Below are 104,756 nucleotides of genomic sequence, written 5' to 3'. Positions count from 1 at the left end.
AACAAGTCCCATTCTTCCCGGTCAGACGGGCATCTCGTCTTTAATTACGGCCCAGCACCGACGCCCTCATCGGTGGATCAAGGTTTAGGCGCCGCACCCCCTCTGCGGCCCTCCACGCCGCCTGCGACGGGGGTGGTCGCCGTGGCTAAGCAGGAGAACAACCCGACGAGCATCGGGCTCACGCAGTACCTCGATCCGTCGTACTGGACCTGGGCTGCCGAGGACCCGAACGGGGCCGCGCTGCTCGAGCAGGGAGCCGGGGCGATCCTCGCCTACGTCGCGCAGCGGCTCGAGGCCATCGGCTGCGAGGTCATCGAGGCCTACGGAATCGTGCACGACAAGGATGAGCGCGAGGTCTGGAGCGACACGGAGAAGGCTCTGGTGGTCGAGCCGAAGCCCGATCACCTGCACGCGGTCATCAAGTTCGCCAGCCGTGCGAAGAGCGCGCCGCTGGATCGGCTCGCGTTCGGCATCGGCGTCGAGCCCCAGTACGTCGAGAAGCCGGGCCGCGGTCGGTACGCCTTCGACAACATGCTGTCGTACCTGACTCACGTGAAGTATGCGGACAAGCATCAGTACGCGCCGTCGGAGGTCGCCACGGTGCGCGGGCCGGACTACCTCGGGATCGACGCCCAGCGCCGGGAGACCTGGCTCAAGGGGCGCGCCCACGTGAAGAAGAAGGTCGTCGCGGAGAACTTCGAGGACATGCGGGAGCGGGTGCTGCAGGGCGAAATCACGCGGGATCAGATCATGCTCACGGACGAACTGTTCGACATCTACTCGCGGCATCAGCGGGAGATCGACGACGCGCTGTCGGCCTACGGCCAGCGCCGCGCGTACCGGGCGGCCGCGAAGCTGCGCGCCGGTGCCTTCTCGACGCACGTGGTGTTCGTCCACGGGGATGCCGGGATCGGCAAGACTCGGTTCGCAACGGATTTCATCACCGAGGCGATTAGCGCGGCCAATGCACATGGCGAGCGGTGGCAGGTCTACCGTGCCGCGACGGGGAACCCATTGGATGACTGGCGGGGCGAGGAGGTGCTGCTGCTGGACGATCTGCGGGCCTCGGCGATGGACGCGAACGATTGGCTGCTGCTGCTCGATCCGTATAACGCCTCGCCTGCGAAGGCTCGGTACAAGAACAAGGGCGAGGTGGCTCCGCGCCTCATCGTGATTACGGCGACGATCGAGCCGGTCGAGTTCTTCTACTACGCCCGCCAGAAGGGCAACGTGGACGAGGCGCTGGACCAGTTCATCCGCCGCCTGGCGTCGGTCGTGAAGGTCTACCGCGCCGACGACATCAACCGCTACCTCGTGCAGCACATCGGGAAGATCGAGCCCTACGAGTGGCACCAGTGCAGCATCCCGACCGCCGCGCACACGCCCGGCATGTACGGCAACGCGTACCACCAGAACGCCGGGTCGCGGGAACTGACGTACGGTCCGGAGACCTCGGCGGAACACGACGCGGACGGTGCGGTCGCGGAGCTGCTCAGCGGGCTCGCGGTGCGAAGTCCGGACGTGCCGCTGGCGCTGATCGAAGGTGCCGCATGAGCACCGATCAGCATTCGCTCTTCCAGGGGGTCGAGGGGGCCGGAGGCCCCTCGCAAGCAGGGCTGGAGGACACGAGCGTCAGCGATGTGTCCGACAGGCCTACTGCTTGCCACTCTGGCGTACAGGTGGAGCAGCAGACCGACTCCCAGGTGAACACCGGTCGGGCTGATGCGGAGGCTGTGCGTCAGAGTCACGGCGGCGCGAAGCGTCGTCGTGGGGGCCGCGCGAAGCTCGATACCGACTTCGGGGAGGAGACGCTCGCGGCGCTTCGCACTCGTGCGAAGCGGCTCGGGCTGGCTCCGAGCACGTGGGTACGGACCGTCGTACGCGATGCCCTCCACGCCTCCCGCTCGGAGGAGTTGGACGCCGCCGTGGCGGCGCACCTGCTCGGGGTCGAGGCGCGTGTGCAGGCGTCGGCGGACGCTCGTGAGCTGGCTGCCCAGGTGCGCCCGCTGGCGATCAACGTCAACGACTTGGATCGCCGCGCGCGCGCCGGTAAGGCGGTGGCGCTGTCGTCGGAGGTGCCCGAGCTGATCGAGCTGCTGCGCGAGGTCCGCGCCTTGCTCGGGGATCGGACGGCCGCATGAGCACCACCCACTACAGCCCGAGCACCAGCGCCGCCGACACCGAGCGCTATATCCGCGGGAAGGAGGACGAGCGGGGCGTCGCGATCACGTGCGAAGTGCCGGGAGGCCCTGGCGCATTCTCGGCGCGCGCACGGGCGCTCACGCAGAACACCACGCGCGAGGTCGAGGCGCTGCATTACCGGCAGTCTTTCAGCGACGAGGAGTTCGACCCGAAGAACCCGGAGCACGTGCAGCGGGTGAACGATCTCGGCTATCAGCTCGCGAAGAGGATGCACCCCGACTCGGACTGCCTCGTGGTCAGTCACGTGGATGGCCGGGGCAGAAAGCCGCATAACCACATCTTGGTCATCAATCACAGCAACCGGACCGGAAAGGCGCTCTCGGACTACCGGACGTTCCACGATCGCAAGGCCGGGAACCAGCGGGGCGTGCAGTCGGCGAACGACGAGCTGATGCGAGAGCACGGGCTCTCGGTCGTGAAGCGGCTGGAGCACGCGCCGAAGGACTGGGAGCTGCGCCGCGAGGACTTCGCGGAGGGCGGGCTCGACCGCGAGATGGGTGACCGGATGAGCGCCGCACTGGCCGACCCCCGCGTGGTGGACAAGGCCGGTCTCGAAGCGGTGATCGAGGAGCAGAACCAGCAGCTCGACGACGCCGGGGAACGTGTGCCGAGGATGCGGCTGCACAGCCCCGTCAGCAAGAAGGGCAAGCGCGCCGGGCAGGAGACCTGGACGCTCTACATCGAGGACCGCCGCGGCGAGTCCGGCCGCGCCGATCGCCGCAAACGCGCGAGCGCGCTCTCGGCGGACTTCACCACGGAGGGCGCGCAGGCGTTCTTCGACTACCACCAGCAGCAGAAGGAGCAGGAACATGAGCGCAGCGCTCGACAGGCTGAAGCAGCAGAACGGGCCCGTGCAGTCGCCGCAGCCGCTCGGCAGTCCGGAGACGATGGAGCTGTTGACCTCGATCCTCGCCGCCGTCGAGGCGCAGAATACGAGGATTGCCACGCTGACCGAGCAGCAGAAGAAGCTCGCGGGGTTCGTGAAGGTCATGGACGAGGAGACGACGAGGCGGCTGGAGCGGATCACGACCCCGGCGTCGACCTCCTCGCCCTCCAGCGACGTGTCCGCGAGGATCGCGAGTATCGAGAGCAGGCAGAACGAGATCGCGAGCACGCTCGGCGAGTTCGCGCAGAGTCTCAACGGCGAGAGCTTGAACGCCGCGTCGCGAACCTTGGTCGCGGAGGCGCAGAAGAATCGCGCGGCTACGGCCTCGGCGATTGAGGGTCTGAAGGTGCAGGCCACAACGAACCAGAAGCTTGTGAGCCAGGTCGGCGGCGCGGTGCAGCGGATCGAGAAGCGTACTGAGGAGCGGGTCGAGAAGGCCGTCGAGCAGGTCGCCGGGGAGGCCTCGGCCACGATGACCGCGAACCTCGACGCCTCGAACGAGCGCGCCGAGCGGATGATGGCGGCGACGGCGAAGCTCGAAGCGCGTCAGCTCTGGTCGGCCGCCGCTGCGATGTGCCTCGCCCTGCTGCCGGTGGTCGTGGTCGTCGCCGGGCTCTGGATGGGCATCGCCGGTCTCATCACGGGCGCTCAGTGGGCGCTCGACGTGGACGGGCGCATCTGGCTCGGCATCGGGCGCTGGCTCGTGGTCTCCGTGGGTCTCGCCGGGGCCGGCTACGGGCTCTTCGCGTCCGTCCGCTCGGCCGCCGGTCTCGTGGAGACGTGGAAGGGTCGCGGGGTGCCGAAGTGGCCGAGGTGGCGATGATGGCTGGATCCGCTCGAGCTACCGGTTCCGATCAGCGGTCGAAGGATTTTCGCAGCAGCCGGTCCTGCGGCCTCGGTGCCGCCGCCCTAACCTGACGAGCATCCCCGCCGTGACGGCCATCACGACGGCGATCCCGGCACCGATGATCCAGGGGTTACCGAGGAGCCCACCGACGCCCGCGAGTGCTCCGCCCGCCGCGATGAGCGGCAGGCCGCAACAGAGCAGCAACGGAAGCGCGCAGCATGCCAGCAAGAGCAGTCCGGTCCCTGCAGCGACGACGGGACCGGCGCGCCGTTCGTCGCGGTCCTGATCGGCGCTCGTCGTCTGCACCTCTTCAGGATGAGATCTCCCCGATTGCCTGCGCTGCCGGTCATGCGCAGCACGACAGCAGCGACGGGTCGGTGGTGAAGGCCTTCGCGGCGATCCGGATGCCCTCGGCCATCGTCAGGTAGGGAGCCCAGGCGTCGGCGATCTCGGCGACGGTCTTGCCGAGCACGTGGACACCGGCGGCGGCGAGCTCTCCGGCGTCCTTGGCGACGGCGGTCAGGCCGAGGATCTCGTTCGTGTCGGCGTTCACGACGATCTTGATGAACCCGCGGGTGTCGCGGTTGACCAGCGCGCGGGGCACGTGGTGCAGCGGCAGGACGCGGCAATCGCAGCGGATCCCCGCAGCAAGCACTTCCTTCTCGGTCATCCCGACCGCTCCGATCGCGGGCCCGGTGAACGTCACCCGCGGCAGGCGGGAATAGTCGACGGCACGATCGGCGTCGGCGAACGCGTTCTCGGCGACGAGGGTGCCGTGGTGGGCGGCGACGTAGACGAACTCGGGGTGCCCGGTCACGTCGCCCGCGGCCCAGATCCGCGGGTTCGAGGACCGCAGCCGGTCGGAGACGACCACCTCGCCGGAGTCCCCGGTCTTCACCCCGACCGCATCGAGGTTCAGGCCATCGGTGACGGGACGGCGTCCGAGGGCGACGAGCACCTGCTCGGCGCGGAACTCCTGCGAGTCGCCGGACACGTCGGCGGTCACGACGGCCTCGCCTCCCGTGCCGCGGGAGACCCGGGTGGGCACCACGCGGCGGACGACGCGGATGCCTTCGTCGGCGAACGCCTCCTGAAGCGCCTTGGACACCTCCGGCTCCTCCTTCGAGGCGAGCCGGGACCGCACCAGCAGCGTGACCTGCGAGCCGAGGCGAGCGAACAGCTGCGCCTGCTCCAGGGCGACGTAGCCGCCGCCGAGCACCAGCAACGACTCAGGAACCTCAGCGAGTTCCATTGCCGTGGTCGAGGTCAGGTACCCGGTCTCCTCCAGGCCGTCGATCGGCGGAGCCCACGGGCGAGAACCAGTCGCGACCAGGAAGTGGTCGGCCTCGATGGTCTCGACCGTCCCGTCGCCGGCGATGATCTCCAGTACCGGGGCGTCTGGGCCGCCGGCGAACGATGCATCGCCGCGGCGGACCTGCCAGCCGTAGGAGTCGGCGACGTCGGCGTACTTCTCGCCGCGCAGCGACTCGACCAGCGCCTGCTTCCCGGCGATCAGCGCAGGCATGTCCACTGTCTCAGCCGTCGCCGCGATCCCCGGGAACCGGCCTGAAGCGTCGGCGGCGACGTGACGGGTGTCGGCAGCGGCGATGAGGGCCTTCGACGGCACGCAGCCGGTGTTCACGCAGGTGCCGCCGAGCGTCCCGCGCTCGATCATCACCACCGACTTGCCGAGCGTGGTCGCACGGATGGCGGCGGCGAATGCTCCGCCTCCGGATCCGATGATGGCGAGGTCGTACTTGGTAGGCATCGCTGCTCCTGTCAGTCCTTGGCTTTCTGCTCTGTCTCAGCCATACTGGACCTTCCAGTGCAGGGGAAGGTCAAGCCTGCTCCTGCCGAACGATCGGAGGCCGCGATGCGCATCGGAGAACTCGCCGAACGCGCGGGCACCACGGCGAAGACGCTCCGCTTCTACGAGGGGCAGGGGCTGCTTCCGCCGGCCGAGCGCACGCAGTCCGGCTATCGCGACTACGCACCCGAGACGGTCGCCCGGATCGACTTCGTCCACCGCGGCCAGGCCGCGGGCCTCACCCTCGCCCAGATCCGCCAGATCCTCGACATCCGCGACGGCGGCCATGCGCCCTGCGAGCACGTGCGCGACCTGCTTGACGTGCGCCTCGCTGAGATCGAGCAGCAGATCGCGCAGCTCTCCGTGCTGCGCGACACTATCGCGGACCTCAGACAGGACGCCGCGCACCCGGACCCTGAAACGTGCAGCACCGATCAAGTGTGTAGGTACTTGTAGACGACGGTAGCCAATGACTCCAACGCTACAACCCCGATATGCGCTAACGCATGTCGATCACGCCGGTGCCCACTTCGATATTGCGGGTGCGCGCGGCAATGGCGCTCAACAGCGGCATGGGGGACGCCGACTGACGCGCGTAGTGGTGCACTCGGAAGTACGCGCCGTTGACGCCCAGCTCGTCGGCACCCTCCGCGATCTCGACGGCATCCCGCAACGACTGGCGCGCATTGGGATCGCCGGGTCCCCGCCCGGAGCCGTAGTGACCGAAACTGAGAAAACCAAAACCCTTCATAACCATCGCAACATACTTGATCCGAATAATATTTCCGAATCAAGGATCAACGGCTATTTGCCCAGCCACGCGGATGCGGCCACCACGATCGCCGCCGTGGCGTTCGTCAGGGTGGGCTGAATAACGGGGGCGAACATGGGCGAGTGGTTGCCCGGAATGTCCTGCGTTACGGTTCCGTTGGCCTTCGCGCGCGCATAGACGTCGGGATCGGCGCCTCCCACGGCCCAGTAGGTGTACGGCACGCCCAGCGCGTTGGGGATGTCACTGAAGTCCTCGCTGGCGGTTTGTCGGCCGTAGCGCGCAATGGCTTCTGCCGGGAAGTGTCCCTTGAAAGCCTCGGCAACCATGGCGGTGGTCTCAGCCTGGTTGTCGGTGAGTGGGTAGCTGTTGATCATTTCGATTTCGGGCTCCTTGGCCGAGCCGGAGGCCTGTGATTCCGCGAGGGAAATCCGTTTAATGGCCTCGACCAGCTGATCCTTCACCGCGGGGTCGTACGCGCGGATGTTCAATTCGAGCACGGCGTGGTCGTCAATAATGTTGCTCTTGGTTCCGGCCGTGATCTTACCCACGGTCAACACGGCGAATTCACCCGGTTCGACCTCCCGCGCCACCACCGTCTGCAGCCGCACGACCACCATGGAGGCCAAAACCACGGGATCAATGGACAGGTGCGGCATGGAGCCGTGACTCCCGCGCCCGAACAGGGTTACGCGGATGCTCGCGGCCATCGACAGGAACGGGCCCTCGTGCGTGCTGATGGTTCCCGCGGGCTGGGCCATCACGTGCTGACCCAACGCCACAGTCGGCTGCGGGATCACATCGGCCAAGCCGCCGTCCACCATGGACTGGGCTCCCGTGCCGAGTTCTTCGGCGGGTTGGAACAAGGCGATGAAGGTGCCCTGCCATGCGTCCTTGGATTCGGCCATGAGGCGGGCGGCGCCCAGCAATGAGGACACGTGCACGTCGTGCCCGCACGCGTGCATCACGGGTGTGGTGCTTCCGGTGTCGTCGGTGAACGTCTCGCTACTCGCGTAGTCCAGGCCGGTGGCCTCCTTCACGGGCAACGCATCCATGTCAGCGCGCATCAACACCACGGGTCCGTCGCCGTTGCGCAACACGCCCACGACGCCGGTGGGGCCCACCTTGTCATGGACCTCGAACCCGAATTCGTTGAGTTTCTCGGCCACGACGGCGGACGTGCGTTCCTCATGAAAACCCAGCTCCGGATGGGCGTGGAAGTCCTTGTACAACTCCTCCTGCCAGTCCTTGATGTTCGACTGACCCTGCAAAATCTGCTCTGTCACGTGGGTGGATGCCATGCTGTGTCCTCCTAGTTGCTGCCTTCCTGGGCGATGCTACTCCCGCCCTCCAAGTCCGCGCTCCCGGAGGTGGGTTCGTGTTTCTTGCGGGAATGCTTTCTGGAGCGAGGCAGTCGGGCCAGTCGTTTGAAGGCCTTAGGGTTGAGGTTCGCTGGGCCTGGCAACCGCCAGCCGAATCGACGAGCGGCCAGGCTGATGATGGCGCTGAGTGCAATAGCACCACCCATGCCAATGTTGGGCTGTCCCAGTTCGGCCAGAACCAGCATTTCCGCACTGGCGATCAAGGCGCTGGTCGCGTACAGCGTGTTGCCGCCAAAGATTGCGGGCACTCGCCCCACGGCAATGTCACGAATCATGCCACCGCCCACGGCGGTCACCACGCCCAGCAAAATGGACGGCATCCAGCCCAGGCCCGCAGCCATACCCTTGATGGTTCCGGTGGCCGCCCAACAACCGACCGAGAGCGTGTCGGCGAAGAACAACCCGCGCTGCGTCCACCGCTGCTCCAACGGCAGCAGGTAGGCAATCACCGCGCCGGCCAGTGCGGTGGTCAGGTAGGCGGGGTTGGTCAGGGCCACCGGGAACCCCTGCTGCAGCAAGGTGTCACGCAGCATGCCGCCGCCAAGCCCGGACACAATGGCCAGGATGACGAACCCCACCAGGTCCATTTTCAGGTGCCGGGCCACCACCCCGCCCAGAATTCCGTTGGTGATCACGCCCAGCAAATCCACCACGTCGAATACTGCTCTGGGGTCGATCTCCACCGGCTGCACCCTACTTTCCACGTTGAGCTTTTACCCGGTACAGCCTAGAACCACTAGCGCGACGAGTTCGAAGCCAGCGCGCTTGCTGTTCAGATACCCGCAAGTTCGATGTCATGCGGGGCCGACACCATGGGCCCATGACTACCAACAATGCGCCCGTCAACCGTCGCCAACTCGTCTCCGGCGGCCTGGCCGGCGCGGCACTCCTGGCCATCCCCGGCACCGCGGTCGCACACCGCGGTGACCGCCACGCACCGGGGCTGGTGAGCAAGCGCCTGACTCTGCCCAGCGGCGTCGCCTCCGGTGATGTCTCCGTCAACTCGGCGGTGCTGTGGGCCCGTTCCTCCGGTCCGGGTCGCCTGCATGCCACGCTTCAGGCGGTCTCCGCCGACGGCGCACCGTTGCGCGGGCGGTTCGCCCGCGGCCTTCGTCTCACCTCGGGGTGGGCCACCCCCGAGTCCGATCACACGGCCAAGATCTTTGCGGGCAAGCTACCCTCCGGAACCCGGTTCAAGGTCAGCTACGCGTTCGAGGACGAACGTGGTCGGATGGGTGAGCGCGCCGTGGGCGGTTTCACCACGGCTCCGGGCCGGCGTTTCGGACAGAAGACCTCCGTGCCACAGTCCTTCGTGTGGACCGCGGACACCGCGGGCCAGGGCTACGGAATCAACGAGGACATCGGCGGGATGCGTGGCTACGCCGCCATGCACGCGACCGAACCGGACTTTTTCCTGCACTCCGGCGACACCATTTACGCGGACAATCCCATTGAGAAGACCCTGGAGGTTGCGAACGAACCGCTGTGGCGCAACCTGGTCACCGAAGAGGTCTCCAAGGTCGCCGAGACACTCAATGAGTTCCGCGGCAGGCACCGCTACAACATGTTGGACAAGAATCTGCGCGCCATGTACGCGGAGGTTCCCGTGATTGCTCAGTGGGACGATCACGAGACCACGAACAACTGGTGGCCCGGTGAGATCCTCGAGGACGAGCGCTACACGCAGGTGCGCGACGTCGACACCCTGGCCGCTCGTGGCCGCCAGGCGTGGCAGGAGTACATGCCCATCGCCGATTCCCGTGCGCTGTCCCACGGCACGGGATTCGAACCGGCCCGCATTTACCGCAAGGTCGAACGCGGCGACCACCTCGATGTGTTTGCCCTGGACATGCGCACGTTCAAGGGCGAGAACACCCCGGGTCAGGAGACGCACGAGACCGACATCCTGGGTGAGGAGCAGACCCGCTGGCTGATCCGCGAGCTGCGCCGTTCGCGCGCCACGTGGAAGGTCATCGGCAATGATCTGCCGCTGGGCCTGATCGTCCCGGACGGTAAGGACCAGGAGTCCATCTCCAACGCCGATCACGGGGCACCGCTCGGTCGCGAACTGCAGCTGGCACGGATCTTGAAGGCCATCAAGGATTTCGACATCAAGAACGTGGTCTTCCTGACCGGCGACGTCCGCTACTGCGCCGCCCACCACTACTCCCCCGAGCGTGCGGCGTTCAAGGACTTCAAACCGTTCTGGGAATTCGTGGCCGGTCCTATCAACGCGGGTGCCTTCGGCCCCAACACCCTGGACGGCACGTTCGGACCTCGCGTGGACTTCAAACAGGCCGGTCCCGCCCTGGCCTCGCCCCGCAACGGTGACCACCAGTACTTCGGGCACGTGTCCGTCGCGGAGGACGGCGGGGAGTTCACCGTGCAGCTCATCAATGCCAATGGGCGCGCGGTCTACAAGCGGACCCTCACGCCGGAGCGCTGAACCCGCGAGGTACCCCACCGCTGCGTGACATGATCCTCACCCGTTTGCTGGATAGGATTCGGCAGGACGCTCCGCCCGCACCGTGGGCATGAGTTGATGGCTCGAACGAGAGGTGGATGATGACTGAGGCCGCAATGCACGGACAGCCGATCTGGCACGCCCCGGCGGGTACGGTGCTCGGTTGGCACGACGGCCCCGTGGATCGCGCCACCGGCATCCGCTATGCCCGTGCCGCCCGGCTGGCCACACCAAGGCCTGTGGGCGATGCAAACGAGCCGCTCCAGGCGACGTCGTGGTCCCCGGCCTGCCCCCAGGCACCCGTGCCCCTGCTCGACGAGGCGGTGGGCAGCAGCATCGGCAAGCTTCCCGTGGACGAGGACTGCATGCGCGTGTCGGTCACCGTGCCCGCGGGCACCGAACCGGATGCCGGATTGCCCGTGATGGTGTGGCTCCACGGTGGTTCGTACGTGTCCGGCGCCGGTGACGCGCCGTTCTACGACCCGAGCACACTGGTCGCCGAGCAGAACGTGGTGGTGGTCAATGTGACCTACCGCCTGGGTTTGTTCGGCTACCTGGGCGACGGCAAGACCAGCCCCGCCAACTTGGGTTTACTCGACCAGATCGAAGCGCTGCGGTGGGTGCACCGCAATATTTCGGCCTTCGGTGGCGACGCCGCCAACGTCACCATTTTCGGTCAGTCCGCCGGTGGCGACGCCGCCGCCCACCTCATGATCGCCGAGGGCACCCGCGGTCTGTTCCGCCGCGCCATCGTGCAAAGCGCACCGTTCGGTCTCATGAAGAGCCGCAGCAAGATGAACGCCGTCATGTCACGCACCGTGAGCGGCTTGGCGCCCGACGCCCATTGGGAAGAAGTGACCTCCGCTCAGTCGACGGTGGAGAAGGCAGCGGCACGCTTTGGGTTGAAGGGCCAAATGCCCTTCGGAGTGCAGTACGGACATCCGCCATTGCCCGCCGAAAAGGATCTGGATGCGGCATGGCGAGAGGTCGCCCCGGAGGTCGAGGTGCTGGTGGGGTACACGACCCGCGAGGTCGCGCTGTTCGCCGCCGCCGTCCCGGTGCTTCTGAAGCGACTTGAAAAACCCAAGCGGGACCCTGCCCTGGAACAATTGGTGGTCAAACCCCTGACCAAGCGGATTTACGGAACCGGCGCCAAAGCGTTCGCCTCTCGGCACGCGGCTGCGGGGGGCAACGTCACGGGTTATGTGCTGTCCTACGGCAACGAGGAGCATCCGCTGAACGCCGCCCACATTGCCGAGTTGCCGCTGCTCTTCCCGTCGAGCGCGTGGGAAGGTGCGCCCAGCGCACTGGGTTTGAGCCTCAACGACATGCAGGAACGGGGCCGGTTGTTGCGAGCTCAGTGGGCGGAATTCGCCCGCGGCGGGACGGTGAGCAGCCTGCCGGAGATCGGATTCAGAGTGCTCTCCTGAAGGGTTCTGTTCTGAAGGGTTCCCTCCCGAAGGGTTCTGTCCTGGCAGGTTCTGCGCGAGTACCTGCGGGCCCAGCAATCAGGAGAGGACCAGTTGCCCGGCCCCGCCGGAGTGGCTCGGGGTCAGTTCTTTTTAGGATCGGTTACGGGTGTTGCCTGCGGTGTGAACAGGTCCTCGATGCGGCACTCGAAGACCTCCGCAATGCGAAACGCCAGGGGCAGGCTGGGATCGAACCGGCCCCGCTCAATGGAGATCACCGTCTGCCGGGATACCCCCAGCAACGCGGCCAGATGAGCCTGTGACCAAGATCGTTCCCCGCGCCGTTCGGCCATGATGTTCTCCACTAGGAGTCCCGTCTCCTGGCCGCCCAGAAGCGTACGGCGACACTGATCATGGCCAGGATCAGGAGCACCAGCAGAACGCTCACCCCACTGATCTCGACCCTGGTGATCGACAGTACGACGAGCGCAATACCCCCCGTTGTGAGTATGTCGTGGAACGCGCCGGACGTGGCTTTGTCGTACCACCGATGCTCAATGTTGTCCTCCGCATGCGGGTCCTCCACCACGGTGTACTGGGAGACGAACAGGACCCACCCCAGGGCAAAGAACGTGCCCACGGTGCAGGCCGCGAAGATCACGAACCCGGGCACTCTGTTCTCGCTGTAAAACACCGAGGCAACGGCCCCCACGATGGACGCAAGCACGAGTGCCATGAGGACGCTCAGCACGTACGCCGACAGTGGGGCCTTCCCCGTGGTTCGGGACCGGGTTGTTGTTGCCATGATGACTCCCTTGATCCGGGCCCGTACGACCCTGGCGGATATGTAAAGCGCGCTTGACTAAGTCAAGCAAGCTTTACCATCGGGTGTCAAGGACGTTTGACAACTATTCCTGCGGCCTCTGCGATCTCCCGATACGCAGCGGCCAGATCGTCGACAGTTGCGTGGGCATTGAGACCGCTGGGATTCGGCGCCACCCAGAGTTGCACCCCGGGCCACGGGGATTCCTGCTGACCGAGCTGGGCTTTCGGAACCGTGAAGGCGGAACGATATGCGGTGATCCCCAGGACGGCCACTACTCTCGGTTGCCGCTCGGTCACCAGCCGATTCAGCCGATCCGCACCGGCCAGCAGTTCCTCGCGGGTCAACTCGTCCGCTCGTGCGGTGGCGCGCGGGCAGATGTTGCTGTTGCCAATACCTTTGCTCGTCAGTTGCGCGAGATCTGATTCCGAGTAACCGTCCCTGGCGTCAATGAGAGTGCTCGTAATGCCCGCCCGATAGAGAGCTGGATAAAACCGATTCCCCGGTCGAGCGAAGTGCGCTCCCGTTGCCGCGGTCCACAAGCTGGGGTTGATTCCCGCGAACAGCAGGTTCAGCGGATCGGGCAGCAGGTCCGGCACCGTGCGGTCACGAAATGCGTCGAGTTCTGCGCGTGAAAATCCCATGGGGCCAGATTATCCCCGGGTCTCATTGATTACCGGCGGCCAGAGTGTCGCTGAGCCGATTGCACCGCGGCAGCACTGGCCAGAATCACGAGTCCCATGCCCAGGATCTCCGGGAGATCGAGGGCCTGCCCCAACATGATCCACCCCACGAGCGCGGCAATGGCCGGCGCGAGACTCACCAGGATGGCAAACGTCTCCGCCGCCAGGCGCCGTAAGGACGCTAGCTCCAGGGCGTACGGAACCGCCGAGGATATCACGGCGATCAGTGCGCCGATCAGCAAGACCCACGGGTCCAGGAGTTCGACGCCGCCGCTGGCCACCCCGAATGGCGCGGCAAGTAGGGCGCCCACCACCATGGCGAGCGCGAGCCCTTGCGTCCCCGGGAACTCCCGCCCCGCTTGTCGGGACATCAAGATGTACAGCGCCCACATGCTCGCGGCAGCCAACGCGAAAGCCACTCCCACGGGGTCCAAGCCGTCAGTGCTGGGTCCGACCCCACTGAGCAGAAGCACTCCTGCGAGGGCGAGACCGGCCCACAGCACACCGCTCAGCTTGCGTGACAACACCACCGACAGCACCAGCGGCCCGAGCAGTTCCATGGTGACCGCAACCCCGAGCGGCAGGCGGGCGATGGCCTGGTAGATGCACATGTTCATGGCACCCAGGCTCACCCCGAAACCGAGGATCACCGGCAGATTCTTGGTCGTGACGGACCGAACGGAGGGCCGGAAGACGATCCACAAAAGCGCCGATGAGATGAGCAGACGCAAAAAGACCGCTCCCTGTGCACCCACTCGATCAAAAATCTGATAGGCAATGGCCGCCCCGGTCTGGGTCACGAGCGCCGCTGCGACGACCAGGGCAACACCGGCCGCGGAGGAACCGGGCGCCGCCGGCGGGCGGGAACGAGTCGAGCGGTTGGTCACCCCACCGAATGTACGCGGTTCCGAGCTCCGGCCGCGCCGGACGGCGCGTCCCCGGTCGCTCATCCTCAAAAGTACGCGGGCCGGCGTTCCACGCCGCGATCCTCACGTGCCGAACGGTTGAGACGAGCACGTCCCACCGCCCAGATGATCAGCACCGCGGCGGACAGGATGGCCGCAGCAATACCGACGAGCTGCGAAGCAGGCTCGTCGGTGAGTCGACCCACGCCGATCCACGCCAGGGCCCAGGCGATACCGGCGGCCACCGCAAATCGGGGTCCCAAGACGGCCACGTAAATGGCGGACAGCACAACCGCCACGGCCATGACGGTGATGGCGATCCACTCATCCGTGGTGCTCTCCGAACCCAAACCGTACGCAGAGCCCGCTGCCGCGATGTTCGTACAGGTGGCTGCGGTGACCCAACCGAGGTACAGACCAAAGGTGCCGTCCACGATGAAGCGGCCGAGCAGCGATGACTCGGGATTCTCCTGAAGCCGCTTGACCAGAAGACCGAGGGAGACCGCGAGCGCCAGAATGACCAGCACGCTGATCCAGATCAGGTCGACCTGGATCACCAGTAACCACGCGGCATTCAGGATCATGGTGATGCCGGCGAGCCACCCGATCCGACGTTCGCGGGCCGTTGTGGCATTCCGGGGAAACCACTGCCACACGGTGTACGCGAAGAGACCAACATAAATGACCGACCAGATCGAAAACGCCGGACCGAGAGGGGCAATCAACGTGGCATTGTCCGAGAGCGACCCGCCGGCAGAATCGGCCACCTCTGTACCGAGCACTCCTGTCCCCACGAGTGTGCCGACCAAACAAAAGATTTGCGCTGCTGTAACGAACAACCGGCGGGCCAGATCGGACCTCATGTGACTCTCCTAGGGGTAGCGTCCGATCACCGTAGCGAAGAAACCGTAAGACAGCTGATTAATAGGCCCCTGTGACGTGCCCTAATATCTTCAGCCGGGAAGGACGCAGCGACCGGAGGCTTTCGCGAGGCGCGCCCGGGTTACTCCCGCTCGGACAGCAAAAACGTCCGCAGCGCGTCAATGACTTCCTGTGGGCGGTCCGAATGCACCCAGTGACTGGCCCCGCGCACCTTCAGCCGAATGGTGCTGGGGAACAGCGAGCGCATCACGGGCTCGTCCTCGTCCTTGACGTAGTTGGAGTTCTCACCGGCGATCCACAACACGCGGCCGGGGAACTGTGCGTTGTCGAGTTCGGTCTCGATGTCGGGGAAACCCATAATGGTTTCCAACTCCGAGCGCAGCAGGCTCAGGTTGGGCTGCCACCGCAGGCCACCGCCGTGGTTCTTCAGATTCTGCAGCAGGAACCCGCGCACAGTGGCCACGGGGATGGGGTCTTTGAGTGCGGCATCCACGTCTGAGCGGCGTTGGGCGGACTCGATATCCACCCCGGCGAGTGCGTCCAGCAGATGGTGGAATTCGCTGCGGCCGGACCCTGACCCCACGGGAGAGATATCGACGACCACAAGCTTACGCACCAGCTCCGGATGGCGCAGGGCGAGCACCATGGCCACCTTGCCGCCCATGGAGTGTCCGACCACGTCCACGGGTCCGTCCGCTGCGAAGCCGCTCCTGAGATGCTCCGCCACGTGATCGGCGAGTTCCAGGTAGTCGAGTTCCTCGGTCCACTCGGACTGCCCGTGATTCGGCAGGTCCACCAGCAGGCTGCGGAATTCCGGCTGCAGCCCCTTGGCGATCATGCTGAAATTCTTGCCCCTGCCGAAGAGGCCATGGAGAAACACGACGCGATGATCGCCGTGTCCGGTTTCGACGGAATGAACGGAGGTTGGGTGCGTGTCAGTCACACGCCCAATCTACTGGTCACGCCGCCTCACCGCCCACGTCCGTCGCAACGCAAGGGGTCAGGACCCGGAACCGCGCAGTCGGTCGATGTGCTCCGAAGCCTCCGCCTTGGTCAGGTTGGCGGGTAGTTCCTCGCCGGCTCGTTTGGCCAGGGTGTCCAGATAGGACTTCTGGGACTCGGTCATGGGGTCGTCCCCGCTCACCCAGTCCTCGGGATCCTTTTCTAGGCTGGGGTTCTGCGCATCGCCTGTCGCGCCGATGGTCTCGCCCGTGTCCTCACGAGAGTCAATGGGCTCGTTACCGAGGTTCTCGTCCGCGTTCTGCGACATGTTCTCTCCTTGTTCGGTGTTTTGCAGTCGACTGGGACTCAAGGGCAAAATGCCATCGAGCACCCAGCTTGCTCCCCAGATTATTCTGGCACTCCGACACGCACTAGGCCCTTTTGCCCAGAGCGTGGTTGTCGCAGGGCACACCGGTGCCCTACCGCACGATGGTCCGCTTGGTGCCGTCCAGTCGCCGGGTCCAACCGCGCGCATCCAGATGCTCGAGCAGCGGGATGGCCACGCGCCGGGTGGTCCCCCACACTTGCCGTGCCTGACTCGTGGTGAACGGTTGCTCCAGCCGCGCCAGCTCGCGCATGGCCAGGGCCGGAGCGTTCGGCAGCACCACGACGCCGCCCGCCAACCGCACCAGCCGCCCGGCACGTTCCGCGGCCGCCAGTTCCCGCGGGCCCAGCCCGAGGTCGATGAGTTCCTGGGCCTCGGGCGCCGCAAAGGGGTTCGTGGCCAGTTGGGCCTCGACCCGGGCCAGAGAGTTTTCGGCCGCGCCCAGCCCACCGGAACGGCCGGGAACGGCGATGAGTCCACCCCGTTCCTCGAGTTGGGCCTCGCCGATGACCGTGGCCAGCAGTTCCGGCCCGGGCAGAGCAAGTTCATCGATTGCGGCGCCCCGGGTCATGCCGGGGCTCAACGGATCCCGCTCATGCAGCCGCTTCACGGCGGTGCGCAGTGTCTCGACCCAGTCCTTGAGCATCGGGCGATGAATCCACCAGCGCCCTACCTTGGTGATGTCCGCACCGGGCGGAGGCTGTGCTCCCCCCGAGTCCACGAGTCCCAACGTCTGCAACCACGCCACGCGCACCGCCCCGCGGTGTTTGGTCTCGGCCACGGGATCCCCGGTCTCGGGAAGGGTGGCCAGCCATTGGGTGTGCCGCGCGCTGTCGCCGCGCCGGTTGAGTTCGGGCGGGTCCACGTCGAGAACCCGCGCGCCGCCCAACAACACGCGGGCCTCGGGATAGCGCATGACCGACCGGTCCCCCGGGATCAGCGCCAACTCCTGGGACAGCTGCACGCGCGCGTGATCGGCGTCAAAGGGTCGCAACCGTGCCGGGACCGAGGCGGAACCCGCATGAACCAGGATTTCCGCCGGTGCGTCCTCGAACGAAATTCCGGAGGTCCGGCGGACATCCAGTTCACCCGTGGTGGGCCACGCGTCCGGTGTCAGGAGCGCGTCACCGCGATGGATGTCCTCCGCAGCAATGCCCCGCACGTTGATGGCCACGCGGTTGGTCGCCCCAATGGTCTCGACCGAGCGGTTATGACTTTGAACCGAACGTACCGTGACCGGGCGAACGCGGTCCTGACCGAGCACGCTGAGCTTGTCCCCCACCCGAACCGTTCCGGCGGTCAGGGTTCCCGTGACCACGGTGCCCGCTCCGGACACCGAGAACGCCCGGTCCACCCAGAGCCTCAACCGCTCTGCGGGGTCCGGCAGGGGAACGCCCTGCAGAACGCCGTCCAGCGCCGCGCGGAATTCAGCCAGACCCGACCCGTTCTGGGCGGACACGGCCACCACCGGGGCATTCCGCAGGCCCGTTCCGGCCAACTCGCCCCTGACCTGCTGCGTCACCGCCCCCACCCGCTCCGGCGCCCGATCCGCCTTGGTCAGCACGATCAGTCCGCGCTCGATCCCCAATGCCGCCAATGCGTCACGGTGGTCGCTGGACTGGGCCTGCCAGCCTTCGTCGACGGCGACCACGAAACAAACCACGGGTGCCGGTCCGAGTCCCGCGAGCATGTTGCCGAGGAATCGTTCGTGCCCTGGGACGTCCACGAAGGCCACGTTGTTCCCGGACGGCAGATCCGTCCAGGCAAATCCCAGATCAATGGTGAGCCCGCGCCGTTTTTCCTCGGCCCAACGGTCCGGTTCCATTCCGGTCAGGGCTCGGACCAGCGTGGATTTACCGTGATCCACGTGCCCGGCGGTCGCGACAACGTACATCAGTCCAGTGCTCCCAATGCGGCGCGTGCGGCGGCGGCAACGCGTGCGTCGTCGTCCTCGGGAATGCAGCGCAGGTCGATCAGGCACGCGCCGTCGTGGACGCGCGGCAACACGGCGGGCTGGCCGAGTCGTAACAACCGAGCCGTTTGCTCCGGCAGGCGGACCGCCCACCCCGGCAGCGGCACCCCGGGTCCTCCCCCGCCGCCCACGCGGCCGTCGTGGGGGACCACGGGCATCCCGAGGTCATCACCGAGTCTCTCGGCTCGCGCGCGTAATCGCTCGGGATCCGCGTGGAGTGCCCGCTGCACCGGAGTGTTCCCGGACACCAATGTGGCTTCGAGTGCGGCGAGGGTCAGCTTGTCGGCACGAACGGCCCGTGCCAACGGGTGCTTGGCCAGGCGCTGGATGATGTCCGTGCGGCCCAGCAGAATTCCCGCCTGGGTGCCGCCGAGCAGTTTGTCACCGCTGGCAATGACGACATCCGCGCCGGCCTCGAGCGCCTCGCTCAGGCTGGGTTCATCCGGCAGGGTCGGATCGGGGGTCAGCAGACCGCTGCCGACATCCATGATGAGGGGCAGGTCGTGCTCATCGGCGAGCGCGCGCAATTCCCGCAGGGGCACGTCCGAGGTGAACCCGCTGACCCTGAAGTTGCTCGGGTGGACCTTGAGCAGCGCCGCGGTGTGCGTCCCGACCGCGTCCGCGTAATCGGCGACATGGGTGCGGTTGGTGGTGCCGACCTCCCGCAAGCGAGTCCCCGTGGATTCCATGAGATCCGGCAACCGGAATCCGGCGCCGATCTCCACCAGTTCTCCGCGGCTCACAATGATTTCGCGGTCTCGCGCCAACGCCGTGGTGGCCAGCACGAGGGCCGCCGCGCCGTTGTTGACCACCAGGGCGTCTTGGGCCGCGGGACATGCCGCCAGGAGCGCTTCGCGCGTGGCCACCCCGCGTTTGGACCGTTGACCCGTGATCAAATCCAGTTCGACATCCACGTAACCGCTTGCATCCGATAACGCCTCACGCGCCGCGGCCGACAACGGCGCCCTGCCGAGGTTCGTGTGGATGACCACGCCGGTCGCGTTCAGCACGGGGGTCAGAGAAGTGGCCCGCCGTTCCGCCAAGGCTGCGATCACCGTTTCCTGCACGTCTTCCGGTGCGATCTCCGTCCGGCGGGCCCGATCCTGCGCCCGCGTGATGACGGTGCGAATCACGTGTTCGCTCAGCCTTACTCGAGCGGCTTGAACGTCCGGCAGCGCCAGGAGCTGATCCGTGCGGGGAATCCGTGAACGGGGGTCTGCGCCGGTCACTGTGACTCCTTGTGCGTCTCGGGTGCCTGTGGCAAGCGGCCGCCGCCCTCGGTTCGAGCCGAAGGGTGCGGCGCACGTTGGCGGAAGCGGACGGGAATCGAACCCGCCAAACCGAGATGCTCGGTTTCACCGGTTTTGAAGACCGGGGAGCCCACCAGGACTCAGACGCCTCCGTGTCGAACCTATCACCGCTCGCTCGGCTGGCCTCCCTACACTGGGGATATGGCTCCTTCACAGTCCTGGTCCACCGATCTTCGTCTTACCGGTTACGCCCACGGCGGGGGTTGCGCATGCAAGATCCCGCCGGGAGAGCTCGAGCAGGCCGTCCGCGGCCTCACCGGGCAGACGGCACCCAATGTCCTGGTCGGCCTGGACGACGGCGACGACGCCGCTGCGGTCCTGGTCCGCGACGACCTCGCCGTGTTGTCCACCGCCGACTTCTTCACCCCCGTGGTCGACAGCGCCTACGACTGGGGCCGGATTGCCGCGGCCAACGCGCTCTCCGATGTCTACGCCATGGGCGGGCACCCGATCGTGGCGATCAACCTGGTGGGTTGGCCCCGCGATGTGCTGCCCATGGAGCTGATGTCAGAGGTCCTGCAGGGTGGACTGGACATTGCGTCCGAGGCCGGGTGCCCGGTGATCGGCGGTCACTCGATCGATGACCCCGAACCCAAGTACGGCATGGCCGTGACCGGCACCGCTGACCCCACCAAGTTGCTCCGCAACGACGCCGCCCAGGCGGGGCTGCCCATCACGCTCACCAAACCGCTGGGCGTGGGTTTGCTGAACAACCGCCACAAGCAGACCGGGGAGGTGTTCGAGGAAGCGATCGCCACCATGACCCAGCTCAACCGGGACGCTTCCCAAGCCGCCGTGGCTGCGGGCCTGAAGGCGGCCACGGATGTCACTGGTTTCGGGCTGCTCGGCCACCTCTACAAAATGGCCCGCGCCTCCGGGGTCGGTGCGGTCATCGACCGCAGCGCGGTACCCATGGTCTCCGGCGCGGCGGAGGCCCTGCGGGACGGGTTCGTCTCCGGCGGCACCCGCCGCAACTTGGACTGGGTGCGCCCGCACCTGAGGGCTGACTCCGGAATCGCGGAGGAGGACCTCCTGTTCCTCGCGGATGCCCAGACGTCCGGCGGGCTGCTCGTGGTGGGCGAACTGCCCGGACACCCCGTGATCGGCGAAACCGTGGCCCTGCCCGAACGCGACGACGAGCTGGTTCGGGTCCGCTGATCAGCCGGCGGTCGTGATCGAATCGTCCACGATGCCCGCGGCCCGGCGTTTCGCCAATCGATTGCGCTGCGGTTCCACGGTGTACTTGGGATCCTTCACGGAGTCCTTGCCGGCCTGAAACACCCCGAAACGAGTGAGTGCGGAGGAAGTGACCAAAGCGGCGCCCGAGAGCGCGGCCACCCAGCGGCGTCGTCCGCCGAGGATCGTTCCGGCGGCGCCGGCCAGGGCGAGACGTTCACTCCATGCGAGCCACGTACCGGGGCGGCCCTGCTCGAGAGGTTCGACGACCACGGGGTCCATGCGCTCCTTCATGAGGTGCATGGCCACGAGCTCACCCGCCACGCCCGCGAGCGCAAAGGTCCGCGCGGGCGCGGTTTCCGTGACCGGTGTGGTCAGCATTGCGAGACCACCGGCGGCCATGGACGCCGAGCTCACGAACACGAACGGGAGGTCCTTGTGCATCGCGTTCCACGTGGGGACCGCGGTATCACCGAGCAGTACGGCGGTGTAGGCAGCCAGCGGTGCGCCCGTGACCGCAGCACCCGCTGCTGCGGGCCGCTCGACGAAGCGCAGGACGGAACGCAGCGGCCCCAGTGGCAGTTTCGCGTGGGTCACCCGATCCACCTCGGCGGCCGCGGCAACACCCGCGTGCGTGGCGTAGTAGGCCAGCAACCATGAACCCAGGCTCATGGGTGAGGTGGGCTTGATGGTGCGCATCATATGTAAGAACCGCTCGGGACGGCCCAGGTCGCTCACCAGGGCAACTGTACCCAGGCTCGCCGCGGTAAGGGCCGCCAGTCGCATATTGCGTCTCAGCAGTGGCCGACCGGTCAGCTCGGCGCCGAAGGCCAGGATCGAGGAGCCACCCGCCAAACCACCCAGGAACAGGTACGCGCCGATTTCCTTCTCCCACGGCGGTGCCTTGACGATGGGCCGCCCGTAGTAGGACGTGAACTCCGGCTCGGGCACCATGGGCATTTCCCGGGACCCGTCACCGCCTCGGCGGAAAGCAGATCCGGACGCACGACGGCGCCCTTTCCCTTTCCGCTTGCGGCGCGGCTCTTCGGGTGGCCGGTAGTTGTCGAATTCGGAGACGCTCATCGGCGACCGCCCGAGGCGAAAGCGACAGCGCCCACGGCCAACATGCCGGCCACGGCCATGCCCGCGCGCTTGAACATGTACGGGAGATCCGCGGTGGGAACGCGCGGATCCGGTGGCAAGCCGTAGGTCTCGGGCTCGTCCAGAAGCAGGAACACGGAACCGGTGCCGCCCACCCCGTCATTGGGGTTGGCGCCGTAAAGCCGAGCCTCTGTCCTGCCCTGATCGTGCAGCTGCGCCACTCTTTCCCGCGCGGTGGCGGCCATGGAGTCACGGTCGCCGTACTTGATGGACGTGGTGGGGCAGGCTTGCGCGCACGCCGGAGTTTGATCGTTCTTCATCCGGTCGTAGCACAGCGTGCATTTCTGCGCGACGCCGTGTTGGGGCACCTTGACGGTGTCCGGCATGGGCGGGGAATCGCGTTGGTTCTTCGGTTCGAACACGCCGTCGCTGCGACGTTCGATCACGCCGAACGGGCAGCCGGCCACGCACGTACCGCAGCCGTTGCAGATGTCGTCCTGGACCACCACGGTGCCGTACTCGGTGCGGAACAGCGCGCCCGTGGGGCACACGTCCAAGCAACCGGCGTGGGTGCAGTGTTTGCACACGTCCGATGACATGAGCCAGCGGAAATCGGGGGTGTCGGGATGCACGGACGCATCCACGGGAGACTCGGGTCCCTGGCCACCGGGGGAATCCGCGGAGCGCTCCGGCGAGGACGAACTGCCGCAACCGCACCCGCCGCCACCGGAACCGCAACCGGCCGGGGCGGCCTGCGTCACGGGAACGGTGCCCCGCGACGTCGTTTTCGGGGACGCCGCGCCCTGAGGTGGGCCGACCCGGGGCATGCCCAGATCCACGAGCGCGCGGCCGGACTCCCGGGCGCGATCGATTTGCTCCGCGCCCTGTTCGATGAAGGCCACATGCCGCCACGTGTTGGCGCCCAGGGCACCGGTGTTGTCATAGGAGGAACCCAGCAACTCGTAGTCGGAGTCGGCCGGGTTACGGTTCCACTCCTTGCACGCGACCTCGCACGCCTTGCACCCGATGCAGATGGAGGTGTCCGTGAAGAACCCCTTGCGCGGGTGCGGGTGGTCGTAGTGGGCGTCAGCTGTCGGATTGGCGGCTGCTTCTCCGGTCATGGGGAACCATCCTCTATCTGTTCGGCCGTGAGTTCCCGTTGGGGATCGGTGACCGTCGTGTTACTGGTTGCCGGTGTCAGCCCCGCGCGTTCTTGGTAGTCCGCCACCAGTTCGAGCACCTCGGGTCCGCGCGGCCTGCGGCCGGGCCTGATGTCGCACGAACCGACCTTGCTGTTCTGAATGTGGACGTTGGGGTCCAGGGCAATGCCGAGCAGGTCGTTGGCGCCGTCACCGGTGATCACGGCGTCCTGGCCGACACCCCAGTGGTACGGCAAACCGATCTGGTGCACGGTGTGCCCTCGCACGGTAAGGGGCTTCATCCGCTCGGTCACCAACACCCTGGCCTCGATCGCGGACCGGGGCGAAATGATGGTGGCCCAGCCGTACGGCTCCAAACCCTTTTCCTCGGCCAGTTCAGGAGACACTTCGCAGAACATCTCCGGTTGCAGCTCGGACAGGTACGGCAGCCAGCGGCTCATGCCACCCGCGGTGTGCTGCTCCGTCAAGCGGTAGGTGGTGAACACGTACGGGTAGACACCCGTACCCGGCTTACCGGCGCTTTGGGCAAACAGGTTGTCCCAGCGCGGGAAGGTCATGCGCGTGGGGTTCTGTTGTTGCGCGTAGAGCGGGTTGACCACCGGAGATTCCTGCGGTTCGTAGTGGGCGGGCATGGGCCCGTCCACCAGGCCCTTGGGCGCGAACAGCCAGCCCTTGCCGTCCGCTTGCATGATGAACGGATCATCCCCGGCCAAGGCGTCACCACCCCGAGTGTCCTCACCCGGGGTACTGCCCGGGGCGCGATCAATCGGGAAATCGGGGTTGTCCTTACCAACCCACCGTTGCTCATCCTCGTCCCACCAGATCAGCTTCTTCCGCTCACTCCACGGCTTACCCTGCGGGTCCGCCGAGGCACGGTTGTAGATGATGCGCCGGTTGGCGGGCCATGCCCAACCCCACTTCGAGGCGATCTCGTCCTGCTCGCTGCCGGGAACACGATCGGAGGAGTGGTTGACGCCGTCCGCGTACACGCCGGTGTAGATCCAGCAACCGCCGGAGGTTGAGCCGTCTGCCCGCATCTGCGTGTAGCTCGACAAGGGTCGGCCGGCGTGCTCACCGGTCAGGTGCCGCCCGTTGATCTCGGCCAGCACCGCCTCCGCCTCGGGGTCACCGTGCTCATCCGTGGGGTAGTCCCAGGTCAGATCCAGGAGCGGGCGATCACGGGGATCATCCGAATCCGCGAGGCGCTCCCGGATCCGCCGGCCCAGCTTGTAGAAGAACTCCAGCTCACTCTGGCTGGCCCCGGGCGGATTCACCGCTTGGTGACGCCACTGCAGCAGCCGTTGTGTCTGGGTGAACGTCCCGGACTTCTCCACGTAACTGGCTGCGGGCATGAAGAACACTTCGGTCTCGATGTCCTCGGTGCGCAGTTCACCCGATTGGATCTCCGGGCCGTCCTTCCACCACGTGGCAGACTCGATCATGTTCAGATCCCGCACGACCAGCCACTTCAGGTGGGACATTCCCATGCGCTGCAGGCGGCCGTGCGCCGATCCCACCGCGGGGTTCTGCCCCAGCAAGAAGTAGCCTTCGACCTCATCTTCCAGCATGCTCATGAGCGTCTGGTAGGTACCGTGTGGGCCACTGAGCCTGGGGATGTAGTCGTAGGCCCAGTCGTTCTCGGCCTGCGCAGCGTCTCCCCACCATGCCTTCAACAAGCTGATCGTGTACGCGTCCGCGTAAGCCCAGTAACCCTTTTGCTGACGATTGGAAATCGTGTCCAGGTACTCGTCGAGCGACTCCGTCTTCACTGATGGCATGGGCAGGTAGCCCGGCAGCAGATTGAACAGCGTGGGAATGTCCGTTGAGCCCTGGATACTCGCGTGACCTCGCAGCGCCATGATGCCGCCACCGGGTCGCCCCATGTTGCCCAACAGCAATTGCAAGATGGACGCCGTGCGAATGAACTGTGCGCCCAGCGTGTGTTGAGTCCACCCCACCGCGTACGCGAAACACGTGGTGCGTTCGCGACCCGAGTTCTCGGTGATCGCCCGTGCCAGATACTCGAAATCCTCGATCGAGATACCGCATGCGTCGCGCACCATTTCCGGGGTGTACCGGCTGTAGTGGCGCTTGAGGATCTGGAACACGGTCTGCGGGTCCTGCAAGGTGTCGTCCCGGATCGGGGTGCCGGGCCCCACGGGCGCGCCACCACTTCCGTACTTGTCACCACCGGCCTGCTCGCGTTCGTCGTCACCTTGTTCGTGCTTCTCGGGTGCGGCCTGGTCCGAACGGTCCGTTGATTCCCCACGGTCCCGGCCCGACGTCGCGGGATCGGTCTCGGTTGCGTCGTCGGAATCCTGATCGTTTTGTTCGGTGGTCTGGTAGGACCACGACTCAATGTCGTACGCGTTGTCCTTGATGCTGAACCCGGAGAACAATCCGTCCAGGTCCTCGGTGTCCAGGAAGTCCTCGTTCACGAGGTTCGCGGCATTGGTGTAGGCACGCACGTACTCGTCGAACCACAGGTCGTTGCTCAGCACGTAATTGATGAGCGCACCCAGCAGCACGATATCCGTGCCCATCCGAATCGGCACGTGCTTGTCCGCCACCGCACTGGTGCGCGTAAATCGCGGATCAACGTGAATAACTTTGGCGCCGCGTGCCTTGGCTTCGGTCACCCATTGGAAACCCACGGGATGGCACTCGGCCATGTTGGAACCCTGGACGATGATGCAATCGGCGTTCGCCATGTCCTGCAGTGACTGTGTGGCGCCACCGCGGCCAAATGAGGTTCCCAAACTGGGAACCGTGGAAGAGTGTCAAATACGGGCTTGGTTCTCGATCTGCACGGCCCCGGCAGCGGTGAAGAGCTTCTTGATCAGATAGTTCTCTTCATTGTCCAGGGTCGCACCGCCCAGCGACGCAATGCCCATGGTGCGACGCAGCGGACGGCCCTGATCGTCCGTGTCTTGCCAGCCGCGGCGTCGGGACTCGATGAAACGGTCCGCGATCATGTCGGTGGCGGTGTCAACGTCCAGTTCTTGCCAGTCCTTGGCGCGGGGCGCCCGGTACAACACGCGGGTCTGTCGACCCGGTGAATTGACCAACTGCTCACTCGCCGAACCCTTGGGGCACAAGCGCCCACGGGAAATGGGTGAATCCGGATCGCCCTCGATCTGGATGACTTTGTCGTCCTTGACGTACACCTTTTGTCCGCAACCCACGGCGCAGTACGGGCAGACGCTCTGCACCACCCGATCCGCCGTTTCGGTGCGCGAGGTGATGTCCCGGGTGTGCTGAGACACCACAGCCGAGCTACGGCCTGTGGAGTCTGCGGTGCGGAACTGCCGGAAGACCGGCCATTCCAGGGGGCTGAATCGCGACATGGGTTCAGGCTAGTCCACGTCGGGGTCGGTGGGCAGCTCTTGATCTGCCGTGTCGATCCGGTTGTTCAGCTCCAGTTCGTCCACGTCCTTGAGCGGGTCCTCATCGGCGCCCCACTGGGCGTCGTCCTCTTCCCACGCCGAGTCCTCGTCACCGGTGGTTCCGATGAACTCGTCCTCGCGCAATGGTTCCCGGGCGGCGTCCGGGTTGTCGATGGGGTTGGGGTCGGGAATGGGCTCAGTCATGATGGGTTCCTTCCTCGCTCCGAGCTCGGTCAGGTCGACCGGCCCGTAGACCGATCATAGTACTTACTATCAGTCCGCAGATGGCGCGGAGAAGGACCACATCACGCCGAATCGGTCGAAGACCGTTCCGTACCACTCGCCCCACGGCGCCTTTTCGAAGGGCATGCCCACCGAGCCCCCACCGGTGATGAGCTTCTGGATGAGGCCGCGAGCGTCGTCGGGAGTTTCGACCGAGTAGAGCAGGGAGTATGCGGTGCCGTGGACGAGGTAGTCATTGCCGTCCTCCATGGCGTCGCCACCGGCGATCTGGCCGCCCGCAGTGGTCAGCACTGCGTGGGCCACATGCTGGGGGTCCGGTTCGAAGGGCATCCCCTCCATGTGCATATCCCCATACCGCGTCAGGTCCAGCTCTCCGCCAAAGACCCGGTGCCAGTGTTCGAAGGCCTCGGCGGCGTTGCCGGGCAGAGCAATATAGGTGGCGAGGGTAGTGCTCATGAGATGCTCCTGAATTCAGAACGTCACGGCAATTTGTGTGTCGCGTGCACGCCAGAATAGGCCTCCCGCCCCCTCAGATCAACGGCCATGGAAACCTCCGTCCGGTGGGATCCGCCGGCAGCCGTCCCAAGAGCCCCAGGACCCGCACGCGTTCCCGAACGGCCCGGACCTCCCCGGCGGTCAGCAGGTCCGCCACCTCGGACGGGATCTCGTGTTCGAGGGGCGCGATGTCCGCCAACAAGGACTCAGCAATGGGCTCTCGCGCGAAATCCCAAATGACCGTGCGCAATTTGAACGGCTCTGCGAAACACAATCCGTGGTCGATGCCCCAGATCCGCCCGTCGAGGCCCCGCAACACGTGGCCGGCCTTACGGTCGGTGTTGTTGGCCAGCACGTCGAAGACCGCCATGCGTTTGAGATCCTCGTGGGATTCCGGGCAATCCGTGTAGAGGGTGAAATAGTGCTGCGCCACGTCCGTTTCAATGAACCGCTGCACGGAGCCGATGCCGAAGGGTCCATCCTCGCGAATGATGGTGAGCGGCACGATCCCCCAGCCCAGTGACTCGCTCAACAGATACGCCGCGCGTTCTCGCCGGTAGAGGCCCGGTTCGAAGTCGTACAGCGGCCGCTCCCCCAGCTCGGGTTTGTAAATGGCCCAGCGTTGATCGTCCCCGTGGGTCAGCTCGACCAGAAATGTTTCATTGCTGCTCTCCACGAGCTGCCCGAGGATCTCGATCTCGCCGAGCTCCAGGAGTTCACGGGTGCGCTGGTCATCCACGATGACCCCTTACTGAGCCGTCAACGTGGCCAGGGAATCCTGCGTGGAATTGACGGTGAGCACCACGGGGTCCTGGCCCAACGGATAGGCGATAGCTGACACCGAGCACGGTCCCACGCTGAGCCGCTGGAATTTGTCCAGTGGTGTTCCCATGGCGTGTGCCAGCACGGCCCGGATGGGGTCCGCGTGCGAAAAACACGCCACGGTGCCACCGGGATGAGCGGTGCGGATGCGAGTGAGCGCATCGACCATCCGCTCCAGCATGTCCCGGAAACCTTCTCCTCCCGGAAACGTGAAGCTCGCGGGTTCGTGTTGCACGGTCTGCCATTCGGGCTTGCGCGCCAAGTCGGCCAGTTTCTCGCCGGTCCAGTCGCCGACCTCGAGTTCCAGCAGCCCATGGTCCTCAATCACCGGCAGGCCGGTCGCGAGCGCGGTTGCCTGCGCGGTCTCCCGGGTGCGTTCCAATGGGGACGAGTACAGCGCGGTCAACGTCAGGTCGGTCAGCCGCTCCGCCACGCGCGCCGCTTGCTCGCGTCCGGTGTCGGACAGGTGCAATCCCGGAGTGCGGCCGGGCAGGAGTTGCCCGGTGGTGGGTGTCTGACCATGTCGGACCAGCAGCAGGGTGGTGGTTTCGGGACTCACATCGCCCAGCCTAGGTGGCCGAACCGTTCCCGTCACGGCCCACCGGTTGCACGGCCGTCACGCGGCGTCATCACCCTTTTGAGGGGTCGACGCCGCCCACCCCCGGGCGTAGCGTGGCCTGCGTGAGCGTTCAGCCTGAGATCCGCACCGTAGGTGACTTGCGCGCCGCAGGTCACGTCCAGAAAACCCTGCGCGAAGAAATTCGCGACAACCTCCTGGCCGCACTGGCGGCCGGGGAGAATCCGTGGCCCGGTCTGCACGGCTTTGACCGCACGGTCATCCCGCAGCTCGAGCGAGCCCTGATTGCCGGCCATGACATCGTGCTGCTGGGTGAGCGAGGCCAGGGAAAAACCCGTCTGCTGCGCACCCTCTCCGGATTGCTCGACGAGTGGAGCCCGGCGATCGAGGGGTCCGAGCTCAATGAGCACCCGTTCGATCCCATCACCGCTGAATCCCTGAGCCGCGCAGCGAATGAGGGTGACGCTCTTCCCATTGCCTGGCGGCACCGCACCGATCGGTACGTGGAGAAGCTGTCCACCCCGGACACCTCCGTGGCCGATCTGATCGGCGATGTGGACCCCATGCGCGTGGCCGAGGGTCGCCGGCTGGGTGACCCCGAAACCATTCACTTCGGCCTGGTCCCCCGGGCCAATCGCGGCATCGTGGCACTCAACGAACTTCCCGACCTGGCCGAACGCATCCAGGTCGCACTGCTCAATGTCATGGAGGAGCGCGACATCCAGATCCGCGGCTACGTGCTGCGCCTGCCCCTGGACGTTCTGGTCGTCGCCTCCGCCAACCCGGAGGACTACACGAACCGCGGTCGGATCATCACCCCGCTCAAGGACCGGTTCGGCGCCGAGATCCGCACCCACTATCCCCTGGAACTCGCGGACGAGATGGCCGTGACTCGCCAGGAGGCGCATCTGACGGCCGAGGTTCCGGAGGTGATCCTGGAGATCCTGGCCCGCTTCACACGCGCGCTGCGCGAATCGAATGCGGTCAACCAGGCCTCGGGTGTCTCCGCACGTTTCGCGATCGCCGGCGCGGAAACCATTGCCGCAGGGGCAAGGCATCGCGCCACGGTGCGCCCCGGTGAAGACGCCGTGGCTCGCCTCGTGGACGTGGACAGCGCCGTGGACGTGCTGGGCGGGAAGATCGAGTTCGAGTCCGGAGAGGAAGGCCGCGAGGACGAGATCCTGGGGCACCTGTTGCGCACCGCCACCGCCGACGCCGTTCGGGCTCATTTCCGGGGTCTGGATTTCGGTCCGCTCGTGGAGGCCTTCGACGGCAAGCGCACCATCACCACCGGTGAGCAGGTCACCGCCCAGGAGTTCCTGGACGCCCTGCCCGAACTGGAGGACAGCGACCTGTACGACCAGATCGCATCACAGGTGGGCGGGGACACCCCCGGTCATCGCGCCACCGCCATCGAGTTGGCCCTCGAAGGGTTGTTCCTCATTCGTCAGCTCTCCAAGGAAACCGGTGACGGGGAAACCGTCTACGGATAGAGGCCATCATGCGTAACCGCCACAGGTCCTCCCGGTACGGCCGTTACTCCGGGGGCCCCGATCCCCTGGCACCACCCGTCGATCTCGCCGAAGCTCTCGACGCCGTGGCCGAGAACGTCATGTCCGGTTACTCCCCGGAACAGGCGATGCGTGAGTTCCTGCGCCGGGGCGGGCGCAACCAGCGCGGACTGGACGATCTGGCACGCAAGGTGCACCAGCGGCGTCGTGATCTGCTGCGCAAGCACCGTTTGGACGGCACCATCCAGGAAGTCAAGGAGCTGCTGGAGAAGGCCCTGCGTGAGGAACGCAACCAGTTCCTGCGGGACGCTCGCATGGATCCCATGGACCGCCAGTTCCGCGAAATGCAATTGGACAGCCTGCCCACCTCACCCGCCGCTGCCGTGACCGAACTCGCCGACTACGACTGGCAGTCCGATACCGCCCGGCAGCACTACGAGCAGATCAAGGACCTGTTGGGCCGCGAAATGCTCGACCAGCGTTTCGCCGGCATGAAGCAAGCGCTGGAGAACGCGACCGACGAGGACCGGCAGGCCGTGGCCGAGATGCTGAGCGACCTCAACGACCTGCTGGACAAGCACGCGCGCGGTGAGGACACGCCGGAAGACTTCGAGGAGTTCATGGCCAAGCACGGGGACCAGTTCCCCGAGAATCCACAGGACGTGGACGAGTTGATCGACGCGCTCGCCCAACGCTCGGCGGCCGCCCAACGCATGATGCGCTCCATGACCCAGGAGCAACGCGACGAGCTGATGTCGCTGTCCGCACAGGCCTTCGGCTCGCCCGAATTGATGTCCCAGCTGGAACGCCTGGACGCGTCCCTGCAGGCCCTGCGCCCCGGCGAGGACTGGACGGGTTCCGAGCAGTTCGACGGCGATCAAGGCCTGGGGCTGGGCGACGGCACCGGAGTGCTCCAAGACCTGGCGGATCTCGATTCCTTGGCCGAACAGCTCTCGCAGTCCTATTCGGGGTCCACGCTGTCCGACCTGGATATCGAGGCGCTCTCACGCCAACTCGGCGACGACGCCGCGGTCTCGGCCCGCACCTTGGCCGAACTGGAGAAGGCAATGCAGGACAGCGGCTATCTTCGCCGCGGCACGGACGGGGACCTGAAACTGTCCCCGCGCGCCATGCGCAAACTCGGTCAGTCCCTGTTGCGCGACGCCGCCGGGCGGATCTCCGGGCGCCAGGGTCGCCGGGACACTCGTCTGGCCGGAGCGGCGGGTGAACAGACAGGGTCCAGCCGGGCCTGGGAATTCGGGGACGTGGAACCGTGGGATGTCACGCGCACCGTCACCAACGCGATCGGCCGCACCGCGGCGGCCGGTCAGGACCCGGTGAAGGGGCTGCGCATCCACGTGCAGGACATCGAGGTGCGCGAGACCGAGGCCCGCACGCAGGCCGCCGTGGTGTTGCTCGTGGACACCTCGTACTCCATGGCGCTCAACAACCGCTGGGTGCCCATGAAACGAACGGCACTGGCACTGCATCAGTTGCTCTCCACCCGGTTCCGGGGTGATCGGTTGGAGCTGATCACCTTCGGTCGGTATGCCCAGCGCATGGACATCGGGGAGCTGACGTCGCTGCCCGCGTGGCACGAGCAAGGCACCAACCTGCACCACGGCCTCCTGCTGGCCGGCCGCTTCTTTCGCCAGCACCCCAACATGCAGCCGGTGTTGCTGGTGGTGACCGACGGTGAACCCACCGCTCACCTGATGACGCATGGCGAGGCGTGGTTCTCCTACCCCCCGGATCGTGAAACCCTGACGACCACGGTGACCGAACTGGACAAGGTCACTCGGCAGGGTGCCGAGATCACGTTCTTCCGGCTCGGTGATGACCCGGGGCTGGTGCGATTCGTGCAGGCCATGGCCCAGCGGGCCGGGGGCCGGGTGGTCGCCCCGGATCCGGAAGATCTGGGCGCCGCGGTGGTCGGCGAGTTCCTGCGGAACCGATACGCGGATCCCGTGTGGGACACGGACTGGGACTGACTACCCCGCAGCCCGCGTTCTCATGAAACCTCCAAGTTTTCGGCACTCAACCGTCAGGGCTCATCCCTTGTCCCCGCTTGATTTGCATGGAACAGTGAGCTGCACCACGGCGCCGCATTGTGGCGCCCTGTCGCCCGACAAGCAACCAGGAGGTCACCGTGAACCTGTCTTGGCTCACGCCCGTGCTCGAGACCGATGGACCGTTCCTGTCGATCTACATCGACTCCACTCGGACCGATCCCAGTTCCGCCTCGGGGCTGTCCACCCGATGGGGACATTTCCGTTCGAAACTCGCAGAGGACGGCGCCCCGGACGAGATCCTCGAGGAGATCGAGACCACCCTCTTGGAGCCCTCACCCGTGGGTGGTCGGCATGGCCGCGCCATTCTGGCGACCGGATCAGCCATTTTGGTCGACCGAGTGCTACCGGCACCTCCGCGCGAGGATTCTGCACACTGGGCAACTGAGCCGGTCCTGGTACCTCTGCTGCAGGTGATCCCGCAAGCTGTTCGGCAATTGCTCGTGGAAGTAGACCGTTCCGGTGCGGATCTGCATCTTCGCGCCCCGGAAAATCCGAAGATCGCCAAGAATGACAACGGTTTGGGTGAGGACGCCTCCGTGGACGGCGGCCACGACGAACTGCACAAAGCCAGCGTGGGCGGGGGCTCCCAACATGGTTGGCGCTCCAGTAACCAGGAAGCTCGCGTGGAAGATTCTTGGGAACGCAATGCGGAGGCGGTGGCCGCAAAGCTCGACGCCATTGTCCGCGAGCGCCAACTGGACATGCTGCTGTTGACCGGCGATGTCCGGGCGCAGTCACTGTTGAAGGACGAACTCGGTAAGGAAGCTCTGGCCATTTTGAAGGAGGTCCCGGGAGGCACCCGTGGGCAGAGCCTTGATCGTGCATCGTTCCGCGAAGAATTGGCCCGCGTGACCGATGAGTTCATCATGGAGCGGCAACAGCAATTGGCGAATACATTCACCGAAAATCAAAGTCGCGGTGGCGAATCCCTGGCCGGCGCAGCCGAGGTCGCCGAGGCGCTGCAGCGCGGTCAGGTCTCCGAACTCATCCTGACGATCGGTGACGAACCGGACAACGCTGAGGAACTCGCCCGGCAGGCTCTGGCCACCGATGCCGAGATCTCCACCCTGGGTGCGGAGTATGTGAGCCTACCGGAGGGTGTGGGGGCCCTGCTGCGATGGCGGGACGACGCGACGCCGTCGAACAGCCTGTCGAGCATGTCCGGGGACCCCGGCCGCGAGACCGCGGCGGATCCGGACAGTGATCAATCACCCCGCGAGCGCGAGGAAGAGTCAATCCGGCGCTAAGAACACGCCGTTGCCACAGCGGGCACCGGTTCCAGGAAGGAACCGGTGCCCGCTGTGTAGGCAATCCTCCGCATCCTGAACGTCTTTCATGGCAGGGCATGGCATCATGAAAAGTTCTACGCAGCAGGCCGCTCAGTGGGTGCAGAGGAGAGTCATGGTTTCGTCTCGGACGCTGGTGGGTGTCGCCGCAGGATTCTACGCAGTGAACTGTTCCTTGGGGATCTCGGTGGCCAAACACTGGGTCGACACGTCCAACTTTCGGTGGGTTCATCACGGCTTGTACATCCTGACCGCGACCAGCACGGTCGCCGCGTTCTCGGCGTGCGCCGCCCGGCGCTCGCCCGCGGCAATTGCACTGGCTGCCGCTGCGGCACCCCTGTTCCTGCTGCAACATCACGGGGCGCGACCGCTCCGGCGTCACACCCGTGACGCGCTGTTGGCGGCCCCTTGCTATGCGGCCGGTCTCGTGCTGGCCGGGAGGTAATCCATGGAGTTTCTTGATGCCGTGTTCAATCGGCGCACCACCAACGGCCCCTTTCGATCGGATCCGGTCAGCCCCGAGCATCAGCAGACCCTGATCCGCGCCGCGGCGGCCGCGCCCTCTCAGTTCAACAGCCAACCCTGGCGGTTCGTGCTCATCGAGGACCGGACCACCATCGAGACGGTGGCGACCGTCAGCGGCGAGAGCATGACCGAGGTGATGAGCTCGGGCACCTTCTTCAACCGGTACAAGAAGTACTTCCGGTTCAGTCAGGAGGAAATGGACACCCTGCGCAGCGGCATGCTCTTCGACAAGTTGCCGGCTCTGCTGCGCCCCTTCACCTCCCGGGCCTTCACCCCTTCGGGGCAGAACCTGATGAACAAGCTGCGGGTGCCGCAGACCCTGGGCCAGGAGAACCGCAAGCTGGTGGCGGGTTCACCGCTGCTGTTGGGCGTCATGCTCGAGCGAGGTGAATACCGCCCGGATGAGTTGTCCGGTTTCTACTCGGTCTTCAGCATGGGCGCGGCCATGGAGAACCTATGGCTGACCACGGTCGAGTTGGGCATGGGCATCCAGTTCGTCTCCTTCCCCATGGAGGCCCCGCACCAGTGGCAGCGCATCGTGGACATGCTGCATGTTCCGGACGACCTGCAGCTCATGGCCGTGTACCGGCTGGGTTACCTCCCCGAGCGAAGCCACCGCCCGGCCATCGACTGGTCCAGCAGGGAACGTAAGCGTCCCTCCCAGTTCGTCTTCCGCGAGACGTGCGATGTCCCTCAGGAGGGCTGGGACGACGACGTCCGGCCGGGTTCCGCGTGAGCCGGGAACATCGCGAGTAATCGGAAGAACCGTTGCCGACGCACGCTCCACCCCGAAGGTACGGCATCCGCCAGTTCACCCCGGCGATAACTGCGACGGATCGACAGGAGGCCGTCGAAACGGGCGAGCGTCCGCGTACGAATCAGTGGGAGCGTACCCACCCAGTACAGTAGCCAGGCCAGTCGGCTGCGCCGCAGGTCGTTGTGGATCGCCACGGAGCGGGTCAGAGCGGAGGTGTCGGTGAGCAGTTCCGTCAGTTCGCACGGCGATAAGTGGTGGAGAACATGGTTGGACACCACCACGTCGAACCGTTCCCCCGCAGCAACCAAGGCCGCGCTCGACTGCGCTCGGTAGTCCACCCCGGCGCCGTTGTCATGGGCGAGTGCCCAGGCGTAGGCCCTCAGATCCGGATCGATCGCGGTGACTGCCACGTCGAGTCCGTCACGGCGGGCCCACCGGGACAAGCTTCGAGCGACGTCCCCGCCCCCGCTGCCCACGTCCAACAGGGTGGCCGGGCGGCCTTCCTGCGCAGCAGCACGTAAGACCGGGCGGATCCACAGCCGGTACAGGGGCCGCCACGACGTGACCAACGGATTGATCACCCCGAACAAACGATACGTCGCATCCAGCGCGACCGGATCGCAGTTCGGATCGTCCATCAGCTCCGGCTCATGGGTACTTCGACGGCGCAGGAACGGGTCCTTCATTGAGCCGTCGTCTCAGCACCGACGGCGCGCAGCAACGCGCTCTCGATGCTGAGTCCGGGCCCGAAGGCCATTGCCCCCAGCAGACCGGTGGTTTTCGAGCGTCGAATCCTGTCCAGGACGAAGAGGATGGTCACGCTGCTCATGTTCCCGGCATCGGCCAGCACCCCACGGGACGGCTCCATTTGCTCCTCCGAAAGCGCCAGACGGGACTGCACCTTGTCCAGAATGCCCCGCCCGCCGGGGTGCACGGCCCACAGCGGGATGTCCGCGGGGTTCAGCTGCGCCCGGGTCAGTAACGGAGTCAGGGCATCCGTGACGTGATCGTCAATGATGCGAGGGACATAGGTGCCCAAAATCAGTTCGAACCCTTGGTCCCCCACGCTCCAGGCGAGTTCCTCTTCACCCACCGGCGCCAGGGTCGTTTCGAAGTCCAGCAACTCCAGTGCGGGTTCGGCCGAGGAGCCGATGGTCTCTCGCGCGGTGATCACGGTGGCTGCGGCGCCGTCCCCGAACAGCGCATTGCCCATGATCGTGTCCGGGTCGTTACGCACGTGCAGGTGCAGCGTGCACAGTTCCACGCACACCACCAACACCACGGCTTGCGGATCCGCACGGCACGCGGTGTAGGCGGCACGCAGTGCGGGGAACGCGGCATTGCACCCCATAAAACCCAGGTGCATCCGGGAGACGTCCGCCGGCAGTCCCAGGTCCTTGACCACGCGCACGTCGGGGCCCGGCGCGAAGAATCCGGTGCAGGACACGGTAATCACGTGCGTGACGTCCTCGGGGGCCACGGTGGGGGCGGCCTGAGCGATGGCCGTGCGCGCAGCGCGCACGAACAGACGTTGCGCGTGCTCGGTGTAGAGCCGATTGCGAACTTGCGTTCCCGGTGAGAGCAGGTGCCCAGAGTCGGGATCCACGAAGGGCCCCGACGCGACGTCGACATGGGCGTCGGTGCGGTCCAACGAGGCGGCCGCCCCGAGTTCAGGCAGAACCGTGCGGCGGGTAGCCACCCCGGAACCCGCGAAGGCAGAGCGGACCAACCGCGATCCCAGCCGAGTCATGGCCGGTTGATCCGCAAATAACTTTGCGGCGCCCGGTTGAAGCATCTGGGTATCCGGAACGGCGGTTGAAATTGTGTGCATTCGTATGGTCATACCCCATGGTAGGCACGAGAGACGCCACCACGGTCGCACACGCCGCCTCGGGGGCAGCCACCGTGGCGAGGTCCCGGTGTTGAACACCGTCAGGGCGTACCCACAATCAGCGACCGGGGTGCTCGACCACCAAAGAATTGGCGATCGGGACGTGACGATCCTGGTCAGTCAGTCCCCGGGCGGCGCATCTCCTCGGGAAGGCTTTCCAGCAACCGCAACCAGAGTTCGGACACCGTGGGGTAGCTGGGAACCGCGTGCCGCAGCACATGCACGGGAATCTGGCCGGTGATGGCCACGGTAGCGGCATGCAGTTGTTCACCGGCCTCCGGACCCACGAACGTGGCGCCCACCAGACAATGGCTCTCGCGGTCCACCACGATCTTGGCCTGTCCGGGAACGTCATTGCGCAAGAGCGCGGACCCCGCCACCGCGTTGTAGGCAACCTGGGCCGTGACCACATCGATGCCCTGCTCGTGTGCCGCGGCCTCGGTGAGCCCCACCTGCGCCACCTGCGGTTCCGTGAAAATGACCTGGGGAACGGGTGGATCCTCCACGACGAAGGGTTCCGGTTCGGCCAAGGCCGCCGCCCGGATGCGGGCACCCAGCACGCGCGCCCGGTACTTACCCCAGTGGGTCAGGGGCACATCGCCGCTGGCATCGCCCACGGCGTGCAACCAGTCCGGGAGATCGCGGTCAAGAATGTTCTCCGGGGTGAGGCCCACGGCATCCACACCCAGGTCCCCCAACCGCGGAGCGCGTCCGGTGGCGACCAGCACCTCGTCCACGTCCACATCACCCACCGTGGTTTCCACGTGCACAGTTCCGCCGTGGATCTTCCCCAGGCCGGTGTGCTCCGGATTGTCCCGACGGCATGCGGTCACAGAGGCGTCGAACATCACGTCCACGCCGTGGGCCTTCATCCCGTCCAGGACGCTGTGCCCCGCGAACGGTTCGTTGCCGGTCAACAAGTCGGAACCACGTACCAGCAGGGTGACCCGTGCCCCGAGACCGGCCAGCCACGTGGCCGCCTCGCAGGCAACCACCCCGCCTCCCACGATCGCCAACCGTTCAGGAACCTCGACCACCCCGGTCGCATCCGCGGAGGTCCACACGTGCGCACCCTCGAACTCCGCCGGCACCTTGGCTTCGCTGCCGGTCGCGAGGATCACGGCGTGCCGCGCGGTAATGGTGCGCGACGCGGCGTCGTCGTCGACCCTGACGGTACGTTCCCCGATCAAGCGCGCGTGGCCGCGGACCACGTGGATCCCGGCAGATTCCGCCCAGTCGACCTGTGAGGAATCGTCGTAGTGCGAAACAAAGGCGTCGCGGCGCTGGAGCATCCCGCCGTGGTCCAGGAGCGCGGGCGACACACCGTCGACGTCCGCGGAGGTCCCGGCCACGTCCAGGGGGCGCAGCAGGGCCTTGCTGGGCATGCACGCGTAATACGAACATTCACCGCCCAGTAGGTGGCCCTCCACGATCACGGCAGTGAGGTCGCTGCCTTCGATCGCGTACTGGGCCGCGTTCTCGCCCACTGCTCCGCCACCAATGACCACGACGTCCACGGTGAGATCTTGACGATCCGATTCTTGGATACCAGGCATGAATACCCCTTATTAATGGCCGATGTGGTGAGACCGAAAACCGGCCTCACCACATCGGGTAGGCAGCCCACTGATTCTTGATGACATCGTAAGCGCGCGGCGCCCTCCTGAACAGCGGCCCTAGTGGTGAACGCCACCGTGGACATCGTGAAAGGCCATGATGCTCTTGGGCAGAACCGTGAACGGTCGCATCATGGTGTGGTCCTCGTGGTCCAGGATGTGGCAGTGGTACATGAAACTGCCGGTGGCCCCGGTGAAGTCGCCCAGGACCTGCACCCATTCCCCCGGTTGCACAACCCACGTGTCCTTCATGCCCGCGGTCTGGGGCGTTATGGGCCGCCCGGGCCCCGGTACCGGTAGTGGGTTGGGTGTCGAAGCCGTTGCCGGATCGAAGCCCGGCAGTGCCCCACCCGGCCCGAGTGGCCACTGCCACCGATTGAGCATCTGAAACTCGGTCATGTGGATGTGCATCGGGTGCGCAGGACCGCCCAGGTGCACGATGTTCCACACGGCCCAGTCGCCCTCCGAGAACCTGATGGTCAACGTGTCGTCGAACAACGTGGCCGCGGGTTTGAACGTCAGCACGTGACCATCCGCGCGGGTCAACCGGATCACATCCGTGGCGCCGGGGTCCTCACCCTCCTCAAGTTGTCTCAGCTCCCACATCTCGGGGTGCACGGCGCCCCTGATGCCGGGAGGAACCACGGCGACCCACGCGTGCCCGTGATGGTCGATCACCTTGTCACCAATGATCAACGTGCCGTCATCCGTGTGGCGATACCGCACATAGTCGCCGTTGAGCACGGCCGGGAGCTTGAAGCGGTCGAACACCCGGCGGCCGTCCACACGGAACTGCATGACGCTGGCCTCCACTTGGCCCGGCTGGGCATTGAGGGCCGTGCCGTTCTCATTGCGCACCTCAAGGGTGCGGCCCCGGAACGTCGAGAAATCCACGAGCACATCCACTCGTTCACCTGGGCCCATTTCAATGATCCCGTCCTGCGGTGTGAACGGGGCGGGCAGCAAACCGCCATCCGTCCCGATCACCACCAGGGCGTTGCTCTTGCGGCGAGCGCCGAAGGCCGGATCCGTACTGGTAACCGCCGTTCCCGGGGTGAATTTCTCGTCCGTGGTGTCGTGCACCGACAATCGGTAAATCCTCGAGCTCGAGCCGTTGAGCAGCCGCAATCGGTACCAGCACGCGTCCACGTCCTTGGTGGGCCAGACTTTGCCGTTGACCATGGTGAACGGTGCCGTCACGGGGATCTCGCCCTTGATTCCGGTGGCTCCGGTGAACCCGGCCTGTTTGTACAGGGCTCGGCCGGTGAACCTCATGGTTCCGGCCGGGGCGTTCGGTTCTGATTCCAGATTGCGATCGGCAACGCCCAGGAACAGTTCCCGATCTCCCGACGGCAACCGCAGCCTCGCTTCCTGGTCGTCACGAATGATGTAGAAACCGGAGAGGCCCGCAAAGACGTTGAACCGTGTCACGGCCATCGCGTGATCGTGGTACCAGAGCGTGGTGGCCTCCTGTCGGTTCGGGTAGGTGCAGCGTGTGACACCACCGGGCAACGCAACGTTGTGCGCCCAACCGTCGTTGTGTCCATTGGTCAAGGCCCCGTGCAGGTGCACCACCGTGGCAGCGGTGAGCTCGGCGGTGTGGGCCAATCGCGGATACGAGTCCTCACCGGGGCCCTTGGCCGTGGCCCGCCCGCCCGGAAGCGCCGCCGCGCGGAAGTCCGCGTTCACCCCGGGCTGCCCGGGAGGCAACGGGGGCAATTCTGGCACGCGAACGACGTCGTACGGCAGGGGCAATGCGTGGCCGTCCCGTTCCAGCCCGTTCTCCCAATCAATGCGCACGGAACGGTCCCGGCGCACCTCGATCGTGGGTCCGGGCAAGCCGCCCTCGTAGGTCCATGCCTGGGCGGGCGGGATATCGGCGTGGAATCGGACGGGTGCGAGTTCGGCACGGACGCGAATGGGACTGTCCTCCGGCCGGCGCCACGCCCGGACAATGGGGGGTTGCGGTAGCCGATCGCGGAACTTCTTCAGCCCGAGACCCGAGTCGATGCCCGGCAACGGCACCGGTCGCGGTGGCCACCACGGAAATCCGGCGGGTGGCCTTATGTTCGGATGGCTCGATTTCTCTGCCGACGGCGTCCGCTCCCGCGCGGGTTCGCGGGGCGGCTCCTCCAATGCGTCGGATTCTTCGGCAGTGTCCGGTTCGACGGGGGCCAGGCTGACACCGGGCGCCGCGGGCAGTGGCGGGGCACTACCGGTTTGGGCCAGGTCGGCGTACTCGACCGAGCCCGGCTCGGGAAGATTCTGGGAGGTGGGGGTGGGTGTGGCCATGATGAGCCCTCGCTTGGCGAGTAGTCCTGTGGCATGTGGTCCACCGCAGCCAACGGCGGCCCTCGACTGCCCTGGTGAGAGTTAGCATATGCAAATACGGGCCCGTTGGCGGTCACGATTCGGTTAAGGATCCTGCGGAGGCTCACTGCGTCCCCCGGATCCAGGGAAAGGGCGCGCGACCAGGTGTAATAAGCCATGACGTTCCATCACTTCATTCCCATGTGACCCACGTCATGTGTACCGTGGAAATGCCACACCGTAGAACGGTCGGCATCATCTCTCGGACGCGCCGGCCCAGCGGACCCACGATGAGGAGATGCCATGAACGAGCGTGACCTGACTTCCCCGGCCAATACCACCGACCCGGCCGCCACCTCCATGAAAAAAACCTCTCGAACCCGCACGGGCATGGCCTTTCTCGGCATCGCCGGGTTGTTGACCCTGGCTGCCTGCGGCAGTGACGGGGGCGGTGGGGCCGCGGAGGAAACTGGCGCGCAGGAAACGAGTGCGGCGGCGTCGTCGGCGTCGTCCGAACCCGTGGCCACCACGACTGTTCAAAATGCCGAGGGCGAAGACCTCGGCACCGTCGAGTTCTCCCCAGCGGAGGACGATGACCAGGCCATGGTCGTGTCCGCGGAGCTGTCCGGCTTGGAAGCCGGGTATTACGGTTTGCACGTGCACGCGAACGGTGTGTGCGAGGCGGAGAGTTCCGCTCCCGATGACCCGTCCGAAACCGGGGCCTTCCTGTCCGCGGGCGGTCACTTGGGTGGAGATGACGCCCGGCACCCCGAGCACGCCGGTGACCTGCCCGCCTTGTTGGTCATGGAGTCCGGGGAAGCCAAGCTGACGTTCCAGACGGATCGGCTCACCACCGAGAACCTGATGGACGACAACGGTTCCGCGCTCATGATTCACTCCGGCCCGGACAACTACGCCAACATCCCTGAGCGGTATGCCGCGACGGGTCCCGATGAGGACACTCAGTCCACCGGTGACGCGGGAAGCCGTCTGGCGTGCGGCGTGATCGAGTAGGCGATTCCCTGCCACCGTTCGCCGGCGGGGTCTAGTCCTCGCGGAGCGGTACGAATCTGAAGTGCCCGTGGCGGGTGATCTTCAGGCCCCGGCGGCCTCGGCGCACACGTAGCATGTCGCCGGCCACCGGAATGACCATGATGCCGCCCTCCCCCAGTTGCTCCACAAGCTGTTCGGGGAGGGCCTCGGCAATGGCCGAGACGAGGATGCGATCAAAGGGTGCGTCCCTCGGGGCTCCGAGTTCACCGTCGGTGGCTTGCCTGATGTGCACCCACGGCTCATTTTGTTGGGCGTTGGCGGTTCGGGCCATGCTGACAAGTTCGGGGATGCGTTCGACGCCGATCACCTCACCCTGATCACCCACCAGGGAGCCCAACAACGCCGAGCTCCACCCAGATCCAGCGCCCACATCCAGCACACGATGACCGGGGTGCACGGCCAATAGTTTGAGCATGGCTTTCACCGTGCTGGGTTGTGAATTGGTTTGCTGGTACCCGATACTCAGCGGAGCGTCCACGGACGCGGACTCGCGAGTTTCCACGGGTAGGAAGTCGGTTCGGTTGATCCGGGAAAGGGCTCGTGTGATCGGGTCCATGACTGTCCCTAAGGGGTTGAATTATGTGTCGATTCTCCCTCAGCGGGCCGCCGCCGGGGAGCCCTCCACGCCAGGATGACGGCCACGATCAGAGCGGACAGGGTCCCGGTGATCATGTCGACCATGGTGTCGTAATTGTCGATCTGCGCCCGTGAGCCCATCGTCTGATCCGCCGCGAACTCCCCGATTTCCCACAGCATGGCGACCAAGGCACTGAACGACATAATCACCGTCGCGTGCAGCCAGCGGGGCATGACAAAACTATGCTTCCGCATGACGGAGCGCAGGATGTAGTCCGCCCAGAGGGCGATCATGACGCCCGAATAGAAGTGGACGACGGTGTCCCACGGTTCCCACACGTCGTAGAAGCGCTGATAACTCCCCATGTATCCGCCGGTGAACAGCAGGATGGCGTAAAGCAGCTGCAAGTACAGGGGAATACATATCCGCCCAATGGCTTCAACGACCAGGGGCGTGAGCGATACCTGAAACAAGCCCATGGCCAGGAAGGCGTTCTCAGCATCTCCCCGGGACATGTCTCCGAGGAACGACATCACGAACACTGCCTCCACCACGATGAGCGGCGTATGCCTCAGCAACATCCCCCTGAGCGAAACACGTTTCATCATGGTGCTGACCCTACGCGGCCACCTGTGGATATTCTTGTGCTCCAGCCAGGGAAGAAGGTTTAACCCCATGAGCCACCGGGAAATCATCGACGACTTACTGGATGAGCGCGGTCGCACGTACGCGCAGGAAGCGGGCATCGGCCTCAAGGACACCCCCGCTCCCCTGTACCAGCTACTGGTGCTGGCCAACCTGCTGTCCACCAGAATAAGCGCGGGGATTGCCGTGGCCACCGCCCGTGAGCTGACGGACAGCGGATTCAGCACTCCCGAGAAAATGCGTGCCGCCACGTGGCAGCAGCGCGTGAACGCGCTCGGCCGCGGCGGGTACCGCCGATACGACGAACGCACCTCCACCATGCTCGGCGACGGCGCCGCCCTCCTCCTCGACCGTTACGCCGGGGACCTGAGGCGGTTGCGGGACGACTCGCAGGACTCCGAGGAGATATTGAAACGGCTCCAAGAGTTCCCCGGAATCGGGCCCACGGGCGCGGCCATTTTTGCCCGCGAGGTTCAGGGCGTGTGGCCGGTCATGGCGCCGTACTTCGACAAGAAGGCCCTGGACGGCGCGCGGAAACTGAGCCTGCCGGACGGTCCGGATGCCTTGGCCGGGCTCGTATCGCCCGAGAACCTGCCGCGCTTGGCTTCCGCCCTGGTGCGCGTGGCCCTGGACCGGTCTACAAAGTAGAAGGAATGAACCAGTAGCGCATTCCCGTCCGAAGATAAAAATGGCTTGCGCATACTCATACACGCAACCAATGCAGTCGTTGCACATCTGAAAGGAATCGATTGCGCGAAGATACAAGACGTTAGGTATGAACCTGACGGTGCCTGGCAGCTTGAGAGCAAGCCGCCACCTACTCAAATATAACAATTCGACAGAACGAATTCCTTGAAATAGTTTCTGGCTAGAGGTAGAGTAATATTTACGACCCGTACTAGCTAAGTTCCCTAGGTCGCAACTGCTCGCATATAGGCGAGATCTGCGCTCAGACAGAGAAAAGACTTCCTTGAAAGAATCACCCAGCCCCCACGCCGAAACAGTGGTGAATGAAATCGCCGAAGGCCTTGCATACGACGAGCAAGAAAAAACGGAATCCGCACCTTTGGACCTAGAGGGCGATCGTAAACTCGTGACACAACCTTACGATTACTCAATTCGTCAATTAGTAGACGAGATTGAGAGAGGTGGAATTCGGCTAGATGTGACGTACCAACGACAGTACGTTTGGGATGATGGAAAGGCATCAAGGTTAATCGAAAGCCTTCTCCTCAATGTGCCAATCCCCGTAGTTTACATAGCCGAAGACGACGACTTCAGTTTTGAAGTGATTGATGGCCTCCAAAGACTGACAACGCTCAAACGGTTCCTGGCCGACGAATTTCCTCTGACTGGAATTACGGTTCTGAAGGAGATTAAAGGCAAGAAATATAATGAATTAAGCCCTCGGGACCAGAGGCGATTAGCCAACCGTACCATTCGGTGTATTGCCATCACCATGGATTCTCATCCGGACATAAAATTCGATGTTTTCGAACGCCTCAACACTAACGTTGCTGTATTAACAGCCCAAGAAATCAGAAATTGCGTCTACAGAGGCCCATTTAATGATTCGATTAAAGAACTTGGCGATTACGATCAGCTGAATCATCTGGTAGGTTCGAGTGGGCGCCGTCGAATGGTACCCGCAGAACTAGTATTAAGATTTTTCGCCCTGAAAGACCAATTGAATGATTATCGTCCGCCATTATCCCAGTTCATTAATAAATATATGCGGGACAGACGACGTCTAGCGCTCACTGAAGACGAAATCGCACTCTTTAAGGACTGCGTAAATACCGCGGTAGATACGTTCGGGGAGAGAGCATTCCAGGTCCCAGATCGCAACGGAATCACTCACAACACAGTTCATAAAGCCCTATTTGATGCTGTCATGATTTGCCTGGCCTCAACCAACAGGGAATCACTTGCGAAGGCCAAAGGCGCAGGCGGGCTGATACAGAACGCACTAAAAGATACAGGACTACGAGATACCCTTGGTCGAGCTACCGCAGATCGGAAGCGAGTTTTCGAGCGTATTCGCATAATTGGGCTGGCTATGGAGCAAAGCCTCGAGGTAAGAGTAGATGTCCTAGACGTGGTTGGGCGAGAGGCTCCGATGGCATGACGGCATTAAACGATTTTATTGGGCGTCTAGATGAGGTGGATGCACTACTCAGGCATGTTGCACCCGAAGTCGATACACACAGTCCGATCAGTCATGAAAAAAGGAGACCCTTTTCGAATTCAACACTGGCAAGATCTTGTACGGTATTAATAGTTTCATATTTCGAAGGGTTCATCAAAGATTTGTCGGATGAGTCCCTTGATAATTTGATCGAGAATCAACTTCCATGCTCAAGACTTGAAAGCCATTTCAGGGGATACGTTCTTGCGGACCATCTAAAAAATCTAAGAGAAGGTAGAGATCCCTCAAGAGACTGGATCGCAATGCAGCGGGTCATGGAAACCGCTGCGTTCATGAACAGTGGAAGAGTAATTGAAGAAAGATTCCTGCCTAGACGCCAGATTAAGAGAGCCGTTACCAGTATTGACCCTAAGAAGATTAATGAATTATTCAAAATATTTGGAGACAGTGATCTAAACAGAGGCCCGCTTTCACGATACGGCGAACGACTAAAATCCCTCAAGAACATTCGTGATAATGCCGTACACGGGAATGAGGGGGACTTCGACCCGCTATCGCTTGGAGACGCCCTCAATTACTTGGAATTACTCAAGGACTGCGCTTCGGCAATGAGCGATCGAATGGATTTATTATTATCTTCACTTCACGGTCAGGCTGCAGTGACGAAATATATAAGTTGAGTCTACAGGCCGCTCAGTTAAAGAAATTTTTTGCTCATTAATCGAATGAGTCCTCACATTATCTAAGCATCATATAGTGCCTAATTATCCAATTTATTTCGTCGTTTGATTGCTAACCCTATAGGCCATCCGGAAAATTCGATTGAGGATAGATTCCAGTGCCCAGCAGAATGCCGCGAGGCCACATAATCGGTCGCGGGCGGCTCTCGCCCTGGTTCGCATAGCCCTGGACCGGTCCACAAAGTAGAACGGAAAACTCACACAGACATCGATGTCATTGTGGTGCGAGCACGCCCCCGGGGGTCTTGAATCGGTATACGTCTTCACGTTCGGACGCTGGCGGGCGGTCACCTTCGCGCTGAAGGTAACCGCCCGCCGTAATGGGTTTACGTGGCTTATCAGCCGCCGAGTCCGAGATCCAGCGACACGACGCCAACGCCAATCACCATGGCCAGAGCCAAGAAAAACCCGAGCATGATCACAATGAGCCCCCACGGGGTGCTCTTCTGCGGGTTGGTGGGCTGAGTCTTCGGTGAGTCTTCCATGATCTTCCCTTCATTCGGCTGTGCTTCAAGTCTTACAGATTCGGCGTGCGGTCGGCGCGCATGACATGTTCCGGTCTCCTGGGGCCACATGGTGCGCCGCCGAGCTTCTTCAGATTCCTCGTAAACGCTCATGGAACGCCAGGTGCTTACAGGAAACTCATTGGCGGGAAGAGGACACCGTGAAGGTCACGATTATCGGGGGCTCCAAGGGCACCGGAGCATACGTGGGCGCAGCGGCGCTCGAGGCCGGCAACAAGGTCACGGTCTTGTCTCGCAGTGGCAACGTACCCGCGGGCGTGCGCAGCGTCGTCGGCAGCGCGACGGACCCTGCCGTGGTGCGCGAGGCAATCGCGGGCGCCGACGCCGTGGTGGTCACCGTGGGTGGGGCCATCGGAGTGAGCGGGGGAAAGTGAGAAGGGTCTTAGGACCCACTATTGACGCGCCACGCTTAGGTAGAAGTCCGCGGCGTTGCCCCAGAACACGGCTGCCACCTGGTTCGGAGTGAAACCTTCGGTCTCGAGGGTCTGCTGGATCGTTTGGAAGTCCTCATCCCGGAAGGGACGCCCAGCCCGCGTGGAAGGGAGGTCCGTTCCAACCATGAGAGCCGTGGGATCCACGCTCATAATGGCGCGAATGGTGGTGGCCGGATCCATCTTTATTCGCCCGAAACCTGTCGCCTTGACCTTCACGCCCCGTTCGACCAGGCGCAGCAGATTCGGGAGCCCGTCCGCCGTCAGGCCCAGGTGGTCAATACTGACTGCTGGTAAGGCGGTGACGGTGCGCGCCAGGTCATCGTCGATTTTCTGCGCGTCGATGTAGAGCTCCGCGTGCCAGCCCGCCAAATCGTGAGCCCGTCGAGCCAGCCGGTCCAGTTCGCCGAGGGACGCCGAACCACCGCGGAACACGTTGAATCGAACCGCACGCACTCCGGCCTCGTGCAGCTCAAGAATCTTTTCGTCACTGGTGGCCCCAGGGATCTGCGTGACGCCGACAAAAGTGGGACCCAGCTGCTTGAGTGCCTCAATCAAGTAACCCTGATCGAAGGCCTGAAACGACCCTGACACCACCGCGCCCCCTGCAATGTGCAGTTCATCTGTCCGTTTCCGATAGTCGGCCACCGTGAACGGGTCCGGGAGGTACCCCTCGTTCTCCACGAGCGGGAATGCGGGGTCCACGAGGTGCATGTGAGCATCGAATACCGGCTGTTTCATGGAGCTTCCGCCTCATCTCGGTCAGTGGGTAACGCTCAAGATACGCCGTGGCAGCAGTAGCTCATTGACGTGAGGTGAGGTAAGTGCCCTCAGGAGGCCGCGGGTTCTACTGTGGTTCTGGGTGTCACTTAACTTTCCGGGCTGCTGTTGCTCGTCTCGCGATGAGAGGAAAACTCATGATTGCTCAACCGGCTCCATTCGTCGTGTTTCGGGAAGGAACTTACCTTCATGGGACCAAGGCCCAGCTCGCCCCGGGAGACTTATTGACTCCTGGATACTCCTCCAATTTTGAAGCCGGGCGGACTTCCCGTCACGTCTACATCACGGAAACGCTGGACGCGGCTGCGTGGGGAGCCGAGCTCTCCATGGGCAATGAGCCAGGGCGGATCTATGTCGTAGAACCAACCCCGCGCGACACCCGGTGTGGTGTGAGGGAAAAGCGTCTCGCACGCCATATTTCTGCGGCTTCCTCTCCTCAGACTCCGCCGCTGATTCTTCAATTGCCCAAGTCCGCCCGGTAGTGTGACATGCATTACATACGCGACAACTCGCCGGTCTGCGGCGGCGGCATCCACCTTTGGAGGAACCATGGCCAACAACGTGTACAACATCACCGAAATCGTCGGCACCTCGCCGGAAGGCAGTGACGCCGCCATCACAAACGCGCTGGCTGAGGCCGCCAAGTCACTGCGGAACCTGGATTGGTTTGAGGTTCAGTCCGTCCGCGGGCACATCAAGGACGGCAAAGTCGCAGATTGGCAGGTCACCATCAAGGTGGGTTTCCGTCACGAGAGTTGAGTTCACCGCACCCCTGCAGCCGGCCACGGCCCACACGCTGAGGCGGCCCACGTAGGACACTTCGGCCAGCGCGGTACGAGCGTCACCCAGTACCTCGTAGAGTGCTCCCACCTGGTTGGTATTCAACTTATTGGCGGCGACAAACGGAGAAAGTTTGGCGCGATGCAGGACTTCATCCGACCAGGCATTGCCGATCCCCGCCATGGTCGTCTGGTCCGTGAGGACGGTCTTCAACCGTGAGGACGTTGCGCTGAGCATCTCAGCGAAGTTGTCCAAGGACACGGCGTCGACTTCCGGGCCCAATCGCTGGACCCGTTCACAAGATTCCGGATCGTCGGTGATCCACAGGGCCATGCCCTTACGTTTGCCCTGCTCCGTGAAATCCAGGCGAGCGCCGTCGTCGAAATTCAACCTGATGGCCAACGGGCCGGTCCTGGCCGGGGATCTATCCCCGGCGTCGCTTGCCCCGAGTTTGAGCCAACCAGCCAGGGCGAGATGAACGACCGCGTAACGTCCGGAGGCAATGCCCCATCAGGCGTTCCCTGAGTTGATCGACGGCTGCATCCAGCTCGGGCAGTTCAGGCATGACTTCATTCTTCCCCTAGTGCGCGCCCGGCTGGTGATGCGCGACGTCGTGGAGCCCCAACCACCGCGCCACAGTTTGCAGGTGATGCTGGAGGGCGGAAAAGGCCTCGGGCGGGGCGTCGGGTTCCCAGGTACACCGCTTCACCAGAAGTCGTCCGGTCGCCCGGTCCGCTTTCAAATCCACCCGGGCTACCAACGTGTCCCCGAAGAGGAACGGCAACACGTAATAGCCATGGATGCGCTGGTGGGCCGGGGTATAGATCTCCAGGCGATAGCGCATGCCGAACAATGCTTCGGTGCGTTCCCGCTGCCAGATCAGTGAATCGAAGGGGCTGAGGAGGGCTTCTACGTGAGCCTTCCGGGGAATGCGAGCCGAGGTGTCCAGGTACACGCGATCCGACCAGCCGGGGACCGTCACGATCTCCAAGTCTCCGGAGGCCACCAAGGATGCCAGGGCGCGGTTGGTGTCGGCCGCCCCCAGCCGGAAGTAATCACGGAGGCACCGGGCCGTCCCGATGCCGTGGGCGCGTGCGGCGATGCGCACCAACTCGAGATGCGCGACCTCCGAATCCACTGGCTCCCGGGGCAGGTGGAGGCACTCCGGCAGAACATAGGTGCGTTCGAACTGTGCATTTCGTCCTGCACTTGTGATGTCGCCGGACCAGAATAGGTACTCGAGGGCGCTCTTGACGGCAGACCAGTTCCAGCCCCAGGCACCTTCGCGACGGGGAATGTCCACCGTCATGGCGGCGTCGCATTCTCGGGCGGTTATGGGGCCGCGTCTGCTGACTTCCACCAGAACCGCGTCCACCAGGTCCGGGTAATCCTCTTGGATGCGGCGCATGCCTCCCCAGGCTTCATGCTTGGCCCGTTCTCGCCGGAACTCCAGCAAGGGCCAGGTGCTTGGCGGGATCAAACTGGCCTCGTGAGCCCAGTACTCGATGAGCCGCCGCGGTTCGCGATCCCGGAATTGATCCAGCTTGGCTCTGTCATAGCTACCCAGGCGGGAAAAGAACGGCAGGTAGTGACTGCGAGACAGCACGTTGACCGAGTCGATCTGGACCACGCCCACTCGATTGATCACTCGCTGCAGATGACGGCTGGTGACCTTACCTGGCTCCGGCCGCGGGTCCAGAAACCCCTGTGCCGCCAGGGCAATGCGCCGGGCGGTCGGCAGACTGATGCTGCGCGGGGTGCGGACTTCGAGCGCAACCATTACCTGCTCGAAACGGTGTGGGCCAGATCGGGTTGATTCATGAGCTCTACGGTAGAGCGCGCTTCCGACATCAACGGCTCGCACGGGCCGATTTTGTGCCTTCAGTCCTTCGCCCGGTGAACAAAGTTCCAGGTGCACTCAGTAGATTCCAGGGTCGTCACCACCGTGGCAGCACGTGGGAATGCGTAGTGTTGACGGCATGAACTCATTTTTCGATTCCATGCGTAACCTCGGCTTTCGACGCGGCCCCCAACGACTTGTCGCTGGTATCGGTGGAGGCATCGCCCGCCAATTCGGCGTCAACGTGTGGGTGGTCCGGCTGCTGGTTCTGCTGTCGTTCTTGCTGCCCGTCATCGGGATCGCGGCGTACTTGCTGGCCTGGGCTGTTCTGCCCTGGCAGGACGGCAGCATTCCGTTGGAGAAGTCGCTGCGGAAGTAGGTCGCGCTGGGCTGGCCGGCTCACCACCCGGCAGCCAGATCCACCCCTCGCGTTTGGCGATGTTCGCAAGCTCGGTCGGTGGCGGTTCGCACCGGCCTCTCTCGACTTCTCGGGCTACAAAAGCTGCAATGACCGCGTCCAGGGCATTGTCATCAGCCGCGCACACATCGCGGTGCCCATTCCACTGCAACCAGGGAAGCCTTTCGGACAACAAGTCCACCAGCGCCGCACGCTGCGCGGAATTCTTTGCCCCCTTGTATCCGCGGTACGGCAAACCCCACAACTTCAACGCGGCCGCCGGGTAAACCTCGCACAGCACACCTGCGCCATCTCGAGCGGCCTCGGTACCCATGTCGCGAAGGCTGGCCTCGATCCCCGCCCACCGCAACGCGGGATAGGCAATCCGATCAGTGGAAACACTCAGCGGCGTCAGTCCCGTGCGTTGATGCACGGTCTTATCCGTGGCTCGAAGAGCAAGGTTCCGCCGCCATTCCGACCCCGCGCTGGTTGGGGCCTCAAGGGTCCCCCTTGCGTGCGCTTGAATCGTGTCCACAAATCCGGCAGGCCAGCCGAACGGAACGTCCACGCCGACGCGCGCAGCCACCTGGATAGCGTCAATGAGGTCCCCATCAGTCGCGCCTACCCGGACATGGTCTACGACGACGCTCCCCGCACCTTACCGAAGCACGGCAAGTCCCGTGCGCTTCACGTCGGCGGCCAGGTCGATTCCAACGAACGACATGGTGCCAAGGTAGCCGCCGCTAGGCTGCGCCTATGGACAGCGGGGCCGATTTAAGCGCTTGGAAGGGACTAATCGTAGAAGGTTCCTTAACAGGTGGGGCCCGCAACGAGGTCTACCGGGGCCGGTTCGATGACCAAGAGGTTGTGATTCGTAGATCCGACCGCAGTGATGACTCACTGCGCTGGGAATTGGACCTTCTTGATTATCTACTCACCCGCGAATGTCGCGTGCCCAGAACAATTCCTGCTGATGACGGCCGGCGTCATGTCAAGGGCTGGCACGTTCAGAATTTCGTCCATGGCCGCCATGCGGCCCGGGACGACGCCGCTGCCATCCGAGCAGAACTCGTTCGAGTCCATAAATGCACAACGGAGTGGCCCCAGCGGCCCAATACCGCGTCGGCAAAAACATTGCTTTCGATACCCGCTGGAGCGAATGACGTCGATCTTGAAGCTATGCCGAGTGCTCTTGCCGAGAAGGTGCGGCGGGCATGGCTGGCGGTTCAGCCCCGGGACAGGTGCGTGATTCACGGAGATCCGGGTGCAGCCAATGCCCTCATCACTGCTGAGGGTGAGTGCGTGCTGATCGATTGGGATGAGGCCCGTGTGGACGATCCACTCTTTGACCTGAAAGTCACCGAAGCTGAGGAACTAGCCGCGCTCGCGTGGGAAATCGCCGTCTGTTGGAAACCAGAACCTGCTTATGCCCGGGCGTTGGCGGAACAGTTACTCACCGGCGAGGGCGGACACATGACCTAAAGGTGCGAGGTCACTTCCCCACGATCGACTCGATATAGTCACGAATCGTTGGCAGGTCGAAGACCAGTGTGTCCCAGACAGCACCGTGATCGGTGCCCTCGTCATGATGTGCCAAGCGATCGCGCATACGCTTGATCAACGACCACGGCACGCCGGAGTGCTCCTGCGTCGTTTCGAGCGACAGACGCGCAACATTCTCTCCGATCTTGATAATGAGAGACTCCGCTGCCAGTCCAGGCACGTTGTCGGGATCCCCCTGAAACCAAGCCTGGCCACGCGATACAAGATTCTCACCCACACCGCACAGCCGGATAATTTCCCTCAGAGCCTGGGAATCACGCATATTCATATCGCGATAGCTGCGGACAGGATTTCGTGATCAGCCGACAGTCCACCGTCAGTCACAACGTCCACTTCGACACCGAGTAACTCACTGGCCTCGGCCGCGAAGGCAGCGATTGCCAGGAGCCCGACACCTGCCGAGCGGGAGACCAATATGTCCAGGTCGCTGTCGGGCCCATCCGTTCCTCGAGCGGCTGACCCAAAAACCCGAATGTTGCTCAGCCCATAGTTGCCAGCTAAATTGACGAGTTCATGCTTGTGGGCCGCAAGAGCATCATGTGGAAGTGACCTTGTGGCTGCACGGAGGCGCTGGAACATCTGAGTCGACGCCCTCCGCCGTCCTGATTCGTAAGCGGCAATGTTTGGCTGGGCGACCCCGGACCGTCTGGCGAGTTCGGCCTGGCTGAGGCCGGCGGCCTCACGTAGCTCGCGCACTTGATTCACCATGCCTTGATCATATCCCGTGATATAACCTCGACAATGGTCCACATCTTTAGGCGCTGCACCGGAGATCATTGAAAATGAGCCGATCATCAAGTCCCGAAAAATCCCAGTCAGCCATCTTGACTGGTTATTTCCCTTCGGATAATGCGTGACCCTTCCACCTCAGGTGGTCACTCACAAGGGACGATGTGGAGACCGGGACTCGGGCTTGAAATTTTCCGTGCTGCCAAGGATTTCGTTTTCTGCCCCTGAGTGGCGCTCAACAACAACTCGCCAAAGTGCCACCTATACTTTGTCAATGGGCAAATATCTCTCGATCTTCTGGATCCGGGGGCGCCTCTCCTCCAGAAGAAGCGAGTCATATCCGCCGGAACACCGATGCCCGGGCTCATGACATGGGCGGACTAAAGATTGAACCCGGCCCCGGGATCCCCAACGGATTAACCATCCCCGCTGCGGATCTCACGGAGCAATTCGCTCGCTCATCCGGCCCGGGAGGGCAGGGAGTCAACACGACCGATAGCAAGGTGCAGTTGTCCGTGGACCTCGCGCGTGTGAGCGTGTTCAGCGCCTCGCAGCAGCGACGGGTGATACAGAATCTCGCGCACCGGCTCTCCGGTACCGTCCTCACCGTCGAGGCGTCCGAGCAGCGTGCGCAGATCCGGAATCGAGCCCTCGCCCGGCAGCGGCTCGCCGAGATGCTGCGGGACGCATTGGCGACTCCTCCTCCCGCCCGCCGGGCCACCCGGCGCACCCGCGGATCCGAGCGCCGTCGGCTCGCGGGCAAACACCGACGTTCCGAGATCAAGGCGAACCGGCAGCGTCCGACGGGAGAATGACCAGCGCTGTTGCGCAGCACGCCGGGAATCTGCGAGGCCCAACACGCTATTGCTAGGTTGGATTCGTGCTTACCAACTCCCTCCGTGACCTGGTCAAGGCGGCTACCGCTCATGCCGTCAACGACAACGACAATAGCGACCACACGGTTGCAACCGCTCTCCTCACGCGCTCGGGGCGTACGGTTCTCGGGCTCAAGACCTCTCACGTCCTTGGCGGACAGTGTGGACAAAATTCCGCGCTCTCCCATCACGCGGCAGCTTGCCCTGACGACCCGATCAGCGCCATAACGACTGTCCACGGGGCCACCGGGCGGGTGATCTCCCCGTGCGGAAAATGCCGGCAAGAGCTACTCAACCTCGACCCAGCGATTCAGTGCGTCGTTCGAGACAGCAGTGGTCTCAAGGCCGTGCCGGTCTCCGAACTGTTGCCCTACGCCTATGACTGGAATGCGGTTGAGCAGCCGCAGAAGATTTATATGTGGGAGGGCTACGAGGCGAGCATCCGCGACGGTTCCAAACGCCAGACCATTCGCATTGATGACCCTTTTCACCCCGGGCCCGCCCAGATTGTTTTTGAGAAGGGCAACGGCGAAGTGGTCACGATCGATGCGACTGTCACCTCTGTCGTTGAGACCAGCTACCGCGAGCTCACCGTGGAGCAGGCTCGACGTGACGGCTTCGCGTCATTGGCGGAACTGCATCAGGCACTGAACACCCACTACCCCGACCTCGCTGAGGACGATATGACCGACGTCGTGAGCTTCGAAATCGGTTCGAACGTCGGGAACGGATCGGCCCGTAGCCGCCCGTAGATGTCCACGTCGATGCGCTCACCGTTGATGAGGAACTTCCCGCGTTCCGTCCCCTCCTTACGGAAACCCGCACATCGGGCGACGGCGCCGGATGTCGGGTTGTTGACGCGGTGCCCCAGCTCGAGGCGTCCATCGAGAGCGATCCCCCACGGTTCATGAGTCGAGTCATCGTCGAGGAGGCGACCGAGGTAGCGCTCGGCCTCAGCGCCGTCGGTCACCGTGCCCTGGCGGGCCATGTCCGGGTTCGAACGAAACGCGTCGAGTACGTCAGACGCATCCGCTCGGTGCGGCCGCCGAAGGATGGGCTGCGGTCCCCCACCTATTGGCGCGATTTCGTCGGCGTTAGTCAACAATTTCCACCCTCCCCCGGTTCGGCCACCGTCCATCCGAAGCAAACCGGCAACTGGTCCTTGGTCCTCCCAATGCGGGACGGTCTCATCACCCCCCCCACTGCTTACTGCCGAACGTCGACAATGCGAAACAGTAAACCTAAATCCCACCGCGTGCTCGAATATCGAGTGACCCGGCTCAGTAGTGGTAGCGGGCCTGCAGGATTACGAGGTCCTCGTTATCCAGGAGGTAGACCAATCTATGCTCGTCGGTGATGCGCCGCGACCACGAACCTTGCGCTCCATACTTCAATTGCTCGGGTTTTCCGATCCCGGAGAACGGTTCACGGAGGCAGGCGTCGATGAGCGCATTGACGCGCTTGAGGGTCTTTCGGTCGGCCGTCTGCCAGTGTTTATAGTCTTCCCAGGCGAGCTGGTCCCAGACCAGACGCACTCAGGCGTCCTCATCTGCTCGATCAAGGTCGTGGGCCTCGGTCTTTCCGGCCCGGGCGCGCTCGTAGGCATCGAGCAACCGGCGGGCGTTGGCCGGCGAACGGAATAGGTACGCGGTCTCCTGCCATGCGGCGTACTCGTCGGCGGGCATAAGGACGGCGTTGCCCTTGCGGGAGACGATCTCGACGGCATCGCGGTCCTCATTCACCCGCTCGATCAGCGGGAACAGGGTCTTACGCGCCTCGCTTGCACTGATGGACATGATAAACTCCCTTCACAGAGTCGAGTGGTACCAATTAATGGTACCACTCGGTGTTAGCGGCTCATCTGGTGGGCCGCACCCAAATTCGCGCCGTAGACGATACTGCTCCGGATTCGTACGGAATTGCTTCACCGGTGGCTGAGTAATCCATCTTGATCCAGAAGGGCTCCGCCACCGCGGCATTCGTATCCACGATCGACAACCGCAGCGTCTCGACCGTCCGCAGTTCGAGGAGCTCCTGCACTATGGCCTTGTGCAACGTACGCCCGAGGCCTTGCCCTTCTCGCGCGCCGTCCGTCATCAGCAGACCGATGTGCGCAGACGAGGGGTCGGGCCATCCGACGATCACGTCGGCGAACGCCACCAGGAGGTCACCCTCCCACACCCCGAGGCCCCATTTTTGATCGCGTTCGACACCGGGCGGCAGCGCAGCAAGCACTTCTCGCGCAGCATACGCGCCAACTGCGCCACCTTGTACGCGACGCGCATACCCGGGGTTCGACAGCATGAGACGCTGCAGTGCCGATACATCGGCCGGCCGGACCTTACGGACTTTCATGCGAACCGCAGTGGCGTGATCTTGTCAGTGGTAGTCAACGGTCTTCACCTTCTCCGAGCCCGATCAACCGGATTCCACGGGGTCCACCGCGGTGAGACCGAGATGCTCGGCCACCGCCTTCATATTCGCGTCATGACTGGCAACCGTGACCGATTCCCCGATCAACAAGGCTGTGGCGAGATGCAAGGCATCGAGCGCCTTGACGTGCCGCTCGATCGACTCCGCGACCGCGTACGTCTCACGAGAGATGTCGAACAGCCCCACGCGACTCAGCAGCGGTTCCGCCTCCGATAGAGGCCTTTCGTCGCGCCGCAGCACGCGAGCTACCTCAGTCCGCAACAACCTCGACGACACAAAGTTCGTATGGGGCGAATCCAGCCATTTCTGCAGCCGCACGCGTTCGGGAACATCGAGGATCGTACGCAGCGCCACCGAGGAATCCAGATAAACGATGCTCATGGTTCAGTGGTCACCCTTCATCTCGTCGAGCAACGCGTCGACATCCTCGGACTCGTAATGCGGCCCGCCGACGGCCTCGGGCCACGGCACGCGCCTTGAGGCCGGGGGCGTGTAGCGTCCCTGCCGCGCGGCTCGGGCGAGCGCGTCGTCCTGGCCACGGTAGGAACTCACCCGCCAGCGGGGCTCTCCTCGCTCGGTCACGATCACCTCACCAAGCTCGGCAGCCTGCGCGAGCACATCTGATGTCCGCTGGTTGAGATCCCGCTTCGTCACTGTTGACATGAATCCATTGTAATACCCGTGTCAGACATACTCATCCCGGCATCGATGTGGTCTTTCACGGGTAGAGCGGAGCGCCACCGTGTTCCGGCGCGGCGTAGTCATGGCACCAACGCTGCACATCTCCCCCGGGCGGGTTCGCCGACGCCCGCAACGGTGGTCAGCGCGGACCACGATCGGTAGCGTGGCGTGTGCTGGCGAGGTGTCGGCCCGCAATGTGCCGACGATCAGGAGCCGAGGATGCACGAGCCTTTTGAGAAGCCGACCGAGGCGGGTCCCGGCGCGCCGTGCAGCGGAAGGGCCGACGTCGATCCGGTCCGCGGCGCGATGAACGGCCGCCGGAAACTCGGCCGGGTCCATGGTGACCGGCCTATCTCGCCGACGGACGAGCGGCTCGACGGATGATCGGGGAGGTCGGACGAGCGGCCGCCCGCGCCGTCGGCGTCGCCCTGGTCCTCACCGTCGCGGTGACGGCGTTATTCCTGCTGTTGAACACGGGGCTCGTGCTCGATAGCCAACAGCGCCGGATGGACCGCGACGGCGCCCCGGCGGGCGGGTTCATCGCGATCGGGATCGCCACCATCGCGGTGGCCGTCGCACAAATCGGGACGAAGCGGGCCACCCGGACCGGTGCGATAACCGGCGCGCTGCTGACCGGCCCGCTCACCGGGATCGGCATCGCGCTCGCCGTTCTGCCGTGGCGCCTGGTCGGCCCGGCGTCCGCGGACGGTTCGGGCCTGTGGAACGACTACCTGCACGACCCCCTCGGCGTAGTCCTGCTGGCGGTGGTTGTATGGTCGGCGACCAACATCGGGATGGCACTGGGTTTCGCCATCGGTTCCGGGAGCTTCGCCCTCTCGACCACGGCGGGGCTCGCGCTGGCCCCCGCCCTGCTTGTGGCGGGATTCGGGTTTTGGCTGCTGCATCGCACTGAACCGACCGAGCTGCTCCTTCTGCTTGGCCTCGCGAGCTTGCCGCTGACCATGGCCATTGCGGCCGGTGCGGTGTAGTTACGGGATGCGGCGGCCCCGTCGCGGGCGGGACGTACTCGTGCCGGGGTCAACCGCCATAAGGAGTGCGGGTCACCGAGCAGGTAGTGGCGGACGCAACGGCAACGGAATCTTGGTGTGGTGCGTTTTGCCTTGTGCAGCGCCTGGCTGGTCAAACTCACTCCTAGTTCGAGCAAGTGTAGGTGAACAGGTTCTGCTCCTTAGAAATCAGGTCGACAATCTAAATTCCAACCTATTGTTGTCAGAGTTACGTTCTAGAACGGCCAGCGGGAAGCGGCCTATTACCCTTGTCGTCAGGTGTTCCGTGCGATTCTGGATATCGTCAGGAGTCCAAGACTCCTTCACGGCCAGATCAGCATTCAGTGACAGTCCGTTGCGGTAGCCGATATGCCTGCCCCTGGGGTCCTGGCGGTCACGTTTTTCAGTGAACGATTTATTGCCGAGATTGCTGTTATATGCAGTTATCGTCAGATTGCCAAGCCTGTGCTTGTGCTCCTCTTGAATCTGGGCGGCGATCTCCTCGCCCCCGAGCATTTCCTTCCACGCGGCTGGCAGATTCTCACCTTGCGGGAGGATGTGCTCAATTGTCCAGACGAAGCGGCCTTTCTCCTGCCGCCACAAGTCGACTCGAGTCTCCCTAGTCATGGCGTCCTCAGCTAACGTCGCAAGGACAAACCGGGCAACGTCGGTGTTTTCCTCGTATATGCGTCCGAGGAGGCGGGCGCGAAACTCAGCGTCGGATGCTGAGGCCGTGGTCAGTTTCTCGCCAATGACCTCGAGCACCTCGTCACCACGAGTATTAGCCACCGCATCGATGGTCGTCATGAACAGCTTCGCAAGGGCATAGGTCTGGGGGTAACCCGTTAGATTGCGACGGACGAAGAAGCTCGTGAGGCTGTCAACGACAGTCTCGATGTGCGCGTCGGTCAGTTTTAGTTCGGACTGCTTCGACATCAGCCACATGAGGAGCACGTAGGACGGCGCTCCCTGAGCGCGCATAAGACGTTGGAACGATCGGTCGAGCGATGTTGGTTGATCAAGCTCGACCACGCAGTTGATACGCCCGTAGACTTTGCTTGCCGCCACCAGCATGCCCACAAGACGCTCGAGGTCCCGCCCCAGGAGCGTCTCGTAGACCCTGATCAAGTTGGATTTCGTCGCGACCGAGGCGCTAGCGACGTCGGGCAGTTCAGACTTGAACGCGTTGTAGTAGTGGCGTAAGAACCGTTCTTGGGTGGAGTAGCTGTCACCGAGATTCGTCAGCATGTCGTTCCAATGCCTGAACGCCTCGTCGACTTCCATGATTTGTTTCTTCTCCGACTCGGCGAGAAGGTGGTTCTTGATCAGGTCTACTGGCGAGAGTGGCATGCCGCGGTTATTGAGGGACTCAAACAGTACGAACGCATCAGCATGACTGGCGACCTCAATCTTCACGATGACGGCCTGCAAGGTCGCCTCGTGCACTCGTAGCGCCGCCTCCGGCTCGGAAATCCCCTCGTTCTCGGCGAGCATCTGGATCGCGGACCGGAAGTAGTGGAAGCACTTAGAAATCCTGCGGCTGGGGAAATATGGTTTCCATTCGCCCTCCACTGGCAGGCCAGCCTGCTCAAGAACTTGGCGGAAGTCAGACAGGTTGTGCCCCTGCTTCTGCGGCGTCACTCGCGGCTGTTGATCGGACTTCCGTACCAGCTGCCGGCCAAGGTTGGTGACGTCCGTTTGAGTGTCGTCGTCGAGGTTATCGATGTGCTCCCTGAGCACCGAGTACACGGCAGCTAGCAACAAGGTCAGAGTCGTCAGGCGCTGCTGCCCGTCGATGACGTGCAGGACGTTACCTTTGAGTGTGTCTGTGGTTTGGTCAAGCGTGATAATGGTACCCAGAAAGTGCGCGCCGTCGGCCTCAATGAGATCTTCGAACAGATCTTCCCAATGGGCCTTATACCAGGAGTATTCGCGCTGGTAGGGCGGGATCCGGTATGACACGTTGCCTTCATGACTGAAAAGCGTGTGCACCGGGTACTGATTCGCTGATTTGATCATTGATGGCCTTTCAACTCACGCGCCGCAGTCTGGCTGGCTTCACTGTCGCTGAGGTCACTCACTGCGGCGTTCAAGTTGCGTGATCCTCGAACTTTTTCCCGGAGGTAAGGCACTACACGTTGAACCGGAACTCCACTACGTTCCCACACCTGGGGCTTTCAGCTCAATGGCTATTAAGTTCTTGCACGTGGGTCGATGCTGCCGGGCGGCCAGGATGGTGCTACGGCGTTCGGCAAGACGAGCAGGCGCTGGCCCAGCGGGTCCTCTTTAGGCCTCTTGCCCCGTTCGATCGACTGTTTACCGGCGTCAAGCCGGGGCCGGCCCCATGCACCAACCAGCATCACCATGAGCTCGCAACTGACCGCGAGATCATGCGACGCGCAAATCGGCTTAATGATGCCCGTGCTGGATTCCGGTTCGACACCGACGCGGCCGTGGTAAGTACTGGGCATGACTAGGACGCTGGGATTCTTCGATCTGGCACTCGCGCTCAAGCTTCTGGCCCTATGGTCCCGCCGGGGCGGGTCGTCCGCCGTACGGTGGTGGGTCCGGCCCGGCAGGATCGACGAACTCGGCCAACCGTACTGGCACAACGAGATCGTCGCTCTCTTGTTAGTGCCGTATTTTGCGCAATTGGCACTCGTCGCTGGGCCCCTCGCCCTCCCGGGAATTCACAGTGCTATGACAGCCACCGGAGTGATTGCCGAGGTGGTAGTGGGCCTTGCCGTCACCGTGCCCTTCGGATACAGAACGGCGCTCCCCGTCCACATCTACCCGCAATGGCTCAAGGCCGAGCGCGCCCGCGCTCTTGAATGGATACGTGCCGCCTGGCAGGCGCGGCCAAATCGTTGAGTCAGCGCTCGACGAGGTCCGAGCCCGCCGCGGCAACGAGGAATGTTGTGTGCGCACCCATCGACTGGTCCTACGAGCGTGCAGGGCTCTACTCCCCGGACGTGCCGAAGTAGTTCGCCAAGCGGATCGCCGTGTCCGCGGTGATCCCCCACTTTCCATGCACGGTCTCGTTGATCCGATGTGGTCACCTTGTTCTGCGTGATCCCGTAGTCCTCGATGAAATCCTCCCTCAGGATCTCCCCGCGGGCCCGGTGGCCTCTCAGTCCTCGCCGTCTTGTCGATGCACGGTGTGCCCCTCCTGATCGAAGATCATGATCACTTCGGCGGGTCCCCCTTCGGCCACGAAGGCATGCGGAGTCATCGTGGCGAATTCGGCGGCCTCTCCCGCCTCAACAATGACCGCGCGCTCCCCCAGCAGCAGGCGGACCCTTCCCTCCATCACGAAGAACCAATCGTGACCGGGATGCACCCGCTGCTTCGGAACCTCGGAAACGACCTCGAGCCGGACCTTGAGGGCCTTCATGGTGCCGGTCGCTTTGGAAAGCATCCAGGTGGTGCGCGAGCCCTCCCGACTCGGCTCGGGACGGATGACGACGTCGTCGTCGGCGTCGTCCTCGAGCAGGGTCTCGACGTCGGTGCGCAGGGCGCGCGCCAGCGGAAGGAGGACGTCCAGGCTGATCGCGCGCTTACCGGTCTCGATGCGACTGATCGTCGAGGGGCTGAGGTGGGAGCGCTCGGCCAGGTCGTCGAGGGAGAGGGACTGGGCGTGGCGCAGGCTGCGCAGCCGGGTGCGCACGAGCGCTTCGATTTCGGACATGAGGTGTCTCCTATTCATTCGAGGAGGATTTTGCGAATTCTGCAAGGTATTATGCAGTATACGCGACTCTCGTTATTCTCGACCCATGACCTACAGCGAGCAGCACCCCGAAGACCAGCCCAGCGCCGACCGGGCCCACGACCACGGCGGTGCCTCGAGCGCCGAGCCGCACCCCGCCCTTCCCGCCATCACGCGCCACGCCGATGTCGCGATCATCGGCGGCTCCGCCGCCGGTCTGGCTGCGGCACTGCAGCTCTCCCGGCAGCGGCGCTCGGTGATCGTGGTCGACTCCGGGGAGCCGCGCAATGCGCCGGCCGCCGCGATGCACAGCTACCTCGGCCACGAAGGGCGCGCCCCCGCCGATTTCCTGCGGATCGCCCGCGCCGAGGTGCGCTCCTACGGCGCGGAGGTCCTCACCGGACGAGCCGTCGACGTCGCCCGCCAGGGCGAGGGCTTCCGCGTCGAGCTGACCGGTGGTCCCGTGCTCCGCGCCCGGCGCGTGGTCGCGGCAACCGGCCTGACCGACGAGCTTCCCAAGATCCCCGGCCTCGCCGAGCACTGGGGCACCTCGGTCATCCACTGCCCTTTCTGTCACGGCTATGAATCGCGGGACCGACGCATCGTCGCCCTGGTGAGCACGCCCGCCGGTCTGCACGCCCTGCCTCTGCTGCGCCAGCTCACCGAGCAGTTCACCGTTGTGATTCACGAGGGCCTCCCCACCGAGGATCCGCAGCTGGCGACCCTCAGGTCCGCGGGGGTGCCGGTGATCTCCACCCCCGTCCAACGGATCCTCGAGGACGACTCGGGGCGTCTACGGGCCCTGCAGTTGGCCGACGGCACCGAAGTCCCAGCCGACACCGTTCTCGTCAGCACCCGCCTGAACGCCCGGGTGGCACCCTTCGCCGGCCTCGGCCTGACTGCAAGCGAGCACCCCAGCGGCGTCGCGAGCTACGTCGAGGCGGATCCGCTCACCGGGGCGACGGCGGTGCCGGGCCTCTACGCGGCCGGCACCCTCGCCGAGCCCACGCTGCAAGTGCTGCCCACCGCGGCCGCCGGTGCGAGGGTCGGGGCAATGGTCAGCTTCGACCTGGCCCAGGAGGACCTCGCTGCGGCGGCTCGCCCGGTCGCCCACGCCGCCGACTGGGACGGGCGCTACAGCGGCGAATTGCAGTGGAGCGGCAACCCCAACGGCTCCCTCGTCGCCGAGGTCGAAGGTCTGGTTCCGGGCACCGCCCTGGACATCGGGGCCGGCGAGGGCGGGGACGCTCTCTGGCTCGCTGAGCGGGGCTGGCGGGTCACCGCCAGCGACATCTCCGCGCTGGCCCTTGATCGTGTTCGCACGGAGGCGCAGCGGCGCTCGGTGCCGGTGGAGACCCTGCAGGCCGACGCCAACGCGACCAACCCCTTCGCCGGAACCCGGTACGACATGGTCACCGCCGCGTACGCCTCAATCCCACGGACCCCGGATGCGCGCGGCGTGACGAACTTCCTCGACGCGGTGGCGCCCGGCGGGCGGCTGCTGATCATCAACCACGACGTGAGCGACATCCGGGAGGCCCTGTCCCACGCGGGTTCGGAGTCCACCCGAGCCTTCGATCACGAGGCCTTCGTCCGCACCGATGACTTCCTGGAGGCACTGTCCGCCTCTCCGGAGTGGGAGATCGAGGTCGACGAGCGCAGGGAACGCCCTGCCGGAGCGGCCTCGGCCCATCACGTCCACGACGTCGTCCTGCGCGCCCGCCGGGTGGGCTGAGGTTCAGGCGTTCGTCATTGCGCAGCGTCACCCACGCGGGAGTCCTCACCGAAGCGACATGTCCTCTCCTCAGCCGATTCTGGTGTACTTAATGAGCGACGGGTCACATCGCACAGTGCTGGGACGGGCCAGACATTGAGACAGGATTCCGCTACGCATTGGACCGGAACTCCACCACGTTCCGGTGGGAAGAAACCTCTCGTGCGTTTACATGAACAGAAAGGAACTATTCCAGGGCTTCAATATCATCGGCGAGGTTCACGACGGACCGACGGCCGTCCAGCTCAACAGTCGCACCCCTGCGAAGAAGCGGCTCGACCTCCCGCACATATCGCCGGACGTCTCGCTGCTGCTCCGTTGTGCGTCCGTACGGGTTGTTGGTTCGCGTCGCGATGCGTTCGATCAGCACGTCGATGGGTGCACTGAGGAGGACGACGTGCTCAAAACGATCGTAAAACCGCCCCTGATTCTCGGCCGTACCCGACACCACAACATTCGCGTGCTGCGCAAGCAGATCAGTCATTCGGGGTTCGTCCCACATGCTGCCGGACAGCTCCCAGCCATCGAAGTCGGTATCGACGGTGATTCGCCCGCGGCGCGCCAGCTCAGCGAGCACCGTCGATTTCCCGGCTCCCGACATTCCCGTGATCAGGATGCGAGGCATGACACCAAACCTAGCGGCGAAGCGACTTCGTCTCAACAGGTCGAATCAGGCCCAAGATTACATGTTGAACCGGAACTCCACCGCGTTCGACGGTCGAATTACCTGTGATGACAGCGGCTTGTGTGGTGGCGAGCGCAGGCGGCTCATGCGGGCCGAGCCATCGGCTACGGTCCGGTTCAGCTGCCCCCGGGGGTCTGGCGTCGACCAGTCGCGTGATTGTCACTCGGAAGATCAGAGCAACCTGACAGTCCAGCCTGTCCGCCTGTTCGAGGAGACGACCTCCATTCGCAGATTCGTCATCCCTGCAGCAAGGCTTAGCATCCCCCGCGGCCGCTCGTTCCTTCTCGCAGCGCAGCCGGCGTCCACTCCGGCCAGCTCGGAGACCCGATCAGCGCGCCGTGCTCGTAACGGGCACAGAGTCGGAACGGTATGCGTGCACTGCTGTTATCCAACAGCTCCGCCGTGTCAGCGAGCCGGATCGCCGCGCTAACGTTGCCCCACAGCCGCTCGTAGCGTTCGCGGATCTTGTGCTCCGGCACCGCGTGACCACCACGGCGTACCCTCTCGAGGACGCGTTGCACGGTGAGGTCGATCGGGACCATGATTACGTGCAAGTGAACGAGGTACCCGGCCTCGATACAATCGGCGACGAGTTGAACTTTGCTCGGGTGGGAGAACACCGTCTCCGAGATGAACGAGGCACCGTCCGCGATCCGGTCCCGTCGTTGCGCCTCCGCGATCCGCGCCGCCTCGTAGGCGTGCTCGGCCTGGGCATCGGGCCACGTCTTTGCCGCGATCTCGTCAGCATTGATGAACGACAGGTGCGTAGTCGGCATCAGCACGTCGCGAACATAGCTGGACTTCCCCGCGCCGTTAGACCCGGCCAGTAGATGGAGTATCGGCATCAGCCGTGAGCCGGATGCACGATGACGTCGCCGCCCTCATCCGCTTCGGAATACGACTCCCCCGCGGCGGCGAACTCAGCCTCATAGTTCAGCCCGGCTCGCAGCTCGCTGATGCGACTGGCCCATTCCTCTCGGACGATGGCCTGCTCGGGCTTACCGAGCGCGTCGTAGGAGCCCGACCCTGCCAGGACCCTGACGACCTCACGATGATTAACTTGCGGTGACATCTCCAGCTCTCGCCCGAGCCGGGCCCAATGTGCGATCTGCTGCGGCACTGTGCGTGAGGCAATGTGCGCTGCGGCTGTCGCGGACTCGTACACGTCCGGGGGAAGGCGGGTCGGCTGGCTGGCTCTCGACATACCATCAGTGTAGCACCGTACTACACTGGAGAACCGGCAACCTCGAAACTTGCTACATCAACAACATTTGTCCGCCCCGAAGCCATCAGAAGTCAGACACTGCTTTTATACGTTAAACCGGAATTCCACTACATCCCCATCCGTCATCACGTAGTCCTTGCCCTCAATACGGACCTTGCCCGCAGCCTTGGCGTCAGCCATGGATCCGGCGGCCACCAGGTCGTCGAAGGACACGACTTCGGCCTTGATGAAGCCCCGCTCGAAGTCCGTGTGGATCACACCGGCAGCCTTGGGTGCGGTGTCGCCCTTGTTGATGGTCCAGGCCCGGGATTCCTTGGGGCCGGCGGTGAGGTAGGTCTGCAGGCCGAGGGTCTGGAACCCGGTGCGGGCCAGCTTGTCCAGGCCGGATTCGTCCTGGCCGGACATTTCCAGCATTTCGCGGGCTTCCTCATCGGACAGCTCCACGAGGTCGGACTCGAGCTTCGCGTCCAGGAACACGGCCTGGGCCGGCGCGACCAGATCGACCAGTTCCTGCTGGCGTTCCGGCGAATCCAGTACTCCCTCATCAGCGTTGAACACGTAAATGAACGGCTTGGCGGTCAGCAGGTTCAGCTCACGCAACTGATCGAGTTCCAGCTTCTCGGGACCGGCGGCCTCGAAAATCGTGCGGCCTTCCTCGAGCACCTTCTGCGCGGCTTGGTACGCGGCCAGCTGCTCGGGAGAACCCTTCTTGATCTTGACCTGCTTTTCCAGGCGCGGAATCGCGTTCTCCATGGTCTGCAGGTCAGCTAACACCAGCTCGGTGTTAATGGTCTCCATGTCGGAGGCGGGGTCGATCTTACCGTCCACGTGGATCACGTCCGGGTCGTCGAACGCCCGCACCACCTGGGCGATCGCGTGCGCTTCACGGATGTTGGCCAGGAACTGGTTACCCAAACCCTCACCCTCGGACGCGCCCTTCACAATGCCCGCAATGTCCACGAAGGACACGGTGGCGGGCAGGATGCGCTCCGAGCCGAAGATCCCGGCGAGGGTGTTCAAACGCGGGTCCGGCAGATTCACGACCCCGATGTTCGGCTCGATGGTCGCGAACGGGTAATTCGCGGCGAGCACCGTGTTCCGCGTGAGCGCATTGAACAGCGTTGATTTACCGACGTTGGGAAGACCGACAATTCCAATAGTAAGAGCCACGGTAGGACAGTCTACCGCCGCCCACGGACACTCATGGAACGCCTCAGCCCAGCTGATCCAGTAACCGTTCGGCCACCGGCACCCACTGCGGCCTGAACGCATAGACGCACACCAACCGCGCGCGGGTTGCCTCCCGGTAAACCGCCATCCGCCGCGCATCGGCCCCCACCACTCGGGACGCCTCGGCGATCGCGATCCTCGCGAGGAGTGCCATGTCCTCGCTGAGCAACCCCTGCATCACGCGCAGGTCGATGTGCACCTCGAGATTTGCCAGGTCCAGTTCACGATCGGCCAGCACTGCGGTGTCGAAATCGAGCACTCCCATGCGCCGGTTGGCGCAGTCGAACAGCATTTGTCCGTCATGGAGATCGCGATGCGCGGGCACCAGTTCGTTACGTGCAGTTCCCTGTGTCCGGTCGTCCAGGCTCAGGAGAGCCTCGTGGACCCCGCCCTCGACCTCGGTCAAACGGTCGGCAAAACGACCGGCCAGTTCACCGGGGTCGTGCTCGCGCAGGTTGGCGAGCCATGTACCGACCACGCCCGCTTCGGCCGCGGCGTCATGCGTTTGCCAGTCATCAGCCCCGCCGACGTCGCTCAGCACGATGCGTGACCAGGCGGCCTGCCACTCGTCCCACGCGAGCGCCCAGCACTCCTGCTCCAGCTCCATCAGGGGCCGGCCCGGCACCGTACTCAACGTGACCGAATGCTCGGTGGTCTCCAGAACCCGCGGTACCGAGAACCCCGCTCCCTCGGCGAGCGCACCCATCGTGGTGGTGGCCGCGGCGACGTCGGCGGATTTTCCCGCCCGCAGGTGCTTCACGAATCCCCGCGAGGTGCAATCGACGGCGCGCTTGCCCGCCCGATGAACAATGAGTTCGCCACCGGGTTGCAGGGACGGTAATTTGCGGTCATTGGCGTACGGCGTCAGTTTCACGCCGAACTCAGGAACCTCCACGACCGCGCGGATCCGCTGGAGCGAATCGCGACACTCATAAATCCGTTCCCCCTCTTTCCCCGGCCATGAGCGACGCACAATTAATCGTTCACCATTGATATCGAATTGCATTGGAGCTTGTGAGTGCTCCGCCCCCGGCGCCCGCTGGGGCGCTATCCCCGTCATGTCATTCCACCTTGCCCCGCAGCACGGCGTGCGCGAGATCAACGCGCTGCCGTGCGTGATTGACGCAATCCGGATCCAGATTGCGAAACGCTTCGGTCACTCGCAAAAGCACATGGAACGCCGTCCACGCGCGCACGGATTCGTCCGTGACCACCCCCGTGCCGGGTACACGACGATACGCCTCAGCCAGGGCCATCGCAGTAGATGAATCGCGACCACTCAATAGCTCCACGGCCGCGAAATCACCCAGGTCGTAACCAATGGGTGCCATCTTCATGCGGTCGAAATCGATGAGGAGCGGCGCGCCGTCTTCCCCGAGCACCACCTGATCTGCGGAAAGATCCCCGTGGGCGAGCACCGCGGCGCCAGGATTCTCGGCGATGGCCCGCAGTACGTCGTCGGCCACGGTCTCGAATCGACCCCGCAAATCTGCCAGGAAACATGTCAGCCCGTTGGCCGCACCCTGCAGGGCGGTCACAGGATTCACGCCCGGCACGGCCAGTTTTTGGCCGAGTGCCCCGGGCATGCCCGAGTGCAGCACCTCCTGCGTCATGGACACCAACGCAGCCGGGTCAATGTTGTGCAGCCGGGTGACCGCCTCAGCCACCGCCGGCAAGAGATCGCTTGGCGAGAGCGCTACCGTTGCCGCAGCACCGGTCGCCGAACCACCGGAGACCTTGTCGCCCGCTGCGCCTGAATCAGACGTCGTCACGCCCGACACCGCGCCGCCCGTCGCCGCAACATCCGCAGCCAGCCGTTCCGTGAAATCTCTCCCGGTGATCCACGGTTGCTCGATGCTGTGCTGGGTCATCCCCGTCACCGGCAGTACGGGCGCACCGAGCTGATGCAACGCCGACAGCAACGGCGCCGTGGCGGGAGGTTCCGCCCACACGCGCACCACGGAAGACTCGCCGGAATCGCCGGCGCGCTTGAACACCACACGACGCCACGGGTTGTAGCTGAGCACGGTCCCGTCAACCTGCCCACGCGGGTCCACGGCCTTGATCTCCGCAAGCGCCTTGAACAACATGCGGTCCAGGCCGATCGGCCCACAGAACACGCTGGTGCGCGGATCGTCCGGCAGCAGCGCGGTGAACAGCGGGTACCCGGTCTGATCAGCGCGCTTGAGCAATTTGCCGGCCTTGTTCGTCTCGCTCGGTGCGTACGCGGCGAACCACCAGGGCTGGCTTGCGGCCCCGAAACGGTCGCGAGCGGCGTCGACAATCCGCGCCACCGCGGAGGTCTCCGGCTTGAAGCGAAGGTGCTCAATGACCGGCCGGGCCATGCCCGTGTTGGCGATCAGCATGGCAATCGAACGGGCATCCGATTCCGAACCCGGCAGGGCGTACAGCGCGTTGAGCACCGGTGTTCTCAGTGCCTGGCTCATGAGACCTCCGTTGCGTTGCGCTGGGTCTTGGCCCACGCGGCGAACCGGCCAGAATGTTCCGTCATGAGTTCGGCGGGAGTGCCGTCCAGTTCGATATTTCCGTTCTCGATCCACAGGACGCGGTCCGCGTCCAGCGCCAGGTGCGCATCGTGGGTGATGGCCACGGTCGTGCGATCCACGGTCAGGTGGTCAATGGCTTTGAGCACCGCCGACGTCGCCGCGGGGTCCAGTCCCGTTGTGGCCTCGTCCAGGACCACCACCGGCGAATCCCTCAGCAGCGCACGGGCCACCGCGATGCGCTGGCGTTGGCCGCCGGACAGCGTGCCTCCGCGCTCACCCACGTAGGTGTCGTAAGCCTGGGGCATCGCGCAGATGAAGTCGTGGGCGTACGCGCGGCGGGCGGCTTCTTGCACCTCTTCATCGGAGGCGTCCAGGCGGCCGTAACGAATGTTGTCGTTGATGGTGCCGGAGAACAGCACGGTCTCCTGGGGCACCAGGGCAATGTGCGAGCGCAGGCTCTCCAGCGTGATGTCGCGGATGTTGGTGCCGTCCAGGCATACCTTGCCCTGATCGGGATCGATCAGTCGGGGCAGCAGCTTGCTGATCGTGGACTTGCCGGCACCCGAAGGACCGACCACCGCCACACGTTGACCCGCGGGGATCTCCACGTCCACACCACGCAGGATGGGGTCGCCGGGGTTGTAGCCGAACCACACGTCGCGCAGGGCCAACTCGCCACGGGCGTAGGCCAGCGGCTTGGCGTCCGGATCGTCGCCGATATCCACGGGCACGTCCAACACGTCCGCGATGCGTTCACCGGAGGCGGTGGCCCGGGCGATGCGGCCGGTGTACTTGGCCAGGTCGCGCAGGGGTTTCATTGCGGTCTTGAGATAGGTCAGGAAGATCACCAGATCGCCGGGGCTCATCCCGCCCTGGACCACGCGCCAACCGCCGCCGCCAAGAACCAGTGCAGTAGCCACGCCAACAATCACGTCCGTACGGCGCTCGAGTCCGGCGGCGAGCTTCTTGGCCTGGACGCCGTCCTTGAGGGTCTTCATGTTGGAGCCGGAGAAGTTCTTGCTGATCTCACCGTGCAGGCTGTAGGCATGCACCACGCCGATTGCGCCCAAGGACTCCTGGGCGATGTTGGCCAACTGGCCCTCGCCCTTACGAGTCCGGCGGGACGCCTCGGTGATGCGCGTGGTCGAGCCCTGCGACGTCACCCAGTAGGCGATCGCAGCGAGCACCACCACGCAAGCCAGACGGGCGTCCAGCACGAACATCACCACGGCCATGACCAGCAGCGTGATCACGTTGGCGATCAGCGGCAAACCGGCAGTCACGGCCACGTCCTGCAGCTTGCCCACGTCGCCGACCAGTCGTTGCACCAGGTCACCGCGCTTACTCGTGGCGTGATAGCCGTCCGAGAGCGATTGCACGTGGGAGAACACCGCTGCGCGCAGTTTGGTGGCCACGCGGGATCCGGCCAGAGCGAAGCACACCGTGGCCAAGTAATTCGACAGCGCCCGCAGACCCACGATCAGCACCACCGCCGCGGCACACGCGACCAGCAGGCTCGCGGTCGCGGCCGGTGCGCCGGGAATGGTCGCTCCCAGCTGAGCGGTCACGGCGTCCACCACGAACTTGGTGGGCCACGGTTCGAGCACGCGGAAGGCCACCTCGAACAGCAGCGCGGTAATACCACCGGACATCAGCCATTTCTGGCCGCCCAAGTGGGGCCGCACGATTTTGAGGGTCCGGCGCAGGGCTCCGGGATCGACCTTGCCCGCCTTCTTGGATTTTGAGCTCACGGTGCGCCGCCGTCTCCGGCCGCCACCGCGGCAAACTCAGTGGCGGCGGTGGCGATCTCAGCGAGCTGGCTCGCGACGCCGCTCAGGATCGTATCCACGGCCTTGCTCCAGCTGTGCCGTGAAACGGCCAGAGCGCGGGCGTTACGGGCCATCCGGTTGCGGCGTTCGGCGTCGATCACGAGCTCGTCGATTGCGTCCGCGAGCGCTTGCGCGTCCGACGGTGGCACGAGCACCCCGGCGTCGGTGCCTTCCAAGATGTGCGGGATCTGTCCGATCGCCGAGGCCACCACGGGGAGTCCCGCGGCAAGGTATTCGTAGACCTTGAGCGGGGAGAAGTACGAGTCCTCGGTGGCCACGGCCGGGTAGGGGGCGGTGGCGATCGAGCAGCCGGTCAAAAAACCGGGAACGGCCTCGGGGGTCACGGCACCGGTGAACGACACACGGTGCTGCAGCCCGGCGTCCTTCACGCGAGCCCGCAGGATCTCGCTCTGTGGCCCGTGGCCGATGATGCGCAGATCCCAGTCCTGCCGGGCCAACGCGGCGGCTTCGACCAGGATTTCCACACCGTGCCACGGCTTGAGCGTGCCCACGAAAACCACGGTTGGTCGATCGCTCTCCAGCGGGTCTTCGCCGGGGACGATCCGATCCGTGTTGACGCCGTTGGGCACCACGGTGACCTCGGCTCCCCCGGTTGTGCCGACAACCCAGTCCGCGACCATGGCGGACACGGCGATCGTGTGCGCGGCGGCTGAGGTCTGTTCGACCAGCGCGCGGTGCGCGAGCTTCTCATCGATCAGGTGACGGTGCGTGCGCTGTTCGTCGATGAGTGGCGCATTGACCTCGAGAATGCCCGGGATGCCTGCGGGCGCGACCTGCGCGAGCGTCGTGGAGAACAAGGAGTACCGCTCGTAGACCAGGTCGAAGCCACCAGCTGCGATCTGGAACGCGAATTCGGAGCTCACGGTGTGCTGAGCGGTCTCGCGCTCGGCGGTTTCCTTGATCGTGATGGGGCGGTGGACTACCTCCACGCCGCCCAGGTCGGCGGGCCGGTCATGGTCGGTGCGGGTCGCGAAGACCGTGACGTGCGCGCCGCGGCGGATGAACTCGCGCACCACTTCCTGCACATGCACGGAAGCGCCCTTGGTGCCGAACACCGGAATCCCCGGGTCCACGCACACGTATGCGATGCGTTTGCCGGCGAGGTCCGGGGCGGGCGGGGTGGCTGCTGCGTCGTGGGCGGTCTCGTTCGCTCGCGGAACGGGCGGAACTGCGGGCTCGCCGATGTCCTGTAACCGTCCGTTTTCCAGGGCCATGAGCATACGTGCTTGGGACCGCGAGTCGAAGCGGTTTTCGACGTGGTGACGAGCCGCGGCAGCCGTTGTTTGGCGGTCGAAGGCGGGGTCCGCGATGGTGGCGAGCGCGCTGGCCAGTTCGTCCACGTTGCCGGGAGTGTGCAGAAGCCCCGTGACACCGTGCGCTATGGCTTCCGGAATGCCGGTGACGGTCGACGCGACGCAGGGAACACCGCTGGCCATGGCCTCGAGCAGCACAGTGGGTAGGCCGTCCGCGTTACCGTCCGCGCCAACAATGGAAGGCGCCGCAAAGGCATCCGCCCAGGCCAACAGCTCACGGACCTCTTGTTGCGTGCGAGCGCCCAGGAGGGTGACCACGTCGCTCAGGCCCGCGATGTCGATCGCGGTCCGGACACGGGTGAACAGGGCTCCTTCACCGGCGATACGCACCTCCACCGGAATCCCCTGTGCCACGAGCCGGCCCGTGGCAGCGACCAGGTCGAAGAATCCCTTCTTCTCGACCATCCGGCCCACGGCAGCAATGCGCAGCGGCCTGGTTCCGTCCAGCACGGCCGGGGGCGAGTACGGGAAACGATCCAGCTCCAACCCGTTGTATACCAGGTGCACCTTGTGGGCGTGGTCCGGGTACTGGGTGGCCAGGTGGTTGAGGTTGTACCCGGAGATCGTGATGACGTGGTGCGACCGCGCAATGGTGCGGTGCAAGCGGGCCGGGACCACGGACTCGTGGAAGATGTCCTTGGCGTGGGTGGTCACCGAGTATGCGATGCCGGCCAGCAGCGCGGCGATCTCGGCGGTCTGTCCCGCCAGCGTGGCAAAATGGGCGTGCAGGTGCGTGATGCCGCGGCGAGAGACCGCGCACGCGAGTTGGACGGCCTGGTGAACGTCGGCGGCGTCGTAGGTGACCAGCTCGGGGAGCAGGTCGGCATAACGGCGGGCGAAACCGGGGATCGTGGCGGTCGCCTCGGCCAGAAGCGCCCAGGCGTCGGAAAGTTTAGACGGCTTGGGCAGGAACGACACGGGAGCCTGGACCAGCGCGATCTCGGGGTGGAAGCGGGTATCCGAGGTGGGGCGCAGCGCAAAGATCTCAAGGGATTCACCCGCGGCTTCACGGGCGAGGATCTCGGTGACAATGAAGGTTTCGGAAAACCGCGGGTACACCTTGAGCACGTAGGCGGTCTTACGTGCCGGGTGGGCGGTGGCGGACTCAGAACGCCGCATGGTTGACTCCTGCTGCTTGGAACGAACGGGCCGGAACGGTCACCGCACTGCGGGGAGCCCCCGCAGGATCAATTTCTGCGACATCGCCTGAATCGGAAGAATAGCCAACCACGATGTTCGCCCCCGCAGCCGGCAGCGAAGCGACAGTCTTGTCGGTGAGCCACGCGAGATCCGCCGCCAGATCAACCACGCGGTTCAGACCGTTGAGTTCGAGCCCGGCGCGGGCACTTTGCTGCCTCTCCCGGACGGCGGGGTTCGCCACGGCCTCCGCCAACCACTGACCGATAAATGTGCTCGTAGCCTCGGACGGATCCACCCAGTCGACGGCGCCGGCCTCCCCCAGTCCGCGAGCGCGAATGATCTGCTCGGTGCGCGGGGTGGTGCGCGGAACCAGCAGCGCGGGAGTGTCCGTGGAAAGCGTCTCGGCCACGGTGTTGTACCCGGCCATGGACACCACGGCATCTGCGCAGGCCACGTAGGACATGCCGTCCGAGACCTTGGTGGTGACCGTGGTGGACGGCCCCACGGCGGCTTCCACCGAGTGGCGCTCGGCGGCGGGCATCTGCGGACCGGTCACCACCAAGTGTTGCACGCCGGCCGGTACCGTCGCTGCGGCCGCGGCCCTGGCTACGTTGACGCCGTCGGAGCCGCCACCGAGCATCGTGAGCAGGAACGGTGTGGTGGCCGCGTTGTGACGACCGGAGAATTTGCGGCCACTCGAGAGCAGGCCGGTGTAGTCGACCATGGGCGCGAATTCTGCGGGCAGCTCCCCGGTGGCCAGCGGATCGTGGATCTCGCGGTCGCCGTAGACCCACACGCGGTCGAATAAGTCGGTCACGGGATCAAGGCCCACGCGCTTCCATTCCTCGGCAGCTACCTCGGGTGCGTCCAGGACCTCGCGCAGTCCTAGGACCAACGTGGTCTCCGGCTTTGCAGCTTTGAGGTTTTCAAGGGGCTTGATCAGCTCGCCATCGATGCCGAACGGATGACGGTCCACGATCACGATGTGCGGACGGAACGCGTCCAGGGCGCCACCGATCACGGAGGAGCGGATGTTGATCAGCCGCTCGCTCCTGACCCCCAGGTGGCGGGCCTCGTACTTGTCGGCACCCTTGCGAATCCCGGGGACCACGAGCCAGTCGAAACCCTTGGGGCAGCGGTAGGACGTGGCGGTGCGTTCACCGGTAATGAGCAACCCGGACAGCTTGCGACCGGTCAGCTCGGGCAGCGTGTCGGACAGTGCCTGCGCAATGGCCAGGTTACGGCGGGTGTGACCCAGACCCAACGAATCGTGTGAGTAGAGGGCGATCCGCAACTCTTGGCAGTGATGTGCAGTATTCATCCGTTGACCTCACGTTCGAGCCGGCTGGTTGATCCGCCGACGGCTGTCCTGTTAACCCAAGACTAGAAATCGGGTGTGAATCGGACGTGAGACGTTCATGAGAAATTTCTCATGTGGTGCCCGGCGGTTACGTGCGCCCTCCGGCGAGCCATTTTTAAGGCTAGCCCATGACGATTGTCATGTGCGAGTCATGACGTTCGGCAGTTCTGAACCGGGCAAATTCCCGCGAATATGGGGGTATGAACGCACCAGCCACCCCATCAGCTTCACGAGCCGCTCCCACGACGACGCCGCTCGCTCCGGCCATCGAGTGCTCCCGGGTTCACCAGGTGTTCCGCACCCGCAAGGAAACCGTGCACGCGGTCAATGATGTGAGCCTGCGCATCGACCGCGGCGAGATCGTTGCCCTGCTCGGGCCCAACGGTGCCGGCAAGACCACGCTCTTGGACATCATCCTCGGCATGTCCGATCCCCAGGACGGCACGGTCTCGGTCTTCGGTCGCAGCCCCCGCGAGGCGGTGTCCCGTGGCCTGGTGGGCGCCGTCCAGCAGACCGGTGGTTTGCTCGACGACTTATCGGTACGCGAGACAGTGGTCATGATCGCGTCCCTCTACCGGAAACACATGCCGGTGGACGAGGCCCTCGAACGGGCCGGAGCAACCACCTTCGCGAAACGCAAAGTGTCCAAGTGCTCGGGTGGCCAGCAGCAGCGCGTGCGGTTCGCCCTGGCACTGCTCCCCGAACCCGACCTCCTGGTGCTGGATGAGCCCACGGCCGGCATGGATGTCCAATCCCGCCACGAGTTCTGGGACACGATGCACGCCGAGGCCCGCGAGGGTCGCACGGTGGTCTTCGCCACCCACTACCTGCAGGAAGCCGAGGACTTCGCCCAGCGTGTGGTGCTCCTGGACCGCGGGGCCGTGCATCACGACGGGACGGTGGACAGCTTCCGCTCCGCTTCGACCCACCAGGCAGTGACTTTTACCTGGCCGGAGCCGACGCCGCTGCCGGGCCTCCCCGGTATCACGCACCTGGACCGGAAGGGCTCCCGCGTCATCGCGCACACTCACGAATCGGACCGGTTGGCCCGAGTGCTGCTGACCCAGACACCGGCCGCCGAGCTGGAAATCTCTCGCGGCGGCCTGGAAGACGCGTTCACCGCCCTCATTAGCCGTTCCGACGACACCTGAGTCACGCGGCTCCAGTACCGACATCTGCAGACCACCAGGACAGACAAGGATTCCGTCATGAATCTCACCTACACGCTCCACGATTTCTGGCGACAGGTCAGGGCCTTCGAGAACATGTTCTTCATTGCCATCTTGCCCGCGGCACTGTTCATCATGTTCGGCGTCACCCAGGGCTGGTCCAACGATTCATCGGGCCACGGCAATGTCTCCGCGTACCTCATGGTTTCCATGGCGGCGTACGGGGCTGTGACGGCAACCACGTCGATCGCGGGCAGCGCTGCAGTGGAACGGATGAAGGGCTGGGGCCGGCAACTGGCCATGACTCCCATGGGTACGGGCGGTTATGCCGCCACCAAAGTGGTGGTGGCCGTAGCCGTGGCGGTCGTGCCGGTGATCATTGTCTACCTGGTCGGCGTCTTCACCAATTCCGCCATGGACGACCTGTGGCGCTGGTTTGCGACCGCCGGCATCGTGGTGGCTTGTTCCGTGGTCTTCGCACTCTATGGTTTGGCTGCGGGGTTGTTGTTCCGTTCGGACGGCGCCGTCAGCGCGGCCGCCGGCCTGCTGGTGGTGCTCGCTTTTCTGGGCAACGTGTTCATGCCGCTGTCCGGTTCGCTACTGGAGTTCGCCCGCTTCACGCCCTTGTATGGAATTGTTGGACTTGCCCGCTACCCCATTACCGAAGGATGGGTGGTTGCCGTGGATGGCACGGCCGAACAGGACAGCGTATGGATGCTGTTGGCCAATGTCGGTGTGTGGGCCGTGATCTTTGCGGCCGTAGCCCTGTTTGCTGCACGGAAAGCGACGGCCCGGACATGAGCACGGTGACGAGTAACACTCAGACCGTGATGGAAACCACGGCCGAGAATCCCGCCGACTGGTCCACCGGCTGGAGCGATGTTCTCTACGCGTCCGTATGGCTGGTGTTCCTGCTCTTCCCTGTCTCGAATGTGCTGTCCGCGCCGGTGTCGGACGGACTCAAGGCGCTGGGCCTCACGGGTCTTGGCGTGTTCGCCGTGCTGTACGTGATCTCCTGGATCTACGAGGTGCCGTTCCCGCGCCGCAGTGAACTGGTCAACGCGCTCTTCTGGTGCCTGATCCTCCTGTTGCCTCTGGCCTTGGTGGTCCCGGCGGCCGGACTGACCGGCACCTACGTGGCGCCGTTCTTCGTGGCCGTGTGCGCGTTCCGACTGTCCATGAAAGGCGCGATCATTGCGGCCGCGGTCATCGCGGTCATTGCAATCACCCCGTGGCTGATCATGTACCCGCCGCAGCAATGGTTTTGGCCCCTCGTGGGCATCTCACCCGCGTTCATGCTGTTGTTGGTGTCCCGCTGGGTCATGGAACGGTCCATGGTCAGGGAAGAACTCCAGCGTGAACTCAAGTTGGCCCAGCAGCGCGAATCGGTGGGCCGAGACGTCCACGACATTCTGGGCCATTCACTGACCGTGGTGTCCATGAAGGTTCAGCTGGCCAAACGCCTCATGGCCACGGACCCGGAACGAGCGGCCCAGGAGCTCGACGACGTTCTGGTCCTCACCCGCGATTCCCTCACCGATGTACGCTCCACCGTGGGCAAACTGCGGGAACCGGAGTTGAGTGTGCAATTGGTGCAGGCCCGGGCGGCCCTGCGTTCAGCGGGTATCACCCCGCACCTGCCCAGCACCGTTCCGACCATTGCCCCACCCAGGCGCGCCACGTTCGCGTGGATCCTGCGCGAGGCCGTGACCAATGCGGTGCGCCATTCCTCCGCCTCGGCCTGCTGGGTCACGCTCATCTCGACCACCCTGACCATCACCGACGACGGCGCAGGGTTAGGTGGCGAGCGCCGCGGCGCGGACGCGGCGGCGGCGTCGGTTTCCGGGAACGGCCTGCGCGGCATGCGCGAACGGGCGGAGCGAGCGGGGTTGAGACTGACCGTGACCTCGCCCGTGGACGGTAAGGACCGAGGAACTCGAATCGTGGTGGAACCGGCATGAACACCATTTCGGTAGTGATCGCGGACGACCAAGCGTTGGTGCGGGCCGGTCTGGTCGCGCTGCTGGAGCTGGAACCGGACATCTGCGTGGTCGCCCAGGCCGGCAACGGTCGAGAGGCCGTGGCCGCAGTCGCAGCCCAGAACGTGGATGTGGCCCTGCTGGACATTGAAATGCCCGTGCTCAACGGACTGGATGCCACGCAGGAAATTGCGCGCGGCGGGAGCGGAACCAAATGTCTGATCGTCACGACGTTCGACCGACCCGGGTACTTGCGGCGCGCCCTGGACGCCGGAGCGAGCGGGTTCGTCGTGAAAGATACCCCGGCCGACCAATTGGCGGAGGCCATCCGGCGTGTGCACGCGGGACTGCGCGTGATCGATCCCGTTCTCGCTGAGGAATCCTTGGTGGCCGGGTCCAATCCGTTGACCCAGCGGGAACAGGACGTGCTGCGGGAATCCGCGCAGGGTGGCTCCGCCAAACACATTGCGGCCGCCCTGCATCTGTCCCCCGGTACGGTGCGCAATCATTTGTCGTCGGCCATCGGGAAGACGGGCGTGCACAACCGATCCGAGGCCGCGGCGAGGGCGCTGCGCAACGGGTGGATCTAGCGGGGCGTGTTTCAGGGGCTCCCCCAGGAACGAACTTATGCGTGTCGGAGGGATCTGAGACAGTTCACCCATGGACGCTTCCGTGATGTCTCAGGTGTGGTGGTTGTGGGCGTTGCTCGCCCTCGTGGTTGGCCTAGGGCTGGGTGCGGCCGTGGGTCTGACGGTGGCGGGTCGCCGGACGCGGCGAGTTGAAGCCGAGGTCGATGAGTTACAAGCCGAGCGTCTGAGCGCGTTACAGGAAAGCGCCGCGGCACGGGAAGCCAAGGAACAGCTCGAGAAACACGTGGCCACCCTTGAAGCGCGGTCCTTCCAGGATCAGAACGTGCTGCAGGCGCTGGCTCCGCTCAATGATCAGCTGCGCACCGTGGGGCATCACGTCACCCAATTGGAACGTGACCGTGCGGCGCAGTTCGGTGCGGTGAGCCAGGCACTGGATGCCGCTCGCAGCACCGACGCCCAGTTGTTGGAGGCCACCGGTTCGTTGTCATCCTCCCTGCGGTCCACCACAGTGCGAGGTGCGTGGGGAGAAATGCAGTTGCGCCGCGTGGTGGAGGCCGCGGGCATGGTGCGCCACGTGGATTTCACGGAGCAGGACTCCCGCGTGACCGACCGCGGAGTGCAACGACCGGACATGATCATCAAGCTGCCCGGTGGGCAATCAATTGTGGTGGATGCCAAGGCACCCATGAACTCCTACCTGGATTCGCAGGCCGTTCCCGCGGACGGCTCCTCCGAGAACGAGCAGCTCCGGGCGCGGTCCTTGAAGGCGCACGCCAAAGCACTGCGGTCGCACGTGGACGCGCTGGCCACCAAGCAGTACTGGACGGGCAACGATGGGTCACCCGAGCTGGTGATGTGCTTCGTCCCCGTGGAATCCGCCCTGGCCGCAGCCCTGGAAACGGACGCGACACTGCTGGAACATGCCTCGCGGAACAACGTGGCGTTGGTGTCCCCGGTGTCGCTGATGGCATCGTTGAAGGCCGTGGCGTTCAGCTGGCGGCAGGCCACCCTCACGGACAACGCTCGTGAGCTCTACCGCCTGTCGCGGGAGCTCTACGACCGCATGGGATCCGTGGGTAAACACCTCGCGGACATGGGTGGATCACTGCGGCGTTCGGTGGACGGCTACAACAAACTGGTGGGATCGTTGGAAACCCGAGTACTGCCCTCAGCACGCAAGATCGCTGCATTGGATCCCACCGACAACGATTCCACCGGGCTCGAAACCAAACCCGTGGAAACCATGCCCCGGGCCGTCACCGCCACGGAGTTCGTGCTGGAGCGAGACGTTGACCGAGAAGAGCGAGCAAGCTAGGGAATTAGCGCTTGGGGCGCGCTCCACGGCCCCCGAGCTGACGGGAGTTGTCGCCGTCCTGGGCGAGCTTGGCGCGCAGTTCCTTGGGCAGTGAGAACAGGATGTCCTCCTCCGCGGTCACCACTTCTTCGACCTCGCCGTAGCCGTATTCGGCCAAGAGGTCGAGCACCTGCGTGACGAGCACTTCGGGCACAGAAGCTCCGGAGGTCACACCGACGGTGGCAACACCCTCGAACCAGGACTCGTCCACCTGGTTGGCAAAGTCCACGCGCTCGGCTCGCTTGGCACCGTACTCCTCGGCCACTTCTTTCAAGCGCACCGAATTGGACGAGTTGGCCGAACCCACCACGATCACCAGATCCGTCTGAGGGGCAATCTCCTTAATGGCCGTCTGACGGTTGGAGGTCGCATAGCAAATGTCATCACTGGGCGGGTCCTGCAGATTCGGGAACTTCTCGCGGAGCAGGTTGACGGTCTCCATGGTCTCGTCCACGCTCAACGTGGTCTGGGACAGCCACACCACCTTGTCCGGGTTCTTGACCTCCAGGGTGGCCACGTCCTCCGGGGAGTTCACGATCTGAATGTGCTCGGGAGCCTCACCGAACGTGCCCTCGACCTCTTCATGGCCCACGTGACCGATCAGCAGGATCTCGAAATCCCCGCGGGCAAAGCGCACGGCCTCGCGGTGCACCTTGGTGACCAGGGGGCAGGTGGCGTCAATGGTCTGCAGGTTGCGGTCCACGGCGGACTGCACGACCGCTGGGGAGACACCGTGTGCGGAGAACACGAGAAGGGATCCTTCGGGCACCTCGTCGGTCTCGTCCACGAAAATGGCGCCGCGCTCCTCCAGCGTGCTGACCACGTACTTGTTGTGCACGATCTCCTTGCGCACGTAGACCGGCGCACCGTAGTGCTCGAGTGCCTTCTCCACCGCGATCACGGCACGGTCCACGCCTGCGCAGTACCCGCGCGGCGCGGCCAACAAAACCCTGCGAGCACCGGCGACCGGGGCGGCGTCGGCGATCTCTTGAGGTGTGCGCCGTACGCGGGGAACGGTGGGCATGGAAAGATCAACGGTGGTGGACATGTCCTTAATGGTAGGCGACCGCGTGGCGTCTCACCACGGCGCCCGTCACACCCACTAGCGCCACCACAGCGGCCCAGACGATGCCCGTGACGCAGCGCGCCACGAATGATTCACGCAGCAGCCCTGCGATTTCACTGACCACCAGATTCGCCACCGGCTCAACCGAGGACATCGACGTCACCGACTGGGCCGCCACCAGTGCTGCGATCAACAACACTCCGGTCATGGCCAGGCCCGCCAGCCCCAGACCAGCCAGGGCGAGCCACCGGCGGGGAGCGAGCAGGAGCGTGGCGACGCCCAGCGCCCCCGTCAGCCACGGAAGCAGAAACCGCCACTGGGCGATCCACACGATCGCATCGATCGCGGGCCCGGTGCGCGCTCCGGGGACCGAGACCGTCAACTCCTGCGAACTCAGCGACGGGTCAATGCCGATGGTGTCCTTGATGCGCCGGTCGATCGTGGCACCCACCGGATTGATGTCCACCACCAGGTTCTCGGGCGCCTCGCCCATCTCGGGCGAGAGGGGAACGTTGGCGGAGTGGGTCCGCACGAGAACCTCGGTCCACATGCCCTGCTGTTCGGGAGCGGTCGCGAAGGATTCGGCAGCGCCGACGGCGCGTTCGCGGACACCCTCGAGGACCTGGTCCACCGGGTCGAGACCGGTCTGGTAATCATCAAGCAGTCCGAAGGTCGCGCGGTCCAGCAACGTGCCCACCAATTCCGTTTGGAACGAGGTGTCCGTGACGATCGAGCGGGCGGTGTCCTGAAATCCCGAGGGCGACAAGAGGTGGTCCTGCACCCAGGTGAGCCCCAACCACGCCGCGAAGGCAACGCCGGTAAGGAGCCCGCACAGCACGGCGCCCGCGGTTCGCAGCGCGCGGGCTGTGGATGAAGATCGTTGAGGGGTCACTGCTCCACTCTAAAGAAAAGTCGCCTGTGCATGTCGTCCGGTGATGGTAAGCATGACCCATGAGCACATCATCTTCGCCGCAGCCCTCAGATGCTGTAGACGTTCCGGACCCGCACCGGGAACTCGCTCAGTTCGCGCGGGACACCTCCCCGGAGAACCCCTGGCCGCTCAGCCGGCTGTCCTCCAATCTCAATGCCTGGATCAAGAAGGCCCCGGATGCCTGGGTCGAGGGCCAGGTCATCGAGGTCAACCACCGCGCTCGCGTCTCGTACGTGACCCTGCGGGACATGAACGAGGAAATGTCCGTGTCCGTCACACTGTTCAGCCAGGAAATGGCCGCCCTGCAGCGGCCCTTGGAACGGGGCATGCGCGTGGTCGTGAACCTCGAAGCGGACTTCTACGCCAAGACCGGCCGACTCTCCATGATCGGCCGCGGCATTCGCCCCGTAGGGCTGGGCGATCTGCTGGAACGCCTCGAACGTCTGCGCCGCGCGTTGGCGGAGGAGGGTCTGTTCGATCCGCGCCACAAGAAACCACTTCCCGTGCTGCCCTCGTGCGTGGGACTGATCACGGGTCGCAATTCGGATGCCGAGAAGGACGTGGTGCGGAACGCCTCCTTGCGGTGGCCGGGTGTGCAGTTCGAGATCCGCGAGGTCCCGGTTCAGGGCAACGGTGCAGCACCCGCCGTGAGTGCTGCACTGACGGAACTGGATCAGTTGGATCACGTGGACGTGATCGTGATCGCCCGCGGTGGCGGCTCGTTCGAAGACCTCTTGGCGTTCAGCGACGAGTCCCTGATCCGCACGGTCTTTGCGGCAATCACGCCCGTGGTCAGCGCTATCGGTCACGAGAACGACCAACCGCTGCTGGACTACGTGGCGGACGTTCGTGCGTCCACCCCCACGGACGCCGGTAAGCGCGTGGTCCCGGACGTTCAGGAGGAACGATTGCGCATCGGTCAGGCCCGTGCCGCGCTGGACCGCGCCGTGAGCTCGCTGATCGACCGGGAAGAACAGGGGCTGGCCTCAGTGCGAACGCGCCCGGTGCTGTCCCAACCGGACGGCATGATCCTGGTCCGGGAAGAAGACCTGGATCGCTGGCGCTCCCGCGCGTGGTCCGCGGTCAACACCGCCACGCTGCGCGCTCAGGACACCGTGGCCCAGATGCGCGCCCGGGTGCGCGCCCTGTCACCACAGCAGACCCTGGACCGCGGATACGCCGTGGTCCAGACCACGGACGGACACGTGGTCACGGACGCGCACACCGTGGAAACGGAACAGCCACTGGCCGTGCGCCTGGCCTCCGGTGAACTGGGCGTCACCGTGGACACCGTCAGCCAGCGCCGGCCCGGCGAGCACTAACCCCACCGCTCAAGAAGTACTTCAGAAAGGACCGTCATGGCCAAGCAGAACCCGTCCCCCGACAGCTCCGCGCCGGACCTGTCGGACATTGATCAGCTCGGCTATGAGCAGGCCCGCGAACAGCTCGTGGAGATCGTGTCCAAACTTGAAACCGGCGGCACCACGCTCGAGGAGTCGTTGCAGTTGTGGGAGCGCGGCGAAGCCCTGGCGACCCGCTGCGAGAACTGGCTGGACGGCGCCCGGCAACGGCTCGACGCCGCCCGCGCCCGGCGTGAGGAAACCCGGGAGCAAGCGGCGTCGGAGTGAGCTGGACAGTGAGCCGGACGCGGGCGAACCCTACTGGTGGTAGCCGGAGAGGAACTCGCCCAGGCGATCGAGAGCGGTGTCCAGCATCTCCACGGCGGGCAGGGTCACAAGTCGGAAGTGGTCCGGTTCGCCCCAGTTGAAGGCGGTGCCATGGCTGAGCAGGATCTTTTGTTCCTTGAGCAGGTCCAGGGCAAAGCGCTCGTCATCCACTATGCCGAACTTCTCCACGTCCAACTTGGGGAACAGGTAGAGCGCGCCGGCCGCTTGTTGGCAGGTGATGCCGTCGATCTCGTTGAGCTTCTTGTACGCCAGGTCGCGCTGGGCCTTGAGCCGGCCGCCGGGCAGGATCAAGTCGTTGATGGACTGGTGCCCACCCAGCGCCGTCTGAATGGCGTGTTGCGCGGGCACGTTGGCGCACATGCGCATGTTGGCCAGCAGTTTAATGCCCTCGATGTAGGATTCCGCTCTCCAATTGGGGCCGGTGATCGCCAACCAACCGGAACGATAACCGGCCACCCGGTAGGCCTTGGACAGCCCCGAATATGTCAGGCACAGCACGTCCTCACCGGTCAGTGACGCCAGGTTGATCATCTCGGCATCGTCGTAGGTGATCTTTTCGTAGATCTCGTCCGCGAAGAGGATGAGCTCGTGCTTCTTGGCGATCGCCACGATCTTCGTGAGGGTTTCACGCGAGTAGACGGCACCGGTGGGGTTGTTGGGGTTGATCACCACAATGCCCTTGGTGCGGGACGTGATCTTGGATTCCAGGTCCTCGAGGTCCGGGTTCCAGCCGTTCTCCTCGTCGCACAGGTAGTGCACGGGGGTGCCGCCGGACAGTGCGACCGATGCGGTCCACAACGGGTAGTCCGGTGAGGGCACCAGGATCTCGTCACCGGTATTGCACAGCGCCTGCAGCGACATGGTGATCATTTCGGACACGCCGTTGCCCAGGTAGACGTCGTCGGTGTCCAGGTTCATGATCCCGCGCGTCTGGTAGTACTGCACCACGGCGGTGCGCGCGGAGTAGATGCCGCGTGAATCCGAGTAGCCCTGCGCGTTGGGCAGGTTCTTGATCATGTCCACCAGGACCGCGTCCGGTGCCTCGAAACCGAAGGGCGCGGGGTTGCCGATGTTCAACCGCAGAATGCGATGACCCGACGCCTCCATTTTTTCCGCCTGTTCCAGCACGGGACCGCGGATGTCGTAGAGCACGTTCTTCAGTTTGTCGGATTGCCTCACCATTGCCATGCGGGCAACACTACCCGTCCGTCATGGCGCTGCACCGGAGATTTACCGGGGCTGTTCCCGCAGAAACGTGGCTGCTTCCTCCGGTGACATGGCCGGATCCTGACCGGTGACCAGCCGGGTCATCATGGTCAGGTCTTGGGTGCGAATCCCCTCAGTGACGCCGTTGATTGCGGAAATCGCATCAGCCGTGAGGTCTCCGGCGGTCACCGGCACGAGTTTCTCAGGCCGGTAGAGGTTGTTCGGGTCCGCAAGCACCGTGAGGTCATCGTCTTCGATCACCGGCGCCGAAGCGGGCAGCACCGCCGCTTGCACATCGTCATTGAGCAGCGCATCCACCCGCTCGGCGTAATCCGGGAACTCCGGGGAGGATTTGGGGACGCAGTCGTAGTAACTCTTGAGCCCCTTGATGCCCTGCGCCGTGTCCGCGTAGTTACCGGGCATTCCCACGTTCATGTCCGGGCAGTGTTCCGCCACGGTGGTGAGGTCGTTGAGTTCGAGTTCCACGGCGGTTGCCGCAGTCACCACGAACCGGTCCGTGTTCTCCCCCGGGGATTCATTGAGAATCTTCAGCCCCTCGGGCATGGCGTCCGGCAGGGCACCGTACACGTCGTCCCCGGAAGGTCCCGCTTCGCTGGAGAAGCCCAGCAGCTGCCCGAGCGATCCCACCAGGCCGGGATCCTTGGACGCGGACGGGACCGGCGTGGGCGTGGCCGACGGCGTTGCGCGGGTCTCGTTCTCGGCCACGTGCACGTACAGGTCACCGGTGAAATCGGGCACCACATCCACCTCGCCGGATTCCAGGGCGTCGATCAGTCCGCCCCGTTCCGTCCCCGCTTCCACGACAGTGGCGGCGATCCCCTGGTCCTGCAGGCTCTGCGCGTACATGTGCGCAGCCACCCTGGTTTGCTCGTTCACACCCGTGGCGATGGCTACCGGGTTGCCATCCCGGGTACCCGCCGACGACGCCGCCGCGGTCGCCTCTTGCGCCGCTCCGTCCGTGGCCAGCTCCTCGGCCTCGGTGGCGCACGCACTCAGGCTGAACGCGCACATGAGAGCCGCGCCGGTCAACGCGACACGGCGGCCGCCCCTGAATCGTGTCCCTGCGTTCCCGGCGTGCGGGGCCATGGTCACTGTTCGATGTCCTGCTCGACCACGGGGCTCGGCTGTTCTTCGGGTTGTTCGACCCACGTGCCCAGGCCGGCCATGCGTAGGGCCTGATCTACCAGGTCCAGGCGCTCGAGTTCGTCCAGTTCCACCAGAGAGAACCACCGGGTGTCGTCCGAGGATCCGTCTTCTTCCACGCTCAGCTCACCATCCACCACGTGGGCCGTGTAAAGCACTCGGCACGCATGATATTCGCGGGGGTTACCGTCCAATCGTTGATCGGGCGTCATCCAACGGCTGTGCACGCCAAGCATCGAGTCCGTCTCCACGGTGTACCCGGTTTCCTCGAAAACCTCGCGCAACATGGTGGTTTCCGGCTGTTCCCCGGATTCCATGCCGCCGCCGGGAAGAGTCCAGGCGCCGTCAAAATCGGGGCGGTGCGGATTCCAATGGGTCAACAGCACCTGCTGGTCACGGACAATGAGCGCGTAGGCGCCCACCCTGGAATCGAAAGCCAAACTCATGGTGACGAGTCTACTGACCGGGACCGAGCGGCGTCGTACCCGCTAACCCACGGGCGCCCTCCGTTGCCGTAAAGAGAAGGTGAGCGGCAATAATGGGCCGGTGAGCATCGTGGACAACGCCATTTACCGCAACGGGCAGCGGATCAAGACCCCGTCGAGTCTGCAGGAAACCTACCGGCTCCTTCGTCAGCTGGACGAGGAATGTGCGAGCACTGAGGACGGCCAAAAGGAATCGGTGCTTGCGTGGATCGGGCTGTACCGACCGAGCGTTGCGGAAGTGAAGTCGCTGGCCGAGCACTTCGAGCTGCACGAGTTGGCGGTGGAGGACACCATCCAGGCGCATCAGCGGCCCAAGATCGAGCGCTACGGACACACTTTGTTCACGGTGCTGCGCCCGGCGGTCTACAACGACCACGATGAGACCGTGGACATCGGCGAGATCCATATCTTCACCGGCCCCAATTTTGTGATCACCATCCGGCACTCGGAATCCAGCGGAGTCACGCGGGTGCGCGAGCGCGTGGAAGGTGAGGACGAGCTGATCAAGCTGGGCGGGGACGGTGTGCTGTATGCCCTGTTCGACCAGATCGTGGACGACTATTTTCCGGTGCTGGACGGCCTCGAGAACGACATTGACGAGATCGAGGACGCCTTGTTCGCCGGCGAGCACCACGTGTCGCAACGCATTTACGAGCTCGCGCGCGAAGTCAACGACTTCCACCGCGGGGTGTCACCGCTGACCACGGTCATGAACCAGTACTTCGCGGGCTTCCAGAAGTACGGCACGAACATGGAACTGCAACATCGACTGCGCGACGTGCTGGACCACGTGATTGTGGTGAACAACAAACTCGAGTCCATGCGGTCCTCGCTCGCTGACGCCATGACCCTGGACTCCACCCTGACCACCGCCCGGCAGAACGAGGCCGCCATGGAACAAAACGAGCAGATGAAGCGCATCTCATCCTGGGCGGCCATCCTGTTTGCCCCATCCATCGTGGGTTCTATCTACGGCATGAACTTCGCACACATGCCCGAGCTGGAATGGCAGTACGGCTACCCCATGGCCCTGGGTTTGATGGTGGGTGTCGGTGTGGTGCTGTACGTGATCTTCAAGGCCAAGAAGTGGCTTTGATCCGCGCTTAGGTCACGTTCATCCTCGGCGGTTAATGTTGTGCTCGATGGAAGAGAACCTGTTTGATTGGCGATTTTGGTTGGATGCGCCGTTGCGCGTACTCCTGATTTTTTTGGGCGCGCTGGCCCTGACCGCCGTGTTGCGGTTGGTGATTCGCAACGTCACCCGGGGTATTGCCCGCGGTTCGCGCTCGCGCATCGTGCGCAAGACCGACAACGGCAAGCCCCGCTGGGTGGTCGATGCCGGGTTGGCCTCGGACCGCCAGGCTCAACGGGCCTCCACCGTGGGGTCCGTACTGTCCTCGGTGGCCACGATCGTCATCTGGGCCGTGGCCATCCTGATGATTATTTCGGAGTTGGGGTTCAACATTGCTCCGGTGCTGGCCTCGGCCGGTATCGCCGGTGTGGCCTTGTCCTTCGGCGCGCAATCCTTGGTCAAGGACTACCTCTCCGGAATTTTCATGGTCGCCGAGGACCAACTCGGCATCGGCGATTCCGTGGATCTGGGCGAGGCCATCGGCAATGTGGAGAGCGTGGGCCTGCGCGTGACCCAGGTGCGCGACGTCAAGGGCACCCTGTGGCACGTGCGCAACGGTGAAATTCTTCGTGTGGGCAATCAATCCCAGGGGTGGGCTCGCTGCGTACTGGACATCCCGGTCCCCTACGACACCAATATCGACCTGCTCACGGACCTCATCGAGCACGAGGCGCAACTGCTGCGCGATGACCCGGACATGGGCCCCAACATCATCGACGATCCCGAGGTCTGGGGCGTGGAGAACATCACCGGCGAGTCCATCACCGTGCGTTTGGCCGTGAAGACCGCGCCACTGCAGCAATGGGACGTGGCCCGCGTGTTGCGCGTGCGCATCAAGAAAATGCTGGACCGTGAAGGCCTGCGCCTGCCGCTGGTCAACCAAATGGTGGTACGTAACGACGGCGCCCCGACCGGTTCCTCCGCGGCCACCGACGACACCCGCACCACGTCCTTCCCGCAGCCTCGCGTTCCCCTGACGGGTCAGTTGCGCACCGCGGTGCGCCTGCCCGAGCCCGCCCCTGACACCTCCACGACCGACGGTCGCACCCCCAGCAAAGATGGCACCACCACCGATTCCTCGGAGCGCCGCGGGGACGGCTAGTTTTCCGCGGACCTAGCGCGGGCGGCGTCGGCGGGCATTTTTGCTCGCCGACGCCGCTTTTGCTCCCTTGGGTCCCTTGCCACCTCGGCGCTGTGGGGCCTTGGGGTGTTGTTTGGGGGGTTGCTTCTTTTTCTTGCTCTCTTCTTCTGTGCTGGGCGGGGTGTCCCGACCACTGTTGGCGCTGCGCCCACGCACAATACCGACGAACTGCTGGACCGCGGCCTCATCCTCTTCGCTGAGGTCCCGGGGCCACACGAGTACCACGGGGACGGTGGGCGCATCCGTGAGCTCGCGGTAGGTCACGTCCTTGCGGTGGTGCAGGCGGGCGACCGACATGGGCAGGACGACCGGGCCCACACCGGCGGCGGTGAGCTCCACGGCCATCTCTGCTTCGTCCGTGCGAGGTCTGGCTTGGGGCTCACTTTCGGCCGTCAGCTCGCCCGTGGTCAGCGTTTCCGCGACGGTGAGGATGTGATCCTGATCGAGGACGGCAACCTGGAGTTCTTCGTAGAGAGCCACCGCGCGGAACTCCTCGCGGAGTTCTTCCACGTCGGGGTCCTGGTCCTCCCAGTTGAGGCGAACGAAGCACGCCTTGATCTCGCCGTTTGTAAGCGCCTTGCGCCAGCCATCGGCCCGGACAGGGTGCTGGCTCAGCGACGGCTTATGGCGGCGATCCTCCCACCTCCGGAACCACTTCCCCGGCATCACACCGGGCACGTAGCCGACTGCGAACTGGCCCCTTACTTGCTGGTGTTCGGGTGACTGCACTGTTTCGGGGAACTCCGGTTCGATCATGGGTCAACCCTAATTGGCGTCAGCGCCCGGGCCGGCTCAACGTGCGAAAACCAGGTGGGAGGACTACAGTGATCTCTGGTGTAAGGGGCTTTAGCTCAGTTGGTAGAGCGTTTCGTTCGCAATGAAAAGGTCAGGGGTTCGATTCCCCTAAGCTCCACTTTTGTCCTGAGTCGGGTCATCGTTGACAGATGAGTCGGTAGCTGGACAACAGGAGGTTCTTGGAACTTTATGGTTCCGGGGCCCTTTTGCCGTGTGTGGGGGCAGCCGATCGGGGAGCTCATCGCGGCCGATCTTCGAGCGTTCCCGGTGTTGACGTCCAGCTAAACTCGGAACACGCCTCTGCCCCGAAAGGACCGCAGCATGGTCCCCACATCACGCCACACCACCGCCGCCACCGTCATGGCCGGCCTGCTGATTCTGGCCTCCTGCGGCACCGGTAGCGACAGTAAAGAGCCCGATCAGCCCGCCAGCGACGAAACGCGGGCGGCGGCGTCGTCGTTGGGAGAGCCGCAGATCCTGGCCCGGGATCTCAACGCGCCGTGGTCGATCGCTTTCTACGACGGCGCCGCCCTGGTCAGCGAGCGCGATTCGGCCAGGATCCTCGAACTCGACCACGCCGGTCAGGCCCGCGAGGTCGCCACCGTCGACGGCGTGGCACCCCGCGGTGAAGGCGGCCTGCTGGGCCTGGCCGTGCACGAGAGCCACCTGTACGCGTACTTCACCGCGGAGGACGAAAACCGCATCGAGCGCTTCCCCATGACCGGCACGCCGGGGAATCTCTCGGTGGGGAATCCCGAAGTCTTGCTGGACGGCATCCCCGCGGGTAATACGCACAACGGCGGTCGAATTGCTTTCGGACCGGACGGGTTGCTGTATGCGACCGTGGGTGACGCCGGTAATCGCGAGGCCGCGCAGAACAGGGATTCACCGTCCGGCAAGATTCTCCGAATGACACCGGAGGGAGGCGTTCCGGAGGGCAATCCGTTCCCCGGGTCCCTGGTCTACAGCTACGGGCACCGCAATCCCCAGGGCCTGGCGTGGGCGCAGGACGGCACGCTCTACGCGAGTGAGTTCGGACAGAACACGTGGGACGAGCTGAACGTGATTGAACCCGGCGGCAATTATGGGTGGCCCGAGGTTGAAGGCATGGGCGACAACGATGAGTTCATCAACACCGTCCAGCAATGGGAGCCCTCCGAAGCGAGCCCCAGTGGCATCGCCATTAGAGACGACACGCTGTTCATGGCCAATTTGCGCGGCGCACGAATGCGCGAAATACCACTAGCTGATACCTCTCAGTCGGTGGAGCATTTCACCGACGAGTACGGGCGGCTGCGCGACGTCACCGTGGCTCCGGACGGCTCCCTGTGGGTCATGACCAACAACACGGACGGTCGAGGCAACCCATCGCCGGACGATGACAGGATTTTGCGGTTCGGACGCTGACATATTTTGCGCGACCCAGGTGCTCGCCCAGGGTAGCTTTCGCCGGATTCGGGCCGGTCAATCCCACACCCAAGGCGTGCAGTTCCCAAGGATCTGCACGCGTACTCAAGGGGCTCTTCACAGATGACGGTGTAGTTCGGTTCTGAGTCCTCCGGTGTTGAGGAGGGCGCGGGTGAGGTAGTGGGTGAGGTTGCGGAAGCCCAGGGCGGTGCCGCGTAGGTGTTCGAGGCGGCCGTTGATGGCCTCCGTGGGCCCGTTGGAAGTGCCGGGTCGGTGGAAGTAGGCCAGCACGTCCTCGGTGCGTCGTTTTAGGGTCCGGCCCAGCGTGATCAGCTCTGTGAGCTCTTTGGGGACGCCGTCGGCCAGGGCGGTGATCACGGCCCTCAGCTGCTTTTTGCCGGCCTCCCGGTCGGGGTTGCGGTAGGCGGCGATGATCCGTTGGTAGATGCCCCAGGTCGCCTCGACTTCCACGTGCTCGTCGGCGGTGAACACGGTGTTCAAACGCTCGATCTGGCGGTCGGTGAGTAGGCCGGCGCCGGTGTGCAACACGCGTCGGATCCCGTAGAGAGGGTCCCCGGAGCGACCCCGGTGATCGCAGGGTGGCTTGTTGGACCCGCTGGCGGCGCTGATCGATCTTCTCCCCGGCCAAAGCGACGACGTGGAACGGGTCCATCACCGCGGTCGCCTGGGGAATCTCTTCGGCAGCTGCGGTCTTGAATCCGGAGAACCCGTCCATGGCGACCACCTCGATGCCGTCGTGGAACTCCTTTTTCTGTTCCTCAAGCCAGTCCTTGAACACCTTCTTCGAGCGCCCCGGCACCATGTCCAGCAGTCTCGAAGGGCCGGTGCCCTCACGGATCGGCGTCAAATCGATGATCACGGTAACGTACTTGCTGCCGCGGCGGGTGTGGGACCACACGTGCTCGTCGACCCCGAGCACCTTCACCGCCTCGAACCGGGTGGGATCGTCGATCAGCAACTGGCGGCCGGTCTCCAAGATCGCGTCGTTAGCGGTATTCCAGGCCACGTCCAGACCGGCGGCGATCCGTGAGACCGACAGCCCGTCGATGACCACGCCCTTCAGTGCCCACAGGGCGGCGTGGTGAGTCAGCTTGGTCCGCGGGTGGGCCGCTTTCGAGGTGTCCTGGCGCCACACGCGCTGGCACCGAGGGCAACGGTAGCGGCGCACTCTGAGCTGCAACATCGTCGGTCTCCAGCCCAGCGGAACGTGGGCCAGCCAGCGCACCACCGTGCCTCGGGGCACGCCTTGCTGGCCGCACTGGTGGCACCAGTTGTCGCGATCGCGGACCAGGCACTCAAGGACCGAGCTATCGGGTTCGATCAGCTGGCCGGTGGCAGTCAGTCCCAGCCGGTCGAGCTGGCAGAAGGTGTCGAGATCAGGCGCAGTGAAGGTAGCGTTGGGCACGTCGAGGTCTTTCGGATGGGCAGCGTAGGAACGTCCATCATCGGAAGACCTCGACGCTTACCCGGGCACCGACGCGCCGCCAGCTGCTACACCCTCAACTGTGAAGAGCCGCTTTACCTACACCGCCATTTCACCGTTCAACCCCGGACTGTTCATCACCGAAGTCGTCTGGGCCATCGTGGCACTTTTCGGTCTGTATAAGATCTGGTTCAAGCGCCCGGTACCACCGGAGGAAGTGCCCGTACAGTAAGAAGTGAGCTGACAAGAACTGCGCATTGAGGACAACCCGCAACGAGCCACTCTGCTTCAGGTGAGGCAGGGTGGCTCGAGCATTTTGATCCTTCGTAGATCCCTACTGTCCGAACGCGCGGAACCGCATTCGCGGACCAAGAATCGGACCCGGCCGCGGCGGCGTCGTTCACCCGTGCGGTAGTCGACCAACTCGCCCAGCAGCAGGTTGAATCCGAGAGAACGAGGCATCAAGGCTCCGTATGAGAAGACTCACACTCACTGAATGCCGTTCCTACTCGTAAATAAATTGCGGGTTGACCTGCAGCAACGTTAGATAAGAGACACTCGTTACTTTTCTCGTGACCAAATCGTTAGCTATTCCGATTGCAAATCACCGATTAGCCCCGTTACGTTTAATACTCAAATGAACCAGCAGGGGGATGCTGGAGATCCACATCGCGAGAGCATGACGCGTTGCCCGTACGGTCGGGGGACCTGACCGGGCATTTTCATGACACCAGGTACTGCCGCCTCGTCCCGTGTGCAGTTTGGCTCCCCCTAGCGTTACAGGTTCTTACTTGGGGGAGTTTATTAATGGACCATCTTGTTGCTAAAGATTCGTCTCAAAAACCTACTGAAACATTTGAAACACTGTTTGACCGGGCTGTTTACCCTGTAGAGGCACCTCCGGAACCACGCACACTCGTGGACATCGTTCTGGACACCGTTGCCCAATTCCCGGATGCCATTGCTCTCGAGGACGAGCATGAAAGAGTGCCCTACGGCGAGTTGGAAGCCCGCATTGAGACGCACGTCCAGCGGCTGTGGGACATTGGCGTGGGACGCGGCGACCGCGTGGGCATCCGAGTTCCCTCCGGCGGTGTAGACCTCTACGTTGCCATCCTCGCCACGTTGTTCGCGGGCGCCGCCTACGTTCCGGTCGATTGGGACGATCCCGATGAGCGTGCCCGCACGGTCTGGGAGGAGGCCGACGTGGCCGCAGTCTTCGGCCAGGACCTCGAACTGACACGCAGGGCAGGCGTCACCACCACCGGTGACACCGAGCAGCCGCGCACCCAGGATGACGCCTGGATCATCTTCACATCCGGTTCCACCGGTAAACCCAAGGGTGTGGCAATCACCCACCGCTCCGCGGCCGCCCTCGTGGACGCGGAAGCCAAAATGTACTTGCAGAGGCGCCCCATGGGCCCGGGCGACCGCGTCATGGCGGGCCTATCGGTTGCCTTCGACGCCTCGTGCGAGGAAATGTGGCTGGCCTGGCGTTACGGCGCCACGCTGGTACCGGCCCCGCGCGACGTCGTCCGGTCCGGCCCCGATCTGGGCCGCTGGATCATCAACCACCGCATCACTGCGGTCTCCACCGTGCCCACCCTGGCGTCGTTGTGGCCCAGCGAAGCCCTGGACACCGTGCGCCTGTTGATCTTCGGCGGCGAAGCATGCCCGCTTGAACTCACCCAGCGCCTGGTCCGCCCCGGACGCGAGGTCTGGAACACCTACGGCCCCACAGAGGCCACCGTGATCGGCTCGGGCGCCATCCTGACCGGAGACGCCCCCATTCGGATCGGCCTGCCCGTTCCCGGGTGGCAACTGGCCGTGGTGGACACTCAAGGCGAGCCTGTGGCCTGGGGCGAAACCGGTGAACTGATCATTGGAGGCGTTGGCCTGGGTCGCTACCTGGACCCCGAAAAGGATGCCGAGAAGTATGCGCCGCTGCCCTCCCTGGGCTGGGAACGCGCCTATCGCACCGGTGACATGGTCAAGGCGGACCAGGAAGGTCTCGTCTTCGCGGGCCGGGTCGATGATCAGGTGAAGATCTCCGGCCGCCGCATGGAACTGGGCGAGATCGACGACTACATGAGCGCCGTCCCCGGCGTCCGAGCCGGCGCCTGCGCGGTCCACCCCACCCCGGGTGGCGACAACATCATTGCCGGTTATTTGGTCCCCGAGTTCGAAGGTGCCGTGGACCTCGTGGCCGTGCGAGGGTGGCTCTCCGAACGTTTGCCGGGCCAAATGGTTCCGGCATTGTGCCTCATGGACGAGCTTCCCCTGAAGACGTCGGGCAAGGTGGACCGCAAGGCCCTGCCATGGCCGATGCCCACTGACGATCGGGATGACAAGCCCTCGCTCGACCCCGACCTCGCATGGCTCGCGGAGCTATGGGCCGATCAGCTCGGTCCGCTCCCCTTCGCCGAGGACAGCGATTTCTTTGCCATGGGTGGTAGTTCGGTGGGTGTGGCCCGCCTGGTTTCGGCTCTGCGACAGAGCCACCCGGACACCGAAATTGCCCGCATTTATGCCGACCCCACTCTGCGGGGTATGGCGGATTACTTGCAGACCCTGGAGGCATCCCAGGATTCCAAGCGTGAACCCGCACCGCTGCCCTCCTGGACCGGCTGGGTTCAGGGAGCTTTCCTCGTGGGTCTGAACATCGTCAATGGTTTGCGCTACGTGGTGGGTTCGCTCATCGTCGTGTGGATCCTCGCGGTGATTGTCGGTGCCGGCTGGGTACCCACTCCCCCGCTGCTGCCGCTGATCATTGGCTGGCTCGTGATGTTCTCCCTGCCCGGTCGTGTGCTGTTGGGCTCCGCCTGCGTGAGACTGCTGACCGCCGGGCTCAAACCTGGTCATTATCCACGTGGTCAGTGGACTCACTTGCGGGTCTGGGCCGCCGAACGTCTCGTGGTGTTCAACAAGTACGAGGTTCTGCTGGGCACGCCCATGGCCCGAACCCTCCACCGTCTCTTCGGTAACAAGGTGGGCAGCGGTGCACACCTGCACCACATGCCGACCGTGACCGGTCTCGTCTCCATCGGAGAGCACGCCACCGTGGAATTCGAGGCGGACCTCGCTGGCTACTGGCTCGACGGAGACACCTTGCATGTCGGCGCCATTGAGATCGGCGCGAATTCGCGGGTGGGTACCCGTACGCTCGTGGACCCCGGATCCCGCGTGGGCGAGGGGGCAGAGGTCCTGCCGGGCTCGCACGTGACCGGAACGGTTCCGAACGACGAGCTGTGGGGCGGCTCCCCCATGTACCATCGTGGCGCCGCCGCGCAGGCCTGGCCCGAGGTCACTCCGGACGCTGTGCCCGGGCTTCCCACCTGGGGCAGAGCCAAGTCCCACCTGGCTTATTCCGGGGGCGCGGCCATTCTCGGCCTGTTGCCGTTCTTGGCGATCATCCCGGGCGCACTCCTGATCCTGCCGCAGGTGATCGGAATCGAGCTCTACGAACTCGTGTTCCCGGTCCTCGCGCTGTGGGTGCCGGTCTTCGTCATCGTGACCGCTGCGGTGTGGCTGTTGCTCGTGGTGGGTTGTGTGCGCCTGGCCGCGGGCATGATCACCCCCGGTTACTTCCCGCAGAACGGCCCCGTGGGTTGGGCCACCTGGTTCACCGAAACCCTCATGCAGCGCACGTTGGTCTCGACCTACCCGATTTACGCGTCCTGCGTCACTCCGTTGTTCTTCCGCCTGCTGGGCGCACGTGTGGGACGCTCGGTCGAGATTTCCACGGCAGAGACCATTCCGCACCTCACGTCCCTCAAGGACGGTTCCTTCCTGGCCGACCACTCGCTCATTGCCTCGCACCGGGCAGGATTCGGCTGGGTGCACCTGGGAACCTCCGTGATTGGGGAACGCACGTTCGTGGGTAACTCCGCGATCGTGGGTCCGGACCGTGACCTTCCCGAGGACGCCCTCGTGGCCGTGCTCAGTTCCGCGCCCCACAAGGCCCCGGTCGGTTCGTCGTGGCTCGGTCGCCGCGCTCAGCCCATTGCCCGGGCCCACACGGACGCGGATGAAGCGGCAACCTTCCGCCCGCCCCGCCGACTTCAGGCGGCCCGCGCGTTCGTGGAAGCGTTCCGCATGGTCCCGGCCATGGTCTCCGCGTGGATCGATCTGATGATCGTGTACGCGCTGACCAACATCTACATGGCCCACGGAATGGGCCTTCAGGGTCTGCTCTACACGGCACTGTGGTCCGGCGTGGTGCTCCTGGGCGCCAGTACGTTGGCGTGCCTGGTTCCCGTGATCGTGAAGTGGGCCCTGATGGGTCGCTTCCGCACCGGCGAGCGCCCACTGTTCAGTTCGTTCGTGTGGCGTAACGAGTTGGCGGATGTGTTTGCGGAGTCCCTGGCCGTGCCCTCATTAGTCCGACTCAGTGTGGGATCCCCGTTGTTCAACGCCTGGGTCCGCCTCATGGGTGCCCGCGTGCAACGGGGCGTGTGGTGCGAGACCTGGTGGCTGCCGGAGTTCGACCTGGTCACCCTCGAAGAAGGTGTGTCCGTGAACCGCGGTACGGTTCTGCAGACCCACCTGTTCCACGACCGCATCATGCGGTTGGAACCGGTCACGATGCGCCGCGGCTCCACGTTGGGTCCCAACAGCTTTGTGCTGCCCGGAGCCACGATCGAAGAACGCTCAACCGTGGGCCCCGGCTCCCTGGTCATGCGCCAGGAAACCGTACCCGCCAACGGCAACTGGGGCGGCAACCCCATCCGACACCTTGAGGCCGGGGACCAGGCGGTCAGCGCCCAGGTCATTCCCGGACCGCCGGTTGCGGGACATGATCTTCCGATCCTGTCCACCGCACCCACCACGACATCGCAGGCCGTCTCGGCGGCAGCACCCGAGGAGGCCACCCGATGAACGGACAAGCAGTGGATGAAATACCCGAAGGGTACCTCGCTCTCGGCGAGCGGCCCCGCCCCGGACAGCGCCCTCAGCGCGAGGTGTGGACCGGCGGCTCCGACAGCGGCCGCACCTCCACGACCGAGGCCCAGCACTGGAGCGAAAATGCTCCCGTGATCACTGCCCCGCCGCGTGCCACCGCGCCGTCGCCTCGGCAAGGCGCTGCGACACGCAACGTGGCCAGCGCGGACGGGCGGCGCACCAAGCGACGCATCATGGGGGTCGACGTCGCTCGCGGCTTTGCGCTGCTCGGCATGATCGCGGTCCACACCCTGCCCGCCTCGGTAGGCACCACCGACCAACCCTCATTGACGTGGGTGTTGTTCGGCGGTCATTCCGCCGCGTTGTTCGCCGTCCTGGCGGGGGTCAGTCTGGCCTTCCTCACGGGTGGCAGGAATCCGCGTAAGGGCCTCGAAGCCCGCCGCGCTCGGGTGGGCATCGCCGTGCGCGCACTGTTGTTGTTCGCCCTCGGGTTACTCCTCAACACCTTGGACTTCCCCGCGTTCAACATCCTGATTTACTACGGTCTGATGTTCCTGCTGGCCATTCCCTTCACCGTGATGCCCGTGCGGTGGCTGCTGACGAGCGCCGTGCTCTTCATGATCTTCGCCCCGATGCTCATGCAGGCCTCGCTGGGGGTCCTGCCCGCGCACGTGCACGACAACGCCAACCTCGTGAACTTGTTCTCGGAGCCCGGTGCGGTCTTTTCTGAGCTGCTCCTGACGGGGACCTACCCCGCGTTGCCGTGGATGGCGTTCATCTGCCTGGGTATGGCGCTGGGGCGGTTGCCCCTGACCCGTGATCGGATCCAGATTCTGCTGGTGATCTTCGGCGCGGTGATCGCGGCCGTGGCCAAGGGCCTGTCCATGATGATGCTGCTGCGCTTCGGCGTGCGCGACGCACTGGTCACTGCCACCCCGTGGCTGACCACCAAGGAAGTCATGACCATCCAGAATTACGGTCCGGACCCCCAACTTCCGACCACCACCATGAGCTGGCTGCTGATCTCCGGTCCGCACACCAACACACCCTTCGCGATTGCCCTGAGCGCGGGACTGGCCATGGTGGCCCTGGGATCCTTCCTGTTGATCTGCCGGTGGATCGGCCGGTTCTTGGCTCCCCTGGGCGCCATGGGATCCATGACCCTGACCATCTACAGTGCGCATCTGGTGTTCCTGGCCTTCGTGCCTATCAGCGAAACCCCGATGTTCTGGCTGATCATCCAGATCGCGGTGGCCGCGCTGGTGGCCACCGCGTGGCAGCACGCGATGGGTTCCGGCCCCCTGGAACGGCTGGTCACCAAGGCGTCTCACGCTGCGGGTCGCAAGGTGGTGCCCACCGATCGAGTAAGACCTCGGCACTGAATCGGTAGCCGCTTTCACCGGCAGAGCCCGGCCCAGCCACAATGATCGAAGACCCGAGCGAATTACTCGTTCGGGTCTTCCTTCACATCAACACCGCTAAGTTATTGCGCGCACCATGCAGGGCGTGAGCGTCCCATGGTGGTCAGTCGGCCGACGTGGGCCCGTTCAGTTGGGGACCCGGCGCCAACCGAATGGGGCCGCGAGCAGCAGCGATGTCTACCTCCTCGCCCTTCTGCTGGACAATCACCACTCCCTCGTCCACGAGCCCCGAGGCGACGTCACGCACGAGCGGCATCAGGTCCCGCCAGTCATCACCACCGATTGCACGTGCGGTCTCGGATGGGCAGATGGTCTTGCCGTTGCGTTGGCGCAACAGATCGCGGATGGATGCTGCGGCGCGATCCCGGAGATCGGAGGCCTCGGGCGCGTCGTTGGTCCCGGAAGTTTCGGAACTGTCGGGCGCTGAAGGGCCCGGTTCGGCGTTGTTCTCGCTCGTCATCGGGGGATACCGCCTCGCTAGTGGATCAGGTTCATGGCGCGAATGAGTCCCTCGTGGCGTTTCATGCCCGCGGCGACCACCTGCGGTAAGCGCGCGTACCACCGCAGGTGCTCCGCGGCGACGTCGTCCTCCGACACCTTTTCGCCACCAATGATCCAGTGCTCGCGCGGGCCGCCCTCAAGGTCCTCGGCGCGATAACCCAGCGCATCCAGCGTGGATTCGTAAATGGGCGCTCGAATGCCACCGAGCAATACTCGCCCGGGATCCGTGACCTCGCCCGCTTCGCCCAGTTCCGCAAGAATTGCCCGGGCCACACCCATCAGCACCTCGTTGCTCGGATGGTTGATCACGTGCGCGGCATTGGGCCCCGCCGCTTCGAACAACGACGCCGCATCCACCGTTCCGTGCGCGTCCTGCCGGGTCCGCAGTTGATGCAGCGACTCGTCCCGGGAACCGCGAACGGCGGCCGGGGAGACTGGCTCCAGGTGTACGGAATGTTTGCCCTGGGCGGCGGCCACGAGCACCCGGAGGTCGTGGTACGGCGCGAGGGGTGGATCCGTGGCGCCGGGTGCGCGCACGATCGCGAGCGTGGGCATGAGTGCCGTCCACCGCATCACGGGGTATTTCACGGCGCGGGAGCTTTCCGGAGTCGCCGTGAGAATGTCGTCCGAGCCCAGCGGCAACCCTCGGTACCCGGAGGCCACCGGCTGGGTCGCCACAAAGCTGCAGCGGTTCAGTAGCCGAGTGAGGTGCGGCAGGTCCTCGGCCAGTAACTCATGGACCGGAGGGACCCGCACGCCGTGCCAGCTGCCCTCCCCCGCCCCGTGCAGGAGCACGCGCAAGGATTCCGCCTGGCAATTGCCGTGCACCATGAACAGCGGGGCGTCCGGCAGTTCGGTGAGCCCGTAGAACTCCCCGTAGTGCGCGCGCCGGCCGGGGTCGTGCGGATCAAATCCCAGTGCCTCAGTCATGTGCGACCCGTCCTTCGATGCGTTGGTCCGTATTTGCCGGGCGAACCGCGGTGCACACGGTTCTTGCGTCCGATTCACCACGGTTCACATTACGTGTCTCACGCAGTTCCAGTAGCCCCGGAGCGCCTTGGTCACCTCGGTCACACAACGCGCCCAGCGGTTCGTGCAGGGTGAGCGGTGCCAGCGCGTCCACCAGGTAACGGCACCTGGCCCGGTAGCGTGGTTCCGGTTCCCCCACGCGAACGCGGGGGTCCTGGGCGAGGGCGGCCGGTATCGAGTCGCGATCCACGAACCACACACCGGCGTCCGTGTCCCGGAGCAGCTGCGCTGCCGTCAGGAACGCCTCACCGTCATTGTGATGGCCGCGCACCCGCACCACCACGTGCGGTTGATCGAAGACGACCCCCCTCCCCCGCGTGCTCGGCAGGGGAATGCGCTGGGCCAGCGCCATCGTTTCGGCGTCCTTGATGTCGCGAGTATCGGGCCGTCCACCCAGATCTGGGCCGTCATGCCAGGCGACGGCGCCGGCAACGTGGGTGAAACGCGCGCCCGCCTGCCAACACCGGTACGCGAGCTCCCAGTCCTCTCCCCCGTACCCGGTCAGGGTTTCATCAAACCCGCCCACGGTCTCGAAGAGCTCCCGGTCCACGCCCATGAGCGCACTGATGATGAGCCGGAAATCTTCGACTCCGGCGTCCGCCAGGTCGTTGGTGCGGGCATACCCATCGGAAAGCCAGGCCGGGTCCGCGAGCCTGCGAGCGCCGTGGGCGCGCCCAGACGTGAGCCACTGGTCGATCTGGGCCGGCGTGCACGCCGAGACGTCCACGTGCCGGCGCGCCCCCACGGCCAGCACGCCGCGGCCATCGTGGTGCGCTTCGAGGCCCGCCAGCATCGCGGTGAGAAACCTCGGTTCGGGCATCATGTCGCCATCGAGAAAAACGAGCCGGGGCGCGCGCGCAAGGACCGCGCCCCTATTGCGGGCGGCTGCCGCACGGAACCCCAGGTTGTCCTGTCGAGTCACGCGTACGGGGTACGACGTCGAGGGGATCGCGGGTGCCGCGGCCGAACCGTCATCGCTGACAATGACCTCGAACTCGTGGTGCGGAAGGTCCTGTCGTTCCAGCGCGCGAAGCAACCGGTCCAGGCCGAGTTGGTTCTCGTAGTAGGGCACGATCACGCTCACGCGGGGAGCGTCGGGCTGTGCGTGCGAGTCTGCGGACGCCAGTCGGGACCATTGAATCCGGGCGGCGCGAGCGGTGGACGGGACGGCGGAATCGTCCCAGTCCTCCTCATTGATCCACGTGGTCGAGGGGTCCTCGAGCGCGGCGTTCAAGGCGGAGGGGAGGTCATCGGTGAGGGTCAGGGCCCAGGGCGCCCGGTCGTGGAGTTCTTCGAAGAACGGGTGACGCACCACCACGGGACGGCGGCCACTGGCGATCCACCACCCCACCGATCCCGATGCGGACACGTGCTCCGGCGCAACCACCGGAACGGTCACCGCGCGCGCCGCGGCGGTGAGTTGGTCCTCGGACAGGAACCCCGTGACGTGAAATGACCGCCCCCGGGCGCGGGCGAGGCGCTCGAAGTCGGCCACGAGATCCTGGTGGCCATCCGATGGCCGGCCCAGCGCAACGACGTCGGCGCTGTGCGGGCCGGCCGCCAAGGCGGCCAGAACGTGGTCGTGGCCCTTGCCCGGGTAAATGAACCCGAGCAGTCCCACGGTGGCGGTACTCGTGGGGAACCCGGGTGACCCCTCGGTCGATTCCCGGGAGGGGGCACGGTCGATGGGCAGCGGATCCACGTGGACGCGGGTATCCGCCGGGATGCCCGTGTGGCGCGCCAGGAGGCCTCGTTCAACGTGGCTGCTCACGATCACCGTGCGCGCGACCGCAACCACGCGGGCGTAGCCGGCGCAGCGGGCCGTGAAGGCGTGGCCGTCGGACGGCTGGGGAATGTCGTGGAGCGTGACGGACACCGGCCGACGAGCGGCAATGCGTTCGATGGTCCACGCGGCGTCCGCGGCGTCACGACCGAAAATCCGATCGGTGAAGTGAAAGTGCACCGGCCCGTCGCCGGCAAGGATCACCGGCAGGACGTCGGTGATCTCACCCTCGAGCCGTTCCGCCTGCGGGCTGTGATCGGCCAGGGCGCTCGCGTGCATCCTGACCCCGTGCTGCGCAGGGCCGACGATCGCCAGGGTGGTTACATTCACCCCCGAGACGTTACCGGACCACCCGTGGGATGGGTCCGACGCCCCCACCCCTCTGATCACGGGAGCGCGAGCCGGAAGACCTTACGCCACGCCTCGAAAACCTGCTTGGGCAGCGGGCCGGAGGTGTAGGGAATCCCGTACTCTGCACAGATCGCTTTGACCCGCGGGGCGATCTCCGCCAAGCGGTTGGACGGCAGGTCCGGGAACAGGTGGTGTTCGATCTGGAAGGACAGGTTGCCGGTCATGAAGTGCATGAACTTGGACCCGTCGATGTTGGCCGATCCCATGGCCTGCCGCAGGTACCAGTGACCGCGGGACTCGTTCTCGATGTCCTCTTCGGTGAACGTCTCCGCGCCGTCAGGGAAGTGACCGCAGAAGATCACGGCGTGGGCCCACAGGTTACGAATGACGTTGGCGGCCACGTAGCCCTTGATCGAGGACTTGGCCGAACCGGTCAGGGAGGCCAACAACGGCGACAGGACGAAATCCTTGGCACTCTGACGGCCGAACTTCTTCATGACGCGCTTGAAATCCCTGAGCGTCGCTTCTTTGGACTTGGCCCCGGCCAGGTACTGATCGAACTCGATGTCGTAAATGGCAATGCCCCACTCGAACATGGGGGCCAGACCGGCATTGATCACGGGGTTGAGCAGGTTGGCCGGGCGCCACGGTTGTGACGGGTCCATGCGCAGGACGTTGTACCCGACATCGCGGTCCTTGCCGACCACGTTGGTCCAGGTGTGGTGGGTTTCGTTGTGGGTGCGCTGCCAGCCGGAGGACGGTGCCACGAAATCCCACTCCCAGGTGGTGGAGTGGATTTCCATGTCGTTCATCCAGTCCCACTGACCGTGCAGAACGTTGTGCCCGATCTCCATGTTTTCCAGGATCTTGCCGCCCGCCAGGCAGCCGACCCCCAGGAGCCACAACGGCTTGTGCTTGGAGAACAACATGGAGGCGCGCCCCACCATTTCCAGACTGCGCTGGGCCTTGATGACCCGACCGATGTAGCGGGCGTCAGAGGCCCCCCGCTTGGCGGTGATGTCATCACGGATGGCGTCGAACTTGACCTCGAGCTCAACAAGTTGTTCATCGGTGAGATCCAAGGGGTTGGGTGTTCGACGAGCCCGCTCAATGTCTAAGGTGGGCGTGCGCTCTTCCAATGTTGCTGCCATACGGTGCTCCTTCTCGGGGATCTGTGTGCCTGACGGCTAAATCTACGGGGTGGCCTGCGGGAGGGCTGCGGCTGGGCTAGATGTCCAACGCCACCCAGGGTGCGGGCCGGGTGATGCACGTCTGGACCAGTCCGGGATCCTGCGTGACGTCACCGGTGCGAATGTCGGACACCTGCCCGTCCGTCATGGGCACCAGACAACTGCGGCAAATGCCGATTCGACAGCCGTGGGGCAGTTGCCGACCCGAATTCTCTGCCGCTTCCAAAATGGAATCCGCGCCAGTCACCTCGAGGGTTTCATCCGACCGGGAAAAGTACACTTCACCGTTGCCGCTGGCGCTGGTCCGCCGGGTGATGTCGAACCTTTCAACCCGACTCTGGCCACCGTGCAGAACCGCGAGTTCTTGAACCTGGCTCACGAACGCGTCGGGGCCGGACGAGTATATTTCGCGATCCTGATAATCCGGGCACAGGCGCGGGATGTCTCCGGTTTCGGAGAAATCAATCCGGCCGTCCTCGTGGCTGAACCAGAAAATGGGTTTCAGGCCCGGGAACTGGTCGGCAAGTTCCAGGATTTCATCGTGGAAGATGCAGTCCTCCGGCGTTCTGGAGGAGTAAAGCAGTACCACGTCGTGATCGGGGCGCCGCGGCATGAGCGTGCGCAGCATGGACATCACCGGAGTGATGCCGGAGCCCGCAACAATGAACAGGATGCTCGATGGTGTCTCGTCCAACACGAACTGCCCGGACGGTTCTTCCAAGTACAGGACAGTCCCCGGGGTGGCCTCGTGGACCAGGTTCTGGGACACCTCGCCGTTGACCTTCACGGTGATGGAGGGGTCATGGCCCTCGGCCGCGCTGATCGAAAATGGTCGCCACACACGTTTGCCGTTCAAGGACACACCAATGCGTGCCCACTGGCCCGCCACGTGCGGGATCCAGCCGTCACCGGCTCGGAAGAAGATCGTGGACGTATCCGAAGTCTCACGCACCACACGAGACACAACACCTCGGGTGTAACGGGCGCTCGTCAGGTTGTGGAACACCTGGAGAAAGTCTTTGGGGTCACGCGGGTAGGTGAATTGCGATACGGCAAATTTCAGGACCTTGCGAGCGCGATTTTTCTTCACTCTAGGCACCCACTTCTTGACTGTCGCCGATCGTTGAAATCTGAATGTCAGGTTGCTCTTTCTGCGGACGGAACCGGTTGTTCAACCGGCCTCCGATGCCGGAACCTGGTGACGATCTGTGCGGGTCCTCGGTCTCGATGATGTTCAACCACGCGTCAATCCTGTCGATCGTGCGTGGCCAGAACGTTCTTACCGTAACAACCGGGCATGCATGCCGACACCAAGCAGCCTGATTGTTACCTGGACGGAAACTCGGGTATATGATCGGCGCTTGACCCCTGATCTTGGACACGCGGAATCCAGCACGATGCTGGGAGAAGCGAGAATCCAAGGATGGCCAGGAAGAAC

The 104,756-nt window shown here is 64.5% G+C and carries 100 protein-coding genes, 2 tRNA genes and 6 pseudogenes; 42 read left to right on the top strand and 66 right to left on the bottom strand.

The window, feature by feature from the left end:
- Positions 1-132: 132 nt before the first annotated feature.
- The 4 genes and pseudogenes from ABEA06_RS10115 (at position 133) to ABEA06_RS10100 (ending at position 3,911) form a co-directional block, all read left to right on the top strand.
- On the top strand, positions 133-1,554 hold the full coding sequence (locus tag ABEA06_RS10115; RefSeq protein WP_040004150.1) for a Rep family protein: 1,422 nt from the start codon (positions 133-135) through the stop codon (positions 1,552-1,554).
- A 179-nt stretch (positions 1,555-1,733) separates the two neighbouring features.
- Positions 1,734-2,141, top strand: a complete 408-nt coding sequence (locus tag ABEA06_RS10110) for a hypothetical protein (protein WP_425559521.1) — start codon at positions 1,734-1,736, stop codon at positions 2,139-2,141.
- A pseudogene (locus ABEA06_RS10105) lies at positions 2,138-2,599 on the top strand (relaxase/mobilization nuclease domain-containing protein); the annotation flags it as partial. The gene ABEA06_RS10110 and the pseudogene ABEA06_RS10105, both read left to right, overlap by 4 nt.
- A gap of 412 nt (positions 2,600-3,011) precedes the next feature.
- Positions 3,012-3,911: a hypothetical protein gene (locus ABEA06_RS10100; protein ID WP_040004151.1), complete on the top strand. Its 900-nt coding sequence runs from the start codon at positions 3,012-3,014 to the stop codon at positions 3,909-3,911.
- 370 nt (positions 3,912-4,281) lie between these two features.
- On the opposite strand, the gene merA is transcribed toward ABEA06_RS10100, so the two are convergent.
- On the bottom strand, positions 4,282-5,703 hold the full coding sequence (merA, locus tag ABEA06_RS10095; protein WP_006215442.1) for a mercury(II) reductase: 1,422 nt from the start codon (positions 5,701-5,703) through the stop codon (positions 4,282-4,284).
- Positions 5,704-5,808: 105 nt separating this feature from the next.
- Here merA and ABEA06_RS10090 point away from each other — a divergent pair, with 105 nt between their 5' ends.
- Complete coding sequence (locus tag ABEA06_RS10090; RefSeq protein ID WP_006215441.1) at positions 5,809-6,198, top strand: heavy metal-responsive transcriptional regulator; 390 nt, start codon at positions 5,809-5,811, stop codon at positions 6,196-6,198.
- Between the two features lie 46 nt (positions 6,199-6,244).
- Here the strand turns inward: ABEA06_RS10090 and ABEA06_RS10085 are convergent.
- The 3 genes and pseudogenes from ABEA06_RS10085 to ABEA06_RS10075 all read right to left on the bottom strand — a co-directional run.
- Positions 6,245-6,493, bottom strand: a pseudogene (locus tag ABEA06_RS10085) (LLM class flavin-dependent oxidoreductase); the annotation flags it as partial.
- A gap of 53 nt (positions 6,494-6,546) precedes the next feature.
- A complete protein-coding gene (locus ABEA06_RS10080) occupies positions 6,547-7,812 on the bottom strand; it encodes an amidohydrolase (RefSeq protein ID WP_345311416.1) in 1,266 nt (421 codons plus the stop codon).
- A gap of 11 nt (positions 7,813-7,823) precedes the next feature.
- Positions 7,824-8,576, bottom strand: coding sequence for a trimeric intracellular cation channel family protein (locus ABEA06_RS10075; protein ID WP_345311415.1), 753 nt, complete (start codon positions 8,574-8,576; stop codon positions 7,824-7,826).
- A gap of 137 nt (positions 8,577-8,713) precedes the next feature.
- Here ABEA06_RS10075 and ABEA06_RS10070 point away from each other — a divergent pair, with 137 nt between their 5' ends.
- Entirely contained in the window at positions 8,714-10,339 is a 1,626-nt protein-coding gene (locus tag ABEA06_RS10070) for an alkaline phosphatase D family protein (RefSeq protein WP_345311414.1), read from the top strand.
- Between the two features lie 119 nt (positions 10,340-10,458).
- Positions 10,459-11,787, top strand: a complete 1,329-nt coding sequence (locus tag ABEA06_RS10065; RefSeq protein ID WP_303382045.1) for a carboxylesterase family protein — start codon at positions 10,459-10,461, stop codon at positions 11,785-11,787.
- Positions 11,788-11,909: 122 nt separating this feature from the next.
- Here ABEA06_RS10065 and ABEA06_RS10060 read toward each other — a convergent pair whose 3' ends face one another.
- From ABEA06_RS10060 to ABEA06_RS10015, 10 genes are all read right to left on the bottom strand, one after another.
- The gene (locus ABEA06_RS10060) at positions 11,910-12,131 is read right to left on the bottom strand and encodes a helix-turn-helix transcriptional regulator (protein ID WP_425559520.1); all 222 of its coding nucleotides are present in this window, start codon (positions 12,129-12,131) and stop codon (positions 11,910-11,912) included.
- Positions 12,131-12,571, bottom strand: a complete 441-nt coding sequence (locus ABEA06_RS10055) for a hypothetical protein (RefSeq protein ID WP_345311412.1) — start codon at positions 12,569-12,571, stop codon at positions 12,131-12,133. The genes ABEA06_RS10060 and ABEA06_RS10055 overlap by 1 nt, the downstream gene beginning before the upstream one ends.
- Before the next feature lie 86 nt (positions 12,572-12,657).
- On the bottom strand, positions 12,658-13,233 hold the full coding sequence (locus tag ABEA06_RS10050; protein WP_303382048.1) for a mismatch-specific DNA-glycosylase: 576 nt from the start codon (positions 13,231-13,233) through the stop codon (positions 12,658-12,660).
- Between the two features lie 29 nt (positions 13,234-13,262).
- Positions 13,263-14,159 (bottom strand): EamA family transporter, encoded by an 897-nt coding sequence (locus ABEA06_RS10045; protein WP_425559519.1) that lies wholly within the window; start codon positions 14,157-14,159, stop codon positions 13,263-13,265.
- 65 nt (positions 14,160-14,224) lie between these two features.
- Positions 14,225-15,040 (bottom strand): TspO/MBR family protein, encoded by an 816-nt coding sequence (locus tag ABEA06_RS10040; RefSeq protein ID WP_345311411.1) that lies wholly within the window; start codon positions 15,038-15,040, stop codon positions 14,225-14,227.
- Positions 15,041-15,180: 140 nt separating this feature from the next.
- Positions 15,181-15,939 (bottom strand): alpha/beta fold hydrolase, encoded by a 759-nt coding sequence (locus ABEA06_RS10035; RefSeq protein ID WP_345311422.1) that lies wholly within the window; start codon positions 15,937-15,939, stop codon positions 15,181-15,183.
- A gap of 120 nt (positions 15,940-16,059) precedes the next feature.
- On the bottom strand, positions 16,060-16,329 hold the full coding sequence (locus ABEA06_RS10030; protein ID WP_303382051.1) for a DUF3072 domain-containing protein: 270 nt from the start codon (positions 16,327-16,329) through the stop codon (positions 16,060-16,062).
- A 151-nt stretch (positions 16,330-16,480) separates the two neighbouring features.
- On the bottom strand, positions 16,481-18,280 hold the full coding sequence (gene selB / locus ABEA06_RS10025) for a selenocysteine-specific translation elongation factor (protein ID WP_345311410.1): 1,800 nt from the start codon (positions 18,278-18,280) through the stop codon (positions 16,481-16,483).
- Positions 18,280-19,587, bottom strand: a complete 1,308-nt coding sequence (selA, locus tag ABEA06_RS10020) for an L-seryl-tRNA(Sec) selenium transferase (RefSeq protein WP_303382053.1) — start codon at positions 19,585-19,587, stop codon at positions 18,280-18,282. Before selA ends, selB begins: the two co-directional genes overlap by 1 nt.
- Before the next feature lie 78 nt (positions 19,588-19,665).
- Positions 19,666-19,760, bottom strand: a tRNA-Sec gene (locus ABEA06_RS10015).
- 49 nt (positions 19,761-19,809) lie between these two features.
- Between ABEA06_RS10015 and selD the strand changes: the two genes are divergently transcribed.
- Positions 19,810-20,826 (top strand): selenide, water dikinase SelD, encoded by a 1,017-nt coding sequence (selD, locus tag ABEA06_RS10010; protein WP_345311409.1) that lies wholly within the window; start codon positions 19,810-19,812, stop codon positions 20,824-20,826.
- Here selD and nrfD read toward each other — a convergent pair whose 3' ends face one another.
- From nrfD to ABEA06_RS09975, 7 genes are all read right to left on the bottom strand, one after another.
- Positions 20,827-21,927 (bottom strand): NrfD/PsrC family molybdoenzyme membrane anchor subunit, encoded by a 1,101-nt coding sequence (nrfD, locus tag ABEA06_RS10005; RefSeq protein WP_345311408.1) that lies wholly within the window; start codon positions 21,925-21,927, stop codon positions 20,827-20,829.
- Positions 21,924-23,066, bottom strand: coding sequence for a 4Fe-4S dicluster domain-containing protein (locus tag ABEA06_RS10000; protein ID WP_345311407.1), 1,143 nt, complete (start codon positions 23,064-23,066; stop codon positions 21,924-21,926). The genes nrfD and ABEA06_RS10000 overlap by 4 nt, the downstream gene beginning before the upstream one ends.
- Entirely contained in the window at positions 23,063-26,452 is a 3,390-nt protein-coding gene (gene fdh / locus ABEA06_RS09995) for a formate dehydrogenase (protein WP_345311406.1), read from the bottom strand. The genes ABEA06_RS10000 and fdh overlap by 4 nt, the downstream gene beginning before the upstream one ends.
- A 9-nt stretch (positions 26,453-26,461) precedes the next feature.
- Complete coding sequence (locus ABEA06_RS09990; protein ID WP_303382058.1) at positions 26,462-26,695, bottom strand: hypothetical protein; 234 nt, start codon at positions 26,693-26,695, stop codon at positions 26,462-26,464.
- Positions 26,696-26,764: 69 nt separating this feature from the next.
- Positions 26,765-27,190, bottom strand: coding sequence for a VOC family protein (locus tag ABEA06_RS09985; RefSeq protein WP_345311405.1), 426 nt, complete (start codon positions 27,188-27,190; stop codon positions 26,765-26,767).
- 73 nt (positions 27,191-27,263) lie between these two features.
- Entirely contained in the window at positions 27,264-27,968 is a 705-nt protein-coding gene (locus ABEA06_RS09980; RefSeq protein WP_303382060.1) for an SCO1664 family protein, read from the bottom strand.
- Positions 27,969-27,977: 9 nt separating this feature from the next.
- Positions 27,978-28,610, bottom strand: coding sequence for an MSMEG_4193 family putative phosphomutase (locus ABEA06_RS09975; RefSeq protein WP_345311404.1), 633 nt, complete (start codon positions 28,608-28,610; stop codon positions 27,978-27,980).
- Between the two features lie 122 nt (positions 28,611-28,732).
- On the opposite strand from ABEA06_RS09975, the gene ABEA06_RS09970 reads away from it, so the two are divergent.
- The 5 genes from ABEA06_RS09970 (at position 28,733) to ABEA06_RS09950 (ending at position 34,758) form a co-directional block, all read left to right on the top strand.
- Positions 28,733-30,121: a sigma 54-interacting transcriptional regulator gene (locus tag ABEA06_RS09970; protein WP_345311403.1), complete on the top strand. Its 1,389-nt coding sequence runs from the start codon at positions 28,733-28,735 to the stop codon at positions 30,119-30,121.
- A gap of 8 nt (positions 30,122-30,129) precedes the next feature.
- Positions 30,130-32,130: a vWA domain-containing protein gene (locus ABEA06_RS09965; RefSeq protein WP_345311402.1), complete on the top strand. Its 2,001-nt coding sequence runs from the start codon at positions 30,130-30,132 to the stop codon at positions 32,128-32,130.
- Between the two features lie 158 nt (positions 32,131-32,288).
- Entirely contained in the window at positions 32,289-33,458 is a 1,170-nt protein-coding gene (locus ABEA06_RS09960; protein ID WP_345311401.1) for a baeRF2 domain-containing protein, read from the top strand.
- A 154-nt stretch (positions 33,459-33,612) separates the two neighbouring features.
- Entirely contained in the window at positions 33,613-33,942 is a 330-nt protein-coding gene (locus ABEA06_RS09955; protein ID WP_345311400.1) for a hypothetical protein, read from the top strand.
- A gap of 3 nt (positions 33,943-33,945) precedes the next feature.
- Positions 33,946-34,758 carry a nitroreductase family protein gene (locus ABEA06_RS09950; protein ID WP_345311399.1) on the top strand — a complete coding sequence of 271 codons (813 nt, stop codon included), beginning with the start codon at positions 33,946-33,948 and terminating at the stop codon, positions 34,756-34,758.
- Here the strand turns inward: ABEA06_RS09950 and ABEA06_RS09945 are convergent.
- The 4 genes from ABEA06_RS09945 to ABEA06_RS09930 form a co-directional block, all read right to left on the bottom strand.
- Entirely contained in the window at positions 34,716-35,417 is a 702-nt protein-coding gene (locus ABEA06_RS09945) for a methyltransferase domain-containing protein (protein ID WP_345311398.1), read from the bottom strand. The two genes, ABEA06_RS09950 and ABEA06_RS09945, sit on opposite strands and share 43 nt — an antisense overlap.
- A 44-nt stretch (positions 35,418-35,461) precedes the next feature.
- Entirely contained in the window at positions 35,462-36,622 is a 1,161-nt protein-coding gene (locus ABEA06_RS09940; RefSeq protein ID WP_425559518.1) for a type III polyketide synthase, read from the bottom strand.
- Positions 36,623-36,786: 164 nt separating this feature from the next.
- Positions 36,787-38,226, bottom strand: a complete 1,440-nt coding sequence (locus ABEA06_RS09935; RefSeq protein WP_345311396.1) for a dihydrolipoyl dehydrogenase family protein — start codon at positions 38,224-38,226, stop codon at positions 36,787-36,789.
- A gap of 120 nt (positions 38,227-38,346) precedes the next feature.
- Positions 38,347-40,578, bottom strand: coding sequence for a multicopper oxidase family protein (locus tag ABEA06_RS09930; RefSeq protein ID WP_345311395.1), 2,232 nt, complete (start codon positions 40,576-40,578; stop codon positions 38,347-38,349).
- Positions 40,579-40,899: 321 nt separating this feature from the next.
- Between ABEA06_RS09930 and ABEA06_RS09925 the strand changes: the two genes are divergently transcribed.
- The gene (locus tag ABEA06_RS09925) at positions 40,900-41,610 is read left to right on the top strand and encodes a superoxide dismutase family protein (RefSeq protein ID WP_345311394.1); all 711 of its coding nucleotides are present in this window, start codon (positions 40,900-40,902) and stop codon (positions 41,608-41,610) included.
- 31 nt (positions 41,611-41,641) lie between these two features.
- Here ABEA06_RS09925 and ABEA06_RS09920 read toward each other — a convergent pair whose 3' ends face one another.
- Together ABEA06_RS09920 and ABEA06_RS09915 are read right to left on the bottom strand one after the other, a co-directional pair.
- Complete coding sequence (locus tag ABEA06_RS09920) at positions 41,642-42,205, bottom strand: protein-L-isoaspartate O-methyltransferase family protein (RefSeq protein WP_345311393.1); 564 nt, start codon at positions 42,203-42,205, stop codon at positions 41,642-41,644.
- 8 nt (positions 42,206-42,213) lie between these two features.
- Complete coding sequence (locus tag ABEA06_RS09915) at positions 42,214-42,834, bottom strand: hypothetical protein (RefSeq protein WP_345311392.1); 621 nt, start codon at positions 42,832-42,834, stop codon at positions 42,214-42,216.
- A 67-nt stretch (positions 42,835-42,901) separates the two neighbouring features.
- On the opposite strand from ABEA06_RS09915, the gene ABEA06_RS09910 reads away from it, so the two are divergent.
- From ABEA06_RS09910 to ABEA06_RS09900, 3 genes are all read left to right on the top strand, one after another.
- Positions 42,902-43,519 carry an HhH-GDP family DNA glycosylase gene (locus ABEA06_RS09910; RefSeq protein ID WP_345311391.1) on the top strand — a complete coding sequence of 206 codons (618 nt, stop codon included), beginning with the start codon at positions 42,902-42,904 and terminating at the stop codon, positions 43,517-43,519.
- 322 nt (positions 43,520-43,841) lie between these two features.
- Entirely contained in the window at positions 43,842-44,999 is a 1,158-nt protein-coding gene (locus tag ABEA06_RS09905) for a DUF262 domain-containing protein (protein ID WP_345311390.1), read from the top strand.
- Positions 44,996-45,700, top strand: coding sequence for an MAE_28990/MAE_18760 family HEPN-like nuclease (locus ABEA06_RS09900; protein WP_345311389.1), 705 nt, complete (start codon positions 44,996-44,998; stop codon positions 45,698-45,700). Before ABEA06_RS09905 ends, ABEA06_RS09900 begins: the two co-directional genes overlap by 4 nt.
- 398 nt (positions 45,701-46,098) lie before the next feature.
- Here the strand turns inward: ABEA06_RS09900 and ABEA06_RS09895 are convergent, their stop codons facing one another.
- Positions 46,099-46,245 carry a hypothetical protein gene (locus ABEA06_RS09895; RefSeq protein WP_345311388.1) on the bottom strand — a complete coding sequence of 49 codons (147 nt, stop codon included), beginning with the start codon at positions 46,243-46,245 and terminating at the stop codon, positions 46,099-46,101.
- A 179-nt stretch (positions 46,246-46,424) separates the two neighbouring features.
- On the opposite strand from ABEA06_RS09895, the gene ABEA06_RS09890 reads away from it, so the two are divergent.
- Positions 46,425-46,658, top strand: a complete 234-nt coding sequence (locus tag ABEA06_RS09890) for an NAD(P)-dependent oxidoreductase (protein ID WP_345311387.1) — start codon at positions 46,425-46,427, stop codon at positions 46,656-46,658.
- 18 nt (positions 46,659-46,676) lie between these two features.
- Here the strand turns inward: ABEA06_RS09890 and ABEA06_RS09885 are convergent, their stop codons facing one another.
- A complete protein-coding gene (locus ABEA06_RS09885) occupies positions 46,677-47,456 on the bottom strand; it encodes an amidohydrolase family protein (protein ID WP_345311386.1) in 780 nt (259 codons plus the stop codon).
- Between the two features lie 176 nt (positions 47,457-47,632).
- Between ABEA06_RS09885 and ABEA06_RS14585 the strand changes: the two are divergent.
- Both ABEA06_RS14585 and ABEA06_RS09875 read left to right on the top strand, forming a co-directional pair.
- Positions 47,633-47,863: pseudogene (locus tag ABEA06_RS14585) on the top strand (NAD(+)--rifampin ADP-ribosyltransferase); the annotation flags it as partial.
- Positions 47,864-48,044: 181 nt separating this feature from the next.
- A complete protein-coding gene (locus ABEA06_RS09875; RefSeq protein WP_303383846.1) occupies positions 48,045-48,254 on the top strand; it encodes a dodecin in 210 nt (69 codons plus the stop codon).
- A 99-nt stretch (positions 48,255-48,353) separates the two neighbouring features.
- Here ABEA06_RS09875 and ABEA06_RS09870 read toward each other — a convergent pair.
- Positions 48,354-48,608, bottom strand: a pseudogene (locus ABEA06_RS09870) (Fpg/Nei family DNA glycosylase); the annotation flags it as partial.
- A gap of 247 nt (positions 48,609-48,855) precedes the next feature.
- Entirely contained in the window at positions 48,856-50,055 is a 1,200-nt protein-coding gene (locus ABEA06_RS09865; protein WP_345311384.1) for a winged helix-turn-helix domain-containing protein, read from the bottom strand.
- 199 nt (positions 50,056-50,254) lie between these two features.
- Between ABEA06_RS09865 and ABEA06_RS09860 the strand changes: the two genes are divergently transcribed.
- Positions 50,255-50,494, top strand: a complete 240-nt coding sequence (locus ABEA06_RS09860; protein WP_345311383.1) for a PspC domain-containing protein — start codon at positions 50,255-50,257, stop codon at positions 50,492-50,494.
- Here ABEA06_RS09860 and ABEA06_RS09855 read toward each other — a convergent pair.
- On the bottom strand, positions 50,406-51,113 hold the full coding sequence (locus ABEA06_RS09855) for a DUF429 domain-containing protein (RefSeq protein WP_345311421.1): 708 nt from the start codon (positions 51,111-51,113) through the stop codon (positions 50,406-50,408). The two genes, ABEA06_RS09860 and ABEA06_RS09855, sit on opposite strands and share 89 nt — an antisense overlap.
- Positions 51,114-51,268: 155 nt before the next feature.
- On the opposite strand from ABEA06_RS09855, the gene ABEA06_RS09850 reads away from it, so the two are divergent.
- Positions 51,269-51,994, top strand: coding sequence for a phosphotransferase enzyme family protein (locus tag ABEA06_RS09850; protein ID WP_345311382.1), 726 nt, complete (start codon positions 51,269-51,271; stop codon positions 51,992-51,994).
- A 10-nt stretch (positions 51,995-52,004) separates the two neighbouring features.
- Here ABEA06_RS09850 and ABEA06_RS09845 read toward each other — a convergent pair whose 3' ends face one another.
- Positions 52,005-52,337: a HepT-like ribonuclease domain-containing protein gene (locus ABEA06_RS09845; RefSeq protein WP_345311381.1), complete on the bottom strand. Its 333-nt coding sequence runs from the start codon at positions 52,335-52,337 to the stop codon at positions 52,005-52,007.
- Between the two features lie 2 nt (positions 52,338-52,339).
- A complete protein-coding gene (locus ABEA06_RS09840) occupies positions 52,340-52,870 on the bottom strand; it encodes a helix-turn-helix domain-containing protein (RefSeq protein ID WP_345311380.1) in 531 nt (176 codons plus the stop codon).
- A 305-nt stretch (positions 52,871-53,175) separates the two neighbouring features.
- On the opposite strand from ABEA06_RS09840, the gene arfB reads away from it, so the two are divergent.
- Entirely contained in the window at positions 53,176-53,619 is a 444-nt protein-coding gene (arfB, locus tag ABEA06_RS09835; protein ID WP_345311379.1) for an alternative ribosome rescue aminoacyl-tRNA hydrolase ArfB, read from the top strand.
- A gap of 65 nt (positions 53,620-53,684) precedes the next feature.
- Positions 53,685-54,431, top strand: a complete 747-nt coding sequence (locus ABEA06_RS09830; RefSeq protein WP_345311378.1) for an ASCH domain-containing protein — start codon at positions 53,685-53,687, stop codon at positions 54,429-54,431.
- A 528-nt stretch (positions 54,432-54,959) separates the two neighbouring features.
- Here the strand turns inward: ABEA06_RS09830 and ABEA06_RS09825 are convergent.
- The 5 genes from ABEA06_RS09825 to ABEA06_RS09805 all read right to left on the bottom strand — a co-directional run bounded on the left by ABEA06_RS09825 (position 54,960) and on the right by ABEA06_RS09805 (position 56,775).
- Complete coding sequence (locus ABEA06_RS09825) at positions 54,960-55,214, bottom strand: Txe/YoeB family addiction module toxin (RefSeq protein WP_303382978.1); 255 nt, start codon at positions 55,212-55,214, stop codon at positions 54,960-54,962.
- Complete coding sequence (locus ABEA06_RS09820; RefSeq protein ID WP_303382979.1) at positions 55,215-55,475, bottom strand: type II toxin-antitoxin system Phd/YefM family antitoxin; 261 nt, start codon at positions 55,473-55,475, stop codon at positions 55,215-55,217.
- A 61-nt stretch (positions 55,476-55,536) separates the two neighbouring features.
- Positions 55,537-56,034: a GNAT family N-acetyltransferase gene (locus tag ABEA06_RS09815; protein ID WP_345311377.1), complete on the bottom strand. Its 498-nt coding sequence runs from the start codon at positions 56,032-56,034 to the stop codon at positions 55,537-55,539.
- 63 nt (positions 56,035-56,097) lie between these two features.
- Positions 56,098-56,493 (bottom strand): type II toxin-antitoxin system VapC family toxin, encoded by a 396-nt coding sequence (locus tag ABEA06_RS09810; RefSeq protein ID WP_303382981.1) that lies wholly within the window; start codon positions 56,491-56,493, stop codon positions 56,098-56,100.
- 3 nt (positions 56,494-56,496) lie between these two features.
- Positions 56,497-56,775, bottom strand: coding sequence for a type II toxin-antitoxin system Phd/YefM family antitoxin (locus tag ABEA06_RS09805; RefSeq protein WP_303382982.1), 279 nt, complete (start codon positions 56,773-56,775; stop codon positions 56,497-56,499).
- 237 nt (positions 56,776-57,012) lie between these two features.
- Between ABEA06_RS09805 and ABEA06_RS09800 the strand changes: the two genes are divergently transcribed.
- Together ABEA06_RS09800 and ABEA06_RS09795 are read left to right on the top strand one after the other, a co-directional pair.
- Positions 57,013-57,177, top strand: a complete 165-nt coding sequence (locus tag ABEA06_RS09800; protein ID WP_345311376.1) for a hypothetical protein — start codon at positions 57,013-57,015, stop codon at positions 57,175-57,177.
- Positions 57,174-57,782, top strand: a complete 609-nt coding sequence (locus tag ABEA06_RS09795; RefSeq protein ID WP_345311375.1) for a hypothetical protein — start codon at positions 57,174-57,176, stop codon at positions 57,780-57,782. The genes ABEA06_RS09800 and ABEA06_RS09795 overlap by 4 nt, the downstream gene beginning before the upstream one ends.
- A 207-nt stretch (positions 57,783-57,989) precedes the next feature.
- On the opposite strand, the gene ABEA06_RS09790 is transcribed toward ABEA06_RS09795, so the two are convergent.
- Together ABEA06_RS09790 and ABEA06_RS09785 are read right to left on the bottom strand one after the other, a co-directional pair.
- Positions 57,990-59,819 (bottom strand): DUF262 domain-containing protein, encoded by a 1,830-nt coding sequence (locus ABEA06_RS09790; protein ID WP_345311374.1) that lies wholly within the window; start codon positions 59,817-59,819, stop codon positions 57,990-57,992.
- Positions 59,820-59,992: 173 nt separating this feature from the next.
- Positions 59,993-60,271 (bottom strand): hypothetical protein, encoded by a 279-nt coding sequence (locus tag ABEA06_RS09785; protein ID WP_345311373.1) that lies wholly within the window; start codon positions 60,269-60,271, stop codon positions 59,993-59,995.
- Here ABEA06_RS09785 and ABEA06_RS09780 point away from each other — a divergent pair.
- Complete coding sequence (locus ABEA06_RS09780) at positions 60,270-60,671, top strand: hypothetical protein (RefSeq protein WP_345311372.1); 402 nt, start codon at positions 60,270-60,272, stop codon at positions 60,669-60,671. The genes ABEA06_RS09785 and ABEA06_RS09780 overlap by 2 nt on opposite strands.
- A gap of 91 nt (positions 60,672-60,762) precedes the next feature.
- On the opposite strand, the pseudogene ABEA06_RS14580 reads toward ABEA06_RS09780, so the two are convergent.
- Positions 60,763-60,934: pseudogene (locus ABEA06_RS14580) on the bottom strand (helix-turn-helix transcriptional regulator); the annotation flags it as partial.
- Positions 60,931-61,488 (bottom strand): helix-turn-helix domain-containing protein, encoded by a 558-nt coding sequence (locus ABEA06_RS09775; RefSeq protein ID WP_345311371.1) that lies wholly within the window; start codon positions 61,486-61,488, stop codon positions 60,931-60,933. The gene ABEA06_RS09775 and the pseudogene ABEA06_RS14580, both read right to left, overlap by 4 nt.
- A gap of 85 nt (positions 61,489-61,573) precedes the next feature.
- Here ABEA06_RS09775 and ABEA06_RS09770 point away from each other — a divergent pair, with 85 nt between their 5' ends.
- The gene (locus ABEA06_RS09770) at positions 61,574-63,241 is read left to right on the top strand and encodes a bifunctional NAD(P)/FAD-dependent oxidoreductase/class I SAM-dependent methyltransferase (protein WP_345311370.1); all 1,668 of its coding nucleotides are present in this window, start codon (positions 61,574-61,576) and stop codon (positions 63,239-63,241) included.
- Positions 63,242-63,467: 226 nt separating this feature from the next.
- Here the strand turns inward: ABEA06_RS09770 and ABEA06_RS09765 are convergent, their stop codons facing one another.
- The 9 genes from ABEA06_RS09765 to ABEA06_RS09725 form a co-directional block, all read right to left on the bottom strand.
- The gene (locus ABEA06_RS09765) at positions 63,468-63,905 is read right to left on the bottom strand and encodes an AAA family ATPase (protein ID WP_303383297.1); all 438 of its coding nucleotides are present in this window, start codon (positions 63,903-63,905) and stop codon (positions 63,468-63,470) included.
- A gap of 314 nt (positions 63,906-64,219) precedes the next feature.
- Positions 64,220-64,810 (bottom strand): zeta toxin family protein, encoded by a 591-nt coding sequence (locus ABEA06_RS09760; RefSeq protein WP_345311369.1) that lies wholly within the window; start codon positions 64,808-64,810, stop codon positions 64,220-64,222.
- Positions 64,810-65,169 (bottom strand): TA system antitoxin ParD family protein, encoded by a 360-nt coding sequence (locus tag ABEA06_RS09755; RefSeq protein ID WP_345311368.1) that lies wholly within the window; start codon positions 65,167-65,169, stop codon positions 64,810-64,812. Before ABEA06_RS09755 ends, ABEA06_RS09760 begins: the two co-directional genes overlap by 1 nt.
- A gap of 105 nt (positions 65,170-65,274) precedes the next feature.
- Positions 65,275-66,360 carry a redox-regulated ATPase YchF gene (ychF, locus tag ABEA06_RS09750; protein ID WP_345311367.1) on the bottom strand — a complete coding sequence of 362 codons (1,086 nt, stop codon included), beginning with the start codon at positions 66,358-66,360 and terminating at the stop codon, positions 65,275-65,277.
- Between the two features lie 43 nt (positions 66,361-66,403).
- The gene (locus tag ABEA06_RS09745) at positions 66,404-67,315 is read right to left on the bottom strand and encodes a phosphotransferase (protein WP_345311366.1); all 912 of its coding nucleotides are present in this window, start codon (positions 67,313-67,315) and stop codon (positions 66,404-66,406) included.
- 166 nt (positions 67,316-67,481) lie between these two features.
- Entirely contained in the window at positions 67,482-68,867 is a 1,386-nt protein-coding gene (locus ABEA06_RS09740; protein ID WP_345311365.1) for a phosphotransferase, read from the bottom strand.
- Positions 68,864-70,678 carry an ABC transporter ATP-binding protein gene (locus ABEA06_RS09735; RefSeq protein ID WP_345311364.1) on the bottom strand — a complete coding sequence of 605 codons (1,815 nt, stop codon included), beginning with the start codon at positions 70,676-70,678 and terminating at the stop codon, positions 68,864-68,866. The genes ABEA06_RS09740 and ABEA06_RS09735 overlap by 4 nt, the downstream gene beginning before the upstream one ends.
- Positions 70,675-73,209, bottom strand: a complete 2,535-nt coding sequence (locus ABEA06_RS09730) for a glycosyltransferase family 4 protein (protein ID WP_345311363.1) — start codon at positions 73,207-73,209, stop codon at positions 70,675-70,677. Before ABEA06_RS09730 ends, ABEA06_RS09735 begins: the two co-directional genes overlap by 4 nt.
- Positions 73,196-74,551 carry a glycosyltransferase family protein gene (locus ABEA06_RS09725; protein WP_345311362.1) on the bottom strand — a complete coding sequence of 452 codons (1,356 nt, stop codon included), beginning with the start codon at positions 74,549-74,551 and terminating at the stop codon, positions 73,196-73,198. The genes ABEA06_RS09730 and ABEA06_RS09725 overlap by 14 nt, the downstream gene beginning before the upstream one ends.
- 239 nt (positions 74,552-74,790) lie before the next feature.
- Between ABEA06_RS09725 and ABEA06_RS09720 the strand changes: the two genes are divergently transcribed.
- The 5 genes from ABEA06_RS09720 (at position 74,791) to ABEA06_RS09700 (ending at position 79,643) form a co-directional block, all read left to right on the top strand.
- Positions 74,791-75,741 carry an ABC transporter ATP-binding protein gene (locus ABEA06_RS09720; RefSeq protein WP_345311361.1) on the top strand — a complete coding sequence of 317 codons (951 nt, stop codon included), beginning with the start codon at positions 74,791-74,793 and terminating at the stop codon, positions 75,739-75,741.
- A gap of 57 nt (positions 75,742-75,798) precedes the next feature.
- On the top strand, positions 75,799-76,560 hold the full coding sequence (locus ABEA06_RS09715; protein WP_303383001.1) for an ABC transporter permease: 762 nt from the start codon (positions 75,799-75,801) through the stop codon (positions 76,558-76,560).
- 29 nt (positions 76,561-76,589) lie between these two features.
- The gene (locus tag ABEA06_RS09710; RefSeq protein ID WP_345311420.1) at positions 76,590-77,720 is read left to right on the top strand and encodes a sensor histidine kinase; all 1,131 of its coding nucleotides are present in this window, start codon (positions 76,590-76,592) and stop codon (positions 77,718-77,720) included.
- The gene (locus ABEA06_RS09705) at positions 77,717-78,328 is read left to right on the top strand and encodes a response regulator transcription factor (protein ID WP_345311360.1); all 612 of its coding nucleotides are present in this window, start codon (positions 77,717-77,719) and stop codon (positions 78,326-78,328) included. Before ABEA06_RS09710 ends, ABEA06_RS09705 begins: the two co-directional genes overlap by 4 nt.
- Positions 78,329-78,398: 70 nt before the next feature.
- Positions 78,399-79,643: a DNA recombination protein RmuC gene (locus ABEA06_RS09700; protein WP_345311359.1), complete on the top strand. Its 1,245-nt coding sequence runs from the start codon at positions 78,399-78,401 to the stop codon at positions 79,641-79,643.
- A gap of 4 nt (positions 79,644-79,647) precedes the next feature.
- Here ABEA06_RS09700 and ABEA06_RS09695 read toward each other — a convergent pair whose 3' ends face one another.
- Together ABEA06_RS09695 and ABEA06_RS09690 are read right to left on the bottom strand one after the other, a co-directional pair.
- Positions 79,648-80,730 carry a 4-hydroxy-3-methylbut-2-enyl diphosphate reductase gene (locus ABEA06_RS09695; RefSeq protein WP_345311358.1) on the bottom strand — a complete coding sequence of 361 codons (1,083 nt, stop codon included), beginning with the start codon at positions 80,728-80,730 and terminating at the stop codon, positions 79,648-79,650.
- A gap of 4 nt (positions 80,731-80,734) precedes the next feature.
- Positions 80,735-81,640 (bottom strand): hypothetical protein, encoded by a 906-nt coding sequence (locus ABEA06_RS09690; RefSeq protein WP_345311357.1) that lies wholly within the window; start codon positions 81,638-81,640, stop codon positions 80,735-80,737.
- Between the two features lie 59 nt (positions 81,641-81,699).
- Here ABEA06_RS09690 and xseA point away from each other — a divergent pair, with 59 nt between their 5' ends.
- Together xseA and ABEA06_RS09680 are read left to right on the top strand one after the other, a co-directional pair.
- Complete coding sequence (gene xseA, locus ABEA06_RS09685) at positions 81,700-83,001, top strand: exodeoxyribonuclease VII large subunit (RefSeq protein ID WP_345311356.1); 1,302 nt, start codon at positions 81,700-81,702, stop codon at positions 82,999-83,001.
- A gap of 36 nt (positions 83,002-83,037) precedes the next feature.
- The gene (locus tag ABEA06_RS09680; RefSeq protein ID WP_345311355.1) at positions 83,038-83,307 is read left to right on the top strand and encodes an exodeoxyribonuclease VII small subunit; all 270 of its coding nucleotides are present in this window, start codon (positions 83,038-83,040) and stop codon (positions 83,305-83,307) included.
- 30 nt (positions 83,308-83,337) lie between these two features.
- On the opposite strand, the gene ABEA06_RS09675 is transcribed toward ABEA06_RS09680, so the two are convergent.
- Genes ABEA06_RS09675 through ABEA06_RS09665 form a run of 3 tightly spaced genes read right to left on the bottom strand, consistent with a single transcriptional unit; the run spans position 83,338 to position 86,183 of the window.
- Complete coding sequence (locus tag ABEA06_RS09675) at positions 83,338-84,555, bottom strand: pyridoxal phosphate-dependent aminotransferase (protein WP_345311354.1); 1,218 nt, start codon at positions 84,553-84,555, stop codon at positions 83,338-83,340.
- Positions 84,556-84,597: 42 nt separating this feature from the next.
- Positions 84,598-85,680, bottom strand: coding sequence for a glycine betaine ABC transporter substrate-binding protein (locus tag ABEA06_RS09670; protein WP_345311353.1), 1,083 nt, complete (start codon positions 85,678-85,680; stop codon positions 84,598-84,600).
- Between the two features lie 2 nt (positions 85,681-85,682).
- The gene (locus ABEA06_RS09665; RefSeq protein WP_303381993.1) at positions 85,683-86,183 is read right to left on the bottom strand and encodes an NUDIX hydrolase; all 501 of its coding nucleotides are present in this window, start codon (positions 86,181-86,183) and stop codon (positions 85,683-85,685) included.
- Positions 86,184-86,283: 100 nt separating this feature from the next.
- On the opposite strand from ABEA06_RS09665, the gene corA reads away from it, so the two are divergent.
- Positions 86,284-87,318, top strand: a complete 1,035-nt coding sequence (gene corA / locus ABEA06_RS09660; protein ID WP_345311419.1) for a magnesium/cobalt transporter CorA — start codon at positions 86,284-86,286, stop codon at positions 87,316-87,318.
- Between the two features lie 46 nt (positions 87,319-87,364).
- Positions 87,365-88,456, top strand: coding sequence for a mechanosensitive ion channel family protein (locus tag ABEA06_RS09655; RefSeq protein WP_303381992.1), 1,092 nt, complete (start codon positions 87,365-87,367; stop codon positions 88,454-88,456).
- Between the two features lie 12 nt (positions 88,457-88,468).
- On the opposite strand, the gene ABEA06_RS09650 is transcribed toward ABEA06_RS09655, so the two are convergent.
- On the bottom strand, positions 88,469-89,251 hold the full coding sequence (locus ABEA06_RS09650) for a LysR substrate-binding domain-containing protein (protein ID WP_345311352.1): 783 nt from the start codon (positions 89,249-89,251) through the stop codon (positions 88,469-88,471).
- A gap of 84 nt (positions 89,252-89,335) precedes the next feature.
- On the opposite strand from ABEA06_RS09650, the gene ABEA06_RS09645 reads away from it, so the two are divergent.
- Positions 89,336-89,408 (top strand) — tRNA-Ala (locus tag ABEA06_RS09645).
- Between the two features lie 203 nt (positions 89,409-89,611).
- Positions 89,612-90,697, top strand: a complete 1,086-nt coding sequence (locus ABEA06_RS09640; RefSeq protein WP_345311351.1) for a PQQ-dependent sugar dehydrogenase — start codon at positions 89,612-89,614, stop codon at positions 90,695-90,697.
- A 117-nt stretch (positions 90,698-90,814) separates the two neighbouring features.
- Here ABEA06_RS09640 and ABEA06_RS14575 read toward each other — a convergent pair whose 3' ends face one another.
- Together ABEA06_RS14575 and ABEA06_RS14570 are read right to left on the bottom strand one after the other, a co-directional pair.
- Positions 90,815-91,246: a transposase gene (locus ABEA06_RS14575; protein WP_396415698.1), complete on the bottom strand. Its 432-nt coding sequence runs from the start codon at positions 91,244-91,246 to the stop codon at positions 90,815-90,817.
- A gap of 7 nt (positions 91,247-91,253) precedes the next feature.
- Positions 91,254-91,961, bottom strand: a pseudogene (locus ABEA06_RS14570) (ISL3 family transposase); the annotation flags it as partial.
- A 262-nt stretch (positions 91,962-92,223) separates the two neighbouring features.
- Between ABEA06_RS14570 and ABEA06_RS09630 the strand changes: the two are divergent.
- On the top strand, positions 92,224-92,373 hold the full coding sequence (locus ABEA06_RS09630; protein WP_345311350.1) for a hypothetical protein: 150 nt from the start codon (positions 92,224-92,226) through the stop codon (positions 92,371-92,373).
- A gap of 56 nt (positions 92,374-92,429) precedes the next feature.
- Here ABEA06_RS09630 and ABEA06_RS09625 read toward each other — a convergent pair whose 3' ends face one another.
- Positions 92,430-92,603, bottom strand: coding sequence for a hypothetical protein (locus ABEA06_RS09625; RefSeq protein ID WP_303381988.1), 174 nt, complete (start codon positions 92,601-92,603; stop codon positions 92,430-92,432).
- A 456-nt stretch (positions 92,604-93,059) separates the two neighbouring features.
- Between ABEA06_RS09625 and ABEA06_RS09620 the strand changes: the two genes are divergently transcribed.
- Together ABEA06_RS09620 and ABEA06_RS09615 are read left to right on the top strand one after the other, a co-directional pair.
- The gene (locus tag ABEA06_RS09620) at positions 93,060-97,019 is read left to right on the top strand and encodes a Pls/PosA family non-ribosomal peptide synthetase (protein ID WP_345311349.1); all 3,960 of its coding nucleotides are present in this window, start codon (positions 93,060-93,062) and stop codon (positions 97,017-97,019) included.
- Complete coding sequence (locus tag ABEA06_RS09615) at positions 97,016-98,425, top strand: heparan-alpha-glucosaminide N-acetyltransferase domain-containing protein (RefSeq protein WP_345311348.1); 1,410 nt, start codon at positions 97,016-97,018, stop codon at positions 98,423-98,425. The genes ABEA06_RS09620 and ABEA06_RS09615 overlap by 4 nt, the downstream gene beginning before the upstream one ends.
- Before the next feature lie 142 nt (positions 98,426-98,567).
- Here the strand turns inward: ABEA06_RS09615 and ABEA06_RS09610 are convergent, their stop codons facing one another.
- From ABEA06_RS09610 to ABEA06_RS09590, 5 genes are all read right to left on the bottom strand, one after another.
- The gene (locus ABEA06_RS09610) at positions 98,568-98,924 is read right to left on the bottom strand and encodes a DUF3253 domain-containing protein (RefSeq protein WP_345311347.1); all 357 of its coding nucleotides are present in this window, start codon (positions 98,922-98,924) and stop codon (positions 98,568-98,570) included.
- A 17-nt stretch (positions 98,925-98,941) separates the two neighbouring features.
- Positions 98,942-99,895, bottom strand: coding sequence for a WcbI family polysaccharide biosynthesis putative acetyltransferase (locus ABEA06_RS09605; RefSeq protein WP_345311346.1), 954 nt, complete (start codon positions 99,893-99,895; stop codon positions 98,942-98,944).
- Positions 99,888-102,107, bottom strand: coding sequence for a glycosyltransferase (locus ABEA06_RS09600; RefSeq protein ID WP_345311345.1), 2,220 nt, complete (start codon positions 102,105-102,107; stop codon positions 99,888-99,890). The genes ABEA06_RS09605 and ABEA06_RS09600 overlap by 8 nt, the downstream gene beginning before the upstream one ends.
- A gap of 56 nt (positions 102,108-102,163) precedes the next feature.
- Positions 102,164-103,279: a fatty acid desaturase family protein gene (locus tag ABEA06_RS09595; protein WP_312397226.1), complete on the bottom strand. Its 1,116-nt coding sequence runs from the start codon at positions 103,277-103,279 to the stop codon at positions 102,164-102,166.
- A gap of 76 nt (positions 103,280-103,355) precedes the next feature.
- Positions 103,356-104,408 carry a flavin reductase family protein gene (locus ABEA06_RS09590; RefSeq protein WP_303381981.1) on the bottom strand — a complete coding sequence of 351 codons (1,053 nt, stop codon included), beginning with the start codon at positions 104,406-104,408 and terminating at the stop codon, positions 103,356-103,358.
- Between the last annotated feature and the right edge of the window lie 348 nt (positions 104,409-104,756).

This window comes from Kocuria gwangalliensis, from assembly GCF_039544365.1.
In the GTDB taxonomy this organism is placed as follows: Bacteria; Actinomycetota; Actinomycetes; order Actinomycetales; family Micrococcaceae; genus Kocuria; species Kocuria gwangalliensis.
This window is presented reverse-complemented; position numbering and strand designations above follow the sequence as displayed.

Bases quoted from the DNA above. Each gene is read 5' to 3' on its own strand.
- ABEA06_RS09985 (WP_345311405.1), bottom strand. From the start codon at position 27,190: ATGAGCACTACCCTCGCCACCTATATTGCTCTGCCCGGCAACGCCGCC.
- nrfD (WP_345311408.1), bottom strand. From the start codon at position 21,927: ATGAGCGTCTCCGAATTCGACAACTACCGGCCACCCGAAGAGCCGCGC.
- ABEA06_RS09805 (WP_303382982.1), bottom strand. From the start codon at position 56,775: ATGTCAACAGTGACGAAGCGGGATCTCAACCAGCGGACATCAGATGTG.
- ABEA06_RS09680 (WP_345311355.1), top strand. From the start codon at position 83,038: ATGGCCAAGCAGAACCCGTCCCCCGACAGCTCCGCGCCGGACCTGTCG.
- ABEA06_RS10065 (WP_303382045.1), top strand. From the start codon at position 10,459: ATGACTGAGGCCGCAATGCACGGACAGCCGATCTGGCACGCCCCGGCG.
- ABEA06_RS09720 (WP_345311361.1), top strand. From the start codon at position 74,791: ATGAACGCACCAGCCACCCCATCAGCTTCACGAGCCGCTCCCACGACG.
- ABEA06_RS09765 (WP_303383297.1), bottom strand. From the start codon at position 63,905: ATGCCTCGCATCCTGATCACGGGAATGTCGGGAGCCGGGAAATCGACG.
- ABEA06_RS09625 (WP_303381988.1), bottom strand. From the start codon at position 92,603: ATGCCTCGTTCTCTCGGATTCAACCTGCTGCTGGGCGAGTTGGTCGAC.
- ABEA06_RS10100 (WP_040004151.1), top strand. From the start codon at position 3,012: ATGAGCGCAGCGCTCGACAGGCTGAAGCAGCAGAACGGGCCCGTGCAG.
- ABEA06_RS09810 (WP_303382981.1), bottom strand. From the start codon at position 56,493: ATGAGCATCGTTTATCTGGATTCCTCGGTGGCGCTGCGTACGATCCTC.
- ABEA06_RS09900 (WP_345311389.1), top strand. From the start codon at position 44,996: ATGACGGCATTAAACGATTTTATTGGGCGTCTAGATGAGGTGGATGCA.
- ABEA06_RS09800 (WP_345311376.1), top strand. From the start codon at position 57,013: ATGCACGAGCCTTTTGAGAAGCCGACCGAGGCGGGTCCCGGCGCGCCG.
- ABEA06_RS09860 (WP_345311383.1), top strand. From the start codon at position 50,255: ATGAACTCATTTTTCGATTCCATGCGTAACCTCGGCTTTCGACGCGGC.
- ABEA06_RS09640 (WP_345311351.1), top strand. From the start codon at position 89,612: ATGGTCCCCACATCACGCCACACCACCGCCGCCACCGTCATGGCCGGC.
- ABEA06_RS09915 (WP_345311392.1), bottom strand. From the start codon at position 42,834: ATGATGAAACGTGTTTCGCTCAGGGGGATGTTGCTGAGGCATACGCCG.
- arfB (WP_345311379.1), top strand. From the start codon at position 53,176: ATGGGCGGACTAAAGATTGAACCCGGCCCCGGGATCCCCAACGGATTA.
- ABEA06_RS09605 (WP_345311346.1), bottom strand. From the start codon at position 99,895: ATGACTGAGGCACTGGGATTTGATCCGCACGACCCCGGCCGGCGCGCG.
- ABEA06_RS09990 (WP_303382058.1), bottom strand. From the start codon at position 26,695: ATGACTGAGCCCATTCCCGACCCCAACCCCATCGACAACCCGGACGCC.
- selB (WP_345311410.1), bottom strand. From the start codon at position 18,280: ATGTACGTTGTCGCGACCGCCGGGCACGTGGATCACGGTAAATCCACG.
- ABEA06_RS10070 (WP_345311414.1), top strand. From the start codon at position 8,714: ATGACTACCAACAATGCGCCCGTCAACCGTCGCCAACTCGTCTCCGGC.
- ABEA06_RS09820 (WP_303382979.1), bottom strand. From the start codon at position 55,475: ATGTCCATCAGTGCAAGCGAGGCGCGTAAGACCCTGTTCCCGCTGATC.
- ABEA06_RS10040 (WP_345311411.1), bottom strand. From the start codon at position 15,040: ATGAGGTCCGATCTGGCCCGCCGGTTGTTCGTTACAGCAGCGCAAATC.
- ABEA06_RS09760 (WP_345311369.1), bottom strand. From the start codon at position 64,810: ATGCCGATACTCCATCTACTGGCCGGGTCTAACGGCGCGGGGAAGTCC.
- ABEA06_RS09875 (WP_303383846.1), top strand. From the start codon at position 48,045: ATGGCCAACAACGTGTACAACATCACCGAAATCGTCGGCACCTCGCCG.
- ABEA06_RS09610 (WP_345311347.1), bottom strand. From the start codon at position 98,924: ATGACGAGCGAGAACAACGCCGAACCGGGCCCTTCAGCGCCCGACAGT.
- ABEA06_RS09595 (WP_312397226.1), bottom strand. From the start codon at position 103,279: ATGGCAGCAACATTGGAAGAGCGCACGCCCACCTTAGACATTGAGCGG.
- ABEA06_RS09665 (WP_303381993.1), bottom strand. From the start codon at position 86,183: ATGAGTTTGGCTTTCGATTCCAGGGTGGGCGCCTACGCGCTCATTGTC.
- ABEA06_RS09695 (WP_345311358.1), bottom strand. From the start codon at position 80,730: ATGTCCACCACCGTTGATCTTTCCATGCCCACCGTTCCCCGCGTACGG.
- ABEA06_RS09965 (WP_345311402.1), top strand. From the start codon at position 30,130: ATGCGTAACCGCCACAGGTCCTCCCGGTACGGCCGTTACTCCGGGGGC.
- ABEA06_RS09865 (WP_345311384.1), bottom strand. From the start codon at position 50,055: ATGGTTGCGCTCGAAGTCCGCACCCCGCGCAGCATCAGTCTGCCGACC.
- ABEA06_RS09940 (WP_425559518.1), bottom strand. From the start codon at position 36,622: ATGACCATACGAATGCACACAATTTCAACCGCCGTTCCGGATACCCAG.
- ABEA06_RS10000 (WP_345311407.1), bottom strand. From the start codon at position 23,066: ATGACCGGAGAAGCAGCCGCCAATCCGACAGCTGACGCCCACTACGAC.
- ABEA06_RS09925 (WP_345311394.1), top strand. From the start codon at position 40,900: ATGAACGAGCGTGACCTGACTTCCCCGGCCAATACCACCGACCCGGCC.
- ABEA06_RS09885 (WP_345311386.1), bottom strand. From the start codon at position 47,456: ATGAAACAGCCGGTATTCGATGCTCACATGCACCTCGTGGACCCCGCA.
- ABEA06_RS09910 (WP_345311391.1), top strand. From the start codon at position 42,902: ATGAGCCACCGGGAAATCATCGACGACTTACTGGATGAGCGCGGTCGC.
- ABEA06_RS09675 (WP_345311354.1), bottom strand. From the start codon at position 84,555: ATGGCAATGGTGAGGCAATCCGACAAACTGAAGAACGTGCTCTACGAC.
- ABEA06_RS09670 (WP_345311353.1), bottom strand. From the start codon at position 85,680: ATGGCCCCGCACGCCGGGAACGCAGGGACACGATTCAGGGGCGGCCGC.
- ABEA06_RS09700 (WP_345311359.1), top strand. From the start codon at position 78,399: ATGGACGCTTCCGTGATGTCTCAGGTGTGGTGGTTGTGGGCGTTGCTC.
- ABEA06_RS09955 (WP_345311400.1), top strand. From the start codon at position 33,613: ATGGTTTCGTCTCGGACGCTGGTGGGTGTCGCCGCAGGATTCTACGCA.
- ABEA06_RS10090 (WP_006215441.1), top strand. From the start codon at position 5,809: ATGCGCATCGGAGAACTCGCCGAACGCGCGGGCACCACGGCGAAGACG.
- ABEA06_RS09770 (WP_345311370.1), top strand. From the start codon at position 61,574: ATGACCTACAGCGAGCAGCACCCCGAAGACCAGCCCAGCGCCGACCGG.
- ABEA06_RS09785 (WP_345311373.1), bottom strand. From the start codon at position 60,271: ATGCCCAGTACTTACCACGGCCGCGTCGGTGTCGAACCGGAATCCAGC.
- merA (WP_006215442.1), bottom strand. From the start codon at position 5,703: ATGCCTACCAAGTACGACCTCGCCATCATCGGATCCGGAGGCGGAGCA.
- ABEA06_RS09775 (WP_345311371.1), bottom strand. From the start codon at position 61,488: ATGTCCGAAATCGAAGCGCTCGTGCGCACCCGGCTGCGCAGCCTGCGC.
- ABEA06_RS09615 (WP_345311348.1), top strand. From the start codon at position 97,016: ATGAACGGACAAGCAGTGGATGAAATACCCGAAGGGTACCTCGCTCTC.
- ABEA06_RS09815 (WP_345311377.1), bottom strand. From the start codon at position 56,034: ATGAAAGTCCGTAAGGTCCGGCCGGCCGATGTATCGGCACTGCAGCGT.
- ABEA06_RS09845 (WP_345311381.1), bottom strand. From the start codon at position 52,337: ATGCGTGATTCCCAGGCTCTGAGGGAAATTATCCGGCTGTGCGGTGTG.
- ABEA06_RS09715 (WP_303383001.1), top strand. From the start codon at position 75,799: ATGAATCTCACCTACACGCTCCACGATTTCTGGCGACAGGTCAGGGCC.
- xseA (WP_345311356.1), top strand. From the start codon at position 81,700: ATGAGCACATCATCTTCGCCGCAGCCCTCAGATGCTGTAGACGTTCCG.
- ABEA06_RS09950 (WP_345311399.1), top strand. From the start codon at position 33,946: ATGGAGTTTCTTGATGCCGTGTTCAATCGGCGCACCACCAACGGCCCC.
- ABEA06_RS09850 (WP_345311382.1), top strand. From the start codon at position 51,269: ATGGACAGCGGGGCCGATTTAAGCGCTTGGAAGGGACTAATCGTAGAA.
- ABEA06_RS09755 (WP_345311368.1), bottom strand. From the start codon at position 65,169: ATGTCGAGAGCCAGCCAGCCGACCCGCCTTCCCCCGGACGTGTACGAG.
- ABEA06_RS09780 (WP_345311372.1), top strand. From the start codon at position 60,270: ATGACTAGGACGCTGGGATTCTTCGATCTGGCACTCGCGCTCAAGCTT.
- ABEA06_RS10080 (WP_345311416.1), bottom strand. From the start codon at position 7,812: ATGGCATCCACCCACGTGACAGAGCAGATTTTGCAGGGTCAGTCGAAC.
- ABEA06_RS09930 (WP_345311395.1), bottom strand. From the start codon at position 40,578: ATGGCCACACCCACCCCCACCTCCCAGAATCTTCCCGAGCCGGGCTCG.
- ABEA06_RS09920 (WP_345311393.1), bottom strand. From the start codon at position 42,205: ATGGACCCGATCACACGAGCCCTTTCCCGGATCAACCGAACCGACTTC.
- ABEA06_RS09840 (WP_345311380.1), bottom strand. From the start codon at position 52,870: ATGATCGGCTCATTTTCAATGATCTCCGGTGCAGCGCCTAAAGATGTG.
- ABEA06_RS09650 (WP_345311352.1), bottom strand. From the start codon at position 89,251: ATGATCGAACCGGAGTTCCCCGAAACAGTGCAGTCACCCGAACACCAG.
- ABEA06_RS09710 (WP_345311420.1), top strand. From the start codon at position 76,590: ATGGAAACCACGGCCGAGAATCCCGCCGACTGGTCCACCGGCTGGAGC.
- ABEA06_RS10050 (WP_303382048.1), bottom strand. From the start codon at position 13,233: ATGGGATTTTCACGCGCAGAACTCGACGCATTTCGTGACCGCACGGTG.
- ABEA06_RS10030 (WP_303382051.1), bottom strand. From the start codon at position 16,329: ATGTCGCAGAACGCGGACGAGAACCTCGGTAACGAGCCCATTGACTCT.
- ABEA06_RS09795 (WP_345311375.1), top strand. From the start codon at position 57,174: ATGATCGGGGAGGTCGGACGAGCGGCCGCCCGCGCCGTCGGCGTCGCC.
- ABEA06_RS09725 (WP_345311362.1), bottom strand. From the start codon at position 74,551: ATGAATACTGCACATCACTGCCAAGAGTTGCGGATCGCCCTCTACTCA.
- selD (WP_345311409.1), top strand. From the start codon at position 19,810: ATGGCTCCTTCACAGTCCTGGTCCACCGATCTTCGTCTTACCGGTTAC.
- ABEA06_RS09790 (WP_345311374.1), bottom strand. From the start codon at position 59,819: ATGATCAAATCAGCGAATCAGTACCCGGTGCACACGCTTTTCAGTCAT.
- ABEA06_RS10055 (WP_345311412.1), bottom strand. From the start codon at position 12,571: ATGGCAACAACAACCCGGTCCCGAACCACGGGGAAGGCCCCACTGTCG.
- ABEA06_RS09895 (WP_345311388.1), bottom strand. From the start codon at position 46,245: ATGGAAGACTCACCGAAGACTCAGCCCACCAACCCGCAGAAGAGCACC.
- ABEA06_RS09740 (WP_345311365.1), bottom strand. From the start codon at position 68,867: ATGAGCCAGGCACTGAGAACACCGGTGCTCAACGCGCTGTACGCCCTG.
- ABEA06_RS09945 (WP_345311398.1), bottom strand. From the start codon at position 35,417: ATGGACGATCCGAACTGCGATCCGGTCGCGCTGGATGCGACGTATCGT.
- ABEA06_RS09655 (WP_303381992.1), top strand. From the start codon at position 87,365: ATGGAAGAGAACCTGTTTGATTGGCGATTTTGGTTGGATGCGCCGTTG.
- ABEA06_RS09705 (WP_345311360.1), top strand. From the start codon at position 77,717: ATGAACACCATTTCGGTAGTGATCGCGGACGACCAAGCGTTGGTGCGG.
- ABEA06_RS09935 (WP_345311396.1), bottom strand. From the start codon at position 38,226: ATGCCTGGTATCCAAGAATCGGATCGTCAAGATCTCACCGTGGACGTC.
- ABEA06_RS09730 (WP_345311363.1), bottom strand. From the start codon at position 73,209: ATGCGGCGTTCTGAGTCCGCCACCGCCCACCCGGCACGTAAGACCGCC.